Source organism: Mesorhizobium prunaredense (genome assembly GCF_900156895.1).
Taxonomy (GTDB): Bacteria; Pseudomonadota; Alphaproteobacteria; order Rhizobiales; family Rhizobiaceae; genus Mesorhizobium; species Mesorhizobium prunaredense.
This window is the reverse complement of the sequence record NZ_FTPD01000045.1, coordinates 513,044-596,747: the sequence shown is the minus strand read 5'-3', so window position 1 is coordinate 596,747 and position 83,704 is coordinate 513,044. Positions and strand designations below refer to the sequence as shown.

Annotated in this window: 73 protein-coding genes, 4 pseudogenes and 1 riboswitch; of the genes and pseudogenes, 40 read left to right on the top strand and 37 right to left on the bottom strand. The window is 63.8% G+C overall.

The annotated features are described in order from the left end of the window. The coding region (locus BQ8794_RS36110) for a helix-turn-helix domain-containing protein (protein ID WP_210189865.1) at positions 1–374 on the top strand (374 nt) is incomplete at its 5' end. Between the two features lie 226 nt (positions 375–600). On the opposite strand, the gene BQ8794_RS35140 is transcribed toward BQ8794_RS36110, so the two are convergent. After that, on the bottom strand, positions 601–951 hold the full coding sequence (locus BQ8794_RS35140; RefSeq protein WP_143744688.1) for a hypothetical protein: 351 nt from the start codon (positions 949–951) through the stop codon (positions 601–603). Positions 952–1,123: 172 nt separating this feature from the next. On the opposite strand from BQ8794_RS35140, the gene BQ8794_RS26635 reads away from it, so the two are divergent. The 7 genes from BQ8794_RS26635 (at position 1,124) to BQ8794_RS26605 (ending at position 10,004) form a co-directional block, all read left to right on the top strand. Then, positions 1,124–4,291: a hypothetical protein gene (locus BQ8794_RS26635; RefSeq protein ID WP_077381535.1), complete on the top strand. Its 3,168-nt coding sequence runs from the start codon at positions 1,124–1,126 to the stop codon at positions 4,289–4,291. Positions 4,292–4,618: 327 nt separating this feature from the next. Next, positions 4,619–4,733, top strand: a riboswitch (guanidine-I (ykkC/yxkD leader). Positions 4,734–4,833: 100 nt separating this feature from the next. After that, positions 4,834–5,898, top strand: a complete 1,065-nt coding sequence (locus BQ8794_RS26630) for a putative urea ABC transporter substrate-binding protein (RefSeq protein ID WP_077381534.1) — start codon at positions 4,834–4,836, stop codon at positions 5,896–5,898. A gap of 105 nt (positions 5,899–6,003) precedes the next feature. Beyond that, positions 6,004–6,816 (top strand): ABC transporter permease, encoded by an 813-nt coding sequence (locus tag BQ8794_RS26625; RefSeq protein WP_077381712.1) that lies wholly within the window; start codon positions 6,004–6,006, stop codon positions 6,814–6,816. Next, complete coding sequence (locus tag BQ8794_RS26620; RefSeq protein ID WP_077381533.1) at positions 6,813–7,622, top strand: ABC transporter ATP-binding protein; 810 nt, start codon at positions 6,813–6,815, stop codon at positions 7,620–7,622. The genes BQ8794_RS26625 and BQ8794_RS26620 overlap by 4 nt, the downstream gene beginning before the upstream one ends. A 12-nt stretch (positions 7,623–7,634) precedes the next feature. Beyond that, positions 7,635–8,843 (top strand): agmatinase family protein, encoded by a 1,209-nt coding sequence (locus BQ8794_RS26615; protein ID WP_077381532.1) that lies wholly within the window; start codon positions 7,635–7,637, stop codon positions 8,841–8,843. Positions 8,844–8,845: 2 nt separating this feature from the next. Continuing rightward, positions 8,846–9,382 (top strand): hypothetical protein, encoded by a 537-nt coding sequence (locus BQ8794_RS26610; RefSeq protein WP_077381531.1) that lies wholly within the window; start codon positions 8,846–8,848, stop codon positions 9,380–9,382. Positions 9,383–9,419: 37 nt separating this feature from the next. After that, on the top strand, positions 9,420–10,004 hold the full coding sequence (locus BQ8794_RS26605) for a HupE/UreJ family protein (RefSeq protein WP_077381530.1): 585 nt from the start codon (positions 9,420–9,422) through the stop codon (positions 10,002–10,004). Positions 10,005–10,166: 162 nt separating this feature from the next. Here the strand turns inward: BQ8794_RS26605 and BQ8794_RS26600 are convergent, their stop codons facing one another. Next, positions 10,167–10,880 (bottom strand): GntR family transcriptional regulator, encoded by a 714-nt coding sequence (locus BQ8794_RS26600; protein ID WP_077381529.1) that lies wholly within the window; start codon positions 10,878–10,880, stop codon positions 10,167–10,169. Between the two features lie 260 nt (positions 10,881–11,140). Between BQ8794_RS26600 and BQ8794_RS26595 the strand changes: the two genes are divergently transcribed. The 6 genes from BQ8794_RS26595 (at position 11,141) to BQ8794_RS26565 (ending at position 17,137) form a co-directional block, all read left to right on the top strand. Beyond that, positions 11,141–12,229 carry an ABC transporter ATP-binding protein gene (locus tag BQ8794_RS26595; RefSeq protein ID WP_077381528.1) on the top strand — a complete coding sequence of 363 codons (1,089 nt, stop codon included), beginning with the start codon at positions 11,141–11,143 and terminating at the stop codon, positions 12,227–12,229. Between the two features lie 33 nt (positions 12,230–12,262). Then, the gene (locus BQ8794_RS26590; RefSeq protein ID WP_077381527.1) at positions 12,263–13,552 is read left to right on the top strand and encodes an ABC transporter substrate-binding protein; all 1,290 of its coding nucleotides are present in this window, start codon (positions 12,263–12,265) and stop codon (positions 13,550–13,552) included. Positions 13,553–13,819: 267 nt separating this feature from the next. Then, a complete protein-coding gene (locus BQ8794_RS26580) occupies positions 13,820–14,725 on the top strand; it encodes an ABC transporter permease (RefSeq protein WP_077381525.1) in 906 nt (301 codons plus the stop codon). A 1-nt stretch (position 14,726) separates the two neighbouring features. Then, complete coding sequence (locus BQ8794_RS26575) at positions 14,727–15,545, top strand: ABC transporter permease (RefSeq protein ID WP_077381524.1); 819 nt, start codon at positions 14,727–14,729, stop codon at positions 15,543–15,545. A gap of 10 nt (positions 15,546–15,555) precedes the next feature. After that, positions 15,556–16,302, top strand: coding sequence for an aspartate/glutamate racemase family protein (locus BQ8794_RS26570; protein ID WP_077381523.1), 747 nt, complete (start codon positions 15,556–15,558; stop codon positions 16,300–16,302). Positions 16,303–16,306: 4 nt separating this feature from the next. Beyond that, entirely contained in the window at positions 16,307–17,137 is an 831-nt protein-coding gene (locus tag BQ8794_RS26565; protein WP_077381522.1) for a GNAT family N-acetyltransferase, read from the top strand. Between the two features lie 17 nt (positions 17,138–17,154). Here the strand turns inward: BQ8794_RS26565 and BQ8794_RS26560 are convergent, their stop codons facing one another. Beyond that, positions 17,155–17,694: an Lrp/AsnC family transcriptional regulator gene (locus BQ8794_RS26560; RefSeq protein WP_077381521.1), complete on the bottom strand. Its 540-nt coding sequence runs from the start codon at positions 17,692–17,694 to the stop codon at positions 17,155–17,157. A 48-nt stretch (positions 17,695–17,742) separates the two neighbouring features. On the opposite strand from BQ8794_RS26560, the gene BQ8794_RS26555 reads away from it, so the two are divergent. Both BQ8794_RS26555 and BQ8794_RS26550 read left to right on the top strand, forming a co-directional pair. Further along, positions 17,743–18,918, top strand: a complete 1,176-nt coding sequence (locus tag BQ8794_RS26555) for an MFS transporter (RefSeq protein WP_077381520.1) — start codon at positions 17,743–17,745, stop codon at positions 18,916–18,918. A 123-nt stretch (positions 18,919–19,041) separates the two neighbouring features. Continuing rightward, a complete protein-coding gene (locus BQ8794_RS26550; protein WP_077381519.1) occupies positions 19,042–19,467 on the top strand; it encodes a GNAT family N-acetyltransferase in 426 nt (141 codons plus the stop codon). Here the strand turns inward: BQ8794_RS26550 and BQ8794_RS26545 are convergent, their stop codons facing one another. From BQ8794_RS26545 to murQ, 3 genes and pseudogenes are all read right to left on the bottom strand, one after another. Continuing rightward, a complete protein-coding gene (locus BQ8794_RS26545) occupies positions 19,468–20,598 on the bottom strand; it encodes an anhydro-N-acetylmuramic acid kinase (protein ID WP_077381518.1) in 1,131 nt (376 codons plus the stop codon). Between the two features lie 6 nt (positions 20,599–20,604). After that, positions 20,605–20,730: pseudogene (locus BQ8794_RS36790) on the bottom strand (esterase); the annotation flags it as partial. 34 nt (positions 20,731–20,764) lie between these two features. After that, complete coding sequence (gene murQ, locus BQ8794_RS26535; protein ID WP_077381711.1) at positions 20,765–21,688, bottom strand: N-acetylmuramic acid 6-phosphate etherase; 924 nt, start codon at positions 21,686–21,688, stop codon at positions 20,765–20,767. Positions 21,689–21,858: 170 nt separating this feature from the next. Between murQ and BQ8794_RS26530 the strand changes: the two genes are divergently transcribed. Both BQ8794_RS26530 and BQ8794_RS26525 read left to right on the top strand, forming a co-directional pair. Next, a complete protein-coding gene (locus BQ8794_RS26530) occupies positions 21,859–22,968 on the top strand; it encodes a carbohydrate kinase (protein WP_077381516.1) in 1,110 nt (369 codons plus the stop codon). Between the two features lie 30 nt (positions 22,969–22,998). Next, positions 22,999–23,928, top strand: coding sequence for a pseudouridine-5'-phosphate glycosidase (locus tag BQ8794_RS26525; protein WP_077381515.1), 930 nt, complete (start codon positions 22,999–23,001; stop codon positions 23,926–23,928). A 43-nt stretch (positions 23,929–23,971) separates the two neighbouring features. Here the strand turns inward: BQ8794_RS26525 and BQ8794_RS26520 are convergent, their stop codons facing one another. From BQ8794_RS26520 to BQ8794_RS26495, 6 genes are read right to left on the bottom strand one after another with little or no spacing between them, the layout of a single operon-like run. Then, positions 23,972–25,390, bottom strand: coding sequence for an FAD-binding oxidoreductase (locus BQ8794_RS26520; RefSeq protein WP_077381514.1), 1,419 nt, complete (start codon positions 25,388–25,390; stop codon positions 23,972–23,974). A 5-nt stretch (positions 25,391–25,395) separates the two neighbouring features. Then, complete coding sequence (locus BQ8794_RS26515) at positions 25,396–26,637, bottom strand: VWA domain-containing protein (protein ID WP_077381513.1); 1,242 nt, start codon at positions 26,635–26,637, stop codon at positions 25,396–25,398. Further along, on the bottom strand, positions 26,630–28,888 hold the full coding sequence (locus BQ8794_RS26510; protein ID WP_077381512.1) for a DUF5682 family protein: 2,259 nt from the start codon (positions 28,886–28,888) through the stop codon (positions 26,630–26,632). Before BQ8794_RS26510 ends, BQ8794_RS26515 begins: the two co-directional genes overlap by 8 nt. A gap of 6 nt (positions 28,889–28,894) precedes the next feature. Next, positions 28,895–29,974: an ATP-binding protein gene (locus BQ8794_RS26505; protein ID WP_077381511.1), complete on the bottom strand. Its 1,080-nt coding sequence runs from the start codon at positions 29,972–29,974 to the stop codon at positions 28,895–28,897. An 18-nt stretch (positions 29,975–29,992) separates the two neighbouring features. Continuing rightward, positions 29,993–31,438, bottom strand: coding sequence for a DUF5691 domain-containing protein (locus BQ8794_RS26500; RefSeq protein ID WP_077381510.1), 1,446 nt, complete (start codon positions 31,436–31,438; stop codon positions 29,993–29,995). Beyond that, on the bottom strand, positions 31,435–32,823 hold the full coding sequence (locus BQ8794_RS26495; RefSeq protein WP_244555102.1) for an SWIM zinc finger family protein: 1,389 nt from the start codon (positions 32,821–32,823) through the stop codon (positions 31,435–31,437). The genes BQ8794_RS26500 and BQ8794_RS26495 overlap by 4 nt, the downstream gene beginning before the upstream one ends. A gap of 452 nt (positions 32,824–33,275) precedes the next feature. Here BQ8794_RS26495 and BQ8794_RS26490 point away from each other — a divergent pair, with 452 nt between their 5' ends. The 10 genes from BQ8794_RS26490 to BQ8794_RS26445 all read left to right on the top strand — a co-directional run bounded on the left by BQ8794_RS26490 (position 33,276) and on the right by BQ8794_RS26445 (position 45,094). Continuing rightward, complete coding sequence (locus BQ8794_RS26490; RefSeq protein ID WP_027152561.1) at positions 33,276–34,250, top strand: sugar-binding transcriptional regulator; 975 nt, start codon at positions 33,276–33,278, stop codon at positions 34,248–34,250. A 44-nt stretch (positions 34,251–34,294) separates the two neighbouring features. Further along, a complete protein-coding gene (locus BQ8794_RS26485; protein WP_077381508.1) occupies positions 34,295–35,740 on the top strand; it encodes an ABC transporter substrate-binding protein in 1,446 nt (481 codons plus the stop codon). A 206-nt stretch (positions 35,741–35,946) separates the two neighbouring features. After that, a complete protein-coding gene (locus BQ8794_RS26480) occupies positions 35,947–36,870 on the top strand; it encodes a carbohydrate ABC transporter permease (RefSeq protein ID WP_077381507.1) in 924 nt (307 codons plus the stop codon). A 9-nt stretch (positions 36,871–36,879) separates the two neighbouring features. After that, on the top strand, positions 36,880–37,737 hold the full coding sequence (locus BQ8794_RS26475; RefSeq protein ID WP_027152563.1) for a carbohydrate ABC transporter permease: 858 nt from the start codon (positions 36,880–36,882) through the stop codon (positions 37,735–37,737). A gap of 5 nt (positions 37,738–37,742) precedes the next feature. Further along, entirely contained in the window at positions 37,743–38,861 is a 1,119-nt protein-coding gene (locus BQ8794_RS26470; RefSeq protein WP_077381506.1) for an ABC transporter ATP-binding protein, read from the top strand. Next, on the top strand, positions 38,858–39,982 hold the full coding sequence (locus BQ8794_RS26465) for an ABC transporter ATP-binding protein (protein ID WP_077381505.1): 1,125 nt from the start codon (positions 38,858–38,860) through the stop codon (positions 39,980–39,982). Before BQ8794_RS26470 ends, BQ8794_RS26465 begins: the two co-directional genes overlap by 4 nt. Then, positions 39,982–41,535 (top strand): FGGY-family carbohydrate kinase, encoded by a 1,554-nt coding sequence (locus tag BQ8794_RS26460; protein WP_077381504.1) that lies wholly within the window; start codon positions 39,982–39,984, stop codon positions 41,533–41,535. Before BQ8794_RS26465 ends, BQ8794_RS26460 begins: the two co-directional genes overlap by 1 nt. A gap of 10 nt (positions 41,536–41,545) precedes the next feature. Then, complete coding sequence (locus BQ8794_RS26455; protein WP_077381503.1) at positions 41,546–42,586, top strand: 2-hydroxyacid dehydrogenase; 1,041 nt, start codon at positions 41,546–41,548, stop codon at positions 42,584–42,586. A 49-nt stretch (positions 42,587–42,635) separates the two neighbouring features. Further along, positions 42,636–44,153: a glycerol-3-phosphate dehydrogenase gene (locus BQ8794_RS26450; protein ID WP_077381502.1), complete on the top strand. Its 1,518-nt coding sequence runs from the start codon at positions 42,636–42,638 to the stop codon at positions 44,151–44,153. Continuing rightward, positions 44,153–45,094: a sugar phosphate isomerase/epimerase family protein gene (locus BQ8794_RS26445; RefSeq protein WP_077381501.1), complete on the top strand. Its 942-nt coding sequence runs from the start codon at positions 44,153–44,155 to the stop codon at positions 45,092–45,094. Before BQ8794_RS26450 ends, BQ8794_RS26445 begins: the two co-directional genes overlap by 1 nt. Before the next feature lie 43 nt (positions 45,095–45,137). On the opposite strand, the gene fba is transcribed toward BQ8794_RS26445, so the two are convergent. Next, positions 45,138–46,202, bottom strand: a complete 1,065-nt coding sequence (gene fba / locus BQ8794_RS26440; RefSeq protein ID WP_077381710.1) for a class II fructose-bisphosphate aldolase — start codon at positions 46,200–46,202, stop codon at positions 45,138–45,140. A gap of 299 nt (positions 46,203–46,501) precedes the next feature. Here fba and BQ8794_RS26435 point away from each other — a divergent pair, with 299 nt between their 5' ends. From BQ8794_RS26435 to derI, 3 genes are all read left to right on the top strand, one after another. After that, entirely contained in the window at positions 46,502–47,269 is a 768-nt protein-coding gene (locus BQ8794_RS26435) for a DeoR/GlpR family DNA-binding transcription regulator (protein ID WP_077381709.1), read from the top strand. Positions 47,270–47,353: 84 nt separating this feature from the next. After that, a complete protein-coding gene (locus BQ8794_RS26430) occupies positions 47,354–48,139 on the top strand; it encodes a triose-phosphate isomerase (RefSeq protein ID WP_077381500.1) in 786 nt (261 codons plus the stop codon). A 28-nt stretch (positions 48,140–48,167) separates the two neighbouring features. Next, entirely contained in the window at positions 48,168–48,611 is a 444-nt protein-coding gene (gene derI / locus BQ8794_RS26425) for a D-erythrulose-4-phosphate isomerase (RefSeq protein ID WP_077381499.1), read from the top strand. Here the strand turns inward: derI and dhaL are convergent. The 9 genes and pseudogenes from dhaL to oiaX all read right to left on the bottom strand — a co-directional run bounded on the left by dhaL (position 48,608) and on the right by oiaX (position 58,138). Continuing rightward, positions 48,608–49,246 carry a dihydroxyacetone kinase subunit DhaL gene (gene dhaL / locus BQ8794_RS26420; RefSeq protein ID WP_077381498.1) on the bottom strand — a complete coding sequence of 213 codons (639 nt, stop codon included), beginning with the start codon at positions 49,244–49,246 and terminating at the stop codon, positions 48,608–48,610. The two genes, derI and dhaL, sit on opposite strands and share 4 nt — an antisense overlap. A gap of 10 nt (positions 49,247–49,256) precedes the next feature. Further along, the gene (locus tag BQ8794_RS26415) at positions 49,257–50,264 is read right to left on the bottom strand and encodes a dihydroxyacetone kinase subunit DhaK (RefSeq protein ID WP_077381497.1); all 1,008 of its coding nucleotides are present in this window, start codon (positions 50,262–50,264) and stop codon (positions 49,257–49,259) included. 74 nt (positions 50,265–50,338) lie between these two features. Continuing rightward, positions 50,339–50,434, bottom strand: a pseudogene (locus BQ8794_RS26410) (6,7-dimethyl-8-ribityllumazine synthase); the annotation flags it as partial. A 23-nt stretch (positions 50,435–50,457) separates the two neighbouring features. After that, positions 50,458–52,746, bottom strand: coding sequence for a xanthine dehydrogenase family protein molybdopterin-binding subunit (locus BQ8794_RS26405; RefSeq protein ID WP_077381496.1), 2,289 nt, complete (start codon positions 52,744–52,746; stop codon positions 50,458–50,460). A gap of 9 nt (positions 52,747–52,755) precedes the next feature. After that, positions 52,756–53,742: an FAD binding domain-containing protein gene (locus BQ8794_RS26400; protein ID WP_077381495.1), complete on the bottom strand. Its 987-nt coding sequence runs from the start codon at positions 53,740–53,742 to the stop codon at positions 52,756–52,758. A gap of 3 nt (positions 53,743–53,745) precedes the next feature. Then, positions 53,746–54,405 carry a 2Fe-2S iron-sulfur cluster-binding protein gene (locus tag BQ8794_RS26395; RefSeq protein WP_077381494.1) on the bottom strand — a complete coding sequence of 220 codons (660 nt, stop codon included), beginning with the start codon at positions 54,403–54,405 and terminating at the stop codon, positions 53,746–53,748. Between the two features lie 90 nt (positions 54,406–54,495). After that, a complete protein-coding gene (locus BQ8794_RS26390) occupies positions 54,496–55,380 on the bottom strand; it encodes a helix-turn-helix domain-containing protein (RefSeq protein ID WP_077381708.1) in 885 nt (294 codons plus the stop codon). A 168-nt stretch (positions 55,381–55,548) separates the two neighbouring features. Next, positions 55,549–56,883: a four-carbon acid sugar kinase family protein gene (locus BQ8794_RS26385; RefSeq protein ID WP_077381493.1), complete on the bottom strand. Its 1,335-nt coding sequence runs from the start codon at positions 56,881–56,883 to the stop codon at positions 55,549–55,551. A 4-nt stretch (positions 56,884–56,887) separates the two neighbouring features. Next, a complete protein-coding gene (oiaX, locus tag BQ8794_RS26380; protein WP_077381492.1) occupies positions 56,888–58,138 on the bottom strand; it encodes a 3-oxo-isoapionate-4-phosphate decarboxylase OiaX in 1,251 nt (416 codons plus the stop codon). A gap of 142 nt (positions 58,139–58,280) precedes the next feature. Between oiaX and BQ8794_RS26375 the strand changes: the two genes are divergently transcribed. Next, positions 58,281–58,991 (top strand): transcriptional regulator NanR, encoded by a 711-nt coding sequence (locus BQ8794_RS26375; protein WP_077381491.1) that lies wholly within the window; start codon positions 58,281–58,283, stop codon positions 58,989–58,991. A gap of 32 nt (positions 58,992–59,023) precedes the next feature. Here BQ8794_RS26375 and apnL read toward each other — a convergent pair. The 6 genes and pseudogenes from apnL to BQ8794_RS26345 all read right to left on the bottom strand — a co-directional run bounded on the left by apnL (position 59,024) and on the right by BQ8794_RS26345 (position 66,214). Continuing rightward, a pseudogene (gene apnL, locus BQ8794_RS26370) lies at positions 59,024–60,861 on the bottom strand (D-apionate lactonase). Then, positions 60,858–61,892, bottom strand: a complete 1,035-nt coding sequence (locus BQ8794_RS26365; protein ID WP_077381707.1) for a Gfo/Idh/MocA family protein — start codon at positions 61,890–61,892, stop codon at positions 60,858–60,860. The pseudogene apnL and the gene BQ8794_RS26365 overlap by 4 nt, the downstream one beginning before the upstream one ends. A gap of 2 nt (positions 61,893–61,894) precedes the next feature. After that, on the bottom strand, positions 61,895–62,959 hold the full coding sequence (locus BQ8794_RS26360) for an ABC transporter permease (RefSeq protein WP_023800208.1): 1,065 nt from the start codon (positions 62,957–62,959) through the stop codon (positions 61,895–61,897). After that, positions 62,952–64,508, bottom strand: coding sequence for a sugar ABC transporter ATP-binding protein (locus BQ8794_RS26355; protein ID WP_077381490.1), 1,557 nt, complete (start codon positions 64,506–64,508; stop codon positions 62,952–62,954). Before BQ8794_RS26355 ends, BQ8794_RS26360 begins: the two co-directional genes overlap by 8 nt. Then, positions 64,505–65,179: a DUF2291 family protein gene (locus BQ8794_RS26350; protein WP_077381489.1), complete on the bottom strand. Its 675-nt coding sequence runs from the start codon at positions 65,177–65,179 to the stop codon at positions 64,505–64,507. The genes BQ8794_RS26355 and BQ8794_RS26350 overlap by 4 nt, the downstream gene beginning before the upstream one ends. Positions 65,180–65,272: 93 nt before the next feature. Then, positions 65,273–66,214 carry a D-ribose ABC transporter substrate-binding protein gene (locus BQ8794_RS26345; protein ID WP_077381488.1) on the bottom strand — a complete coding sequence of 314 codons (942 nt, stop codon included), beginning with the start codon at positions 66,212–66,214 and terminating at the stop codon, positions 65,273–65,275. Between the two features lie 622 nt (positions 66,215–66,836). Between BQ8794_RS26345 and BQ8794_RS26340 the strand changes: the two genes are divergently transcribed. Next, positions 66,837–68,519, top strand: coding sequence for a polysaccharide biosynthesis/export family protein (locus BQ8794_RS26340; RefSeq protein ID WP_167378844.1), 1,683 nt, complete (start codon positions 66,837–66,839; stop codon positions 68,517–68,519). Between the two features lie 62 nt (positions 68,520–68,581). Further along, positions 68,582–69,313, top strand: a complete 732-nt coding sequence (locus BQ8794_RS26335) for a hypothetical protein (protein ID WP_077381706.1) — start codon at positions 68,582–68,584, stop codon at positions 69,311–69,313. Between the two features lie 52 nt (positions 69,314–69,365). On the opposite strand, the gene BQ8794_RS26330 is transcribed toward BQ8794_RS26335, so the two are convergent. From BQ8794_RS26330 to mtnK, 3 genes are all read right to left on the bottom strand, one after another. Then, entirely contained in the window at positions 69,366–70,193 is an 828-nt protein-coding gene (locus BQ8794_RS26330) for a phosphogluconate dehydrogenase C-terminal domain-containing protein (protein ID WP_077381486.1), read from the bottom strand. Between the two features lie 292 nt (positions 70,194–70,485). Then, on the bottom strand, positions 70,486–71,580 hold the full coding sequence (gene mtnA / locus BQ8794_RS26325) for an S-methyl-5-thioribose-1-phosphate isomerase (RefSeq protein ID WP_077381485.1): 1,095 nt from the start codon (positions 71,578–71,580) through the stop codon (positions 70,486–70,488). After that, positions 71,577–72,848 (bottom strand): S-methyl-5-thioribose kinase, encoded by a 1,272-nt coding sequence (gene mtnK, locus BQ8794_RS26320; protein WP_077381484.1) that lies wholly within the window; start codon positions 72,846–72,848, stop codon positions 71,577–71,579. The genes mtnA and mtnK overlap by 4 nt, the downstream gene beginning before the upstream one ends. Positions 72,849–72,983: 135 nt before the next feature. Between mtnK and BQ8794_RS26315 the strand changes: the two genes are divergently transcribed. The 3 genes from BQ8794_RS26315 to BQ8794_RS26305 all read left to right on the top strand — a co-directional run bounded on the left by BQ8794_RS26315 (position 72,984) and on the right by BQ8794_RS26305 (position 76,685). Further along, entirely contained in the window at positions 72,984–74,525 is a 1,542-nt protein-coding gene (locus tag BQ8794_RS26315; protein ID WP_077381483.1) for a sugar ABC transporter ATP-binding protein, read from the top strand. A 22-nt stretch (positions 74,526–74,547) separates the two neighbouring features. Beyond that, on the top strand, positions 74,548–75,567 hold the full coding sequence (locus BQ8794_RS26310; RefSeq protein ID WP_425293579.1) for an ABC transporter permease: 1,020 nt from the start codon (positions 74,548–74,550) through the stop codon (positions 75,565–75,567). Positions 75,568–75,629: 62 nt separating this feature from the next. After that, positions 75,630–76,685 carry a substrate-binding domain-containing protein gene (locus BQ8794_RS26305; RefSeq protein ID WP_077381481.1) on the top strand — a complete coding sequence of 352 codons (1,056 nt, stop codon included), beginning with the start codon at positions 75,630–75,632 and terminating at the stop codon, positions 76,683–76,685. A 92-nt stretch (positions 76,686–76,777) separates the two neighbouring features. Here the strand turns inward: BQ8794_RS26305 and BQ8794_RS37220 are convergent, their stop codons facing one another. From BQ8794_RS37220 to BQ8794_RS26280, 6 genes and pseudogenes are all read right to left on the bottom strand, one after another. Beyond that, on the bottom strand, positions 76,778–76,882 hold the full coding sequence (locus BQ8794_RS37220; RefSeq protein ID WP_167378843.1) for a type II toxin-antitoxin system RelE/ParE family toxin: 105 nt from the start codon (positions 76,880–76,882) through the stop codon (positions 76,778–76,780). A gap of 139 nt (positions 76,883–77,021) precedes the next feature. Next, positions 77,022–77,282 (bottom strand): type II toxin-antitoxin system ParD family antitoxin, encoded by a 261-nt coding sequence (locus BQ8794_RS26300; RefSeq protein WP_244555101.1) that lies wholly within the window; start codon positions 77,280–77,282, stop codon positions 77,022–77,024. Between the two features lie 118 nt (positions 77,283–77,400). Further along, a pseudogene (locus tag BQ8794_RS26295) lies at positions 77,401–77,633 on the bottom strand (type II toxin-antitoxin system YafQ family toxin). Positions 77,634–77,689: 56 nt separating this feature from the next. Next, entirely contained in the window at positions 77,690–77,947 is a 258-nt protein-coding gene (locus BQ8794_RS26290) for a type II toxin-antitoxin system RelB/DinJ family antitoxin (RefSeq protein ID WP_077381479.1), read from the bottom strand. Positions 77,948–78,059: 112 nt separating this feature from the next. Further along, a complete protein-coding gene (locus BQ8794_RS26285) occupies positions 78,060–80,114 on the bottom strand; it encodes a bifunctional aldolase/short-chain dehydrogenase (protein ID WP_077381478.1) in 2,055 nt (684 codons plus the stop codon). Between the two features lie 84 nt (positions 80,115–80,198). After that, positions 80,199–81,164 (bottom strand): sugar-binding transcriptional regulator, encoded by a 966-nt coding sequence (locus BQ8794_RS26280; protein ID WP_077381477.1) that lies wholly within the window; start codon positions 81,162–81,164, stop codon positions 80,199–80,201. Positions 81,165–81,298: 134 nt separating this feature from the next. Here BQ8794_RS26280 and BQ8794_RS26275 point away from each other — a divergent pair, with 134 nt between their 5' ends. Genes BQ8794_RS26275 through BQ8794_RS26265 form a run of 3 tightly spaced genes read left to right on the top strand, consistent with a single transcriptional unit; the run spans position 81,299 to position 83,571 of the window. After that, the gene (locus BQ8794_RS26275) at positions 81,299–81,544 is read left to right on the top strand and encodes a type II toxin-antitoxin system ParD family antitoxin (protein ID WP_077381476.1); all 246 of its coding nucleotides are present in this window, start codon (positions 81,299–81,301) and stop codon (positions 81,542–81,544) included. 2 nt (positions 81,545–81,546) lie between these two features. Next, positions 81,547–81,879: a type II toxin-antitoxin system RelE/ParE family toxin gene (locus BQ8794_RS26270; RefSeq protein WP_244555100.1), complete on the top strand. Its 333-nt coding sequence runs from the start codon at positions 81,547–81,549 to the stop codon at positions 81,877–81,879. 54 nt (positions 81,880–81,933) lie between these two features. Further along, the gene (locus tag BQ8794_RS26265) at positions 81,934–83,571 is read left to right on the top strand and encodes an acyl-CoA synthetase (protein WP_077381475.1); all 1,638 of its coding nucleotides are present in this window, start codon (positions 81,934–81,936) and stop codon (positions 83,569–83,571) included. Positions 83,572–83,704: the final 133 nt, after the last annotated feature.

Sequence of the window (83,704 nt, the reverse complement as noted above, 5' to 3'; positions counted from 1 at the left end):
CCGCGCTGATGCGCTTTCGCCAGACCGACGACGCGGTGATCAACCGCTGCCAGAAATGGGCGGAGTTCAACTACCGGACGCCCTCGCCCGTCGCCGCCATGACCAAGCTGTCAGGCCTGTCCGAGCGCTCCTTCGTGCGCCGCTTCGCCAAGGCGACGGAAATGAAGGCAATCGACTACATCCACGCGCTCAGGCTCGAAGCGGCCAAGGAACTGCTCGAGACGGGCGACCTGCAGGTCGAGGCGGTGGCCAATGAAGTGGGCTATGAGGATGCGAGTTTTTTCGGGCGCCTGTTCCGGCGCAAAATCGGACTGACGCCGCAGCAATATCGCATTCGTTTCAGTGCTCTCCGGCGAGCGCTGAGCCGCGATTGAATCTCAACCGTCGCGGCGCGATGCCCATATTCCGCTCTGCGCCCAATGTCGGACGTTGAAGTCGGCATTGCCGTTGCCTGAAAGCAGACATCGTTGGCGAATACGCTGGAGGTCGCCATGCGCCACTAAGCAGTCATTCCGTGCCGCGACTAAATGGCTACTTTGGCTGGTTTGATGAACGTCGGTGGTAGTGATCGGTGCCTGCTAGAGGCGGCGCAGCATCGCATCAAAATTTGCGGTAAAACAGCCCTGAAAGGAGCGCGTGCAACAACGCGACGAACATACCGACATAGGCTACAGCCCAAGGAATGTTGCCAAGAAACAGCCAATCAGGGTCGAAAAGGTAGATCAGGTAGTGCTTCATCAGATAGCAAAATAGAGCTAGGAGCGCAGCGAGCGCTACGGCCCATTTGAATGATGATCCAAACAGGCTCCTGTCTCTTTCGAAGAAGCCTCGTCCACTCAGATAGAGAAGGTAAAGGGCTACTACGACGCTCGCGATACCGTCTATAGTTGGCGACCAGTCTGAATTGATCCAACCCAATTCTTTAAACGAACCGAACCACGGTGCGAGCATGGCTTCGATATTTCCTCCTCTTTATAGGTCAGTTTGCGCTGTTTACCTACCTTCGCCCTTTCCTCGAAAGCGTCACGGGCCTAGACATCAGGATGCTCTCGGCAGCGCTTCTGACGATGGGGACAATCCCGCAAGGAATCCCGGAGGGTGTGAGCCATGTGGAGGATAGGCCATGAAGTGGAAGTCGCTTCGATCAACTGCGCTCGCCGGCCTCACCGTGGCCGCGATTCTCCTGGAGGCGCGGGCTGGGTTCGCCGTCGACGAAGAACCGTTGAACCTGCTGCGGCTCACGTCGGCGAAGGTCGAATCGACCACTTCTCCCGCCGACGTGACTGCGATCGCGCGGTTGACAGACGGCGACGCGAAGACGGTCGCGGAGATCGACGCGACGGAAGCCACACCGCTGGACGTCACGTTCACGTTCGGTGGAGGCGTTGTGGCGCCGGAGGGGATCAGGGTCACGCTGCCGGAGGGCTCGGGCAGCGCGGCAGCTCGCGTGGAGATCCTCGTCTCGACTGCGTCGGCGCACGCCGGGTTCCGGTCCCTTCGCACTGACCCGCTTGCGGCGGAGGGCAAGCCGCAGACGTTCGAGTTCCCCACCACCGCGGCGCGCTGGATCATCGTGCGGCTCGCGCCGCAGCCCGGGGCGCGCAAGGTAGCGGCGGCGGAAGTGGAGGTCATCGGTCGGGAGGGTGAGCCGAAGAGCCACTACGCGTTCGCCGAGTCTCCGGCGAAGGCCTTCGACGTGCTCACGCGCCTCGAGAAGACGACATCGCTCAAGCTGGCGGTCTCCGACGACGAGAAGGCGATGTTCGCGAAGGCGAAGGTGGGACGCTTGACGCCCGTGGAGTTCGCCGAGGCCGCGCTGCTGGCGTCGGGCGTAGTCGACGCGGGGAAAAGGAAGGAGTACCTGAAGCGCCTGGACGCGTTGGAGCAGCAGGCCCGCGCGGCGGTGGCGAACACGCGCACTCCCGCGGCCAAGGGCGAGGCGCTCCTCGAGTGGCTCCACAAGGGCCCGATTTCGAAGGGCTACGTGGCGCGCCAGACCGGCCTCTCGGTGATCTTCGACACGGGTACGTTCAATTGCGTGTCGTCCGCCGTGCTCTACAACGTGCTCGCGCTGCGGCTCGGGCTGGACGTGCGCGCGATCGAGGTGCCCGACCACGCGTTCTCGATCCTCTACGACGGCACGCGGCACATGGACGTGGAGACAACGAACGCCAAGGGGTTCAACCCCGCTAGGGACAAGGCCGCCATCGCCAAGTTCGAGCAGATGACGGGCTTCCGCTACATCCCCGACGCGCACCGCGACCAGCGCCGAGAGGTCGAGGAGGCGGGGCTGGCGGCGATCATCTACTACAACCAGGGCGTGTTGCTCTCGGAGGCGAAGCGCTACCACGAGGCGCTCGTGGCGAATTTCCGGGCGATGAGCCTCGACCCCGAGTTCGGCTCGGCGGTGAAGAACGCGCTGGCCGTGCTCGCGAACTGGGGAGCGGAGCTTTCGCGCGACGGCAAGTTCCAGGAGGCCCTGGAAGTCGTGACGACCGGCCTCGCGCTGGCGCCGAAGGACGCGGCGCTCGTCAATAACCATTCGGCTGTTTGGAGCCAGTGGGCGCTCAGCGCGGTGGACGCCGGCAAGCCGTCCGAGGCGCTCGCCATCCTCGAGCGAGCGGCCGCCGCGGTGCCCAGCGGGGGGTTCGAGGGGATGCAATCGCTCGTGTACATCCGGCCGGCGGACATACGGATGCGGGAGGGCCGGTGGGAGGACGCGCTCGCGGCGGCCGTGCCGGGCTTCGAGGCGCTCGCGGGCGAGCCGCGCAAGGAGCTCGAGAAGTGGCTCGGCTACTTCGGGCAGGAGTGGTCCGCCGCGCTGGCCAAGAAGGAGGGTGAGGCGAGGGCCCTTGGGGCACTGCGCGGTTTCGTGGCGCGCTTCCCCGGCAACGAGCACGTGACCTCGGCGGCGGACAGCCACGTACGCCGGATGGCGTTCGGGTTGGCCGACGCGGGGAAGTTCGAGGAGGCGCTCGCGGCGATCCAGGGGGCCAAGGATTTGATGAAAGACACAGCGGGCGTCCGCGAGGCGTCGCTTTACGTCTACGACGACTGGGCGAAGCGCCACATGAAGGACGGTCGGTGGGAAATGGCGGCGGATGTGTACGTGAAGGGGTTCGCGGCGTATCCGGGCGAGGGGCTGTTCAAGGGCAACGTAACGTATCTTGCGCAGGAGTGGACGAAAGCCGCCTACGCAAAGGGCGGCGCGGACGCGGCGGCCGAGGTGATGAAGTCGATGGCGGAGCGGTTTCCGGGGCTGACGGGCCTGTCGAAGAGTGGCGGGAATGAACTGCAACGGGCCGTAAACGCGCGCGTCGAGGAGGGGAAGTACGAGGAGGCGCTCGCGGCCCTGGAGAAGGGGCGGCAGCTGCTGGACGATAGCGACGCGGAGCAGACGTACCTGTACGTGTACGACTTCTGGGCGAGGAAGCGCATGGAGGCCGGCGCGTGGGAGGAGGCCGCGGACGTGTACCTGAAGGCGCTCGCGCGATATCCCGAGGCGGGCATGCTCAAGCAGAACGTCGCGTACCTGGGCCAGGAGTGGACGAAAGCCGCCTACACGAAGGGCGGAGCCCCGGCGGCCGCCGCGGTCGCGAAGGCCCTCGCGGCGAAGTTCCCTGGAGTCGAGTCCATCGGAAAGTCCGGCGGCCAAGGGGTGGCCCGTGTAGTCCATGACTCGATTGGGAACGGGAAGTTCGAGGCCGCGCTCGCGGCCGTGGACCAAGGGAAGGAGTTCCTGCCGGGAAACGAGGCGCAGGAGCTCTACTTCGCGGCGTACGACGGCTGGGCCAAGCGTTACATGCAGGACGGCCAGTGGGAGAAGGCGGCAGACGTCTACGAGGCGGGTCTCGGGCGGTTCCCCGCGATGGAAAAGCTTCAGGGGAACATCGGGTGGTTCGCGCAAGAATGGGCGAAGGAAGTGGCCGCTGGGCAGGGGCCGGACAAGGCCGCGGAAGTTCTGCGAGCGTTGAAGCAGAGGTTCCCGGGCCTGCAGAACGTGGCGCGATCGTCGAAGAACTACCTGAACAACAATGTGAACGCTCTCGTGCGGGACAACAAACACGAGGAGGCGCTCGCTGTGCTCGAGAGGCTGAAGGACCTCGCGGAAGGGGAGGCGGACGTGGAGAGGCTCGCAGTGTTCGCGTACGACCGGTGGGCGAGGAGGTTCATAGACAAGAAGGACTGGGACGGGGCGATTGCGATCTACGACAAGGGCCTCGCGCGGTATCCGGACCAACGATTGTTCGAGCAGAACAAGGCGTATTGCATCGAGCAAAAGAGCAGGTAGGAGCGGGCTGTCCGCTCACGGGTGGATCCGGCGCCCGTATGCCTCCCAGAGAGGACCCGGGTGTAGGGGCGCAGGGAAGGGGAGTTGCTAATGGCATCAAGTCCAGTCCCGCACAAACTGGACGAGAAAACCAAGCAATCTCGGGGCCGTGTGTTTTGGGGGAATGACGTGAGGTAACCCCTAGCAGCAATCAGGCAAACTGCCCAATCCGTCGGCGGAGCGATGATTTTCGCGTCACTCGCGCGCATGCTCGAAGCCGCACAGCTCCACAAATGCCGGCCTTTCGGCATAATTGGGCTTTGGCATGCTCCTTGCTTCGTTGATGGTGTGCAGAGCGTCTAGGGTTCCGGCCGCAACACAGCGGTGCTGGTCCAAGAGATGCGACCGCCAGGGATGCACTGAGGCATCCGGCGGAACACGGCGGGCCAAAATCCCGGGAGAACCCTGCACGGGTTTGCTGGCGCGAACCTCTCCCGGATGCGCGCTCCGCAAGCCCCAACATAAGGTCCGGTCGCAATCCGGATCGCGAACAGGGGTACGCAATGCTTCGCAAGCTGGCCGCAATCATCCTAGCCGCATCACTCAGTCTTCCCATGATTTCCGCCGCCGACGCGGCGCCCAAGAAAGACTTCAAGATATGCTGGTCGATCTATGTCGGCTGGATGCCGTGGGGCTATCTCTCCGACAGCGGCATCATGAAGAAATGGGCTGAAAAAAACGGCATCAATGTCGAGATCACCCGCATCAACGACTATGTCGAAAGCATCAACCAGTATACGGCCGGCGGTTTCGACGGCTGCTCGATGACCAACATGGACGCGCTGTCGATCCCCGCCGGCGGCGGCGTCGACACCACCGCCTTGATCATCGGCGACTTCTCCAACGGCAATGATGCCGTGATCCTCAAGGACAAGACAGCGCTCGCCGACATTGCCGGCCAGAAGGTCAATCTCGTCGAGCTCTCCGTCTCGCATTACCTGCTGGCGCGGGCACTGGACACGGTCAAGCTCGCCGAGAAGGACATCACCGTCGTCAACACCTCCGACGCCGACATCGTCGCCGCCTACGGCACCAGCGACGTCACCTCGGTCGTTACCTGGAACCCGCTGGTTTTCGAGATCGTCGCCATGCCGGGTGCGCACAAGGTGTTCGACTCCGCGCAGATTCCCGGCGAGATCATCGACATGATGGTCGTCAACACCGAGACGCTGAAGGACAATCCGGCGTTGGGCAAGGCGCTTGTCGGCGCGTGGTACGAGGTGATGGAACTGATGACTTCGGACACGCCCGAAGGCAAGGCAGCCAAGGAGGAGATGGCCAAGGCATCCGGCACGGACCTCGCCGGCTTCGACGCGCAGCTTGCCTCGACGGCAATGTTCTATGATCCCGCCAAGGCGGTCGAGTTCACCAACGGCGCCGAATTGCCAAAGACGATGGATCTGGTCCGCAACTTCTTGTTCAGCCATGGTATTCTTGGCACCAACGCAACGAGCGTCGACGTGGTCGGCATGAGTTTTCCCAACGGATCCACGCTGGGCGACGCCAAGAACGTCAAGCTGCGTTTCGATCCAGCCTTCATGGCCGAGGCGGCAACCGCAACGCCCTGACCCGACATGCTGGTCAAGGGAATGAGTGCCAGGGATGAAGCCTCCGAGACGGGCGGGGAGGGCACCACGCGCCCTTCCCGGCCACGGCCGAAGGTGCGCCTTCGCATGATCAATGCGAAGGTCTCGCGCGGCAGCGCCTTGTTCCTCGGCGGCTTGCCGTTCTTGTTCGTGGCGATCGTCTATCTGATCGCTTCGGCGCAACGACTGGCGGTCAATCCCAGCGACAAGCTGCTGCCCTCGCCGGCACAGATGTGGTCGGCCTTTCTTGACCTGGCGACGGTTCCGGACAGACGCTCCGGCGACCTCATCCTGTGGGTCGACACCTATGCCAGTCTCCTCAGGCTGTTCGCGGGCGTGGGCGTTGCCACGTTCGCCGCGCTTTCGCTTGGCATCGCCATCGGCTTCATTCCGCGGGTGCGGGCGTTCCTGCTGCCCTTCGTCACCGTCGTCTGCGTCATCCCTCCGCTGGCGCTGCTGCCGATCCTGTTCATCGCGCTCGGCCTCGGCGAAACGGCCAAGATCACGCTGATTGCCGTCGGCGTCGCGCCGGTGATGGTGCGCGACATCGCCAACCGGGTGATGGAGTTGCCGTCCGAACTGGTGGCCAAGGCACAGACACTTGGCGGCAACAGCTGGACCATGGTCTTGCGGCTGGTGCTGCCGCAAGTCATGCCGCGCCTCATCACTTGCGTGCGGCTGGCACTCGGGCCGGCCTGGCTTTTCCTGATCGCCGCCGAAGCCATCGCCTCGACCGAAGGGCTGGGTTACCGCATTTTCCTCGTCCGCCGCTATCTCTCGATGGACGTCATCCTGCCCTATGTCGCCTGGATCACGCTGCTTGCCGTCATCACCGATTGGCTGCTGGTGCGGCTTTCCCAAGCGATGTCCCCTTGGGCGCATCCGTTGGAGGCTAGATGAGCCGCATCGTCGTTCACGGGCTGGAAAAGAGTTATGGCGATGCCCGCGTGCTCGAGCGGGTCAACGTCACCGCCGAGGCCGGCGAATTCCTGTCGCTGGTCGGCGCCAGCGGCTGCGGAAAATCGACGTTCCTGCGCATTCTGCTCGGCCAGGAGCAGCAGAGCAGCGGCGTCGTCATCGTCGGCGATGGCCCGATCGTGCCCGAGCCGACGCCGCAGCGCGGCATTGTCTTTCAGCGCTATTCGGTATTTCCGCATCTGACCGCCATGCAGAACCTGCTGCTGGTCGAAGACTTTCGCTCGGGCGGGCCGTTTGGCCGCGTCTTCGGCGCCAGGCGCAGAAAGGCCAGGCAAGAGGCCGAGGCCATGCTGGCGCGCGTCGGGCTCGCTCATGCGCGCGACCTTTATCCGGCATCGCTTTCCGGCGGCATGCAGCAGCGGCTGGCGATTGCGCAGACCTTGCTCGGCCGTCCGCAGATCCTGCTTCTCGACGAACCGTTCGGGGCGCTCGATCCCGGCATCCGCGTCGAGATGCACGACCTGCTGACCGAGCTCTGGACCGAGCATGGCATGACGGTGGTGATGGTCACCCACGATATCGGCGAGGCCTTCAAGCTCGGCACCCGCGTGCTGGTTTTCGACAAGGTGCGCCACGATCCGCAGTTCCCGTCGGCTTACGGCGCGACGATCACCTACGATCTGAGGCTTGACCGCAAGACCCGGGCTTCCTCTCATCACTTGGCCAAGGTGGCCGCGATGGTCGGGACGACCCGGCCAGAAACAGCAATGGCGACGACGGCGTCGTAACGGAGAGTTTGAATGTCCAGAAATATCCCCGAACGCAGCCACCGCCGGGCAGGGCTCGTCGCCCGGGCGGCCCGGGAGCGTTTTCACCACCCCGATTTCGACGCCCGCGGCACGCAGGGCTGGAAGTCGATCGAGGCCGAGGGCAAGCTGCCGGAAAGCGGCTGGCGCAAGGAGCAGCAATGGGCGCTCGACATGGGCCTGCCGGGATCGGAGTCGATCGTCGACAAGTCGATCCCGACATTCGCGCGCGGCGAGCTGCCGCATTTCGCCGGCATCAACACCTTTCTCAAGGCGCCCTATGTCGAGAACGTCCGCGATGTCGGCAAATATGATGCTGCCGTAATCGGCATTCCTTTCGACAGCGGCACCACCTACCGGCCGGGAACCCGCTTCGGGCCGCAAGGCATTCGCCGCATCTCGGCGCTGTACACGCCGTACAACTATGAGCTCGGCGTCGATTTGCGCGAGCAGATGACGCTGTGCGACGCCGGCGACGTCTTCACCATTCCCGCCAACCTCGAAAAGAGTTTTGATCAGATCACCAAGGGCGTCAGCCATGTCGCTTCGTCCGGCGCGCTGCCGATCATGCTGGGCGGCGACCATTCGATCGGCTTCCCTTGCGTGCGCGGCATCGCCGACGTGACCTCGAAGCGCATCGGCATCATCCATTTCGACCGCCATATCGACATCCAGGAAAAGGATCTCGACGAGCGCATGCACACCACGCCCTGGTACTGGGCGACGAACCTGCCGAACGTCTCGGCGACCAACCTCGTGCAGCTCGGCATCGGCGGCTGGCAGGTCCCCCGCTACGGCGTCGCCGAGGCGAGGAAGCGCGGCACCAACGTGCTGACCATTGCCGACATCGAGCAGATGGGCCTTGAGAAGGCGGCGGAAATCGCGCTCGAACTCGCATGGAAGGACACCGACGCCGTCTACATCTCCTTCGACGTCGACAGCCTCGATTGCGGTTTCGTGCCCGGCACCGGCTGGCCTGAGCCGGGCGGCTTCCTGCCGCGCGAGGCGCTCAAGCTGCTTGGGCTGGTGACGGCGCCTGGCATTTGCGGCTTGGAGGTGGTCGAGGTTTCGCCGCCCTACGACACGTCGGACATCACCGCGCTGTTCGGCGTGCGCGTCGTCGTCGAGGCGCTTGGCTCGATGGTCGCCCACGGCAATCTCGGCAAGCACAAATCGATCATCGACAAACCGGTGAGTTTCTGACCATGCACGACGATCATCACCACCACAATCATGGCCACGACGACGGCCACCATCATCACGGGCCGAACGGTCATCATGACCATCCGCACGCCCCCGGCCACAATGGGCCCGCCGGCAAGCCGCTGCAATGGCAGACGCCGCATCTGCCGGACCACACTCACGAGCCGCCGGTCGATCCAGCGACGGTCGACCTCGATCTTGTCGAAACCGCCTTCCTCGAAGGCTTTGCGCGGGCGCCGGACCCATCCAGCTTTCTGCGCCTGGCCGGCATACCCTTTGTCGGCGAGATGGCGGACGGCGTGCGGCTTCATCTGCTTCGCGTCGAGACCGAGGATCTGGTCGATGTCGGCGCGGTCATGCCGCTCGTCGGCGGCAGCGGCGTCGCCTATCACCCGTTGCCGGCGCGCCTGACATCGCACCGCCGCCGCCTCGCTTTCATCTATCACGATGGCAATGAGCAAAAGCCGCTCGGCTTCGCCGCGGCGCGCGCCCTTGCAGACCGTTCCGCCGCTTCGCAATTCACCGTTTCCGGGCACTGAAACCGGAACCCGTCACTCTCATCGAACAGGTACAATCATGAAACCATTTGCAAGACTTGGCATCCTTTCAGCTCTCGCCGCCCTCACACCGTCGCTGGCGTTTGCCCATAGCGGCGGCGCTCACGTCCACGGCTTTTTCGCCGGCCTCGAACATCCGCTGTTCGGCATGGATCATCTGCTCGCAATGGTTGCAGTCGGCATGATCGGCGCCCGTTCCGGCGGGCGCAGTATTGTCCTTGTGCCGCTGTTCTTTGTCTCGGCCATGGTCGCTGGAGCCTTGCTCGGCATGGCCGGCATCGGCCTGCCTTCGCTTGAAACCGGCATCGCGCTGTCGCTTGTGGTCTTCGGCGCCATGGTCGGCCTCGCCAGGCCGCTGCCGCTGGCCGCCGCGGCGGCACTGGCGGCCCTGTTCGGCCTCTTTCACGGCAACGCCCACGGCCTTGAGAGTCCCGAGAGCGCCGGCGGCATCGCCTACGCCGCTGGCTTCATGCTCGCCACGTCGATGCTGCATGCGATCGGCATTCTGTCCGCTGTCAAGCTGGCTCGTTGGCCGACGACGGTCCGCACCGCGGGGTTCGCCACCTCGCTGGTTGGAATGGCCATGGCGGCCCAAAGTTTCTGAGTGAGGCGATCAAGCGCAGGCAAACAGAACTGGAAAGCAGATGAGCCAGAAATTGTCGACGAGGCTGCGGCGCATCCGCGATTGGCTGCACCAGATCCTGAAGATCCGTGCCGAGCGGCTTTGAGGGGCGCGGTTATCGCGTCCCTGCGGTCTGCATGAGCGTCAGAACTCGAGCGCCTGCCTGAGTGCCGGACCGCTCCTGACGCGCAGATCGAGGTCGGCCTCGATATGGTCGATGTGATGCAGCATCAGCGCGCTGGCGCGTTCGGAATTGCCATTTTCCAGCGCCTCCAGGATATTCATGTGCTCGCTATGGCCGCAGCTCGAGACGCCCGAGCGGCCATAGAGCGCGATCACCAGCGATGACCGCGCCACCAGTTCTTCCATGAAGCGCTGGAGGATGGCGTTTCCGGCAACCGAAGCCAGCAGCAGGTGAAAATCGCCCGAAGCCTTGATTTCTGAGCGTCTTGCATTTGGTCCGCGCTCGGCAATGAAGCGGCCCTCTTCATCGAGCTGCGCCTTGAAGGCAGCGACATGGTCCGCCGTCATCCGCCCGGCTGCGGCAGTCGCTATGCCGGGCTCGATCAGCCGGCGCGAGGCGAAGACCTGACGCGCTTCCTCCGGCGACGGGTTGGCGACGAAGGCGCCACGATTGCGCTCGGTCCGCACCAGGCCTTCGAAGGTGAGCATCTGCAGCGCCGCGCGCGCCACGGTGCGGCTTACATCGAATAAAGTGCCGACCTCGCCTTCCGACAGCTTGGTTCCGGGCGCCAGCCGGCGGTCGACGATCGCGTCGCGCAACTGGTCGCGGATCGCCTGGGCGCGATCCTCGTTGGCACTGTCGGCAGCAGGGAAAGTCTGGTCGGCTATATTCATGATGGTGGTCCCTGCGCCTTTCTACCCTGAATCGGGTCGCTTGCACGAGGGGCAAAGTGAATACGATGCCGGAAAAGATTGCATACGATTTCTGCGAGAATCGCTGGCGATCGCCTATAATTTGTGCATTCTCAGGCATGCCGTTTCGAGGGGCAGCCGGAGGCAATTCTGATTGCCCCAAGGAATCAATCGTTTGAGGCCGATTTAGGGCAACTGGCATGCATGATGCTTTGCTTAAGTTGATTTAGAGAGGAAGCCGGATGTCCAAAGCCGCCGAAATCGACATCGTGTCCGTTTCGAAGATCTATGGCGCAACGACCGCCGTCGAAGACATCAGCTTGAAAATCCCCGCGGGAACCTATTGCTGCCTGCTCGGGCCGTCCGGCTGCGGCAAAACCTCGACGCTGCGCATGATTGCCGGGCACGAAAGCATATCGAGCGGCGACGTGCGTCTCGGCAGCACGGTGGTCACCGACCTGCCGCCGGCCAGGCGCGGCACCGCCATGATGTTCCAGTCCTACGCGCTGTTTCCGCATCTCGACCTGATCGACAATGTTGCGTTCAGCCTCAAGATGAAGGGCGTCGGCAAGCAAGAGCGCCGCGCCAGGGCGCTCGATATGCTGAAGCTGATGCAGATGGAGGGCTACGCCGGCCGCCGGCCGGCGCAGCTTTCGGGCGGACAGCAGCAACGCGTCGCTCTGGCCCGCGCGCTGATCACCGACCCCGAGGCGCTGCTGCTCGACGAGCCGCTATCGGCGCTCGATCCATTCCTGAAGATTCGCATGCGGGCGGAACTGAAGAAGCTGCAGACGTCGCTCGGCATCACTTTCGTCCACGTCACCCACAGCCAGGAGGAGGCGATGGCGCTCGCCGACCTGATCGTGGTCATGAATGACGGCCGCATCGAGCAGGCGGCCCATCCACGCATCGTCTTCGAGCGGCCGGCCACTGCGTTCGTCGCCCGTTTCATGGGCGATCACAACGTCGTCTCCGGCCGCGTCAGCGGCAGCCGCGACGGCATGGTTGTCTTCGATGTGCCGGGTGGCGCCTCGCTTGCGGCCAGCGGGCAGGGCAGGGCGATCGGCGAGCCGATCGATATCGCCATTCGCACCGACCACGTGCGGATCGGCGACCCGCCGGCCACGGGGCTCGGCTTCACCGGCATCGCCTCCAATATCGAGTATCGCGGCTCGACCGTAAAACTCTCGGTCAATGGCGTCGGCATTGAGGACTTTACCGTCATCGTCGACGACACCAGCTTCTTCGCCAAGCCGGTCGCCGTCGGCGACGCGGTGCCGATCGCCTGGGACGCCGAGGACGCGATTGTCCTTGGCCGTCTCGATTCCTGAACCAGAACCACCAATCAAAACAGGGGAACTGACATGACCAACACCACCGACAAGAAGACAGGAATTTCCCGCCGCTCGCTGCTCAAGACCGGTGCTGCCGCCGTCGGTCTTGCCGCCGGTTCGGGTGCCATCACCGGGTTCCCGACGATCTGGGCGCAGAACCCGATCACGCTCCGCCAGTTCGGCACCGGCGTGTCGAACCTCAACGCCATTGCCGACAAGTGCAAGGCCGACCTCGGCATCACCCTGGAGATGACCGCGACCGATTCCGACGCCGCCGCCCAGCGCGCGGTGACCCAGCCGGACAGCTACGACATCGCCGACATCGAATACTGGATCGCCAAGAAGGTCTATCCGTCCGGCGTGATGCAGCCGATGGATGTCAAGAAGCTGAAATATTACGACAAGATCGTACCGCTGTTCATCACCGGCAAGCTGACGCCCGACAGTGTCATCGCCCAGGGCACCGCGCCGCATACCGTCGGTTTCGTCGAGGCGCAGGACGCCAAGACCTTCGCCAAGCAGCCGACGCAGTGGATGACGATGGTTCCGACCATCTACAATGCCGATACGCTCGGCATCCGCCCCGATCTTGTCGGCCGCGACATCACCACCTGGGCCGACATCATGGATCCGGCCTTCAAGGGCAAGGCAGCCATCCTCAACATCCCGTCGATCGGCATCATGGATGCGGCGATGATCATGGAAGCCATGGGCAACATCAAATATGCCGACAAGGGCAACATGACCAAGGAGGAGATCGACAAGACGATCGACTTCCTGATCAAGGCCAAGCAGGACGGCCAGTTCCGGGCGTTCTGGAAATCGTTTGACGAGAGCGTCAATTTGATGGCTTCGGGCGAAGTGGTCATCCAGTCGATGTGGTCGCCGGCCGTCGCTGCGGTCCGCTCCAAGGGCATCGCCTGTAAATACCAGCCGCTCAAGGAAGGCTATCGCTCGTGGGGCGGCGGCCTTGGCCTGGCGGCGCACCTCAAGGGCGCCGAACTCGACGCCGCCTACGAGTACATCAACTGGTACCTGTCCGGCTGGGTCGGCGCCTACCTCAACCGCCAGGGCTATTACTCGGCCGCCATGGACACGGCCAAGCAGTTCATGTCCGAGGACGAATGGGGCTACTGGGTCGACGGCAAGCCGGCCAAGGGCGATATCATGGCGCCGGACGGCAAGATCATGGAGAAGGCAGGCGCGGTGCGTGACGGCGGCTCCTTCGTCGAGCGCATGGGCAAGGTCGCCTGCTGGAACTCGGTCATGGACGAGGACCGCTACATGGTGAGGCGCTGGAACGAATTCATCGCGGCTTGATGCAAGGCAGGCAATAACTGAGATGTTGGGTTCCTGCGCGCCCCCCTCTGTCCTGCCGGACATCTCCCCCACTTGGGGGGAGATTGGCAGCTTCGCTGGCCCCCCTTCTTGCGATGTTGGAGATTGGCGAAAGCAGCGGCGACGGCCGATCTCCCCCCAAGTGGGGGAGATGCCAAGTTTTGGCAAAGAGGGCAGGACAGAGGGGGGCGCGAAGGATCACAGCTTGCCACATTATCGGCCCTCCGCGACACCCCAGGGCTGTTCCGGATGACTGTGGCTCTCGACCAGCCTGTAGCCGCCGCCAAACCCGCCAGGCGCGGCCGGTTCTCGATCAACGTCGTCCCCTACCTCCAGGCGGCGCCGCTGGCGCTTATCCTCGGCGCGTTCCTTTTGCTGCCGATCCTGATGATCGCCGTGGTCTCCTTCTGGGATTACGATTTCGCGGCGATGTACCCGGATTTCCTGACCACCAACTACGCCGACACGCTCGGCTCCTGGGTCACCTGGAAAACCTATCTGAACACGCTGAAATACGCCGGTATCGTCTGGGCGCTGACGCTGTTCATCGGCTTCTGGGTCGCCTATTTCCTCGCCTTCCATATCAGGACCACCGCCATGCAGATGGTGCTGTTCCTGGTCTGCACCGTGCCGTTCCTGACCTCCAACATCATCCGCATGATCTCGTGGATTCCGGTGCTTGGCCGGAATGGGCTGGTCAACTCGACGCTGGTTGAGATCGGGCTGATCCCGAAGCCGATCGAATGGCTGCTCTATTCCGAATTCGCCGTGGTGCTGGCCATGGTGCATCTTTACACGCTGTTCATGGTGACGCCGATCTTCAACACGCTGATGCGCATCGACAAGTCGCTGATCGAGGCGGCGCGTGATGCCGGCGCCTCCGGCTGGCAGGTCCTGTGGAACGTCATCATCCCGCTCGCCAAGCCCGGCATGGCGATCGGCACCATCTTCGTCGTCACGCTGGTGATGGCCGATTTTTCGACGGTGCAGGTGATGTCCGGCGGACAGAGCGCCTCCGTCGCGCTGATGATGAAGAACCAGATGTCGCTGCTGCAATATCCGGCGGCGGCCGCCAACGCTGTCGTGCTGCTGGTGCTGGTGCTGCTGATGGTCGCCGGCATCCTGCGCATCGTCGACATCCGCAAGGAGCTGTGACGTGAGCCACGACAAGCGCACCTTCGAATTCTACGTGCTGGCGGCCTTCTTCGCCCTTTTCGTGCTGTTCCTCTACGGCCCGCTTTCGGCGATCCTGATCCTCTCCTTCCAGGGTGAGAATGGCGGGCTGACATTCCCGCTGAACGGCGTTTCGCTGCACTGGTTCGCCAATCTGTTCGAGCGCCAGGCGGTCGGCGATTTCGGCGGCAGCTTCAAGCGCTCCTTCATCCTCGGCCTGATGGTGATGATCGTCACCGTTGTCGTGTCGCTGCTCGCCGGTCTGGCCTTCCGGCAAAAATTTCGCGGCGCCACCGCTCTGTTCTATCTGGCCGTCGCCAGCCTGGTCGTGCCGTCGATCATCATCTCACTCGGCATCGGCGTCGTCTTCCAGCAGATCGGCTTTCGTCCCGCCTGGTACACGTCTGGCTTCGGGGCGCATCTGACCTGGACCTTGCCTTTCGGCGTGCTGATCATGTTCGCCGTCTTCAACCGGTTCTCGCCGGCCTATGAGGAGGCCGCGCGGGACTTGGGCGCGACCTCCTGGCAGACCTTCGCGCATGTCGTCCTGCCGATGATCGCGCCCAGCCTGATCGGCGTCGGCCTGTTCGGCTTCACCCTGTCCTATGACGAGTTCGCCCGCACGCTGATGACCTCGGGCACCTTCAACACGCTGCCGCTCGAAATCTACGGCATGACGACGAATGTGACGACGCCCGTGCTCTATGCGCTAGGCACCGTGACGACGGTATTTTCCTTCCTGGTGATCCTGCTGACGCTCGGCGCAATCGCCTACGTCGGCGGCCGTCGGCCGCGAGCTTGAGAGAACCGCAGTGCAGATCCTCGTCGTCAATCCGAACACCACCGCCAGCATGACCGAAACCATTGCAGCAGCGGCGCGGCTCGTGGCCGCCGCCGGAACGGACATCGTCGCCGTCACCTCATCGATGGGACCTGTGTCGATCGAAGGCTATTACGACGAGGCGCTTGCCGTGCCTGGCTTGCTGGTCGAGATCGCCGCCGGCGAACGCACCGGCGCGCAGGCCGCAATCGTCGCCTGTTTCGACGACACCGGCCTCGATGCCGCGCGCGCCATGGCCAACATTCCGGTCATCGGCATCTGCGAGGCAGCGCTCAGCACGGCCTCGTTCATCGCCCAGCGCTTCACCGTCGTCACCACGACCGAGCGCTCGCGCGTGCCGGTCGAAGCGCTGGTGCAGCGCTATGGCATGGCAGGACGGGCACGCGTGCGCGCTGCAGACATTCCGGTTCTTGCGCTCGAAGACCCAACCTCCGATGCGATCCTGAAGCTGCGCGGCGAGATCGCGCGCGCACTCGAGGAGGATCGCGCCGAGGCCATCGTGCTCGGCTGTGCCGGCATGGCCGATCTCGCCGCCGCGCTGCAGCGGGAGTTCGGAGTTCCGGTTATCGACGGCGTCGGCGCCGCGATCAAGCAGGCCGAGGCCCTGATCGCGCTTGGCCTGTCGACGTCCAAGCGTGGCGCCTATGCAAACCCGTTGGCAAAGCCCTATCTTGGCGCATTGAAGTCCTTCGCCCCCGGACCTGTAGCCGCCGAATGAGCCAATGCGCCGAACGATCAGAACGCTCGCACTTGAAGACGTAAAAATCCTTGTCGATTGGGCGGCAGCGGAAGGCTGGAATCCCGGTCTTGGCGATGCCGTGGCGTTCCATGCGGCGGATCCAGAGGGCTTCATGGGCGCCTTTGTCGATGGCGAGATGGTGGCTGGTATTTCGGCAGTGGCCTATGGCGAGGATTTCGGCTTCATCGGTCTCTACATCTGTCGGCCGGACAGGCGCGGTGAGGGTCATGGCAAGGCGGTCTGGGATGCTGGCATGGCGCGGCTCGGCGACCGCACGATCGGCCTCGATGGTGTCGTCGAACAGCAGGCCAACTACCGCAGCATGGGTTTTGCGCCGGTCTACCGGACGATCCGCTTCGTCGGATCGCCGGATGTTTCGGCAAGCGCCGATAGCGACATTCGTGCCATAGGCCCGGAAGCGAATGTCCTGGACTACGACAGCCGATTCTTTCCCGCTCCGAGGCGATCCTTCCTGGAACATTGGCTGCGCCCGCCGCACATGGCGCTTGCAATCGTCAAGGACGGCGCGATCGAAGGATACGGCGTCGCGCGCCGATGCCGGGACGGCTGCAAGATCGGGCCGCTCTTTGCCAACGGCCTGGACGCGGCAAGCCGCCTGTTCGCGGCGCTCGCCAGCGCCTCGGGACCAGGAAATGTCCATCTCGACGTTCCCGAGACCAGCGGACAATTTGCAGCTCGGCTGACGTCCGCCGGCCTTCAACCCGGCTTCGAGACGGCTCGAATGTACAAGGGCAAAGCGCCGCAGCTCACGCAATCCGGGGTCTTTGCGATCACCACTTTGGAGCTTGGTTGATTGGACGCAGGGTGGCCCTAGTATAGCGGCTTGGCCATGTGCCGGGGCGCCGGCCATTCCGTCGTGATCCCGGGCTGCACCGGCCGCTCGAGATAGGTCGACAGAACCACATAGCTTCGCGTCGAGGTCACGCCGGGCGTTTCGTAAAGCCGCGACAGCAGGCCTTCGAGCGCCCTTGTGTCTTCGGTGCGGACCTTGATCAGCATGCATGTGTCGCCCGCCACCGAATGGATCTCTTCGACTTCGGGGTGCTCGGAAATCGCCATCAGTTCGGGGGTCTTTCCCCAGCCCTTGGTGTCGATGTGCACGAAGGCAAGCAGCGGCTTGCGCACCGCCTTGGGATCGATGATCGCCGCGGTGTTGCGAATAGTGCCGCTGCGCCGAAGCCGCTTCACCCGTTCATGCGCGGCCGGCGGCGACAGGCCGACACGATCACCGAGCTCGGCATAGCTGACCGTGGCGTCATCGACCAGAACGCCTAATATCTTTCGGTCGGTTGCGTCGACATCGCGGGCAGCAGGCCTGTTCTGCAGAATGCCATCTGTTTCTTTATCCATGGTGAAATCCCTTATTGATACAGAATTTAATACGGCGATTATCGTCGTATGACGAACAGTGATCAAGTCGCAACATTGACGGCGAGGCCGCCTATTCCGGCGCTCGCCTATCTGCTCACCGGATGCATTGCGGTGATCGGCTCGAACTCGCTGGTCCTCGGTCCGATAGCACCGGCAGTGGCCGCATCGTTTGCGACGAGCGTGCCGGCCGTCATAATCGCGTCCGCTGCGTTCGGGCTTGGGACGTCGGCAAGCGCCTTGTTCCTGGCCCGCTATATCGATCGGCTCGGCGCCCGCCGCATGCTGCAAGGGGCATTGCTGCTGCTGGCGGTCGCGCTTCTCGCCAGCGCCGCCGCGCCGACGGTGACGATGCTGGTTACGGCCCAGCTTCTCGCCGGCATCGCCGCCGGCGTCGCCATGCCGGCAATCTATGCCAGCGCCGCTGCGATCGCACCGCCTGGCCGCGAAAGCGGGACGATCGGCGTCGTGCTGACCGGCTGGACCCTGAGCATGGTCGCCGGCGTCTCATTGTCGGCGGTGCTTGCCGATCTGGTGCATTGGCGCGCCGTTTTCGCGGCGGTCGCGGTGCTTGCGGCGCTCGCGTTGACCGGCCTTACGCTGACGTCGCTGAGCGATGTCAGGAAAAGCGGCCCGGCGCCGACGCCGCTCGGCGCCTTGGCTGTTCCCGGCATAGTGCCGCTCCTGGTCGCCTGCGGCGCCTTCATGACCGCCTTCTACGGCGTCTATGGCTATCTTGGCGATCATCTTTACAATGGCTTGGGACGGCCGGTCAGCGCCAACGGCTTGGCGGCGCTCGCCTATGGCGCCGGCTTCGGCATGGCGGCACTGCTTGACGGCGTGATCGATCGGCTTGGCGCGCGACGTGTCATGCCGTTCGCCTATCTGCTCATCGCGGCCGTCTATGTCGCGCTCGCCGGGGCAGGCAGTAGTTTCCATCTGACCATCGCGATGGTCGCGGTCTGGGGCCTTGCCAATCATTTCGGGCTGAACGTCCTGGTGATGCGCCTCTCGGCGCTCGATCCTGCGCGGCGCGGCACGATCATGGGCTTGAACAGCGCGGTGACCTATCTCGCGGTGTTTGTCGGCACCACCGCCTTCGGTCCGCTCTATTCCAGCTTTGGTTTTGCGGCATCAGCAGTGGTCGCCGCACTGCTCATGCTGGTTGCCGCTTCGGCGGCGTGGCATTCGCCGCGGCCCGTGTAGTCGCGGAGCCACGCGGCGGCAGAGCTTGCGCTCTCCGCCTTTCCTTCGATAAATGCAAATGAAAGTGCCAGCGTCCGAAGCGCTGTATACAGGTATCCGGCTGTGAGCCGGTCTGGACAAGCGATGAACATGACGCTTGAAACCACCGCCGACCCTTCGCCGAAAGAACTCGCTTTTCTCGGGGAGCGGCTCAGCGCGTTCAACGACAGCGAAGTCGGCCCGGCCAACAGAAAGGTGCTCGCCGTGTTCGTGCGCGATGAGCACCGTGCGGTTGTCGGCGGCATCTCGGGATATACCGCCTGGGGCTGGCTCTATGTGCAATGGCTGTGGGTTGATGAGCGACTGCGCGGCCAGCATATGGCCGGCAGGATGCTGGACGCAGCCGAACAGGAAGCCGTCGCACGCGGCTGTCATGGCGCCTTGATCGACACCTTCAATCCCCAGGCGGTCAAGGCCTATGAGCGTCAGGGGTATCGGCTGTTCGGCGCGCTTCCCGATTTTCCCGTCGGTCGTAGCCGCGTCTTCCTGCAAAAGAAATTGCTGGCTTGATCAGCCGGCAAGGCGCCCGCCATGCATCGGCTGCGGCACGCCGGTGGTGGTCGGGAAGCTGATCGGCAGGCCCCTGAGCACGCGGACCGCAAGGAAGGCAAAGCACTCCGCCTCGACCGCGTCACCCTTCCAGCCGAGTGCCTCCGCCAGCACCGCTTCGACGCCGGCGCGGCTGGCAAGCATGGCCATGATCGTCGGGTTGTGGCGGCCGCCGCCGCTGACCACCAGCCGCTTTGGCCGGTGCGGCAGGAGGTCGAGCGCCTTGCCGACGGCTGCGGCGGTGAAGGCCGTGAGCAGTGCGGCACCATCCTCAGCGTTCATCCCATCCGCCATGGCTGCGCCGAAATCGAACCGGTCCAGCGACTTTGGATAGGGCTTGGCCAGGTAGGGATGCTGCAGGAGCTTGGCCAGCCGGGCTTCGTCGACGGTGCCGGTCCGCGCCAGCGCACCGTCGCGATCCATGTCGCCAAGCCCTTTCGCTCTGATGAAATCGTTCAGCGGCGCGTTGGCCGGTCCGGTGTCGAAAGCGACGACATTGTCCTTGCCGTCCCACCAGGTGATGTTGGCGACGCCGCCGAGATTGAGAACCGCCGTGTCGCCGCTGATATCGGCATCGCGCAGCAGCGCGGCGTGATAGGCGGCCGACAGCGGCGCCCCTTGCCCGCCGGCGCGCATGTCGGCCGAGCGGAAATCATATGCCACTTTGGTTTCCAGAATAGAATGCATCAACTCGCCATCGCCGAGCTGGCGGGTCTGGCCGAGCCGGCCGATTTGCGGGGCCCGATGCAGCACGGTCTGGCCATGGAAGCCGACGACGCCGATATCGGCCATCGTCAGCCCGTGGCTTTCGACCAGGTCCTTGACCGCTGCTGACTGGGCGCGCGTCAGCGCTTCTTCGGCTTCGCGAAAGATCGCCGGTTCGGGTCCGGCAAAATTCCACGCCCTGGCCTGATCCAGCGTCTCCTCCAGCAGGCTGCGGATCGACCTGGGGTAGGGCGCCAGCGTGTAGGTGCCGAAATCCGCGATCCGCTCGCCGTCGGTCTTGATCAGCGCAACATCGATATTGCCGTCCAGCACGGTGCCGGTCATCAGCCCGACGGCCCAGATTGGTTCGCCACGTTTCGCAATCATCACGTGTTAGGCTCCGTTGACGTGATCGCCGACCGATGGGCGAATCTCGATAATCCCGCTGTCGAAATGATGTGTCGGATGGATCCGTTTGGTGAGCAAGGTCCATGCCTTGCCTTTGTCGAAGTCGATCCATCCTGTATACTGGTATACCGGTATCCAGACAGCTTCACGCCGTCTTTTCGCCGATCGCCTTCCGCAAAAACCCTCCCGCATTGTCGAGCGCCTTGCGCGCCTCTTCGATGCCCATCCCGGTGATCGTCACCAGTATCGCCAGCTTGACGTCTTTGCCGGTCTGGTCGAGCGCCCGTCGTGCCTGCTGCGCTGTGCAGCCGGTGGTCTGCATCACGATCCCGACCGCCCTGGCGACGAGCTTTTTGTTGCTGGGATTAAGGTCGACCATCAGGTTCTGATAGCTCTTGCCGATCCGGATCATGCTGGCTGTCGTCAGCATGTTGAGAACCAGCTTTTGCGCGGTTCCCGACTTCAACCGGGTCGAGCCGGCGAGAACCTCGGGGCCGACAAGCGGAGAGATGGCAATGTCGGCAATGTCGGCAATGACTGACCTGGGGTTGCAGGAAAGCGCCACCGTCGTTGCTCCCACCTGCCTTGCATAGGTCAAGCCGCCGATGACGTAGGGTGTGCGGCCGCTGACCGCGATGCCGACCACCACATCGTCGGCGGTCAACTTGATGCCCTGCAGTGCCTTCATGCCTTGTTGCGGATCATCCTCGGCGCCTTCCACAGCCCGCACCAGCGCTTTGGGGCCGCCCGCGATCAGGCCGAGCACCATGTCCTCGGGCACGCCAAATGTCGGCGGACACTCCGAGGCGTCGAGGACCCCCAGCCGGCCGCTCGTGCCGGCGCCCATATAGACAAGCCGCGCGCCTTTTTGAAACGCACTGACGATCCGGTCTACCGCGGCAGCAATTTGCGGAATGACCTTCTCGACGGCGGCCGGAACGCCGCTGTCCTCGTCATTGATCATGCGCAGGATATCGATGGTCGGCAGCAGGTCGATATCCATCGTCCTCGGGTTCCGGTCCTCGGAAACCAACCGCTCCAGCTCCGACATCAACTCCTGTTCGTTCATCAGCCTGCTTTCAAACTTCTTGCCATCGGCAACAAGTAATGTGATGCGGCGCCAAGCGTTGACCAGTACCAGCGGCTGGCATCGATAGGCTCGCCCGCCAAACAAATGTTGACAACATCATCTGTTGTTGGTCAAAGGTCAGCGTGAATTGCGCGGGCCGGGGTGAGGCGATGGACGACCTTGGAGCACAGGAACAGGCAGTGCTGGATCTCATCGCGGCGAACCCTTTCGCCGGCCAGCAGGATATAGCGACCGCGCTCGGCATTGCCCGCTCGACCGTCGCGGCCCACATCGTGCAGCTCGTCAACAAGGGCTACATTCTTGGTCGCGGCTATGTGCTGCCGGCGTCCAAGCGCATGATCTGCATCGGCGGCGCCGTCCTCGACCGCAAGTACCACGCCAAGAAGGATCTGATCTTCGGGACGTCGAACCCGGTCGACGGCTATCGCAGCTTCGGCGGCGTCGCCCGCAACGTCGCCGAGAACCTTGTCCGCCTCGGCGTCGACATAAGCTTCGTTTCGATTGTCGGCGACGACGAGACCGGCCGCTCGCTGGTGCGGCATCTGCGCGATCTTGGCGCCGATGTCAGTCAGGTGATCACCACTACGGAGCGGCCGACGGCGGAATATGCCGCGATCCTCGATCTCAACAACGATCTCGTGCTCGGCATCGCCGACATGGAGATCTTCGATCTGTTTTCGCCAGCCTATCTCGACCGTTTCTGGCCGCATCTGGCTTCGGCGAATTGGGTGTTCATCGACTGCAACCTGCCGGCCGCGACGATCGCAGCGCTGATGTCACGCAAGCAGGGCGCGCGCTTCAAGCTCGCCGTCGACACGGTGTCGTCGCCGAAATCGGCGCGCCTGCCAAAGGACCTGACCGGCATCGATCTTTTGTTCACCAACCATGACGAAGCCAATACGATGCTTGGCATCACCGATGCCGACAAGCGGCTAAAGCCGAAAGAGGCCGCGGCGGCGCTGCGCGCGGCCGGCGCCAGCGAGGTGATCGTGACCATGGGCGCGCACGGATTTGCGGTCGCGACCGAAGGCGGCGTGGCAACGATGCGTTCCGTCCCGGCCCGCGCCGTCGACATCACCGGAGCCGGCGACGCTATGATTGCCGGCACCATGTACAAAGTGCTTTCGGGCGATCCCGTGCTCGACGCAGCGCGCACCGGCGCGCTGCTCGCCACGCTGACCACCGAGAGCGAATCCAGCGTCCATCCCGACCTGTCGCCGCGGTTCCTCAGCGCCGGCATGTACCGCATTCCCGCCTGAAAGCGAGCCGACCCTGAAAGCGAGACGACGATGAAACCTTCCCTTCTCCACCTGAACGACGAAGTCGCGGCAGCACTTCGAGAAGGCCGCGCGGTGGTGGCGCTGGAATCGACGATCATCACCCACGGCATGCCCTATCCGGCCAATCTGGAAACTGCCCGCGGCGTCGAAACGGTGGTGCGCGAGAACGGTGCCGTGCCTGCCACGATCGCGGTGGTCGCCGGCAAGATCAAGGTCGGGCTCGATGACCGTGAACTGGAGCAGCTGGCAGCGGCAAAGGACGTGGTCAAGGCGTCCGGCCGCGACCTCGCCGCCATCATGGTGGGCGGCGGCTCGGCCGGGACGACGGTCTCGGCGACGATGCGGATCGCTGCATTGGCCGGCATCGGTATTTTCGCGACCGGCGGCGTCGGCGGCGTGCATCGCGGCGCCGAAGCCACTTTCGATATCTCGGCCGACCTGACCGAACTCGGCCAGACCGGCACGACCGTCGTCTGCGCCGGCGTGAAATCGATCCTCGACATTGCAAAAACGCTGGAATATCTGGAGACCCAGCGCGTGCCGGTGATTGCTTTTCAGAGCGATGATTTTCCGGCTTTTTATACGCGCTCCAGCGGACTGAAAGCTGATCACCGCCTCGATACACCCGATGACATTGCGCAGGCCATGCTCCTGCACGAGCAGATCGGCTCGGGCACCGGCATCCTCGTCGCCAATCCAATTCCGGAAGTGGATGCGCTCGATCCGGCCTTCATCGACGGCACGATCACGGCAGCGGTGGCGGAAGCCGAAGAACGCGGCATCGGTCGCAAGGAGCTGACGCCGTTCCTGCTCGCCCGCATCAACGAGCTTTCGCAGGGCCGCAGCCTGAAGGCCAACATCGCGCTGGTCCGCAACAACGCCGCGCTCGCTGCCCGCATTGCCGTGGCGCATGCGGGATTGAAGCCCGTGGGCAGATAGACTCAAGCACCCGGCCAGCGCTACCGGCCTTCGATCTCCAGCCTCATTGGGGCGACACGTCACCAATGCTAGTCGCCGGCGCGAGGTCGAAGACCCGCCCGGCATTGAGGATATTGTTCGGATCGAAAGCCGCTTTCAAGCGCCGCATGGTCGCGATCTCGGCATCGCTGCGCACGAGGTGCAACCATTCCTTCTTGTCAAGGCCGATGCCGTGCTCGGCCGAGACGCTGCCGCCGGCCGCCGCCACGCCACGATAGACGATGTCATACGCCGCCGCCGGATCCACGGTGCGCACCTGATAGTGCAGATTGCCATCGCCGAGATGGCCGAAGACGTAGATGTCGGCGTTGCGGTCAACGGCCTGGACCGCAGCTTCCGTTTCCCGCAGGAAAGTGCCTATCCTCGCCAGCGGGATGCTGACATCGACGCCGACCAGGCCTTTTATCGAAAACAGGAACCGATTGGCGTCCTCTCGCACCGCCCACAGCGCGCGGAATTCGCGCGGCGACTGCGACACCACCACGTCGTCGATCACGCCGTCCTCGACCGCCTGCATCAGCACAGCGGCAAAACGTTCGCCGTCGCGGTCGGGCTCCTGGCCCTGTATCTCCACGAGCACATAGACGGGCGAGCCGACGGGCAGCGGCGCCGGCGCGTCCATGCCGGCGACCATGGCGCCGTAGAGCGGCGCGAAATTCACCTCATAGGCCGAGAGCAACGGCCCAAGCTTTTGCCTGAGCAACGTAAGCAGCGCGATCGCCGCGTCGAGTGACGCGAGCGCGCAGAAGGCGTTGATTTCGGTGGCCGGCTTCGGGTGCAGCCGCAGGCAGGCGCGCGTGACCACGCCGAGCGTGCCTTCGCTGCCAATGAAGAGCTGGTTGAGATCATAGCCGGAATTGTCCTTGGGCAAGCCCTTGAGCGACGTCAGGATGCTGCCGTCGGCAAGTACCGCTTCCAGGCCGAGCACCTGCGCGCGGTACATGCCGTAGCGCAGCACGCGGATACCGCCGGCATTGGTGGCGACATTGCCGCCGACCGTGGCCGTGCCGCGCGCGCCGATGTCGACGCCGAACAGCAAGCCGGCCGAATCGGCCGCGTCCTGCACCATCTGCAGTGGTGCGCCGGCCTCGGCGACGATCGTTGCCGCCTCGCGGTCGGGGGTCTCGATCGCCGTCATGCGCTCCAGCGACAGCACTGCTTCGCCGGGCTCGATGCGAGCCGCACCGGCAAGCCCGGTTCGGCCACCCTGGACGACAAGCCTTTGCCCCGCCTCGTTGCACAGGCGCAGTATGTCCGACACCTCGCCGGCCGTGCGCGGACGCAGGACGAACTCCGGCGGCGCGCCGGCTTTGCCGTCGGGGTCCTCCCGGTAACGCGGTCCGGCCTCCTCGGCCGAAACGATTGCTGATCTGTCCAGCCGTTCTTCCAGCCGCGACAGGAGCTCGGCAACCTTCTGTGACATGGGGCTCACTCGTTCGCCCCAGGCGCCTCGGCCTCGGCGCGAACCAGCTTGATGTCGGCTCCCGCGGCCCAGGCGCCGATATCTTCCCGGCGCAATGCCGCCGCCATCATGTCCGGGAACAGATCCGGCGTGCAGGCGAAGACCGGAATGCCAAGTGCGGCGACCGAACCTGCCATTGCCGGATCGTAGCCGGGCCGGCCTTGGTCGGTCAGTGCCAGAAGTACGACGACATTGACGCCGGATCGAACCAGCGCCGCCAGCCGCCGCAGCAACTCCTGTCCATTGCCGCCTTCGTAGAGGTCGGTGATCAGCACCAGATGCGACTTGGTTGGCCGCTCGATACGGTCGGCGCAATAGGCGACGGCCTGGTTGATATCGGTGCCGCCGCCAAGCTGCACGCCGAACAGAACTTCGACGGGATCGCTGAGTTCTTCGGTAAGGTCGACGATGGCCGTATCGAAACAGACGAGCTTGGTGCGCACGACCGGCAGCGAGGCCATCACCGCGGCGAAGATCGAGGCATAGACGACCGAGCTTGCCATCGAGCCGGACTGGTCGACGCAGAGAACGACTTCGTCAAGATCGACCAGCCGGCGCTGCTTGCGCATGAAACCAACCAGCTTCTCCGGCACGATAGTTTTGTGCTCGGGCTGGTAGTGGCGAAGGTTCGCCGAGATGGTGCGCTGCCAGTCGATATCGCGCGCACGCGGACGGTTGGTGCGCTTCGATCGGTCGAGCGCGCCGCGTATCGCCTCGGCGGTCTTCTGCTCCAGCTTCTGCATCAGCTTGGCGACTATGTCGGCGATGATCGTGCGGGCGATGTCGCTGGTCTTGGCCGGCATAACCGAACGCAGCGAAATCAGGTCGGCGACCAGGTTGACGTCCGCCTCGATCGCCTTGAGGAACTCCGGCTCCATCAGCATCTGCTTCAGGTCCAGCCGTTCGAAAGCGTCCTTCTGGACAATCTGAACGACCTGCGCGGGAAAGAAGGAGCGAATGTCGCCCATCCATTGCGCAACGCGCGGTGCCGAGCGGCCAAGCCCGCCACGCCGCTTGCGCGGGTCACTGGCCGCCGCGCTGGCACCATCGCCGTAGAGAGCATCAAGTGCCGCCGAAAGTCGTTTGTCGTCGCTGGAAAGTGCCGCCGACGCCTCGTCATCGGCGCCGATCGCCAGGCGCCAGCGGCGCTCCCCTCCGGCATCGGCCGTGCGTGGGCCGGGCCCGTTCATTTCGCCCTCGTCATCCATTGCCGTTTCCTGCCATGAGCAATGGTCCAAGCCGTTCCAGGTGTCGGCGCCATGCCTCGCCGCCATCCGGCGTCGGCGTCAGGCCAGCCGGCAAGCGCGCGGCGCGGCCGAGAACCGCTTCGATCAGCCGCCGGCGCTCCATGCTGTCCAGATTGGAAAAGACGCGGCGCAGCAACGGCAGGTGCGCGATGAAAGCATCTTCGTCGAGAGATTTGAGCCAGGAATCGACCGCGCCGCGCAGACCTTCGTCATAGATCAGCCGTTGACCGGCTGTACTGAAGAAGCCCTCGAAGAACCCCGCCGCCTCGGCGACTGGCGTGCCCGGCGACAGGCGTCGCCCAAGCAGCCCGGCTGCGGCTTCGGCGGACAGGCGGCCGGCCTCGTAGAGCAGGTGCGCGGCGCATCCGGCCAGCAGCGCCGTCGCCCTTGACCCCTCCAGCACGGCAGCCAGCCCGTTGCGCCATCCGTTCAGCACGTCTTCCCCGGGCTCGACCAGCCTGATCGCCTCGTCGGCCTTGCGCATCGCGCTAGCCAGCGTCGCGGCGGCCTGCTCATCCAGGTCGCGTGCCGCATAGGGAAGCGCGATCGCACCTTCGACGATCAGCCGCTCCATGAGGCCTGAAAGCCGGTTCGTCTCCGTTTTGCGGGCCTCGCCGTAGCGGATGATGTCGGCGAGCGGCGGCACCGAGGCCAGAATCTCCAGGCATTCGCTGCTGCGCGCCGCGCGCGCCTCCAGGGCCGCGAGGCCGGCCGTCGATGCTTCCGACAGGCCTGCCGTGATGGCGCCCTGGACCAGTGCCGCAAGAGTATCGAGGGTTGCTGCGGCTTCGATCATCTGGATCAGGCGGCCGTTGGCAGCCTTTTCGATGGTCGGCCCGTAGATCAGGTTCTCCACCAGGCGAACCGCATATTCCGGCTCCCAGGCCAAAGTCCACCGCTCGCGGAAGGTGCCACGGCTGCGACCGGCGTCCGTCAACTTGCCCCAACGCACACCAAGCACGTTCAGCCGATGCAGCAATGTCGAACGAAACAGCCCGCTGTCGCTTCGCAGGTCGACGGATAGTTCCCGCTCCAGTGCTTCAGGTTTCAGCCGCGCCGCTTTCTGGTTGCGCTGCAGATCCTCGATCAACGGCGCCAACGGCGTGTCGGGTGGAATTTCGCCGACGTCCGCACCTAGAAGCAGCTCGGCCTCGACCAGGGCCCACAGCAACGCTTCGCCATTGAACAGGGCCGCAATTGCGGCGTCGCGCAATTCCTCAAACCCGGGTTTCGGCCGCTCGCGAATCGCGGCGAGCGTGCGGGCGAGCCGCTCCGCTTCGATCAGCGAAGCGGTCGAGACCAGGTGACCCTTCACCCGCAGCACCGCTGCAATCATGGCAAGCCACAAGGTTGCTGCATCGCGCCGGCCGCGCGTGCGCCAGAGATGCTTGCACCAGCCGGGTGCGACGACGCCCGCGCCATAGCCGTAGCCCAGCGCCAGACGCGGTCCCGTCCACGGCGCCCATGTCATGGTGCTCTTGCGCCTTGCAATCCCCTTAAGCAGGGCTTCATCGCTTTTCTGCGGGTGTGTCGCCTGCAGTGCCGGCACATGCCACGCCCCGCAGACGACGGCGATAGGTCCGTCGAATTCCTTGCGCGCCGCGGCGATTTCGAGGCGCATGTGCGCTTCGCGCTGGGCCTCATACTGCGCGATCGAGCCTTCACCATCCCTCAGCGTCATCATCGCGTCGGAGATGGCCGCGAATATGGGGCCTGGTTCCGGATTCTGCTCGATGATGTCCGACCACCAGCTTTCGCCATCCTCATAGCCGGCGGCGCGGGCCAGCGTGCCTATCGGATCACGCCGATGCGGAGCCACATCATCACGCTCGCTTGGTTCCTTCGCTTCGTCAGCATCGACTTTTTCCGCGCCGTCGACCGCCGCTTCCGAGAAGCGCGCCGACGACGGCAGGTCGATGAAGCGCAACGCCGCCTCGTTGTCCACGGCCCAAAGGACCGCCTGATACTCCGGCGAGAACTCGGCGAATGGCCAGAAGCTTGTCGAAGCCGGTTCCTCCTCCGGATAACAAAGCAGTGCTACCGGCGGCTGCATCTCCGGGCGGGCCAGCAACGGCAGTAGCGCGGAGGCATCGATCGGCCCCTCGATCAGCACGGCGACCGGCTGCAAATCTTGCAATGCCTGCACAAGGCTGTCGGCGGAACCCGGCCCGTGATGGCGTATGCCGAAATAGGCGACGTCGCTGTGCCCCATGACGCGTCAGATCGCTGCGTTCAAGGCCGCATAGTAGCCGGCATAGTCAGGCCGCTTCTTGAGCACTGTTTCCAGATATTCCTCAAGCACTGCCTTGTCCTGTACCGGGTCTTTCACGATCGCGCCGACAAGGCTGGCGGCGAGACCTTCGGCGCCGAGCTTGCCGCTGTCGAACCACGCCGCCTGGCTCAGCCCGCCAACCATCGTCGCGATCGCCTCGGCGGTCGACAGCGAGCCCGAGGGCGTCTTCAGCGTCACCTTGCCGTCGGCGGTCGCACCGGACCGCAATTCACGGAAGATGGTCAATACCCGGGCTATCTCTTCGCCGACATTTTTCGGCACCGGCAGGTCGAGCCCGCCGGCCATCTCATCGACCCGTTTGGAGACGATCGCCACCTCTTCAGCCATGTCTTCCGGCAATGGCAGCACCACGACATTGAAGCGACGCTTGAGTGCCGAGGAGAGTTCATTCACACCTTTGTCCCGATTGTTTGCCGTGGCAATGATGTTGAAGCCGCGCTGGGCATAGATCGATGTGTTCAATTCCGGGATCGGCATCATCTTTTCGGAAAGCACGGTGATCAGCGTGTCCTGCACGTCCGAGCCCATGCGCGTCAGTTCCTCGAGGCGGCAGAGCTTGCCGGTCTGCATGGCGCGGTAGAGCGGCGTCGGCACCAATGCTTCCTGGCTCGGGCCCTTTGCCAGAAGTTGTGCATAGTTCCAGCCATAGCGGATCTGGTTCTCGTCGGTGCCGGCCGTGCACTGCACGATCAGCGTCGAGTCGCCCATGATGGCGGCGGCCAGATGTTCCGACACCCAGGACTTGGCCGTTCCGGGAACGCCGAGCAGCAACAGTGCGCGGTCGGTGGCGAGCGTTGCCACCGCGGTCTCCATCAGTCGGCGGCGACCGACATATTTTGGCGTTACCGGCGTGCCGTCACCGGCCTTCCCGCCCAGCAGATAAGTGAGCACAGCTTGTGGCGAGAGGCTCCAGCCGGCAGGCTTTTGCCTGTCGTCACCGCGCGCCAGCGCCTGCAATTCAGAGGCATAGGCCTGCTCGACCGGGAGACGGATGGCAGCGTTCATATGAATTCTCCGGATTGATCATGTGTCGGTTCTAGACTGATGTTCGGCCAGCGCCGCGTTGAGACGCAGGACACTGAGTGATGGGGCTGCGGGCGGCATGCCGGCTGCGACGACCTCGTCGATCAATTTTGCCGCCGTGGTCGCCGTGGCAAGGAAGCCGATCGTTTCCAGTATATCGTCGGCGCCCCGCCGCATGGCGTCGTCGTTTCCCGCAACGGCGGAACGCAGCGCCGCAAGAGCCGACCCATTCGAAAGATCGTCCCATTCCAGCCAGCCAGCATCAATGCCTTCCGCCAGATTGATCGCGTTGAGGTAATTCGCTTGCTTGAGGATCAGCCGGACGAGGGCTCGATTTCTGCGACTGTCCAGGCGCGGCGTGAGGTGCAGTACGAACAGCGCTGGCTTGCCGCCATCGGCGACAAGTGCGTCCGCCATATGCGTTACCGCGGCGTCGCTCCCCGAAGCGGCGACCATTCGTGCGATCAGCATGTCGGCATTGTTGTCGGCGCCGAATTGCCAGGCTCCTATGAATTCGGGTTCGGTAGCACTGAACCGCGCGGCCAGGTCGACCAGATTGCAGGTCTCGAACAATTCGGCGCGACGCTTTTCCTGCGCCGGCGATTTCAACTTCGCCGGCGTGTAGATGCTGCGGCGGCGGATGAAGCCGGATTTGCCTTCGCTGATGAAAGCGGCGAGTTCAGCTGCGGGATCATCCGGTCCGCCATCGTTTGAACGGCCGTGCTCCCCCAGCCTTGCCAGCAGCCGGCCAGCCAGTTCGCGCACCTTGCCGGACCTGTCGGCGGAGAGGCTTTTAAGGAACGGCGCGTCCTCAGGATTCAGGCCGAAGCGCATGAGTTCGATCAGCGCAAGCCTGACCTCGGCGGGCTCGCCCGAAGCCTTGGCCTCGACCAGCAGTCGAGCCGAAGCCGGTCCACTGCGGCGCATCTCTGCCAGCGCGATGCGTCGCGCGGCGGGATAGAACTCATCCCAATTTTCCGCCGTCAGTTTCTCTTGCGGGGCATGTCTCTCCCCCTCCACGCTTGCTTGCCAGTCGATCCAGGGAGCGTAGACGTCCGGACTGTTCTGATCCGACGCGACGGGCATCCAGTCCATCGGATGGAGGACAAAGCCGCGGCTGGCGACAAGCGTCACCACGCGCGTCTTGCGTCTCGCGTCGACGGCATGTTTCAGAGCAGCTCTCAACAGCGGCCGCAACCGCTCCGGCAGCATCGGGAGCGCAAGCCTGGGCAGCGGCGGCCGGCGCCTGAGCGTCTTCGGCGCCGCCGGCCGCAGGGCGACGTCGAGCGCTTGTGCTGCGATTGCCAGGAGCCGGCGCTCCTGCTCGTCGGGACTTGCACCGCCGGCGATCGTCTTCCAGGCGGTCGGAGCCAGATCGAAGGTGGCTCCGCCGGTGATCCAGCAATCGCGCATTGCCGCCAGGCCTGTTTGCTCGCCCTCGTTCACGACAGGTCAAGCCTCCCGAATCCGCTTTGCGCCGCCAGAAGGTCAAGCCGGGCGCCATCCCAGAGCGCTGCCGTGGCCGCAAGGTCGAGGCCGAGCAATGTTTGATTGACAGCGCCGGCGATCGGCAAGGCGATCCCTTGCGGATCATCCGCGGCCTGCCACCAGCCTGTGCCGCGGTCGTCGACCAGGATCGCACCAGGCGGCAGCATGAGAGGACAGTCGGTAATCCAAGGCGCAGCATCCTGATAGGAAGCATGCCCGGCGAGTGGGTCCTTTGCAGTGCCAAAGCTGAAATCAGGCCACGCGCCGGACGTCACTTCACCCATGCGTTCTGCCACCAGTGCGCGAAGCGGCTTGCGTGATGGATAGAAGACCAGCCGGGCATCGAAACGATCGCCCGGTGCAAAAGCGTTGGACCGGCGTCCGGCAGAAGCCGGAAAGTAATCGAGCAGCACGGCAAATTGCGGGGTAGCGCTCTTCAGATCGAGCAGCCAGGTCGAATGGCTGACGAGACCGTCACGGCGGCTCTCGATCTTCTCGCCCAGAACCTCCCAGAAGCTTTCGACCCGTCTTGCATCCGGATTGGCCAGGACCTGTTCGCGGGTTTCAGAGGTCGATACGAGGCGCTTCAGCTCTGGGTCGTCGGGTGCCGACCGCCACGCCTTGGCCAGCAGCACCAGCTTGCCAAGCTCACGGATCGCCGCATCCGGTCTTTCCTCGCTGCGCAGCGCCATCAGCCGCGAAGGGATCTCGTCGATGCGACCGGCAAGCGCGGTTGCCTTCATGTCGACCAGCCGCGCGGCAATCCGGCGGCAACGGTCGCTGCTGCCGTCGACAAACCCGGACAGACCAAGCCGCAACTGATCGGCGATCCATTGATCGAGTTCATCGAGCGCCGCCGACACTGCTTGTCGTGTGTCTTCCGCCCGCTTGCGCTGCGCTGCCTCACGACGCTCCACCGCCGCAACGTCTTCGACGGCGGCGCTCTCGTCCGTCCGGGCAGCCTCATCAATGCTTTTGGCTGCCGCACCTTCTATCGGTTGCGCTGGCGGTGGCGTCGTCTTCCTGCGCCGGCCAAGCCAGTCATTCACCCATTCCGGCGAGGATTCGGCCGCGGCAAAACTGGCTGGCGCGGTAGCGGCAATCCACATCAGCGCCAGCGTGTGCTTGCACGGGAATTTTCGCGACGGGCAGGTGCATTTGTAGCCGTGATCGCCCCTGTCGACCACCACCCGATATGGATTGGAGCCGGAGCCTTGGCATTCGCCCCAGATGAGCGCCTGCTGCTCATTCTTTTCGAGCCGCGGCCAGTTCGATCGTTTGGTCAGCTTGGAGGCGGCGCTCAGCGACGCCTGATCGGGAGCAAGCGCCTCAATGATCTTCAAATCGAATTCCAAGCCGCGCCCCTCGTGACTCGAACCAAACGCCTGTTGCCAGGATAGATAGCCGTTCGTGAAGAATTATTGTAGCTCTCGCAATGTGAAGATTGATACTTCTCTGCCCCTGTATTCGCCTGATCCGCAAGCGAGGTCCACCGCCATTCGGCGGGCAGAGCATTTTCAGCAAAACGGCGTTTGGCGTCGGTCAGCTCAGTTATGCGCTCAGTGAACGGGAGCAGGCTTTAGCGGCCATGCAACTGGTTCGCTTGGAGCGAGCCGTTCAGCCTTTGCCATTCAGGTCGACAGGCATGGCATTTCAGACTGGCACCGCCCTGCACGATGGCGCTCCAGCAGGCCTTTTTTGCCCTCTCATGGTGATTTGAACCACGCAGCGCTTGACTCCTGCGACACCTTGTGAAAAATTTTGCACCAGCTGATAAAAATATCTTAGGGCGGAAATGGTTGGTTTTGGAAACGGCCTCCTGCGCGACGATGAAACCAGTATGGCGACGCGTGCCGCCTGGCTTCATTATGCTGGCGGCCTGACCCAGTCGGAGGTCGCCAAGCGGCTTGGCCTGACCAGCCTCAAGGCGCATCGCCTCATCACCAAGGCCAATCAGGAAGGGCTGGTCAAAGTCTATATCGACGGCGAAGTGTCGGAATGCGTCGCGCTTGAAGACGATTTGTCCAGCCGCTACGGCCTCGACTATTGCGAGGTCGTTCCCGACTTCGATGGCGAAGACTTGCCGCTCAAGGCGCTCGGCATCGCCGGCGCGCAATTTCTCAAGCGTGAGATCGAACGCGGCGAGGATACGCTGATCGGTGTCGGTCACGGCCGCACGCTGGCCGCCTGCGTCGAATATCTGCCGCGCATATCTGCCGAAAAGACCCGCTTCGTCTCACTGCTTGGCGGCCTGACGCGCAAGTTCTCGGCCAATCCGCACGACGTCATTCACCGTCTGGCCGAACGGACCGGCGCCGAAGCCTATGTTATGCCGGTGCCGATGTTCGCCAACACGGTCGAGGATCGAACCGTGCTGCTCGGGCAGAAGGGCATCAGCGAGGTTTTCGATCTCGGCAAGGCCGCCGACCTGCTCATCGCCGGCATCGGCACCGCCGAGCGCGAGGCGTCGCTGGTCGCCACAGGCATGATCGAGAAGGGCGAAATGGAGGAGATCCGCCGCAACGGCGGTGTCGGCGAACTGCTCGGCCATTTCTTCGATGACGCTGGAAAGGCGGTCGAGACGACGCTTTCCAACCGGGCGCTGGCGCTGGCGCGCGAAGACATCAGCAATCGCAGGATTGTCGCCGTTGCCGGCGGCAAGGTGAAGGTTCGTGCCATCAAATCGGTGTTGGAGGGCCGCTATCTCAAGGGCCTGGTCACCGATGAGCGGACGGCGCGAAAACTCGTGGAGCAGACGCCGGTCGGGTAGCCGGCAGCCATTCGATTGAAACTACCCTGTGGAGGAGAAGACAAATGCATGAGAAAGAAAAAGACCTGATCGACGCGTTCCTGCGCGGACAAGTCGATCGTCGTGGGCTGATCAAGGGCCTTGGCGCAATGGGCCTTGCCGCCGGCACGGCCGGAACGCTGCTCAATCTGGGGCAGACCCGTGCACTGGCGGCAGATTTCGACTGGCAGGCGCACAGGGGCAAGACCATCAAGCTCTTGCTCAACAAGCATCCTTACGCCGATGCGATGATCGCCAACCTCGAAAACTTCAAGAAGTTGACCGGCATGGAAGTCATCTATGACGTGTTTCCCGAAGACGTCTATTTCGACAAGGTCACCGCTGCGCTGTCGGCCAGCTCGCCCGAATACGATGCCTTCATGACCGGCGCCTACATGACCTGGACTTACGGCCCGGCCGGCTGGATCACCGACCTCAACGAGTGGATCAAGGATCCGACCAAGACCAACGTGAACTATGCCTGGGACGACTTCCTGCCCGGCGTCAGGAAGTCCTGCGCCTGGAACGGCCAGCCCGGCGGCGTGCTCGGTTCCGACGACGCCAAGCAGTGGTGCATTCCGTGGGGCTTCGAACAGAACAACATCACCTACAACAAGGGCATGTTCGACAAGGTCGGGGTCAGCGTTCCCGGCAATATGGACGAGATGGTCGCCACGGCGGCCAAGCTCACCAAGGATGTCGGTGGTGGCGTCTACGGCGTCGGCGTGCGCGGCTCGCGCTCCTGGGCGACGATCCATCCCGGCTTCCTCTCGGCTTACGCCAACTTTGACCAGAAGGACCTGAACGTCTCGGCCGACGGCAAATTGTCGGCCGCGATGAACACCGCCGAATCCAAGGCCTTCCACAAGCAGTGGGTCCAGATGATCCAGGAGAGCGGCCCCAAGGACTGGTCGACCTACACCTGGTATCAGGTCGGCACCGATCTCGGCGCCGGCGCCTCGGCAATGATTTTCGACGCCGACATCCTCGGCTACTTCATGAATGGCGGCGACAACAAGATGGCCGGCAAGCTCGCCTTCTCGGCCTTCAAGGCCAATCCCGCCGCCAAGGCGCCGACGCCCAACATCTGGATCTGGTCGCTGTCGATGTCCAATTTCTCCAAGGACAAGGACGCCACCTGGTACTTCATGCAGTGGGCATCCGGGCCCGAGCATGCACTGTTCGGTGCGACCAAGATGGACTTCGTCAATCCGGTGCGCCAGTCGGTCTGGAACGACCAGATGTTCCGCGAGAAGCTGAACAAGAGCTATCCGGGCTATGTCGAGATGTTCGACGTCTCGGCGCCCGGCGCCAGCATCAAGTTCACCCCGCAGCCGCTGTTCTTCGATCTGACCACCGAATGGGCGGCGACGCTGCAGAAGATGGTGGCCAAGGAAGTGCCGATCGATGAAGGCCTCGACATGCTGGCCACCAGCGTCGACGGCCAGCTCAAGGAAGCCGGGCTCGGCTGAGTCCTGGCGGCCGGCCGGCCCGCTGCTGCGGGCCAGCCGGCCATTCCACTGCGAAGCGGCGCCTGGAGCATCGGACCCAAAAGTGGAAACCGGTTTTGGGAAAATCCGATGCTCAAACAACGGCGGTGCCGCCACTCGCCCAACCGGCCGCCTAGCTCCCTGGGCGGCCGGCAGGACGAAGCAACAGAGATGACGGGTGAGCCACGATGACTGCGGCGACAATGCAAAGAAACAGGCCTTCCGGCTTCAGGATCAGCAAGAAAGTGCTGCCCTATGTGCTCAGCCTGCCGGCCCTGCTCGTCTGCATCGGCATCCTGATCCCGTTCTTCACATCGGTCGTCTATTCGTTCCAGCGCTACAGGCTGAGCCAGCCCTGGGCGCGGCAGTTCAACTGGGGCGACAACTACATCTCCTTTTTCACCGACCCGAGGTTCTGGAACACGCTGGAGATATCGCTGCTCTATGCCGGCATCACCGTGCTGCTCGAACTGCTTCTCGGTCTCGGCATCGCCATGCTGCTGCAGAAGCGCTCGACGCTGAACAATTTCATCTCGATCATGCTGTTGATGCCGCTGATGACGGCGCCGGCGCTTGCCGCGCTGATGTGGAAGCTGATGACCAATCCCGGCTTTGGCGTGCTGAGCTATCTCGCCAGCCTGATCGGATTGCAGGATTTCCGCTGGGCCTCGTCGCCGTCGACTGCGCTTTTCACGGTGGTCCTTGTCGATATCTGGGTCTACACGCCCTTCATCATGATCCTGCTGCTTGCCGGCCTGCGCAGCCTGCCGACGCAGCCCTTCGAGGCGGCGGCACTTGACGGCGTGCCGCGGAGTTTCGTGTTCTTCCGCATCACCTTGCCGATGCTGACGCCCTACATCCTGACGGCGACGCTGTTTCGCCTGCTGGATTCCATCCAGCAGTTCGACATCATCTATGCCATGACCCAGGGCGGTCCGGGCGACACGCTGACCGTCTTCCAGGTCGAGGCCTACCTCAACTTCTTCCAGTCGACCAATGTCGGCCGCTCGGCGGCGCTGATGATCATCCTGTGGGCGATCACCTATTTCCTCTCAAACATCTTCATCAAGAACTGGCTGCGGCTGCGCGAACGCGCCCGCGGCCAGGCATAGGAGGCCGGGATGGAACACACCTCGCTTCTCGAACGCATCCTGCGTGGCATAGCGCTGACGCTGGTCGTTGTCTTCTTCATGTTCCCGATCGTCTGGATCCTCATGATGTCGTTCCAGACCAACGAGACTATCCTGCGGATTCCGCCGCAGCTTGTCTTCAAGCCGACGCTGGCCAACTACACCGCGCTGATCACCGGGAAGCTGACCACGGCGGCCGGCACGCTCGACATCGCCTTCATGCGTAACCTGTGGAATTCGGTGTTCCTGTCGGTCACCTCGGTCGCCGTCGCGCTGCTGCTCGGCGTTCCCGCCGCTTACGCCTTTGCCCGGCATAAGTTCCGCGGCTCGGAGGACATTGCCTTCACGCTGCTGTCGTTCCGGTTCGCGCCGGCGCTGCTGGTGCTCCTGCCGCTGACCCTCTATTTCCAGAAGCTTGGACTGGCCAACACCTATATCGGGCTGATCTGGGTCTATCAGCTGATCTGCCTGCCGCTGATCCTGTGGATCGTGCGCGGCTATTTCGAGGACATCCCGGCCGACATCGAATACGCCTATCGCATCGCCGGCCATTCCTGGTTCGCCACCTTCCGCAAGATCGCGCTGCCGCTTGCCGGCCCCGGCATCGCGGCTGCCGGCCTGCTCGCCTTCATCTTCGCCTGGAACAATTTCATCTTCGCGCTCGTGCTCGCTTCGGCCGACAAGCAGCCGGTGACGGTCGGCGCGCTGGCCTTCATCACCTCCTCCGGCATCCAGTATGGCCAGATCTCGGCGGCGATCGTGCTGTCGATCACCCCGACGCTGGCGCTTGCCCTCTATGCGCAGCGCTATCTCGTCGAAGGCCTGTCGCTCGGCGCGGTGAAAGGATAGCTCCGATGGCCAGCCTCGAACTGCGAAATGTCGTCAAGCGCTACAAGAGCCAGACTGTGCTCGACAATCTGTCGCTGAGCGTCGCCGACGGCGAAACCCTGGTCCTGTTCGGACCGTCCGGCGCCGGCAAGACGGTGCTGCTGCGGCTCGTCGCCGGCGTCATCGACCCTGATGAGGGAAAGATCTTCATCGGCGGCGAGGACATGACCGATCTTGACGCCGAGTTCCGCGGCGTCGGCATGGCATTCCAGAATTTCGCGCTGTTTCCGCACATGACCGCCTTCGACAACATCGCCACGCCGCTGCAGGCCAAGCGATCGTCGCAAGGTGCGATGAAGGCGGGCGTCGAGAGCGTCGCCAAGCTGCTGAAGATCGGCCACGTGCTCAGCCATAAGCCACGGGCGCTGTCCAACGGCCAGAAGCAGCGCACCGCGCTCGCCCGCGCTCTGGTCGGCTCGCCGCCGGTGCTGCTGCTCGACGACCCGCTGCGCAACGTCGATGCCAAACTGCGCTTCGAAATGCGGCTCGAACTGCCGAGGCTGCTGGCCGATCGCGGCGCGACCGTCGTCTACGTCACCCAGGATTATAAGGAGGCGATGGCGCTCGGCGACCGCATCGCGGTGATGTCGCAAGGCGTCATCAAGCAGCTCGGCACGCCCGAGCAGATCTATCGCGAGCCGGCCAACATCGAGATCGCGCGGCTGTTCGGCGATCCGACAATCAACCTGCTCGACGTCAAGCCGTCGCGCGATGCCAAGGGCATCTATGTCGGCCTGTCGAATGTCCAGGTCCACCTGACCGGCGCCTATGACGCGACGGTCGGCCGCGATTGCGTGATCGGCTTGCGGCCCGAAGCGCTGCGCTTCGTCGACGAAGGAACACCCGCTGCCATTCCGGTGACCGTCGAGGCGGAGACGCCGCTCAACGAAAAGATCGTCACGCTGGTGCGGACCGTGCGCGGCCGCGAAATACTGGTCTCCCGGCCGGCCGGAACACCGGGTCAAACCGAGGGCAGGGCCAATATCGCAGTCGACGGCAAAAGCGCCCTGCTGTTCGATCGTGCCAGTGGCGACCGTATCGGCTCGAAAAACGTCGTCAATTTGCGCAGCGGAGAAGCGGCATGAGTCAGAGCGCACTCACCATTTCCGGCGTCGACAAATTCTACGGCCCGATCGACCGAGGTGTGCACGCTGTCCAGAATCTGACGATGGAAATCGACAAAGGCGAGATCGTCGCACTCCTCGGCTCGTCCGGTTGCGGCAAGACCTCGACATTGCGCATGATCGCCGGCTTCGAAGAGGTCTCGCGCGGCACCATCTCGGTTGCCGGCCGCAAGGTGCATGCGCTGCCGCCGGTCAAGCGCAATGTGGCGATGGCGTTCGAGGGCTATTCGCTGTATCCGCCGCTGACCGTGCGCGAGAACATTGCGTTTGCGCTGAAGGCGGCCAGGCTGCCGAAAAGTCAGGTCGACGCGAAAGTTGCCAGCATCGCCAAGCTGCTCGAGATCGAGGACATTCTTGAACGCTATCCGAGTTCCATCTCCGGCGGCCAGCAGCAGCGCGCCAGCCTCGGCCGGGCGCTGATCCGCGAGGCCGACCTGCATCTGCTGGACGAACCGATGGGCCAGCTCGAGCCGCAGCTTCGCGCGGTGCTGCGCGGCCGCATCAAGCACTTCATCAAGGAGCGCGGCTTGACCGCGATCCTGGTCACCCACGACCAGACCGAGGCCAATGCATTGGCCGACCGGATCGCGGTGATGGAAGGCGGCGTGCTGCAGCAGTTCGATACGCCCGATATGCTCAAGCAGCGGCCGGCCAACCTGTTCACCGGCACCTTCGTCGGCGAGCCGCCGATGAATGTCTTCGAGGCCTATGTCGGCACGGCTGCCGACAAGATCAATCTGCGACTGCCCGACGGGCTTTCACTCGACTATGACAAGGACGCGTTCAGCGGCTCGGTTCGCGACGAATTGCTCAAACGCGAGCGGGTCGTCATCGGTATCAGGCCCTATGCGGTTCGCCGCTCGAAGGACGGCGTGCCGGCGACGGTTTCGGCCAACCAATGGCTCGGCGACCAGACCCATATCGCCGCGGATTTCGCCGGCGGCTCGCTGGTCCTGGTCGAACATGACCGGACCCGGCTGGAGCTTGGCGCGCCGATCAACATCAGCATCGATCCGAAAAACCTGCACGTCTTCGATCAATCCAGCGGCATGGCCATTTCGCACGGCATGGAGCTTGCCTGATGCGGGATGTGCTGATCGGCATAGACGCCGGCACGTCTGTCATCAAGTCTGTCGCCTTCGACACGGCGGGCCGGCAACTCGCGGCTGCGGCGGTGCCGAACCGGTACGAGACCTTGCCGGGCGGCGGCGCCGAGCAGGATATGGCGCGCACTTGGGCCGATACCACGACCACATTGCGCCAGCTTGCCGACATGGTGCCGGACCTTGCCAGCCGCACCATTGCGATCGCCGTGACCGGGCAGGGCGACGGCACCTGGCTGATCGACAAGGACGGTGAGCCGGTCGCCAAGGGCTGGCTGTGGCTCGACGCGCGCGCTGCCGCCATCGTCGAGGAGATCCGCGCGCGGCCCGATGATCAGCTTCGCTTCGAAAAGACCGGCAGCGGGCTCGCCGCCTGCCAGCAGGGACCGCAGCTTGCCTTCATGAAGCGCAACGCGCCTGACAGGCTTGCTGGCGCCGCGACGGCATTCCATTGCAAGGACTGGCTTTATTTCAAGCTGACCGGCGAACGCGCCACCGATCCGTCCGAGGGCACCTTCACCTTTGGCGACTTCCGCACCCGCGGCTATTGCGACGAGGTGCTTGAGGTGCTCGGCGTCGCCGATCTCAGGCATCTGCTGCCGCCGATCGTCGACGGCACCAGGCATAGCGCCGGCCTGTCGGCGGCGGCTGCCGAAGCGACCGGGCTGCTTTCCGGTTCGCCGGTGGTGCTGGCCTATGTCGACGTCGCCTGCACCGCGCTCGGCGCCGGCCTGCTCGACCGCGAGCGCAAGCCCGGCTGCTCCATCATCGGCTCCACCGGCATGCATATGCGGCTTGCGCAGACGCCGGACGAGGTGCTGCTCAACGAGGCCAGGACCGGTTATACGATGACGATGCCGGTGCCCGGCGTCTTTGCGCAGATGCAGTCGAACATGGCAGCGACACTCAACATCGATTGGGTCCTTAGCCTCGCATCCGGTATTCTCGCCTCGCAAGGCATCACCCGCAGCAATGGCGAGATGATCGCGCTGGTCGACGAATGGATATCGTCATCTGAACCGGCCTCGCTGCTCTATCAGCCCTATGTGTCGGAGGCCGGCGAGCGCGGGCCGTTCGTCGATGCCAACGCCAGGGCCGGTTTCGTCGGCATTTCGTCGCGGCACGGTTATGCCGATATGGTCCGCGCTGTTTTTGAGGGGCTGGCATTCGCGTCGCGCGATTGCTACGCCGCCATGGGACCGCTGCCGAGCGAAATTCGGCTGACCGGCGGCGCCGCCAGAAGCCCGGCTCTGCGCAAGATCCTGGGCGCTGCCGTCGGCGCCGATATTCGCACCAGCCAACGCGAGGAAGCCGGTGCGGCGGGCGCCGCGATGATCGCTGCGGTCTGCGTCGGCCGATACAGGTCGATGGACGAATGCGTCGGCGAATGGGTCACGCCGCTGCTTGGCGCGGCGGAACCGAGCGACCGAAAACTTGCAGCGATCTATGAGCGGGCGGTTCCGTCCTACACATTGGCGCATGAGGCGCTGCGGCCGGTCTGGCGATCGATGGCCGCATCCAGGGCAAACTGAGAAGTCGAGCATGCGTAAGAAGATTGCAATCGTAGGCGACCGCTTCATGCTTCCCAAGGTTTTTCGCGAGAAAATCGAGGAAGCCTGCGGCGACAATCTCGACATTCGCACTCTTGAGGCGGCCTGGCCCGACGAGCCGATGGAATTCGGCAATGCGGCGCTCGGCCTGGACAAGGTGAAGGAGTATTTTGGCGATCCGGACGAGGTGGTCGATTTCATTGGCGACGCCGAGATCTTCGTCACCCAGCTAGCGCCGCTCTCCGAGACCATGATGCAGCGTCTGCCTGCGCTGAAGCTGGTTGCGGTCTCGCGCGGCGGCCCGATCAACATCGACATGGCTGCCGCCAAGGCCCACGGCATCACCGTCGTCAATGTGCCCGGCCGCAATGCAAGTGCTGTGGCCGAGTTCACCATCGGTGCGATCCTTGCCGAGACGCGGCTGATCCGGGTCGGGCACGAAGCATTGCGCAAGGGGGAATGGCGCGGCGATCTCTACCGCGCCGACCGCACCGGCCGCGAGCTCAACGAAATGTCCGTCGGCGTCATCGGCTATGGCAATATCGGCACCAAGGTTGTCCGCCTGCTGCGCGCCTTCGGCTGCCGCATCCTGGTCACCGATCCCTATGTGCAATTGAGCGTCGAAGACCGCAATGCCGGCGTCGAACTGGTCGCGTTGGACGAGCTTCTGTCCCGCTCCGACGTGATCACGCTTCATCCCCGGGTGACCGAGGAAACCCGAGGCCTGATCAACAAGGACACCATCGCCCGGATGAAGCCGGGGGTGATTTTCGTCAACACCGCGCGCGGGCCGCTGGTCGACTACGACGCGCTCTACGATGCGCTGGTCTCTGGCCATATCGGCAGCGCCATGCTGGAGACCTTTGCGGTCGAGCCGGTGCCTGCCGACTGGCCGCTGCTGCAGCTTTTGAATGTCACCTTGACGCCGCATATCGCCGGCGCGTCGGTGCGCACGGTGACCTATGCGGCCGAGCAGGCGGCCGAAGAGGTGCGCCGCTTCATCGTCGGGCTCCCACCGGTCAACCCGTGCTGAAGGTCGCGGCAGCCATGAAACGCAATCCAGGCATAGAGGATCCGGCGAGATGAGCGGCGCCACTGAAATCGTCGATCTGTTCGTCATCGGCGGTGGCGTCAATGGCGCCGGCATCGCGCGCGACGCAGTCGGCCGCGGGCTTTCCGTCATCCTGTGCGAAAAAGACGATCTCGCCGAAGGCACCAGTTCGCGATCGGGAAAGCTCGTCCATGGCGGCCTGCGCTATCTCGAATACTACGAATTCCGGCTGGTGCGCGAGGCGCTGATCGAACGCGAAGTGCTGCTTGAATCGGCGCCGCACATCATCTGGCCGATGCGCTTCGTGCTGCCGCACAGCCCGGACGACCGGCCGGCCTGGTTGGTCCGGCTCGGCCTGTTCCTCTACGATCATCTCGGCGGCCGCAAGCGGCTGCCGGGCACCCGCACGCTCAACCTGCGCACCGCGCCCGAAGGCGCACCGATCAAGGATGCGTTCAAGCGCGGTTTCGAATATTCCGATTGCTGGGTCGACGACGCCCGTCTCGTCATCATCAATGCGCTCGACGCTGCGGAACGGGGAGCCAAGATCTTCACCCGGACCGCCTGCACCGCCGCCCGCCGTGAAAACGACCTGTGGTCGGTCGAGATGCGCGACAGCCGATCCGGCGTCAGGACCACGGTTCGGGCGCGTGCGCTGATCAACGCCGCCGGTCCCTGGGTCAACGACATCATCAACCGCGTGGCCGGCCAGAACTCCAAGCGGAATGTCCGGCTGGTCAAGGGCAGCCACATCGTCGTGCCGAAATTCTGGGAAGGGCGGCAGGCCTATCTCATCCAGAACAGCGACAAGCGCGTGATCTTCATCAATCCCTACCAGAACGACCTGGCCCTGATCGGCACCACCGATATTCCCTATGATGGGCGGCCGGAAGACGTAGCGGCGGATGCCAGCGAGGTCGACTACCTGATCAAGGTGGTCAACCGCTACTTTAAGCGCGGGCTTGCGCGCGATGATGTCATCTACTCGTTCTCGGGCGTCAGGCCGCTCTATGACGACAACGCCGACAATCCGAGCGCGGTGACGCGCGACTATATTTTCGAACTCGACGCCTCAGTCGGGCAGGCGCCGCTGCTCTCCGTCTTCGGCGGCAAGATCACCACCTTCCGCAAGCTGGCCGAACATGCGCTGGACCGGATCGCCCCGTTCTTTCCGAAAATGGGCAAGCCATGGACGTCGAAAGGCTACCTGCCGGGCGGCGATATCGCCAACGCCGATTTCGAGCAGTTTCTCGGCGATGTCGGCCGCGAATATCCCTGGATGCCGGCATCGCTGGTCAAGCACTACGGCCGGCTCTACGGCACCAGGACGCGCGTTCTCGTCGGTGCGTCCAGGTCGCTCACCGAACTGGGGCGGTGCTTCGGCAAGGATTTTTTCGAACGCGAGGCGAGTTATTTGTTCGAGCATGAATGGGCGCTGACCGCTGCTGATATTCTCGAACGGCGCACCAAGCACGGCCTGCATCTGTCCGCCGCGGAAAGAGCCGCCTTCGAGGACTGGTGCGTTGGCCGACTGGTGAGGGCAGGCTGATGACTTTTACGCTTTCCCTCAACACCAATCCGCTGGTCAACCGTTTTGCCGAACCGGACGATCTGATCGACGCGATCGCCTACGACATCGGCATCCGGGACGTGCAGCTCACGCATGAATTCGTCAATCCCGGCTGGCCGGCGGCGACGATCTCGAAATTCGTCCGCCTGTTCCGCACGGCGCTCGACCGCACCGGCGTGCGCGTGACGTCGGGCATGACCGGCCCCTACGGGCGGCTCAACCATTTTGGCCATCCCGACGCCGACGTGCGCCGCTACTATGTCGATTGGTTCAAGACCTTTTCCGACATTTCGGCTGAGCTCGGCGCCAGCGGCATGGGCACGCAGTTCGCGATCTTCACGCACAGGGATTTCGACGATCCCGAGCGTCGCGCGCGGCTTTTCGAGATCGCGCTGGAATGCTGGCGCGAGGTCGCCGAGCACGCCAAGGCGGCCGGATTAACCTATCTGTTCTGGGAGCCGATGTCGGTCGGCCGCGAATTCGGCCACACGATCGAGAGCTGCCGGGCCCTGCACAACCAGATCGAAGCGGCCGGCATGGCCATCCCGTTGAAGATGATGGTCGATATCGACCATGGCGACGTCACCTCGAGCAACCCGGCCGACATCGACCCCTATGCCTGGGCCGAAGCCTTTCCCAGGGTATCGCCGATCATCCACGTCAAGCAGTCGTCGATGAACAAGGGCGGCCATTGGCCATTCATCGCCGCCCACAACAAGGACGGCCGCATCACCCCGGAAAAATTTTTGGAGACGGTTCGGCGCGGCGGCGGCGTCGACAACGAGATCTGCCTCGAACTGTCGTTCCGCGAACGCGAGCCGGTCGACCACCAGGTCGTCGCCATGATCCGCGAGTCGGTCGACTACTGGGCGCCGTTTATCGAGACCGGCAGGGCGGCACTCTTGCCACGAGCAGGATAGATGAACAGGAGCCGATGCGGCTCCTGTTCAGAACCAGAATACGTCAGCCGAATTTCGGGTCGAGACTGCCCGACTTGTAGCGCTTGGCCATTTCCGAGACCGACAGTGGCTTGATCTTGGGGGCGTTGCCGGCGGTGCCGAACTGCTCGAAGCGCTCTTTGCACAGCTTCCTCATGGCGGCCATTGCCGGCGTCAGATATTTGCGCGGGTCGAACTCGCTCGGGTTCTCGGTCAGCACCTTGCGGATCGCGCCGGTCAGCGCCATGCGGTTGTCGGTGTCGATGTTGATCTTGCGCACGCCGTGCTTGATGCCGCGCTGGATCTCCTCGACCGGCACACCCCATGTCGGCTTCATCTGGCCGCCATATTTGTTGATGATCTCCTGCAGCTCTTCCGGCACCGAGGATGAGCCGTGCATGACTAGGTGCATGTTCGGCAGGCGGCGGTGGATCTCCTCGATCACGTTCATGGCGAGCACCGCGCCGTCCGGCTTGCGCGAGAACTTGTAGGCGCCGTGGCTGGTGCCCATGGCGACGGCCAGCGCATCGACATGCGTGTCCTTGACGAACTGCACCGCCTGCTCCGGATCGGTCAGCAGCTGGTCGTGGCTGACGGCACCCTCGACGCCGTGGCCGTCTTCCTGTTCGCCGCCGCCCATCTCCAGGGATCCGAGAACGCCGATCTCGCCTTCCACCGATACGCCGCCCCAATGCGCCATATCGACGACGCGCCGCGTGATGCCGGAATTATAGTCGTAATCGGCCGGCGTCTTGCCGTCCTCCTTCAGCGATCCGTCCATCATCACCGAGGTGAAGCCGTGCTGAATCGCGGTCACGCAGGTGGCTTCGTTGTTGGCATGGTCGAGATGCATGCAGACCGGGATATCGGGATGGATCTCGACCAGCGCGTCGATCAGCTTGGCCAGCACGACGTCGTTGGCATAGGCGCGGGCGCCGCGGCTCGCCTGCAGGATGACAGGCGATTTGGTGTCCTCGGCCGCCTCCATGATGGCAAGGCCCTGTTCCATATTGTTCATGTTGAAGGCAGGCACGCCATAGCCGTGTTCGGCGGCATGGTCGAGCAATTGTCTCAATGTGATGCGAGCCACCCAATAGTCTCCCGTATTTGGTTCAAGCCTATGATTGCGAGCTGTCCGATCGTCATTCAGCCCATTGATGCTTCTGGCCGGATTTCCGGAGAACCGCAACCTTTGGCCAAGGCGCCGGGAGCAATTCTTGTTACAAGACAGCAATCAGAAGCGAATAATATCCCAAGGAAATGTAACATCATCACAAAAGATTGGGTGACTATGCGATTTCCTCTGTTATAATGGCTTTGGCTCGCCGTTTCCGCCACCGCGGATTCGCAGCGGACCGGGATCAGGAAACAGGCTGGACAATCTGGACGATGAAGAGCGACGGCCGGCGGCAAGGCATCATGGATTTTTTGATGGACACCGGCACGGCCAGTGTCGATGACCTTGCCTCGCGCTTCGGCGTGTCGAAGATGACGGTCCATCGCGACCTCGACGAGCTCGAGGAAAGCGGCTTCCTGCGCAAGATACGCGGCGGCGCCTCGATCCAGCCGAGCGGCCTGTTCGAAAGTGATTTCCGCTACCGTCAGAAGCAGGCCGCCGAGGAGAAGCAGCGCTTGGCGGTTGCCGCCGTGTCTGTCATCGAACCGGGCCAAACGGTGATCATCGACGACGGCTCGACGGCGGGCGGCATTGCGCGCCACCTTGCGGATCTGCGCCCGCTGACGGTGATCTCCAACAATCTGGCCGTGATACAGGATCTGGCCGGCGTTGCCGGCATCACCCTGATCGCGCTCGGCGGCCAGTACAGCAAGAAATTCCACGGTTTCTTCGGCCTGCTTGCCGAGGACACGCTGAGATCGTTGCGCGCCGATGTCGCCTTCCTGTCGTCGTCCGCCATCCACGGCGTTTCCGCCTTCCACCAGGACCAGGAAGTGGTCCATACCAAGCGGTTGATGATGGCCGCGGCCGCCCGCAAATATCTGCTGGTCGATCACGGCAAGTTCGGCCGCACGGCCCTGCATTTCCTGACCGATCTCAAGGCGTTCGACGCCGTCTTCACCGGTCGAGAACTGGGACCGCAGATGCGCGAGGCGCTGGATGGCGCCGGTGTCTCGCTAACACTGGTCGAGAAGGACTAGACCATGATCCCGAAAAGTGGGAACCGGTTTTCGGAAAAAGATCATGGTCAAAGAAGAAGATAGAGCCCCATCCCGCCTCGCAGGATGGAACAGGCTCTAGAAGGAGGACGCGTGGCTTATTGGGTCGGCACAAGCTGGAAAATGAACAAGACGCTTGCGGAAGCGACTGACTTTGCCAGGGCGCTGGCTGGGTTCGTCCCGGGTTTCGACGATCGTATCCAGCCCTTCGTCATCCTGCCCTTCACGGCGGTCCGCGAGGTCAAGAAAGCGCTGGCATCGACGCGGATCAAGGTCGGTGCCCAGAACATGCACTGGGCCGACGCCGGCGCCTGGACCGGCGAGATCTCGCCGGTGATGCTGACGGATTGCGGGCTCGACCTCGTCGAGCTCGGCCATAGCGAACGGCGCGAGCATTTCGGCGAGACCGACAATACGGTTGGTCTCAAGACCGCAGCGGCGGTGAAGCACGGGTTGGTGCCGCTCATTTGCGTCGGCGAGACATTGGCGCAACGCAACAGCAGCCAGGCCGATGCGGTGCTGGCCTTGCAGGTGCGCGGCGCGCTGCAATACCTCGAAGGCCAGGCAAAGGCGGCGACGATCCTGTTTGCTTACGAACCGGTCTGGGCGATCGGCGACAAGGGCATTCCGGCAAGTGCCGACTACGCCGACAGGCAGCAGGCGCTGATCAAGAAGATCGCCGGCGATCTTCTGCCGGCCATACCGCCGGTGCTTTATGGCGGCAGCGTCAATCCGCAAAATGCCGCCGAGCTGATCGGCCAGCCTCATATCGACGGGCTGTTCATCGGCCGCTCCGCCTGGCAGGCGGAAGGCTATATCGACATCCTCGAACGCGCCTCGGCGGCGATCTGAAGCAATCGAACAGGAAAGGACAAAAAAAATGAAAATTGCCATTGGGGCCGACAGCGCCGGCAAGCCGCTGCTCGACGTCATTGCCGCTCACCTGGCCACCAAACCCGGCCTCACCGTCAGCGACCTCAGCCAGGCCGGCTACTATGCCGACCTCTCGCAGAAGCTCGCCCAGACCATCCTTGACGGCGAGAACGATCGCGGCATCCTGTTTTGCGGCACCGGCATCGGCGTTTCCATCTCCGCAAACAAGGTGCCCGGCATTCGCGCCGCACTCACCCACGACACCTATTCGGCGGAGCGCGCGGCCAAATCCAACAATGCCCAGATCATCACCATGGGCGCCCGCGTCATCGGCCCGGAACTGGCCAAGTCGATCGTCGATGCCTGGCTCGCATCGGAGTTCGACGAAAACGGGCCATCGGCCGGCAATGTCCAGGCGATCGACAGGCTCGACGCGGCGAAGCTGGGCTAACCCAGGCTTTTTCGCATCGCGCCGATAACGGTAACCGCCGACGCCGCGCCGGGATCGATGTGTCCGAGCGATCGCTCGCCCAGCCGCGAGGAGCGGCCCTTCGCGGCGATCATATCCTTGGTCGCCTCGGCGCCCCGTTCGGCTGCTTGAAGGGCGGCTGCCAGGCTTTCGGACACAGTTTTGCCTGAGGCATGGGCAGCGGCCGCGGCTTGCGCCGCTGGCAGCCAGGCGTCGACCATCGTCTTCTCGCCGATCTCCGCCTTGCCGCGATCCTGGATGCCTTGCGCCATCGCCTGCAACAGGGCGATGAAATCGGCGCCCGCCAAGGTCGCCTTGCCCTTGACGGCAGCCGCGCCACGCATGAAGGCCGTCGCGTAGAGCGGGCCCGACGAGGCGCCGACGGCGTTAAGGAATGACTTCGCCGCAGTGTTGAGGAGAACAGTCGGCTCGGTCGCCGAAAGCTCCAGCGGCGCCAGCGCATCGCGCACCGCGCCAAAGCCGAGCGCCATGGCGATGCCGTGGTCGGCGTCGCCAATGACGCCGTCGAGCTGACAGAGCCTGTCCTTGTCGGCTTCGATCGCCACCGCGATCGCATCGAACATTCTTTTCAGATCGGCTGCGTCGATGGATGTCATGGATGCGCCTTCAGCCGGCGCGGAACATGGCGCAGTCGCAAGGATGATCGAGCATCGTCTGCAATTCGGCGTCGAGATGCATCAGCGTCACCGAGGCGCCGGCCATTTCGAGCGAGGTGCAATAATTGCCGACCCAGGTCGCGTGAACTGACACGCCGATGTCATCGAGCCGCTGCTTGACGCGCCGGTTCATGATGTAGAGCTCCATCAGCGGCGTCGAGCCGAGCGAATTGACGAGCACGGCGACTTTGTCGCCACGCGCCGGCGCCATCTCGGCGAAGATCTTGTCCAGCATCTCGTCGGTGATCTCGTCGGCTGTTTTCAGTTTTCCGCGTGCGATGCCTGGCTCGCCATGAATGCCCATGCCGATCTCCATCTCGTCCGGCCCGATTTCGAAATTCGGCCGGCGGGTCTGCGGCAGCGAGCAGGGCGACAGCGCCACGCCCATGGTGAAGGTGTGATCGTTGGCCTTCCTGGCGATGCGCTCGCACTCATCGAATGACAGCATCCGGTCGCAGGCGGCACCAGCGGCCTTGAAGATGAAGAAATTGCCGGCAACGCCGCGCCGCTTTTGCCTCTGGTCACGCGGCGCCGATGCCACGTCGTCGGTGGTCAGCACGGTGCGCACCTCGATGTCATCCATCGCCGCCATCTCTGCGGCCATGTCGAAGTTCATCACGTCGCCGGCATAGTTGCCGTACATGAACAGCACGCCGGCGCCGCCGCTGGCCGCCTTGGCGCATCCGAGGATCGGGTCCGGCGGCGGCGACGCAAAGACGTTGCCTATTGCCGCCGCGTCGGCCAGCCCCTTGCCGACGAAGCCGAGGAATGTCGGCTCGTGGCCGGAGCCGCCGCCGATGACGAGGCCGACCTTGCCCTGGCGAGGCCCATCGCGGGCGATAATCGAGCGTGGGCTGCCCTCCGCGCTTTTGAGGTGGCGGGGATGCGCGGCCAGAATGCCATCCAGCATCTCGTCGACAGTGCGGTTGCCGTCGTTGATGATCTTCTTGGTCTGCACCGGCAGCCTCCCGATTTCGGCAATTTCGCAGATAGTACAGCGTGTTACCGGAATTTCCACCCGGGACGGACATTTCACGCGGCAATATGTTCCGGCGCGGCCAGGACCTGCACGCAGGGATTGGCTGCCTCTTTGCCCTTGACCTTGAAGTGCTCGAAGAAGATGCGGTGGCAGGAACTGACAACTTGCCGCGTCAAATGGCGATCACCGGCAAGGCAGGCAGCAGCTTGTCCAGGGTGATGGGAAAGTCACGCACCCGCACGCCGGTCGCGTTGTAGATGGCGTTGGCGACAGCTGCCCCCGCACCGCAGACGCCGAGTTCACCGATCCCCTTCGCGCCGAATGGATTGGCCTTGTCGTCATGTTCCTCGAGGAAGACCACCTCCATCTCGGGGACGTCGCCGTTGATCGGGACGTGATACTCGGCAAGATCGTGATTGACGAAGTGGCCGTAGCGCCGGTCGAGCACTGTCTGCTCCATCAGCGCCGCACCGATTCCCCAAGTCATGCCGCCGATGATTTGCGAGCGCGCGGTCTTGGGGTTGAGGATACGGCCAGCGCCCATCACCGCCAGCATCCGGCGCATGCGGATCTCACCGGTATCGCAATCGACGGCGACCTCGGCGAAATGCGCGCCATTGGAATGCTGCGAGTAAGCCTTGTATGACTGGGTGGCAGCGCCGGCGGCCACGGAACCCTCGGCCTCGAACCCTCCGGGAGCGATCCGTCGGACGAGGTCGGCCAGGCTTGCCGAACGCTGGCCGACGCTGACCTCGCCGTCGGCAAAGCTCGCCTCGGTGGCATTGGCGCCGCGCAATGGCGAGGCTTCGCTCGACTGCGCCGCCTCCAAAATCCGTTCCTTGAGGGCGTTGCAGGCGTTATACAGCGCCGACCCTGCGCTTGCCGCGCCCCAGGACCCGCCGGAGCCGGCGGTCCGCGGGAAACGGCTGTCGCCAAGCTCCACTTTGATCGACGAGATCGGCAAGCCGAGGCTGTCCGCGGCGATCTGGGTCAGGATCGTATAAGTGCCGGTCCCGATATCGGTCATGTCGAGCCGCGCTGTCACCCGACCGTCGCGGTCGATCGCGACCCGCGCCGTTGCCGCGCCGATGTAGTTCGGACGGATCGCCGCCGCCATGCCGCAGCCGATGAGCTTGCGGCCCTCTCGGGCGCGGCCCGGCGTCGGGTTTCTCCGCTCCCAACCGAAACGGCGGGCGCCTTCCTTCATGCAGGCGACGAGGTTGCGGGTGGAGAACGGCACGCCGCGCTCGGGATCCTGTGCCGGTTCATTGCGGATCCTGAGCTCGATCGGGTCCAGTCCGAGCCGCTCGGCGAGTTCATCCATAGCGCATTCGAAGGCCAGCATGCCGGGCGCTTCGCCGGGCGAGCGCATCCATTCGCCGCGGTTGATATCCAGCGGAACCAGGCGATGGCGGGTGACACGGTTCGGCGCCGCATAGAGCGAGCGGGCAAAAACTGCCGTTTGCTCGCAGTACTCCTCGAAGCTGGACGTTGCCGACCAGACGTCGTGCGCGATCCCGGTGAGCCGCCCGTCGGTGTCCGCGCCGAGACGTACCTGTTGGATCATCTCTGCGCGATGACCGGCATTGGCGAACATCTGTTGTCGCGTCAGCGCGATCTTGACGGGACGCTGCAGGACCTGCGCAGCAAGCGCGGCCAGGATCGTATCGGCATGGGCAATCAGCTTGGAGCCGAAGCCGCCGCCGATGAACGGGCTCACGATGCGCACGCGCTCGGGCGGGATGCCAAGCGTACTGGCGACCCCCGCCCGGAAATTCGCCAGGGTTTGCGCCGATGTATGGATCGTCAACTCGTTGCCTGACCAGGCGGCGAGCGTCGCGTGGGGCTCCATCGGATTGTGATGTTCGAAGGGGGTCCGGTAGGTAGCATCGATCTTGACCGGAGCCGCAGCAAAGGCGCCCTCGAAGTCGCCGATCACGCTGTCGGTCTCGAAGCCGGCATTGGTCCGCTTTGGTGCGTAGGCGTCGGCCATATGTCCCGGTAAATCGTAGAGGCCCGGCTCCTCGTCGTAGCGCACTTTGATGAGGCCCGCAGCAGCGCGTGCCGCCTCGAACGTCTCCGCAACGACGAGCGCGACGGGCTCGTCGTAATACCGCACCCGCTCGCTGTTGAGCGCGGGCCGGGCGCGCGTGAAGACCTCCGGCACGGTCGGCGTGACCGCTGGGCCGAAATCCGGCTGGGCCGGCGCATTCCGGTGCGTCATGACCAGCAGCACTGCCGGCGCCCGTTCCGCTTCGGCCGTGTCGATCTCGGCGATGCGCCCCTTGGCGACGGCGGCGCCGAGAATATAGCCATAGGCTGTACCATCCAGTGCATTCTCGTAGGCGTAGGTGGCACCGCCTGTCACCTTGAGCGGACCGTCGATGCGGTCGATCGGGCGCCCGATGACGCCGCTGCGTGTTTTGGAAGGACGGTTCTCGCGGGTCTTCGTCTCTGTCATCGTGTCACCTCACGCACTTTCGACGGCAGCAGCGAGCGTGTGCCGCATCGTCCGTTTCGCCAGCGGGATCTTGAAATCATTGCCGCCGTGCCCGACGGCTCCGGCGAGCGCGGCTTCGGCCGCATCGGTAAAGGCGCCGTCGGACGCCGCCGCTCCTGCGAGCATGTGCTCCGCCTCAGTCGCGCGCCAGGGCTTGGCTGCCACGCCGCCAAGGGCGATTCGAGCGCTTCGGATACGATCGCCGCTTTTCTCGACGATTGCCGCCACCGACACCAGCGCGAAGGCGTAGGAGGCACGGTCGCGCACCTTGCGGTAAACCTGCCGGCCGGGCGGCGGCGGCGGCAGGGTGACCGCAGCGATCATCTCGCCGTGGCCGAGCACGGTCTCGACATGCGGCGTCGCCTCGGGCAAGCGATGGAGATCGCCGATCGGCATCGTGCGGGTCTCGCCGCCGGGCGATATGGTCTCGACGCTGGCGTCTAGCCCGGCCATGGCGACCGCCATGTCGGAGGGGTGGACCGCGATGCAGGCTTGGCTGGCGCCGAGTACGGCGTGCATGCGATTGAAGCCCTGCAGCGCCGCGCAACCCGAACCAGGCTCGCGCTTGTTGCAAGGCATGTTGCGGTCGTAAAAATAGGGGCAGCGCGTGCGCTGCAGGAGATTGCCGCTGGTCGAGGCCTTGTTGCGTATCTGTCCGGACGCTCCCGCCAGCAGCGCTTGCGTGAGCATCGGATAGCGCGATCTCACCCGCGGATCGGCGGCAAGATCGCTGTTGCGGACCTGGGCGCCGACCCGAAGCCCGCCTGCCGCCGTCTCCTCGATCCGATCGAGCGGCAGCCGGCTGATGTCGACGAGATGCGCTGGGCGCTCGATCTCGAGCTTCATCAGGTCGAGCAGGTTGGTGCCGCCGCTGATGAACTTGGCGTCCGGCCGCGCCGCGACCGCGGCGCCTGCCTGCTCGGCACTTGCCGCACGTTCATAGGTGAAGGACTGCATTGCTCACGCCCCCTCTGCCGCGTCGCGGATTGCAGCGACGATGTTCGGATAAGCGGCACAACGGCAGATGTTGCCGCTCATCCGCTCGCGGATCTCGGCATCGGTGAGAGCGACGGAAGCCGCTGCCACGTCGGCGCTCGCATGGCTCGGCCAGCCGGCCCTGGCCTCGCCAAGCATAGCGACCGCGGAGCAGATCTGGCCCGGTGTGCAGTAACCGCACTGGAAGCCGTCGCGGGCAACGAAGGCGGCCTGCACCGGATGCAGCCGGTCGCCCTCGGCCAGGCCCTCGACCGTGGTGATCTCGTCGCCTTCATGCATTGCGGCAAGCGTCAGGCAGGAATTGATCCGGCGCCCAACGACGAGCACCGTGCATGCGCCGCACTGGCCGTGGTCGCAGCCTTTCTTCGAGCCGGTGAGGCCGAGATGGTTGCGCAGCGCGTCGAGCAGCGTCGTCCGCGGGTCGAGCTCGACGGCAAAATCCTTCGCGTTGATCCGCAGGGTCATCGGCATCGTTGGCGCCGACGTCGGCGATGCGGCCGCCGCAACGGCGCCGGCCGGCTCCGTGTATACCGGTATACCGGTAGCCAGAAGCACGCCGGTAGCCACCCCGCCCTCCAGAACCGTTCGACGAGTCGGTCCGCTCCTTGTGTCTGTTTTGGCCATGCATGATCTCCCAGTCACAGTTCTTTCACTCATCGACCTTGGAGGTGGGGAGGCGCGCGGCGGCTTTCTTTCAGGAAACCGGCGGCAATGTCAGGATTCCGGAGAAGAATTCACTCGATAGGCCCGAGGCGTCATGCCCCTGAGACGCCGGAACGTCGTGGTGAAGTGACTCTGGCTTGAAAAGCCGAGCCGAAAGGCAATGCTACCGATCGACAAACCCGTTTCGCGCAGCAGTATCTCGGCTCGCCGCACGCGTTCCTCGATCACATAGGCATAGGGTGCAAGCCCGGTCGTCGCCTTGAATCGGCGTGCAAAACTGTCGACGGCCATGCCGGCGACGGCTGCCAACTCGCTTAGCGAAACGTCGGCATTCATATGGGCATCGATGTAAGCCCGAACTCGACCAAGCGCGCGACGGCTGAGACAGCCGTGACGCACTGACGGGTGTTGCTCCCGGTTCAGGGTGGCCACGCGGAGGCTGACCAGGGCGACCAGATGCTCGATATAGGCAGTGTCCGGCTTGTGGCCGAGTGCCATCTCGTCGCGAAGCGAACTCAGCAGCGTGGCGATCACCACGTCTTTCCTGTTCACCAGGATCGGCAGGTCTCTCAGGCGCTCGCAGCCGGGAAGGCTGATATCGGGATCGATCCACAAGGCTGAGTAGGAGAGGTCTACATCGCGATAGAAGCCCTGCCGCTCGGCGCCTGCGGGGACGAAGGTGAGGGCTCCGGGACGGTCCATTCCGTCGTAGAGCGATTTTGCCTCGTGCCGGATAGATGTATGGGAGGTTCCGCCTTCATCAGTCAGCACGATCAGATGATGAGGGGCTGTCCAGCGCAGCTCCGCCTCGCGGCACGCCCATCGCCGATTATCGAAAACGATCGAGGAGCTTCCCCATGACGCGGTTTGCAGGGGCTCCGACTTCTCCTCCTGGCTCCGAACCCGGCCGTCACCAAGCAATGGTCTGAATGACATCGCGGCATCCCGCTGGTTCATTCGCGGAGCCGTGATCCAGCCCCGCTTGAGCGTTTTACGCCGCCCGCCGCTGCGCATCCGGCGCCTTATGTGGGGCAGGCATCGTGCGTTGGTAACCGCGCCGTGTTCAAGAAGTCGTGAGATCAGGCAAATCCAGCGCGCCTGCTGTCAGCCGCCGAGCCCATCGCGGATGGCGCAGAAATAGCGATCGGTTCCGACTTGCCCGCCCTTGAGGGCGATCTCCAGTCCGTCGATCGCCTTGACGCGCGAGTGGGCGACGCAAAGCGGCGAGCCCGGCGAGGCGGGCAGCGGCATCCTGACCGTCAGCGCATCGACGCCCATCTGGCCGAGCGCATGGCTCGACGTATCGCCGCCAGCAATGACCACGCGCTGCAATTCTTGTTCGATCGTCAGCTTGCAAAGAAGTTCGCCGAGGCCGCGGCCAAGCTTGTGGCGGGCGCCTTCCTGCCGGTCGATTTCGGCGCCTCGGTCGGCTGCGGGACCGAGGGCGGTGTAGAGGACGACGCTGCGCCCGGCTTCCAGGCTGGCACGCCCGCTTGCTGCCGCGCGCGAGATCGCATCGCTGGAGGCTTCGGAAACCAGTTCGACAGGGTCCACCTCGACCCCGTCGAAACCGTCCGTCAAAGCATGCCGGATCTGTCGTTCCGTCGTCGGCGAGCAGCTGCCCGAGACCACTGCGATCCGGTCGGCCGCACCTGGCGGCGAAAAGCTGGGCTCGGCACGGACGGTCCGGTTGGCGGCCCATTCGGCCAGCAGCGCATATTCGATGCCCGAAGAGCCGACGACGAAAGTGCCGCCCGGCCGGCGAACCCGCCATATCTCCTTGCCGGCAAGCGCCTGACTTTCCAGGCTGGCGATATCCAAAAGCACGATGTTGGTGCCATCGGCGAGCAAGCGATCGAACGCATCCGATCGGGACGCTGACTGCAGCGTCGCCAGGTCGACCAGTCCCGAGGTGAGGTCCGTCTGGCGCGACAGGTGGATCAGCAGGTCGGATTCATCCATCGGCGTGGTCGGGTGGCGGCTCATCACCGGGTGGCGATCGATGCGGAAATATTTGTCGCGGTAGGCCGCGAACAGATGGCCGAAGGCGGTGTAGCGCTTGAGCTGCGGCGCGCCGACCACCAGCGGCACGCTGTCCTGGCTGAAAACCGAGCGGCCGATCTCGATGGCCCGGCCGATGCTGCCGATCGTCGGGCTGGAATCGAAGGTCGAGCAGACCTTGTAGTGGCAAAACTCGGCGTTCAGGGGCTTCAGCCAGGCGAAGGCGCGCTTGAGATGCAGGTCCATCCACTGCGGCGTCTCGCTGCGGCTGGTGCCGGCCAGGCCGATGGCACGGCAATGCCCGAACTGCGAAAGCAGGGCCTCGTCCGGCTGACGCATGAACAGCACGGTCGGCACGCCGCCGAGCTCGAGCGCCTCCATGACGTCGGTCGAGCCGGTGAGGTCATCGCCATAATAGCTCAGAAGCAGGCTTTGCATGGCGTCAGGCCGCTTTGCCGTCGCCGAATTTCTCGATCGACCGCGCCAGTTCCGGGTGGCTCAGGGCGAAGTCCGCCAACGGTATGCCATCGACGGCCGCCTGCCAGGCTTGCTGCACGGCGCGCACGCCGGCACCCGGTCCGTCAGGATGGCTGACGATGCCGCCGCCGCAGAGATAGAGAAGATCGACCGTTCGGCCGGTTCGCCGGTAGGTTTCGGGGGCTTGTCCACCCCATTGGCCGGAGCCGGCGACCGGCAGCGCGCAATCATCAGGCGAAAAGATCGGCGTGGTCACCGCCTCGAAGGAACTGATGAAGGACCAGTCCGGCTCCCAGTATTTCGAAGCGATGCCGTTGATCTGGAACTGATCGACGCCGAGCAGCCGCCAGAACTGCTGCCAGACCTTGAAATCCATGCCGAGGCCGGGGTGACGGGTGAGAATGTCCCAGCCGTTGCGGTGGGCATGGAGCACCAGGCTGGAGCGCTTTCTCAGGTAAGCCATGCCGCCGAAGCCGACGGAATTGATGTTGACCACCGCGCAATTGCCGCCGGCCTTTGCCACCATATCGTGGTTGCGCATCATCTCGTCCGGGTCGGCATGCGAGATGCCGAAGGCATACATCACCTTTTTGCCGGTCTTCTGCTCATGGTCGAGGACGAGCGGCATGATCGCTTTCACCCGTTCCGACAGCGGCGAATAGGCCGGGCTCATCAGCTTCTCGTCGTCCTTGATGAAATCGACGCCGGCGGCGATCAACTCACCGACCATCTCCGCCGTCTCGTGCGGCCGAAGCCCAAGCGCCGGCTTGACGATCGTTCCGATGATCGGGCGATCCCTGACGCCGGTCAGCCGGCTGCTGCCGGCGACACCGAATTGCGGACCCGGGTGCGCGCCCCGGTATTCCTCAGGCAGCTTCATGTCGACGATGCGGATGCCGGACAGACCCTTGATCGAAAAGGCGCCGCCGATGGCGATGGTCATCAATGCCGAAAGATCGGTGCCGATGGCATCAAGAGGAAATGCGATGTCGACATCCGCGCGCTTGAAGGGCCCGTCGCCGGCTTCGGGAAGCGACGGGCGATCGGCGTCCGGCAGATGCCTAATCGCCAGGACGCGCGCCGCCACCCGCGCCTTGAGCTCTTCGGTCTCGCCGGCCAGCGCGACGAAGGTTCCCGTCGACTGGTCGCTGGCGATCTTGGCCGCCAGCGCCTCGATGCTGCCTAGGGTTTCGATCCGATAGGTGAGGGTGATCATAGTCCGAAAAAAGTTTCCTGATCCTGGAAATCTGGTATAATGAGTACATAAGTATTGCAAGCGATATCCTGCTCGGCCGAGCATTCCGGGATTCGTCATGACGATGCTAAACAGACACCGATCAAGGGAGTGATTCGCGACGATGAACCGTTCGGAGCCGATCGTCCGGCGCAAACTTTCCGACGAAGTATTTTTGCGACTGAAGCGCTTGATCACCAGCGGCGAATTGCAGCCGGGCGACGACATGCCGTCGGAGCGCGAGCTGATGGAGCGCTTCGCGGTCGGCAGGCCGGCGATCCGCGAGGCAATGCAGGCGTTGAGCAATATGGGCCTTGTCGCGATCTCGCATGGCGAGCGGGCGAAAGTGCTTCAGCTGACCGCCAAGTCGATCATCAAGCAGGTCGACGGCGCCGCCAAGATCATCCTGTCGTCGTCGAAGGACACGCTGGAGCACCTCAAGAGCGCGCGCATCTTCTTCGAGCGCGGCATGGTCAGGGAAGCCGCCGAAAAGGCCGCCGCCGAGGACGTGCAGCGGTTGCGGGCAACGGTTGCCGAACAGCGGAGCTTTCGCGGCGATTCCGAAGCCTTCATATCCGCCGATATGAAGTTTCATACCCAGATCGCGGCGATATCCGGCAACCCGATCTATGTCGCGGTCAGCGAAGCGATGCTTGGCTGGCTGAAGGAATATCACACCGAAATGCTGATCTGGACCGGCAAGGAAAATTTCACGCTGACCGAACACGAAGAGATCATCGGCCGCATCGAGCAGAAGGACGCGGACGGCGCCGAGAAGGCGATGATCAAGCATCTTGAGCGTTCACGCGCGCTCTACGTGATGAACTCCGGGTGATGAACTCCGGCTGATGAATTCCAACAGCTGATTCACCCGATCCGGGTGATCGCGTAAGGCGTCATCACGAGGTGGCGTCGTTTGAACCGGGAAATATCAACCGTCACTTCGCTCGCCGTCAGGTTCGCCAGCCACATGAGCGTCTGGCCCGCGGGGGAACGGCCGGCCAGCGTGAGCAGCCGCGTCTCATCGCTCGTCCTCGCCGCTACGTGCCTGAATCCGGCCAGTTCGCAAAGCCCCTGCACGGCCTGGAAGATCGGCCGGGGTTCACCTTCGCCGACGGGTTCCCCGGATGCCGCCAGCACGCCGAACGCTCCAGCGAAGCTGGACAGCGTGAGCATCTCCAGCCCGGCCGCCGCGACGCGCGCGGCATAGCCGATCGTCCATGCAGCCGCGAACAGGCCGGCATGGCGCGGATCCCGGTCGGCCATGGCGATGCGCTGATTGTGCGGATTGGCCTTGGTCGCCCCGCCATAGGGTTCTGCCGCATGGCGATGGTCGACGGGCCGATCCGGTAGGGTTTTGCCCCGAAGATCGTTCGTGCCGATTGGGTGATGAAAGGCAGCGCCTCTAGCGATTGCATGACGCTGAGATCGTCGGCAGCGTGCACGATCGGGCAGGTGCAGTGGCTGACGAAATCGAGCAGATCGGCGGGAACGCGTTTGCGGTTGAGTTCGGTGAAATAGCTGAACATGCCGCCGCCGAGGCGGATGTCGGGAAAGGCGCGGCGCGCCGCGGCATAGACATCTTCAAGCGGCGGACATTCAGGCCACGCGCTGCCCGGCGGCGTCGACTGCCGGTCGACCGAGGGCGAGACGGCAATAGCCGAGAGTGCTAGTCCGGCCTGTCGCACCATGCCGGCGGCATCTGAAAGCTCCGCGTCGAGATCGCCCTCGCAGGAAACGACGCATTCGAGCGTCGTCTCGACCGGGTAGGCTGCGGCGAGCCGGGCATAGGACTGCAAGGCGTCGAGTCCGTGACCGCGCGTCGGATCGTAGTGGAACATCAGCTGTTGCGGGCCAAGCGCGGACAGTGTCGGCAGGTTTGCCAGCGCCGTCTCGACCTCGTCCGGGTAGATGATTACGCCGATATCCGGCAGCAGCGGTCCGGCTTCGCCGAGCTCGACTCGGACCGGCTCGGCGGTTGCTGCGGCAGCCGGCACCCTGCCGTCGCCGGTCACACGCAGACTGATCGTCTGGCGCAGAGTCTGGCCGGCGGGCAGCATATAGGGCCATGGCAGCGCCAGCGGCCGGACATAGGTCTTGTAGGACGCGTCCGACCAATTGCGCTGGTCCTCCATCTCGAACGCATCGCCTTCCATCCGGCATTCGGCGGTGACGCCGGGCCGGACCTCATGGGTGATCGCCCGCAAATCCTTGAAAGGCTGCCAGGGGTCGATCAGATGCGGAAGCTTTGTTTCCACCACGCTGCCGTCGGTGTGCTCGACAGTGACCGGGCTGCCGGCCAGGCCGGCGATCGGATGCAGGATGCAGAAGCCGCAGCGATTGGTCTCGAAAGCGTTTTCGGGAAGCGCGATCACGTCGAAAACCAGCTGGCCGTCGGCGGAGCCTTTGATCGTCGCGCGAAAGTCGAGCCGGCTTCCCTCTGGTCCGACACAGCTTGCCGAATAGCTGACAGCGATAGTTCCGGTGCCCTGGTCGATGACTAAATCCGTCAGCGCCGGCTCGTAGGTGCCCCAGTCGCGATCCCTGACGATGTAGGCGATGGCGCGCAGCACCTCGATACCGCAATGGCGGATGGTGCGCAGATTGCCGTTGACGAAGTCGGCGCTGAGCGCGCCGGCGCGCAACCTGACTGGCTCGGTCTCGACCGCGTGTGTGCCATAGAGGAGGAAGGCATCCGCGGTCATCTCAGCAAAGCGTCGAGTTGCACCGGTTCACCGCTTGCAGCACCGGCATAGGCGGCCTCGACCAGCGCCAAGGTCCTAAGATTGTCCGCGCCCGAGGTTGCCGGTTCGGTCCCGTTCGCCAGGCAGTCGACCCAGTGCTTTTGAATGGCGACGACACTTTCCTGGATGTTGTGCCACGGCCGCGATGCCCAGGGCAGCAGTGGCGGCGAGACGTCGCTGACCGCCGTTCCGTTCCTGCCGGTGACGCTGAGCCGGTAATTCTGCTCGAGCCGGATCGTGCCGTCGCTGCCGTCGATCTCGACCAGCGTCTGCGGAAACGGCTCGATGGCGAGCTTGGTCGCATAGCTGCAGTCGACCACGGACGTTGCGCCGCTCTTGTGGTCCATCAGCATGGTTGCGACGTCCTCGCCGGCAATCTTGGGATTGATGCGAGCGGTTCGGGTCGTGATCGTCGAAACGTCGCCCAGCAGGAAGCGGGCTATGTCGAGACTGTGGATGCCGAGGTCTTCGATGATGAAGCGCTTTCCCGTCGCCAGATAGGGCTGCCCGGAAAACACGTCATAGGCCGAGCGGAACGAGATCCGGCCGAAGAAGGGTGTGCCGATGTCGCCGCTGTCGAGCACGGCGCGCACCGCCTGGATCGGCGACTGCCAGCGAAAATTTTCATGCACCATCAACGCCACGCCGGCATCGCTGCATGCCTTGACCATAGCCTTGGCGTCGGCAAGCGACGGCGCGAACGGCTTTTGGCAGATTGCCGGAACGCGGTTTTGTGCCGCCATCTCGACGAGCGGAAGATGGCTCGGCGCGGTGGTGGCGATATCGACGAAATCCAGGCTTTCGCTGGCAAACAGTGCGGCCGCGTCGACATAGCGCCGCACGATGCCGAACTGGTCGCCGACTACTTTGAGCCGTTCCGGGTCGCGGTCGCAGATGGCGACGATCGCAGCACCCGCGATGTCGCGCCAGGCATGCATCTGGTTGACGGCAAAGAAGCCGCAGCCGATCAGCGCTCCACGCAGTTCTGCCACCATCAGCCTGCCTTTGCCATCTGCATCAGCGTCACCCGGCTCTGCAGCCGGCGCTGCGCCTGGTCGACGACGACGGCGACAATGATGACGAGGCCCTTGATCACCATCTGCCAGAACGAGCTCACCCCCATCATCACCAGCCCGTCGGAAAGGATGCCGATGACGAAGGCGCCGACGATGGTGCCGCCGATCGTGCCGCGGCCACCCGACATCGAGGTGCCGCCGAGCACCGCCGCGGCGATCGCGTTGAGCTCGAAGCTTTCGCCGGTCGCCGGATGCGAGGCCATCAGTTCGGAGGAGATGATCAGCCCGACGACGGCCGCGCAGAAGCCGGAGAACATGTAGACGAACATCTTCACCATGTTGACCCGGACGCCCGAAATCCGCGCCGCGCGTTCGTTGCCGCCGACGGCAAAGATGTGGCGGCCGAGCGGGGTGTATTTGGCCAGATAGGCCGCCCCAACTGCTACGACGACAAGAATCCATATCGAGACCGGCAGACCGAGCAGCCGGCCGGCGCCGAGGAAGCCGAACCCCGTCGTGCCCAGATCGGGCTTGCCGACGAGGTTCGGAAAGGTGCGGCCATCCGACGACAGCAGCGCCAGGCCGCGTGCGACATAGAGCACGCCGAGCGTGGCGATGAACGGCGCGACATTCAGCCTGGTGATCAGCAATCCGTTGACGGCGCCGATCAATATGCCGACCGCCAGCGTGATCAGTGCGATCTCGAAGACGTTGAAATAGATCGTATAGCCGACCTGCAGGTCGATGCCGTTGAGCACGAGATAGCCGGCGACCATGCCGCACAGGCCGACAATCGAGCCGACCGAGAGGTCGATGCCTCCGGTGATGATGACGAAGGTCATGCCCATGGCGAGGAAGGCGTTCAGCGCCACGTGCTTCGACATCAGGATCAGGTTGGCGGCCGACAGGAAATTCGGCGCCGCGATCGAGAAGAAGATCAGGACGGCGATCAGCGCAATGAACGTCCTCGCCTTCATCAGCGTCAGCAGCACGGAGCCGCTCGAGGCGGAGGCAACCGAAGCCTTGGCCGGGATGTCAGTCATGGGCGTGGCTCTCCATGCGCGGGACCGGCCCGTGGCCAAGCGCCGATGCGGCGACAAGTGCCGCCTCCGTCGCCTCGGCGCGATCGAACATGCCGGTCAGTTTTCCATTGCTCATCACCGCGATCCGGTCGGACAGCGCCATCACCTCATCGAGATCGGAGGTGGCGAACAGAATGCCCAGTCCGTCGCGGGACAGTTTGCGCATGGTGCGGAAGACGTCGGCCTTGGCGCCGACATCGATGCCGCGGCTCGGCTCGTCCATCAGCAGCACTTTCGGCCCGGTGAGCAGCGCCTTGCCGATCACCACCTTCTGCTGGTTGCCGCCCGACAGCGACGAGACCTCCTGCGCCGGATCGGCGACCTTGATCGCCAGTTCCCGCACCATCTGCGTCACCGCCTGGTTCTCCTTGGCGCCGCCGATATGGAACAGGCGGACAAACCGCGACAGGCTGGCCAGCGTCAGATTGCTGGCGACCGAGAGGATCGACACCAGCCCATCGCGCTGGCGGTCCTCGGGGATCAGCGCCAGCCCGCGCCGGATCCGTCGCGTGGTGTCGCGCTCCTTCACCTTCTTGCCGGCAATGAATATCGCCCCGGTGGCATGGCCGTGGCGCCCCATGATGCAGTCGAACAGCTCGCTGCGCCCGGCGCCCATCAGGCCGTATATGCCGAGGATCTCGCCGGCACGCAGCGACAGCGAGACATGATCGACTGCAAGCCCGCCGGTCACGCGCGGCAGGCAGATGTCCTCGGCGCGGAAGATCTCTTCGCCCGGAACATGGCCGTCGGCCTTGGCGAAGTCCTTGGCGTCGGAGCCGATCATCTGCCGCACGATCCACTGCGTGTCGACGTTTTTCATCGTCTCCTGGCCGGTGATGCGGCCGTCGCGCAGCACGGTGATGTAGTCGCCGATGCGGATCAGCTCCTCGAGCCGGTGCGAGATATAGACGATCGCCACGCCGCGCGCCTTGAGGTCGGCGATCACCTTGAACAGGATCTCGACTTCCGCCGCACTCAGCGCCGAGGTCGGTTCGTCCATGATCAGGATGCGCGCATCGAGCGAAACCGCCTTGGCGATCTCGACCAGTTGCTGCTGGCCGATGCGCAAGTCCTCGACCAGCATGTCGGGCCGGATGCCGGCTTGCAGGCGCTCGAGAAACTCGGCCGCGCGGCGCTCCTGTTCTCGGCTGTCGATCTTGCGGAACCGGTTGGTGATCTCGCGAGTGGCGAAAATATTCTCGGCGACGCTCAGGTTGCCGAACAGGTTCAGCTCCTGGAACACCATGCCGATGCCGCGGTTCACCGCGTCGCCGGATGAGGAGAAGGAAACCTCTTCGCCCTCCAGGAGGATGCGGCCGAGCGTCGGCTGTTCGACGCCGGCGATGATCTTCATCAGCGTCGATTTGCCGGCGCCGTTTTCGCCGACCAGCACGTTGACCGCGCCCTTGCGCACTTCGAAATTCGCGCGCTTGACCGCGACTGTGCCCGAATAGACCTTGGAGACGTCTTCCAGCTTCAGGATGACATCATGATCGCCGGCGGCAGTCATGGCTTTGGCCCGATCTCTGCCTCCGCCGGGGTCACCAGCGGCAGGTCCTGGCCGCTGCCCATCACATAAGCGCCGACAACACTGGCGCTGCGGCCCTCCAGCGCTTCGCGCGGCAGCTTGGAAAGCACCGTCTTGTCGGCATGGATGTTGAACGCCTTGCCGAACTGGGCGAAGTCGATCTGATTGGTGAAATCGTTGAACTGGATGAAGTCGAGGCTGTCGCGCAGCGCGGTGCCACGCATCGCGGGTCCGATCTGCACCCGCGCATCCGCCTTGCCGTCACCGTCGGCATCGACATCCATGGTTGCCGCGCGTGACTGTGTGTTCGCCGCAACAACCTTGCCTTCGAGGCGAACCGCGAAGGTCCACGGCGAATTCGCCTGCTTCTTCGGATTGCCATATTTGGCGCCGGCGGCGGCAGGATCGGCTTTCGCCAGGGCGTGAACCTCGGGAAACGATCCGGCCTTCTGCTGGAGATAGGGCACCATTTTGGCAGCCCAGATATCGCCGACCATCTTGTCCGCGTTGAAGGCCGGAGCATGGCCGCCATTTTCCGCGGACGGTGTCGGCATGATCTTGCAGGCGGTCAGGCTGATGCCAAATATCGCGGCAAGGGTCAGCCAAGCGAGGGTCGGCCAGGCAACGGTCGTCCGAGTCAGCTTGTTCAACATGTCGGCTTGTTCGGCATGGCGGTCAGGGTACCCAGGAAATGTAAGCAAGGGACGAGCCGGAAGCTCGTCCCTTGCGATTGATGTCACACCGGCTCAGTTGGTCAGCGCGAAGGTTTCCAGCTTGGCGGCATTGTCGCCATTGATCAGGACGCAGTCCATCAGCTGCTTTTCCTCGGCCGGAGACTTCTTGTTCTTGATGAAGTCGTTGGCCTGCTCGACTGCCATCTGAGCCTGCGCATAGGCCGGCTGCAGGACCGTGGCCTTGATGCCGCCAGAGGCGATCGAGTCGCGCACGTCGTTCGATCCGTCGAAGCCGACGACGATGACGTCCTTGCGGCCGGCGGCGGCAAGGGCGGCATGGGCGCCCATCGCCATCGTATCGTTGCCGGAGATCACGCCCTTGATGTCCGGATTGGCCTGGAGGATCGATTCCATCTTGGCATAGGCCTCGGTCTGGCTCCAGTTGGCCGACTGCTGCGCCACCATCTTGAGGTCCGGATAGTCGTCGATGACATCGTGGTAGCCCTTGGAGCGGATGCCGGCATTGGTGTCGGATTCCTTGCCGACCAGCTCGACGTAATTGCCCTTCTCGCCCATCAGCTTGACGAACTCCTGCGCGCCGAGCTGGGCGCCCTGGTAGTTGTTGGAGACGATCTGCGCGACGGCGACGCCGGTGGCGTTGATCTCGCGATCGATCAGGAAAGACGGAACGCCCGCGTCCTTGGCCTTCTGCACGGCAGCGACCGAGGCGTCGGCGCCGGCATTGTCGAGGATGATCGCCTTGGCGCCGCGGCCGATCGCCGTGTCGATCAGCTCGGACTGCTTGTTGGCGTCGTCGTCATGGACCAGAACCAGCGTTTCATAGCCGAGTTCCTTGGCCTTGGCTTCCGCGCCGACGGCTTCGGCCTTGAAGAACGGATTGTCGTGCGAGGGCGTGATGATGGCAATGAGATCCGCCGCGTAGGCGGGTGCGGCGGTGCCCAGCGCCAGCATGCCGGCAAATGCCGCAAGTGTTATTCTGCGAGTGAGTTTCATGGTTTCCTCCCATTTGAAAAACCTGTGCTTCCGCGGCCCAGGCTGAAATGCATTCCAGTTTGTCAGGCGGATCGCGTCCGGTGTCGCGGATCGGGTCATTTGCCGGCTCACCCGGGTGGATCATCCGGCTCGGTTCTGTCCTCAGCCTGCCCCTCCACCTGCCGCCTGCCCAATTTTCAGCCCGGCCTCGGCTGGCCAAAGTCATTCCAACAGCTAAGCCAACTGGTATAATGAGTCAACCACAAATTCAGATGATATGTATCTGATGAGCAGCAACCCGCTGCCGCCGGCAGCTGGCCACCTACACCTTAAGGGGTATGGTACTTGGGTGAGGGCGCAATAAGTAAGTAAGGAGGAGACACAGTTAAGCCTTATTCGGTGCTCAGCGGCACGCGCAGGCTTTGCTAGTATCGCGTAGTGGTTGTGGAATTTCTCCGCGGCCCCAGCCTGCGCGCGGTTTTCCTTATGAATCCGTTCGCGGCAAGGATCGCATTGCCGGTGAGGTTCAGCTATGACTTTTGTGCAGAGTTTCAGGCCGTCATCCTGCAGCCCCGCGCCAAGCTTTGCCGACCGACGACATTCGGCTTCATTGCGTGGCATGTGCAGCAGCAGCTGCAGCGCCATGCTGTGCCTCATTTCGTTGTGTATCATCCTGCTGCTGGGATCTGCGGCACACGGTCGGCCGCAGGCCGACGACAGACTTGCCCCGCGAGACACGATCGAACTGCACGTTTGGCAATGGACAGCCTTGCGCGATGGCGTTCTGGAGGCGTTGCAGCTCAACCATAGTTTCACCATCGACTCGACTGGCACGCTCGACCTTCCCTTGATCGGGAGCATTGCCGCGGCAGGTCTGCGTGAGGAAGAGCTGGCAAAGCTGATTTCCGATCGCTTGCAAGCCAGGAGCGGCCGTCAGGAACGGGCTGACATAACCGTCAAACTGATACAAAATTCGTCTTCTGACCTGACAGCTTCGGTGGAGGTCAAACAAGCAGCGCCCGAACCGCCGGCGGACGCAGCCAGCGACGGCTCTTCGGCCGTGGCTTCGCAACGCGCCAGGGTCGAGAACGGCCAGCCCGAGGCGCAACCGGGCGTGCGCGGTTTCCACACACCTGGGGAGCGTGCAGGGGAGCAACGGCAAGCCCTGGAACGGGCATTGCTGAATGAGCTGTCCGCCGCTCGCATGGAAATTGCGGCAGCGCGCGCGGAAGCACTTGCGGCTCGCCAGACCGCTCGCAACGATGCCGCCCGACACAATCAGAACCTTGCGACGGCGCGTCAACGGGCCGACGCCTTGGTGCGGGAACTCGATGCGATGCGGACTGATCGCGGCACGCTGGAACAGCAGCTCTTTGCGGCGCTGAGGGAAGTCGACGCGCTCAAGAAGAGCGTGCAGCCGGCTCGCGGTGACCCGGCTCGGGATGACCATGACCGCCGCGATTTGGCGGCGGCGCGAGCCGAACTGGCCGTGATGCAGCGCGGCGCCCGCGACGCCAGCGCACAGGCGCGTAAGGTAGCCGACATGATGGCTGAACAAGCACAGGCGCTAAAACAGCAGCGGCGAATAGCCGAACAGCTCGCGCTCGATCTCGAAGTGGCGCAACGCGAAGTCAAAGGCTTGAAAGCCAAAACCACTCTCGCCGATCACGAGAAGGCTGCCACGCTTGAAGCGCGTCACTCTGTGGAGGCCTCTCTAGCAAAGGCGCAGCGAGCGCTTGATGAGGAGCGGCACAAGGCTGATCGCTTCGAACGCGAACTCACCGCGGCGCGCCAAACCATCGACGCTCTTAAGGCAAGCGCGGATCTGTCTGCGGCCGCGCGCACCAGCGCCATCAGGGAACGACAGGTGGCCGAGGCGGCTTTGAAGCGCGCTGGCGACGCACTCGAACTGGAGCGCGAACGGGCAGATTCAGCTGCTCGTGATCGCGACAGCGCCCGCCGGGAGCGCGACGCGGCAAAGCAGGAAGCGAGCCGCGTCTCGATGGAGCTGAGCGTGGCGTTGGAGCAGGAGCGGAACAAAGCCATCGGCCTGGCCCGCGAGCTCAGCGCCGCGCGTAAGGCGATTGACGTTGAAAAGGCCCGGGATGAGCGTCGCAGCGAGCGTGTCAACCGCGTTCCGAAAGCGCGTGCCGTCGCAACTTCGCGTGCAGATGTGTCCGTGCGCTCGCGACCAGCCCGTCAATCGGGGTTGCGGGAAAACCACAAAGTGAAGGCCAAAAGACCATCGCGACCTGTTCTGGTGGCGACCATCGCGCTTCCCGACGCGTTGCTCCCGACGCGACCGCCGAAGCTCGGCGCTCACTAGCGAGGGCTGATCGTGAAGGGCATTTCCGTGGGCCGAATACATGCCGCAGGAGGAACATGGTGATGAACAAATATTTCGCAGCCGTATTGACAGTCGCGATCGCAATTGGCCCGGCCTCGGCTCTTGAGGCGGGGCTTGGCGGCAAAGTTGGCGGTGTCGGGGTCGGTGCTGGCCTTGGCGCCGGCCCGAAAGGCGCCTCGGTGGCGGGCGGCTCGAGCGTCGACGGAGTAGGGGGAGCAAGCCTTGGCGGATCGCTCGGTGCGGGCAACGGATCGCTCGGTGCCGGACTTGGCGTCAGCGGCAACCTCGGCGGCGCAAGCGGCGGCCTATCGACAGGTGTCGGGGTAGGCGACCCTTCGTCCCCATCGGGCACGGCGCTGGACGCCGGGCAAGCCGCGAGCAGCAATGCCGGCATCACGCCAGCCACCGCCAAGGCCAAGGCCGCCAGACGATTCGTCTTCCTGCCGCGCGCGCTCAGGCCTTCCGGAACTGGTCGCAACACGTCGGCGCGGATCACCTATGGCTATCCGCTTATGGCGCCACTGATAGCCAAACCCGGTATCCCACCAGCTGTGGTGCGCGCCTGCCGCACGGCGATCGCGTCGGCCGCGACGCCGCTTGGCGCCGTGCGTGTTCATGCGGTAAGCGCAGGTCCGTTGCAGCAACGGCGGGGCGCACTCACGGCGCCGATCGAGGTGCGCATACACTATGCAAGACAAGGCGGCGTCGAGGTTCGGCAGGCGCGAGTCGGCTGTCGCCTCGATGCGGCGGGCAGGGTAACCGCGGTGACATAGGAGGCGCCTTTTCCTTCTCCCGCAGCGGGAGAAGGAAAGGGCGGCTTCCGCCTCAGGTGATGCGCTGGATGCTCGCCGCAATCTCTTCCGGCTCGAAGACCCGCTTCCAGTCGTCGCGCATCAGCACCGGCTTGCCGAACTCGATGGCCTTGTTGCAGGCGTCGGAGAACACGCCCTTGGTCTCGCCGAAGATGACGGCGCCGAGCACATTCATATGGCCAAGCAGGAAGTCGAGAGCGGCCTGCTGGTCGACCCCGCGCGCGACGACCTCGTCGACGGCTTCCTTCATGACGACCAGCAGCGAAGCGCAGACGGTCTCCGAAAGGCCCGGCTCGAGCAGCGCCATCTGGTCGACCGTGACGCGATGCGACCGCATCACCGGGGCCCAGATGATCTTGGCGATCGCTTCGCCCTTGGCAAAATCCTCCTCCGGTCCCTGCATCAGCGCGCTGACCATATGCTGCTTGGCCTTGACGCCGCCGAAATAGTCCTTCTTGGCCGCCATGTCGGTTTCGTCGTTGAAGATCGGCGGATGGCAGGGATGGGTGACGAAATAGGTCAGGTCCGGCCGCTTCGGCAAATGGCCGGCGAAAGGCGCTGCGGCGTCGAGCACGACCACCATGGTGCCGGACGCAAGCTTGCCCTCGATGCTGGCAGCGACCTTGCCGATGTGGGTGTCGGGAACCGCCAGGATCACCACCTCGGCGCCGTTCAGCGCTTCATCGGCGCTGACCGCGTCGATGCCCAGCCCGGACTTCAGCCGCTCGCGGCCGGCGTCGCTGACCTCGACATGGCGTATGATGTAGGGAGAGCCGCGAAAATTGGTCGACAGGCGGTAACCCATTTTGCCGCCGGCACCAAACAGCGCAATCGTTGTCATCTAGCCGCACTCCTGATCTCCAACGATGGCCCTGCCGATCGTCACCTTAGCAACTGGTATAATCACACTACCATGGATTGGCAATCCGATTTGGGATGAACGCGTTCACGAGAGCCAATTCCGCAATCCCGCCGTTGGCTGCGCCAGCTGGTGGCGGCCTTGTCGGATTATGCGGTGGATCGACATCGCATTTGGCATTGCCCGCGAGGATCTTTTCAGCGGTCCAGCGAGTCGGCAGTTTTGATGTTTAGGGGTCCGCTGCCAACCGTTTCAGCAGTATTCGGGAGCAGGATCATCCCCGTCCGGGAAACATCGCCTTCAAGCCGTCGCGCGAAGCCTTGGCGACGCCGCGCTCGGTGATCAATCCGGTGACCAGCCGCGCCGGCGTCACGTCGAAGGCCGGGTTTGCCGCGGGCGTCGTTTCCGGCGAGATGCGGACCTGCGCAATCTCGCCATTCGCGCTCTTGCCCCAGACCAGCGAGACCTCGTCGCCGGAGCGCTGTTCGATCGGGATTTCGGCCAGCCCGTCGCCCACCGTCCAGTCGATGGTCGGCGACGGCAGCGCGACATAGAACGGCACGTCGTTGTCGGCGGCGGCCAGCGCCTTCAGATAGGTGCCGATCTTGTTGCAGACATCGCCGGCGGCGGTGGTGCGGTCGGTGCCGACGATGACCATGTCGATCTGGCCGCGCTGCATCAGATGGCCACCGGCATTGTCGACGATCAGCGTATGCGGCACGCCGTGGCCGGTCATCTCCCATGCGGTCAACTGGGCGCCCTGGTTGCGCGGGCGGGTTTCGTCGACATAGACATGAACGGGAATGCCGGCTTCCGTTGCCAGATAGATCGGCGCCGTGGCGGTGCCGTAGTCGACGGTGGCCAGCCAGCCGGCATTGCAGTGGGTCAGGATGTTGACCGGCTCGCCCGGTTGCTTGCGTGCTGCGATTTCCCTGATGATCTCAAGCCCATTGACGCCGATGGCGCGGTTGAGGCCGACATCCTCGTCGGCGATTTCGCCGGCGCGCCGATAAGCCGCTTCGGCGCGCTGTCCAGATGGAAGCGGCCGCAGGAAATTGCGCATCTCATCGAGCGCCCAGCGCAGATTGATCGCCGTCGGGCGGGTTTCGTGCAAGACCTCCCAGACGCCGTCGAGTGCCGCATCGGAAGGGTCGTCGGCCATCTGCATGGCGACGCCATAGGCCGCGGTGACGCCGATCAGTGGCGCGCCACGAACCCACATGTCGCGGATCGCCGTGGCAATGCCGGCAACGGTGCCGACTTTTTCGACGCGGAAATCATGCGGCAGCCAGCGCTGGTCGATGATCTGCACCGAACGCCGGTCGTCGCTCAGCCAGATGGTGCGGTAGTGGCGGTCGCCGACGTTCAAATCCTGTTCTCCCGTTCGATCAGCGCGGCCAGCGTGTTGACCTCGTCGATGCTGTGAATCTGGCGCCGGCTGACGGCGATGTGACGGCCGAATTTCAGCGCCTTCGCCTCACATGTGGCGCGCAGATCGGCGTCGGCAATGGTCTCGAAATCGGCGTTGTGCGCGAGGCCAAGAATGCGCCGGTGCACCTCGACGCCGGCAAAGCCCAGCATGTCGGTCCAGATCTGGTGCAGCACGTGGTCGAGCGCCTGCTCGGAGCCGAGCCTGTCGCCCTGATCCTCGAACAGGCTTTTCTGATAGAGCATGCCGGTGCGCTCGGTTCGCCACAGATGCGAGAACTCGCTGCGGAACACCGACCATGTCTCGACCGTCACGCCGAGCAGATAGGCGCGCATGGCGTCGCGCTTTCCGATCTGCTCGTGGCCACGCTGCGAGAAGAACGCCATCCAGAAATTGGCGAGCAGCATGCCGACGTCGAAGGCGATCGGGCCGTAAAAAGCGAATTCGGGATCGATCATCCGCGTTTCTGTCTCGGTGACCATGATCGAGCCGGAATGCAGGTCGCCGTGCAGCAGCGTCTCTGCATTGGCCGCAAAAATGTGCTTCAGCCGCTGCGCCTCGACCTTGAGGTCGCGGTCGGCGCGCAATTCTGCGACGATGCTGTCGAGTTGCGGGCTCGTATGCCGGTTCATCCTGGCGTCGAAATACGGGTCCGAGAAAACCAGGTTCTCGGTGATGTCGCAAAGCTCGACATTGTCGGCGAACAGCGCCAGATCGGCCTTGCGATCCTTGGTCACCATGCTGAGGTCGGAGCCGCGAAACAAAGTGCGGGCCATGAACAGGCCGATATCCCTGGCGATGTTGGGCAGTTGCCGGCCCTCGATCAGCGCCCGCCGCAGGATGATGTGCGGCGACAGATACTCCATGATGATCAGCGCCTGGCCTTCGTCGAAGTGATGGATCGCCGGCACCGAGCCGGGCGCTCTCGCCTGCTGCCGTGTCAGCGCGTGATATTCGAAGAAGGAGCGTTTTAGCGGCAGCGGCCAGCTGTCGCCGACCAGGCGGACATAGGGCAGGGCCTGCTTGACGACGGCCGCACCCTGCGCACCCTCGACGATGAACACCAGGTTCAGATTGCCGTCGCCGACCTCGCGAACCTTCCAGCGGGGCGTGTCCTTGCCGATATGCGAGCACAGCGCCGTGTTGGCGCCGAGGCGTGCCGCCAGTGTTTCGACCGACAGTGCTTCGAACGGCAATTTCCCAGTCATCCTCACCTCCCGTTTACGCGCCCTCATCTTAGTGGAGCCGTCACGGTTGGTCCAAGCTAGGAAGCCCTCTGGCAATTGTCAATCGTGTTGACAATTGCCGGAACAGCCCATAGCGTCGTCGCCAGGGAGGAACGAATGGGCAATGATGCCGTGTTCCGCGTCGACGGCCTGAGGAAATCCTTCGGCCACATCGAGGTGCTTGGCGGCGTCTCGCTCGATTTGCATGCCGGTGAAGTGACCGTGCTGATGGGCGCCAACGGCGCCGGCAAATCCACCCTGGTCAAGATCATCAGCGGCGTCTATGAGCGCGGCGGCGGCACGATGAGCCTCGCCGGCCAAAACTTCGCGCCGCAAGACTTCGCGCCGAAAACGCCGGCGGAGGCGATCCGCGCCGGCGTCGTCACCGTTCATCAGAACATCAATGACGGTGTCGTCGCCGACCTCGACGTCGCCACCAATTTGACGCTCGACAGGCTGAGCGGCAGCGGCGCGCCGACCCTGTTCAATCCAGGCCGGGTGCGCCGCGAGGCCAAGGCGGTTGCCGACCGCATGGGGCTGGCGATCGACCTCAAGGCCCGGATCAGCGATCTCTCGCTGGCCGATCGCCAGATGGTGGCGATTGCCCGCGCCATGGCGCATCAGCCGAAAGTGCTGATCCTCGACGAGCCGACCTCGTCTTTGTCCAGCGCCGAGGCTGACCGGCTTTTCGCGCTGCTCGACAGGCTTCGCGAGCACGGCGTCGCCATCCTCTACATCTCGCACCGCATGTCCGACATCAGGCGGCTTGCCGACCGGATCGTCTCGATGCGCGACGGCGTCATCTCAGGTGTCTTCGACCGCAAGCCGCTCGATTATGAAGGCGCGGTCAACGCCATGCTCGGCCGCAAGATCCACCTCGACCGGATCGTCGCCAGGAATTCGGCCAGACCTGTCCTGACGATTGACAGGTTGCGCATTGCCGAAGGTTCCAGGCCGATCTCTTTGACGCTCGGCGACGGCGAAGTCGTTGCCATCACCGGCCTCGTCGGCGTCGGCAAGACAGCGCTCGCCGAGACGCTGTTTGGCGTCCGCAAGCCGCTCACCGGCACCATGGTGCTGAACGGCAAAGCCTATGCCCCGGGGTCGACGGGTGAAGCGATCGCCGCCGGCGTGTTTCTCGTCGCCAAGGACCGGAGCGAAAACGGGATCGTCGGCGACTTCAACATCCAGGAGAATATCAGCCTGCCGTTCCACAGGCGGATGTCGCGTCTGGGCGTCCTCAAGCGTCGCATCGAGCGCGCCACCGCCCGCCGGCAGATCGGGGAGTTGGGCATCGTCTGCCGCTCGGAGAAGGACGAAATGTCCGCCCTTTCCGGCGGCAACCAGCAGAAGGTGATGGTCGCCCGCTGGATGTCGCAGGCGGCAAGACTGTTCATCCTGGACGAGCCGTTTCAGGGCGTCGACATCTCAGCCAGGCGCGATATCGCCGCCAAGCTGCGGGCGAGCGCCAACGGCCGTGCGACGCTGCTGTTCGTCACCGAGCTCGATGAGGCGCTGGAGACCGCCGACCGCATCCTGGTGATGTCGGAGCAGACAATCGTCGGCGAGCATCGCAACGCCGACATCGACCTCGAGCGCCTGCTGGCCGAAGTGGCGGGCGGGCCGCTGCACAGCGCAGCCTTGAGCGCGGACAGATAGTGAGAATTGGAATGGAGAGGGCATGAGTTCGGGCTGGGTAAGGATGGCGCTCGCGCGCGACCATGCCATTCGCTATGGCTTCATCGTTCTGCTGTTCGGGTTGATCGGCTATTTCGCCATCGCCGCCGATGGCTTCGTCTCGCCGCAGAGCGCCGTCTTCATCTTCCAGTCCGTCGCCATTACCGGCGTGCTGGCGCTCGGCGTCACCGCCACCCTGGTCGTCGGCGGCTTCGACCTGTCGATCGGCTCGGTCGCTACCAGCGCCATGATGGCCGCCGCCTATGTCATGGTGGTGCTGGAGCAGAACGCCATCGTCGCGGTCGTCGCCTGTCTCTTGATCGGCGTCGTCGTCGGGCTCATCAATGGCTGGCTGATCGTCTATATGCGCGTACCGGATCTCCTGGCGACGCTCGGCATGATGTTCCTGCTCGTCGGCTTGCAGCGCATCCCGACCGAGGGCCGCTCGATCGCCACCGGCATGACGATGCCCGACGGCTCGGTCGCCAACGGCACATTCGGCGCCGCCTTCCTGTCGCTCGGCCGCCACCGCTTCGATTTCTTCATCCCCAACCTCATCCCGGTTTCGGTCGTCGTCCTGCTCGTGCTTGCGGTGCTGATCTGGTTCTTTCTCGAATACACCCGTTTCGGCCGCATGATGTATGCGGTCGGCAGCAACCAACGGGCTGCCGAGCTCGCCGGCGCGCCTGTCAAGGCATACAAAATCTGGGCATACGTTATTTCAGGGGTTTTTGCCTCGATCGGCGGCATTTTGCTCGCTGCCCGGCTTGGACGCGGCGACATCGCCTCGGGTAATAATCTCCTGCTCGACGCTGTCGCGGCGGCGCTCATCGGCTACGCGGTTCTCGGCGCCGCCAAGCCGAACGCCTTCGGCACGGCTGTCGGCGCGGTGTTTGTCGGCGTGCTGCTGCAGGGCCTGACGATGATGAACGCGCCCTATTACACGCAGGATTTCATCAAGGGCGTGGTTCTCGTGGTTGCCCTTGTCTTCACCTTCGCCCTTTCCGGCAGGGGCAACAGGTAGGATTTCGACGGATAGGATTTTCGCCCGGCAGAAATTTGAGTTCAACAAGTGGAGGAGACATCATGAAGATCACAAGAAGACTTTTGGGGAAGGCAGCACTCGGGCTTGCCGGCGCTGCGCTGCTGATGCAGGTCCCGGCAATGGCGCAGGACAGGCCGGCGCCGTTCGACAAGCCCGGCGCCGTCAAGATCGCGCTGGTCCGCTATCTCTCGACTGGTGACTTCTTCCAAGCCTATCTGTCCGGTGTCGAAGCGCAGGCCAAGGCGCTTGGCGTCGATCTGCGCGTCCTCGACAGCCGCCAGGACGCCGCCCTCCAGGCAGACATGGTCGACCAGGCCATCGCGCTTGGCGTCCAGGGCATCATCATCCAGCACGGCCTGACGGAATCGATGAAGGAAGCCGCCCAGCGCGCGGTCGACGCCGGCATCAAGGTCGTCGCCTTCGACGTCAACGTCGAAAACCCCAAAATACCGCAGATCGAGCAGTCCGACCGCGACCTTGCACGCCTCGCGCTCGAGCAGGCGATCAAGGATAATGGCGAGAGTTGGAAGGCCGGCTACGTCTACGTCGCCGGCATCGCGCCGCTCGACCGCCGCAACGAGACCTGGATCGAGTTCAAGAAGAAATATGCCGGCATCAAAGAGGCTGCGATGTTCGGCACGCTCGACAATCCGATCGCCAATTCTGTCGCCAACCAAGCCCGTTCGGTGCTGTCGGCCAACCCCGACATCAAGGTGATGTTCGCGCCCTATGACGAATTCGCCAAGGGCGTGAAGATCGCCGTCGACGAAGCCGGCCTGTCGCAGGACATCAAGATCTATTCGGCCGACATCTCGACCTCCGACATCGCCGCTATGCGCGAGCCCGACAGCGCCTGGGCGGCAACCGCGGCGACCAACCCGGCCGTCGTCGGCCAGGTTTCGGTGCGCGCGCTGGCGCAGCTTTTGGCCGGCGAAGACCCCGGCCGCAACGTCATCGTGCCGCCGACCCTGATCACCCAGAAGGACCTGATCGACAAGGACATCAAGAACATGGAAGACCTCTCGGCCAAGCTGCCGCAGTTCGCCCATGCCGATGTCGCGATGCCGGCCTGGATGCCAAACCCGAACGCCAAGTAGGTTTCATCACAGGTAACTGGAAAGAGCGGCTCGCGAGCGGCTTCGGGCCGCTCTTTTCCAGGTCTGAATGCCTGCTCCGTCAGTCTCGTGGTTTACAGCCAGTGCTCCGGATCGCGCATCCCCACGACCAGGATGCCTTCCATCTGCGGTTCGTAGATGACGATGTAGCGGCCTTCGATGAGTACGCGGGCCGTCACGCTCAACTCTGGCCTCGCTGCTCCGCCGCCAACGCCAGTTTGTCAAAAATGCGCATAAGCAGCTTGTCAGCTGCCTTTTCACTCTCGATTGAGATGTTGTGCAAATATCCCGCAAATCCTGCGCGGCGTGAGCCGATATCTAGCCACGGGCGCGGCGTTCTGCTTTCAAACCGCGTATGAACTCGGCGGGTTCGACTTCCACCGGCCTGCCGCTGGCCATGCCGTCGGCATAGGCCCGTTTCAAGTGTTCCAACTCCAAGGCGCGCAATTCCTCGCGCTGTTCCGACAGGCGCAGGGCGTCGCGGACAATCTCGCTGTCAGAGGCATATCCCCCGCCTTCGACAGCGCTTTGCAGGCGGGCCGCCTGTTGCGGGGTGAGGGATATGGTAAGGGTGCGCATGGGTTGGGTTTTCATGCTTAGCCTAACAATCTTTGTTAGGATTCCAATAGTCCCGCCGCGAGGGATGGCAAGTTTCAGCCCGCAGCGCAAAAAATCCTAAGTTCCGTGCCCGCCTCGGCTACTCGTTGAACAGATCGGAATGGGAGCCGGTGCGAGCAGCCTGTAGCTCATCGCCGGCGACACGATAGATCAAGAGCCAGTCCGGTTCGATGTGAGCGTCACGATAGCCTTTCCAGTCGTCTTCAGGGGATGATCCTTATAACTCGCGGGCAGTTCATCTCCGGCGAGCAGAAGGCCCAACAACTCGCGCAGTTTGCCAAGGTCCTTGCCGCGCTTCTCCGCACGTTTCACGTCACGGCGGAATTGTCCGGATCGAACAGGTGCCAGCACATTAGGTTCTCAAGTCCTTAGAGTCCCAAGTCCTTGAACAACTCGTCGGCCGAGGCGAAACGCTTGCCCTTGCCCTGTTCCAATTCGGACATCGCCTTTCGAGTGGTTGCGTTCGGCACCTTCACCGGAAAGGGAAACTCCTTGTCGGCAGCGACCCGGACCAGCAGCAGACGGATGGCGTCGGAAACGGACAATCCCATTGCCGCCAAGGCTTCCGTCGCCTGTGCCTTTGTCGCCGCATCGATCCGAGCGCGGACCACGGTTTCCGTTGCCATATTATGGCCTCCTTGCAGTTGAGCTACAATGTAGCTACGAAACGCCGAATTCGCAAGCCGTTCGGTCCAGTTCGTACCGCTCGAAAATGTGCGGCGTTTTGAGCGACATGCATTACCGCAGCGCTGCCGCGATGTTGCCGCCGTCCACCGTCGTCACATTGGCGGTGGTGCGCTCTGCCAGCGCCTGATGCAGGAAGGCCTGGGCGACGTCTTCGGCCGTCACTTCCTGCCCAAGCAGATTGCCCGCCATATATTCCTTTTCCGACACGCCGCGGGCGCTCGAACGGCTGGCGATCATGGCGTCGGTCAACAGCCCGGAACGGATGCGGTCGGCGTTGACGGCATTGGAGCGGATGCCATGGGCGCCGTAGTCGACAGCATATTGCCTGGACAGGAACAGCGTCGCCGCCTTTGGCATGCCATAGGCGCCGAACTTCGGACCCGGATTGATTGCCTGCTTGGAGGTGTTGAACAGGAGAACGCCGCCAGTGCCTTGCTCGAGCATGATGCGCACCGCGTTCTGCGCCGCCGACTGGTGGGCGAAGAAATTGAGTTCGAAGCTCTTGCGCAAAGTGGCGTCGTCGAGCTCGCCGATCCTGCCTTCCCAGGCAGCACCGGCATTCGAGACGAGGATGTCGAGGCCGCCGTAGACGGCGACCGCCTTGTCGAAGGCAGCGCGCATCTGCGCCGGGTCGGTGATGTCGGCGCCGACGCCGATTGAACCGTTGCCGACCTTTTTTGCCGCCTCCGTCGCCCTTGCCGCGTCGAGATCGACGACGACGGCATGAGCGCCGTAGTCGGCGAACAGCTTTGCCGTGGCGGCACCGATTGCGCCGGCGCCACCGGTGACCAGCACAATCTGGCCGGTCAGCGGCTTCGGCTTGTTGGAGGCGAGCTTGGCCTGTTCCAGCGACCAGTATTCGAGCGGGAACAGGTCGGCTTTGGACAGTGGATGGAAATCGCCGATTGCTTCGGCGCCGCGCACCGCCTCGATCCACATTTCACCGACGTCGGAGGCAATCTTCGCGTCCTTCAGCGTGCGGCCATGGCCGAACATGCCGAGCCCCGGCACCAGCGTCAGGCGCGGCATCTGGTCGAGCATGGTGCGCTTCACATCGTCGAGCGCGTCGTTGGTCTCGAAGTAGGCGCGATAATCCCCGGCGAAGTTTTCGACATGCTGGCGAATGACGGATTTGTAGTCGCCGATCTTGTCCGCGTCGGGCGCCGGCAGCGCCATCGGTCCGGTCTTGATGCGGATCGACAGGTCGGGTGTCGACACGCCGCGCCCGGCATAGTCGGCAATTTTTGCCGAATTGATGAAATCGACAATCGCGTCCGAGGTGCGGAAATCGCTGATCATGCGGTCGAAGCGGCCTTCGCCGCGCGCCACCGCCACCGCGCCGCGCAGCATCGGCGCAATCTCCGCAGGCTTCGCCAGCCTGGCCGGCAAGGCGGCTTTTTCGCTGCGCGGCTTGCCGTGGCCGGCGATGAAATCCTCGGCGATATCAACATAATGGATCATCCGGTCGTAGGCCTGCTTGGCATCGTCGCCGAAGGTGAAGATGCCGTGCTTGTCGAGGATCAGCCCTTCGACCGTCGGATCGGCGTCGAAGACATCGGCAGCCGCCTTCGCCAGATCGAAGCCCGGCATGATGTAGGGCACGAACCCCATCTTGTTACCGAAGACCTTCTTGCTCAGCGCATCGCTGTCGTCCTGGTCGACAATGGCGAGGATCGCGGTCGAGTGCGTATGGTCGACGAATTTATGCGGCAGGAAGGCGTGCAGCAGCGTCTCGACCGAAGGGTTGGGCGAAGACGGATCGATCAGGTTCACCCGCTGCAGCGCCACCATGTCTTCGTCGGAGAGTTTTTTAAGCGACCGCGCCTTGAGCAGCGCGCCGAGCTTGACCGCCGGCAGGCCCTGCGGCTCGATGACGCCCATGTCCCAGCCGCTGCCCTTGACGCAGAGCACGTCCCATTCGTCGCCGACGAGATCGGTGGCCTTTGTCTTGCACGATGTGTTGCCGCCGCCATGCAGGACAAGCCGCGGTTCGCCGCCCAGAAGCCTGGTCGTGTAGACGCGCAGCGCCAGGTCGCGGGCCACGCCCTTCATTGCATAGTCGGCAACCAGCTTTTCCGCGTCGCCGTCATTCCACAGGTTCATCATGTTCGCTTCGTCCGGTTGTTTTTGTTGTGAAACAGGAATGCCGCGACGCCTTGATGACAATGCCTCCGCGGCGGCTTGTGTTCTTTAGGCGACCTTTTCTGCTGCCGGTCCGGCATGGTCGAGCAGCCGTCGCGCCATCCGGGCGCCGACCACCAGATGCGTGCATAGCCCACCCGCGATCGCCGCCACCAGGGGTCCGAACTTGCTGTCCTCCTGCACCACCACGAGTCGCTTTTCAATTTTGCGCAGCGATGACAGCTCCGCCGAAATGATCCGCCTGTTGTAGCTGCAGTCGAGCGCCTTGCCTTCGGCGTCGATGATCTGACCGGCGATGACGCCGGCAGCCCCGGCACGACGCAGCACCTCCATTTCGCTGGCAGTCAGCGCGCCGCATTTGACGACATGGCTGTCGGCATCGACGGTGCCGACCGAGTAAAGCGCCAGATTGCACGCACCGATGCCCGACAACTGCTCGCGGATCACCGGCTCGGCGCGCAGGCCGCGCGCCAGTTCCTCAGTCGTCAGCACCAGCGGCGCATAGAAATTGAGTCCCTTGGCATTGAGCCGGCGGGCGATTTCCATGGTGCATTGGTCGGGCCGGTAGGAATAGGGGGCTCCCAGATTTCCGCAGAGCTGCACCACCGTCACATCCTGCAGATCGGCATAGGACATGATGTCGGCGATCGTATAGATGGTCCTTCCCCAGGCGACGCCGATGCGATCGCCCTTCCTGATCAGCTCGAGAAAGACGCTGGCCGCCAGCACCGCGATGTCGGTCGACGGATCGGCGACATGGCCGTTTTCCGGCGCGATCCAGACGGCATCGAGCCTCAATGCGTCTTCAAGTTTGCGCGCCATGACGTCGTCGGTGAAAAGCTGGGTCGAGGTCGATATGTTGACGATGCCGGTCTCGCGCGCCTTGCGCAGATACATGGCGACCGAGGCTCGGGAAATCTTGAGCTGGCTGGCCACCTGGTCCTGGCGCAAGCCGTGGGCATAGTAGAGCCAGGCGGCCTTGTGGATAAGCTGTTCTGCCGGTCGGATCGCCATGCCATCTCCTCGTTGACATTATTCACGGCTGTCGACAAAAGTCAAATCGCTGGTGAACTGCGAGGCATGTCGATGCCAGTGATTGCGCCATTTTTGTTATCGCGATAACAATAAACTGAACAGGAGGCCTGACAATGAACGTATCATTGGGTGAGCGCTGGGAAACTTTTGTGTCCAACATTGTCAAGCGGGGCCGCTACGGCTCTGCCAGCGAAGTCGTGCGCGAAGGCTTGCGCCTGGTCGAAGAACGCGAGGAAAAGCTGAAGGCGTTACGCGCCATGCTGGACAAGTCGTTTGCTGACGACGGCGAAGCGACCGAGCAGGATATCGACGCGGCTGTGGAAGCCAAGGCTGAGCAACTCGCAAAGGAAGGCTTCTAGGAGTGCCACGGCTGCGTACGTTGCCGTCGGTACAGACAGATTTGGTCAATATCTTTGAATACGTCACTCGCGAAAGCGGCAGCCTGGTGCTTGGCCGGCGTTTTGTGGATGCTCTGCGCCAGAAATGCCGTGATCTGGCGAGCCTGCAGGCGACGATCGGTCGTGCCCGCCCCGATCTCCGGCCGGACATCCGGAGTTTCGCTTTCCGGGGATACGTCATTTTCTTCCGCTATAATGGAGATTGCTCGACGTGGCGAACATCATCGAAGGGCATCGCGACATCAATGCTTTATGGTCAGAAGGCGAAGGCGGGCAGGGGCGCCAGGAGTAGCTGAGGCGGCCTCGCTCGCCAGCGTCCCGAAGCGTTCGATAAACATGGGGAGGACGGGATGGGCAATCCCTACGAACAGGATCTCGGCAGGAATCCAGCCAATTACCAGCCGCTGACGCCGCTCAGCTATCTCGAGCGGGCGGCAAAGACCTTTCCCGACCATGTCGCGATCATCCATGGTCGCCAGCGCACGACCTATCGTGATTTCTGGCGGCGGTCGCTGAAGCTTGCCTCGGCGCTCTCCAGGCGCGGCATCGGCAAGGGCGACACCGTCACCGTCATGTTGTCCAACACCCCGCCGATGCTGGAAGCGCATTTCGGCGTGCCGATGACCAAGGCGGTGCTGCATTCGCTCAACACCCGCCTCGATGCCGCGGTCATCGCCTTTCAGCTCGACCATGCCGAAACCAAGGTGCTGGTCGTCGATCGCGAATTTGCAAATGTCGTCAGCGAGGCGCTGGCGCTGGCCAGGGTAAAACCGCTGGTCATCGACTATGACGATCCCGAATACGCCACTGACGCGCCCTATCCCAAGGGCGAGCGGATCGGCTCGCTCGATTACGAGACCTTCGTCGCGGGCGGCGACGAGGATTTCGCCTGGTCTATGCCCGACGACGAATGGGATTCGATCTCGCTCAACTACACCTCCGGCACGACAGGCAATCCCAAGGGCGTCGTCTATCACCATCGCGGTGCGGCACTGATGGCCTATGCCAACACCATCCATGCCGGCATGGGCAAGCATGCGGTCTATCTGTGGACGCTGCCGATGTTCCACTGCAATGGCTGGTGCTTTCCGTGGACGCTGGCCGTGCAGGCCGGCACCCATGTCTGCCTGCGCTGGGTGCGGCCGAAGCCGATCTACGACGCCATCGCCGACCACGGCGTCACCCATCTGTGCGGCGCGCCGGTGGTGATGTCGGTGCTGATCAACGCCAGCGACCAGGACAAGCGGCAATTTCCGCAGACGGTCACCTTCAACACCGCCGCGGCACCGCCGCCGGAAGCGGTGCTGTCGGGCATGGCCGATGCGGGTTTTGCCGTCACCCACCTCTATGGCCTGACCGAGACCTATGGCCCGGCGGTCGTCAACGAATGGCAGGGCGAGTGGGATGGGCTGGAGAAGGGACAGAAGGCGGCGAGGAAGGCCAGGCAAGGTGTGCGCTATGCCGCGCTCGAGGATCTGACGGTGATGGATCCCGAGACGATGGAGGAGACGCCGGCCGACGGCGAGACGATCGGCGAGGTCATGTTCCGCGGCAACATCGTCATGAAGGGCTATCTGAAGAACCGCAAGGCGAGCGACGAGGCCTTCGCCGGCGGCTGGTTCCACTCGGGCGACCTCGGCGTCATGCATCCCGACGGCTACATCCAGCTCAAGGACCGCTCCAAGGACATCATCATTTCCGGCGGCGAGAACATCTCCTCGATCGAAGTCGAGGAGGCGCTTTACAAGCATACCGCCGTCGCCTCCTGCGGCGTGGTCGCCAGGCCCGACGACAAATGGGGCGAGGTGCCGGTCGCCTATGTCGAGCTGAAGCCGGGCAGGACGGCGACCGAGGCCGAGATCATCGATCACTGCCGCGCGCTGCTCGCCCGCTTCAAACTGCCGAAAGCGGTGATCTTCGCCGAAATCCCGAAGACCTCAACCGGCAAGATCCAGAAGTTCCGGCTGAGGGAGATGGCCAAGGGGTAGCAGAGCAATTCCAGGAAAAGTGCGCAGCGGTTTTCCGTCCGGAATTGCGTAAAAACAAATATTTAGAGCGGGTCGGCGATTCTATCAAAAGCTGAACCGCTCTAGAGTCAGGACCCATTAATCGGGTAGCGTC

What these genes read in the sequence shown, in the direction of transcription:
- BQ8794_RS26590 (WP_077381527.1), top strand. Translation starts at nt 12,263, where the DNA reads ATGACCAACACCACCGACAAGAAGACAGGAATTTCCCGCCGCTCGCTG.
- BQ8794_RS26275 (WP_077381476.1), top strand. Translation starts at nt 81,299, where the DNA reads ATGAACGTATCATTGGGTGAGCGCTGGGAAACTTTTGTGTCCAACATT.
- BQ8794_RS26355 (WP_077381490.1), bottom strand. Translation starts at nt 64,508, where the DNA reads ATGACTGCCGCCGGCGATCATGATGTCATCCTGAAGCTGGAAGACGTC.
- BQ8794_RS26345 (WP_077381488.1), bottom strand. Translation starts at nt 66,214, where the DNA reads ATGAAACTCACTCGCAGAATAACACTTGCGGCATTTGCCGGCATGCTG.
- BQ8794_RS26625 (WP_077381712.1), top strand. Translation starts at nt 6,004, where the DNA reads ATGATCAATGCGAAGGTCTCGCGCGGCAGCGCCTTGTTCCTCGGCGGC.
- BQ8794_RS26480 (WP_077381507.1), top strand. Translation starts at nt 35,947, where the DNA reads ATGACTGCGGCGACAATGCAAAGAAACAGGCCTTCCGGCTTCAGGATC.
- BQ8794_RS26465 (WP_077381505.1), top strand. Translation starts at nt 38,858, where the DNA reads ATGAGTCAGAGCGCACTCACCATTTCCGGCGTCGACAAATTCTACGGC.
- BQ8794_RS26490 (WP_027152561.1), top strand. Translation starts at nt 33,276, where the DNA reads ATGGTTGGTTTTGGAAACGGCCTCCTGCGCGACGATGAAACCAGTATG.
- BQ8794_RS26525 (WP_077381515.1), top strand. Translation starts at nt 22,999, where the DNA reads ATGAAACCTTCCCTTCTCCACCTGAACGACGAAGTCGCGGCAGCACTT.
- BQ8794_RS26560 (WP_077381521.1), bottom strand. Translation starts at nt 17,694, where the DNA reads ATGGATAAAGAAACAGATGGCATTCTGCAGAACAGGCCTGCTGCCCGC.
- BQ8794_RS26595 (WP_077381528.1), top strand. Translation starts at nt 11,141, where the DNA reads ATGTCCAAAGCCGCCGAAATCGACATCGTGTCCGTTTCGAAGATCTAT.
- BQ8794_RS26450 (WP_077381502.1), top strand. Translation starts at nt 42,636, where the DNA reads ATGAGCGGCGCCACTGAAATCGTCGATCTGTTCGTCATCGGCGGTGGC.
- BQ8794_RS26435 (WP_077381709.1), top strand. Translation starts at nt 46,502, where the DNA reads ATGAAGAGCGACGGCCGGCGGCAAGGCATCATGGATTTTTTGATGGAC.
- derI (WP_077381499.1), top strand. Translation starts at nt 48,168, where the DNA reads ATGAAAATTGCCATTGGGGCCGACAGCGCCGGCAAGCCGCTGCTCGAC.
- BQ8794_RS26510 (WP_077381512.1), bottom strand. Translation starts at nt 28,888, where the DNA reads ATGGGGCACAGCGACGTCGCCTATTTCGGCATACGCCATCACGGGCCG.
- BQ8794_RS26615 (WP_077381532.1), top strand. Translation starts at nt 7,635, where the DNA reads ATGTCCAGAAATATCCCCGAACGCAGCCACCGCCGGGCAGGGCTCGTC.
- dhaL (WP_077381498.1), bottom strand. Translation starts at nt 49,246, where the DNA reads ATGACATCCATCGACGCAGCCGATCTGAAAAGAATGTTCGATGCGATC.
- BQ8794_RS35140 (WP_143744688.1), bottom strand. Translation starts at nt 951, where the DNA reads ATGCTCGCACCGTGGTTCGGTTCGTTTAAAGAATTGGGTTGGATCAAT.
- BQ8794_RS26350 (WP_077381489.1), bottom strand. Translation starts at nt 65,179, where the DNA reads ATGTTGAACAAGCTGACTCGGACGACCGTTGCCTGGCCGACCCTCGCT.
- mtnK (WP_077381484.1), bottom strand. Translation starts at nt 72,848, where the DNA reads ATGACTGGGAAATTGCCGTTCGAAGCACTGTCGGTCGAAACACTGGCG.
- BQ8794_RS26340 (WP_167378844.1), top strand. Translation starts at nt 66,837, where the DNA reads ATGCTGTGCCTCATTTCGTTGTGTATCATCCTGCTGCTGGGATCTGCG.
- oiaX (WP_077381492.1), bottom strand. Translation starts at nt 58,138, where the DNA reads ATGATCACCCTCACCTATCGGATCGAAACCCTAGGCAGCATCGAGGCG.
- BQ8794_RS26470 (WP_077381506.1), top strand. Translation starts at nt 37,743, where the DNA reads ATGGCCAGCCTCGAACTGCGAAATGTCGTCAAGCGCTACAAGAGCCAG.
- BQ8794_RS26400 (WP_077381495.1), bottom strand. Translation starts at nt 53,742, where the DNA reads ATGCAGTCCTTCACCTATGAACGTGCGGCAAGTGCCGAGCAGGCAGGC.
- BQ8794_RS26335 (WP_077381706.1), top strand. Translation starts at nt 68,582, where the DNA reads ATGAACAAATATTTCGCAGCCGTATTGACAGTCGCGATCGCAATTGGC.
- BQ8794_RS26460 (WP_077381504.1), top strand. Translation starts at nt 39,982, where the DNA reads ATGCGGGATGTGCTGATCGGCATAGACGCCGGCACGTCTGTCATCAAG.
- BQ8794_RS26430 (WP_077381500.1), top strand. Translation starts at nt 47,354, where the DNA reads ATGGAACAGGCTCTAGAAGGAGGACGCGTGGCTTATTGGGTCGGCACA.
- BQ8794_RS26390 (WP_077381708.1), bottom strand. Translation starts at nt 55,380, where the DNA reads ATGTCATTCAGACCATTGCTTGGTGACGGCCGGGTTCGGAGCCAGGAG.
- BQ8794_RS26375 (WP_077381491.1), top strand. Translation starts at nt 58,281, where the DNA reads ATGAACCGTTCGGAGCCGATCGTCCGGCGCAAACTTTCCGACGAAGTA.
- BQ8794_RS26395 (WP_077381494.1), bottom strand. Translation starts at nt 54,405, where the DNA reads ATGGCCAAAACAGACACAAGGAGCGGACCGACTCGTCGAACGGTTCTG.
- BQ8794_RS26630 (WP_077381534.1), top strand. Translation starts at nt 4,834, where the DNA reads ATGCTTCGCAAGCTGGCCGCAATCATCCTAGCCGCATCACTCAGTCTT.
- BQ8794_RS26635 (WP_077381535.1), top strand. Translation starts at nt 1,124, where the DNA reads ATGAAGTGGAAGTCGCTTCGATCAACTGCGCTCGCCGGCCTCACCGTG.
- BQ8794_RS26600 (WP_077381529.1), bottom strand. Translation starts at nt 10,880, where the DNA reads ATGAATATAGCCGACCAGACTTTCCCTGCTGCCGACAGTGCCAACGAG.
- BQ8794_RS26280 (WP_077381477.1), bottom strand. Translation starts at nt 81,164, where the DNA reads ATGGCGATCCGACCGGCAGAACAGCTTATCCACAAGGCCGCCTGGCTC.
- BQ8794_RS26475 (WP_027152563.1), top strand. Translation starts at nt 36,880, where the DNA reads ATGGAACACACCTCGCTTCTCGAACGCATCCTGCGTGGCATAGCGCTG.
- BQ8794_RS26405 (WP_077381496.1), bottom strand. Translation starts at nt 52,746, where the DNA reads ATGACAGAGACGAAGACCCGCGAGAACCGTCCTTCCAAAACACGCAGC.
- BQ8794_RS26310 (WP_425293579.1), top strand. Translation starts at nt 74,548, where the DNA reads ATGAGTTCGGGCTGGGTAAGGATGGCGCTCGCGCGCGACCATGCCATT.
- BQ8794_RS26445 (WP_077381501.1), top strand. Translation starts at nt 44,153, where the DNA reads ATGACTTTTACGCTTTCCCTCAACACCAATCCGCTGGTCAACCGTTTT.
- BQ8794_RS26545 (WP_077381518.1), bottom strand. Translation starts at nt 20,598, where the DNA reads ATGATTGCGAAACGTGGCGAACCAATCTGGGCCGTCGGGCTGATGACC.
- BQ8794_RS26610 (WP_077381531.1), top strand. Translation starts at nt 8,846, where the DNA reads ATGCACGACGATCATCACCACCACAATCATGGCCACGACGACGGCCAC.
- murQ (WP_077381711.1), bottom strand. Translation starts at nt 21,688, where the DNA reads ATGAACGAACAGGAGTTGATGTCGGAGCTGGAGCGGTTGGTTTCCGAG.
- BQ8794_RS26385 (WP_077381493.1), bottom strand. Translation starts at nt 56,883, where the DNA reads ATGCAAAGCCTGCTTCTGAGCTATTATGGCGATGACCTCACCGGCTCG.
- BQ8794_RS26620 (WP_077381533.1), top strand. Translation starts at nt 6,813, where the DNA reads ATGAGCCGCATCGTCGTTCACGGGCTGGAAAAGAGTTATGGCGATGCC.
- BQ8794_RS26290 (WP_077381479.1), bottom strand. Translation starts at nt 77,947, where the DNA reads ATGGCAACGGAAACCGTGGTCCGCGCTCGGATCGATGCGGCGACAAAG.
- BQ8794_RS26605 (WP_077381530.1), top strand. Translation starts at nt 9,420, where the DNA reads ATGAAACCATTTGCAAGACTTGGCATCCTTTCAGCTCTCGCCGCCCTC.
- BQ8794_RS26360 (WP_023800208.1), bottom strand. Translation starts at nt 62,959, where the DNA reads ATGACTGACATCCCGGCCAAGGCTTCGGTTGCCTCCGCCTCGAGCGGC.
- BQ8794_RS26555 (WP_077381520.1), top strand. Translation starts at nt 17,743, where the DNA reads ATGACGAACAGTGATCAAGTCGCAACATTGACGGCGAGGCCGCCTATT.
- BQ8794_RS26265 (WP_077381475.1), top strand. Translation starts at nt 81,934, where the DNA reads ATGGGCAATCCCTACGAACAGGATCTCGGCAGGAATCCAGCCAATTAC.
- BQ8794_RS26315 (WP_077381483.1), top strand. Translation starts at nt 72,984, where the DNA reads ATGGGCAATGATGCCGTGTTCCGCGTCGACGGCCTGAGGAAATCCTTC.
- BQ8794_RS26285 (WP_077381478.1), bottom strand. Translation starts at nt 80,114, where the DNA reads ATGATGAACCTGTGGAATGACGGCGACGCGGAAAAGCTGGTTGCCGAC.
- BQ8794_RS26515 (WP_077381513.1), bottom strand. Translation starts at nt 26,637, where the DNA reads ATGGATGACGAGGGCGAAATGAACGGGCCCGGCCCACGCACGGCCGAT.
- BQ8794_RS26455 (WP_077381503.1), top strand. Translation starts at nt 41,546, where the DNA reads ATGCGTAAGAAGATTGCAATCGTAGGCGACCGCTTCATGCTTCCCAAG.
- BQ8794_RS26520 (WP_077381514.1), bottom strand. Translation starts at nt 25,390, where the DNA reads ATGTCACAGAAGGTTGCCGAGCTCCTGTCGCGGCTGGAAGAACGGCTG.
- BQ8794_RS26580 (WP_077381525.1), top strand. Translation starts at nt 13,820, where the DNA reads ATGACTGTGGCTCTCGACCAGCCTGTAGCCGCCGCCAAACCCGCCAGG.
- BQ8794_RS26305 (WP_077381481.1), top strand. Translation starts at nt 75,630, where the DNA reads ATGAAGATCACAAGAAGACTTTTGGGGAAGGCAGCACTCGGGCTTGCC.
- BQ8794_RS26550 (WP_077381519.1), top strand. Translation starts at nt 19,042, where the DNA reads ATGAACATGACGCTTGAAACCACCGCCGACCCTTCGCCGAAAGAACTC.
- BQ8794_RS26505 (WP_077381511.1), bottom strand. Translation starts at nt 29,974, where the DNA reads ATGAACGCTGCCATCCGTCTCCCGGTCGAGCAGGCCTATGCCTCTGAA.
- BQ8794_RS26530 (WP_077381516.1), top strand. Translation starts at nt 21,859, where the DNA reads ATGGACGACCTTGGAGCACAGGAACAGGCAGTGCTGGATCTCATCGCG.
- BQ8794_RS26330 (WP_077381486.1), bottom strand. Translation starts at nt 70,193, where the DNA reads ATGACAACGATTGCGCTGTTTGGTGCCGGCGGCAAAATGGGTTACCGC.
- BQ8794_RS26485 (WP_077381508.1), top strand. Translation starts at nt 34,295, where the DNA reads ATGCATGAGAAAGAAAAAGACCTGATCGACGCGTTCCTGCGCGGACAA.
- BQ8794_RS26565 (WP_077381522.1), top strand. Translation starts at nt 16,307, where the DNA reads ATGCGCCGAACGATCAGAACGCTCGCACTTGAAGACGTAAAAATCCTT.
- BQ8794_RS26300 (WP_244555101.1), bottom strand. Translation starts at nt 77,282, where the DNA reads ATGCGCACCCTTACCATATCCCTCACCCCGCAACAGGCGGCCCGCCTG.